General features: G+C 71.5%; 58 protein-coding genes and 1 riboswitch. Of the genes, 33 read left to right on the forward strand and 25 right to left on the reverse strand.

Annotated features, from left to right (window positions below; translation table 11 throughout):
- The first annotated feature begins 143 nt into the window (after positions 1-143).
- The 4 genes from Adu01nite_RS09050 to Adu01nite_RS09065 are packed head-to-tail and all read left to right on the forward strand — an operon-like array spanning position 144 to position 2,680.
- Complete coding sequence (locus tag Adu01nite_RS09050; protein ID WP_203726113.1) at positions 144-1,307, forward strand: glycoside hydrolase family 12 protein; 1,164 nt, start codon at positions 144-146, stop codon at positions 1,305-1,307.
- 28 nt (positions 1,308-1,335) lie between these two features.
- Positions 1,336-1,704 (forward strand): MmcQ/YjbR family DNA-binding protein, encoded by a 369-nt coding sequence (locus tag Adu01nite_RS09055; protein WP_203726114.1) that lies wholly within the window; start codon positions 1,336-1,338, stop codon positions 1,702-1,704.
- Positions 1,705-1,745: 41 nt separating this feature from the next.
- On the forward strand, positions 1,746-2,087 hold the full coding sequence (locus tag Adu01nite_RS09060) for a hypothetical protein (protein WP_203726115.1): 342 nt from the start codon (positions 1,746-1,748) through the stop codon (positions 2,085-2,087).
- A 5-nt stretch (positions 2,088-2,092) separates the two neighbouring features.
- Positions 2,093-2,680 (forward strand): class I SAM-dependent methyltransferase, encoded by a 588-nt coding sequence (locus Adu01nite_RS09065; RefSeq protein WP_203726116.1) that lies wholly within the window; start codon positions 2,093-2,095, stop codon positions 2,678-2,680.
- Positions 2,681-2,688: 8 nt separating this feature from the next.
- Here the strand turns inward: Adu01nite_RS09065 and Adu01nite_RS09070 are convergent, their stop codons facing one another.
- Positions 2,689-3,408 (reverse strand): PP2C family protein-serine/threonine phosphatase, encoded by a 720-nt coding sequence (locus Adu01nite_RS09070; RefSeq protein WP_203726117.1) that lies wholly within the window; start codon positions 3,406-3,408, stop codon positions 2,689-2,691.
- Positions 3,409-3,554: 146 nt separating this feature from the next.
- Between Adu01nite_RS09070 and Adu01nite_RS09075 the strand changes: the two genes are divergently transcribed.
- The gene (locus Adu01nite_RS09075; protein ID WP_203726118.1) at positions 3,555-4,586 is read left to right on the forward strand and encodes a helix-turn-helix transcriptional regulator; all 1,032 of its coding nucleotides are present in this window, start codon (positions 3,555-3,557) and stop codon (positions 4,584-4,586) included.
- Positions 4,583-7,030, forward strand: coding sequence for a Tex family protein (locus tag Adu01nite_RS09080; RefSeq protein WP_239132255.1), 2,448 nt, complete (start codon positions 4,583-4,585; stop codon positions 7,028-7,030). Before Adu01nite_RS09075 ends, Adu01nite_RS09080 begins: the two co-directional genes overlap by 4 nt.
- A 17-nt stretch (positions 7,031-7,047) precedes the next feature.
- Here the strand turns inward: Adu01nite_RS09080 and Adu01nite_RS09090 are convergent, their stop codons facing one another.
- Complete coding sequence (locus Adu01nite_RS09090; protein WP_203726120.1) at positions 7,048-8,796, reverse strand: serine/threonine protein kinase; 1,749 nt, start codon at positions 8,794-8,796, stop codon at positions 7,048-7,050.
- Positions 8,797-8,900: 104 nt separating this feature from the next.
- Here Adu01nite_RS09090 and Adu01nite_RS09095 point away from each other — a divergent pair, with 104 nt between their 5' ends.
- From Adu01nite_RS09095 to Adu01nite_RS09105, 3 genes are read left to right on the forward strand one after another with little or no spacing between them, the layout of a single operon-like run.
- The gene (locus Adu01nite_RS09095) at positions 8,901-9,641 is read left to right on the forward strand and encodes a nucleotidyltransferase domain-containing protein (RefSeq protein ID WP_203726121.1); all 741 of its coding nucleotides are present in this window, start codon (positions 8,901-8,903) and stop codon (positions 9,639-9,641) included.
- The gene (locus Adu01nite_RS09100) at positions 9,641-10,180 is read left to right on the forward strand and encodes a GNAT family N-acetyltransferase (protein WP_203726122.1); all 540 of its coding nucleotides are present in this window, start codon (positions 9,641-9,643) and stop codon (positions 10,178-10,180) included. Before Adu01nite_RS09095 ends, Adu01nite_RS09100 begins: the two co-directional genes overlap by 1 nt.
- Positions 10,181-10,203: 23 nt before the next feature.
- On the forward strand, positions 10,204-10,965 hold the full coding sequence (locus tag Adu01nite_RS09105) for a hypothetical protein (RefSeq protein ID WP_203726123.1): 762 nt from the start codon (positions 10,204-10,206) through the stop codon (positions 10,963-10,965).
- Here Adu01nite_RS09105 and Adu01nite_RS09110 read toward each other — a convergent pair.
- Positions 10,955-11,647 carry a hypothetical protein gene (locus Adu01nite_RS09110; protein ID WP_203726124.1) on the reverse strand — a complete coding sequence of 231 codons (693 nt, stop codon included), beginning with the start codon at positions 11,645-11,647 and terminating at the stop codon, positions 10,955-10,957. The two genes, Adu01nite_RS09105 and Adu01nite_RS09110, sit on opposite strands and share 11 nt — an antisense overlap.
- A gap of 457 nt (positions 11,648-12,104) precedes the next feature.
- Here Adu01nite_RS09110 and Adu01nite_RS09115 point away from each other — a divergent pair, with 457 nt between their 5' ends.
- Positions 12,105-12,743, forward strand: a complete 639-nt coding sequence (locus Adu01nite_RS09115) for a hypothetical protein (RefSeq protein ID WP_203726125.1) — start codon at positions 12,105-12,107, stop codon at positions 12,741-12,743.
- Positions 12,744-12,747: 4 nt separating this feature from the next.
- On the opposite strand, the gene Adu01nite_RS09120 is transcribed toward Adu01nite_RS09115, so the two are convergent.
- The 5 genes from Adu01nite_RS09120 to Adu01nite_RS09140 form a co-directional block, all read right to left on the reverse strand.
- The gene (locus Adu01nite_RS09120; protein WP_203726126.1) at positions 12,748-14,016 is read right to left on the reverse strand and encodes a M48 family metallopeptidase; all 1,269 of its coding nucleotides are present in this window, start codon (positions 14,014-14,016) and stop codon (positions 12,748-12,750) included.
- A 76-nt stretch (positions 14,017-14,092) separates the two neighbouring features.
- Positions 14,093-16,198, reverse strand: a complete 2,106-nt coding sequence (glgB, locus tag Adu01nite_RS09125; RefSeq protein WP_203726166.1) for a 1,4-alpha-glucan branching protein GlgB — start codon at positions 16,196-16,198, stop codon at positions 14,093-14,095.
- Positions 16,199-16,255: 57 nt separating this feature from the next.
- A complete protein-coding gene (locus Adu01nite_RS09130) occupies positions 16,256-17,581 on the reverse strand; it encodes a maltokinase N-terminal cap-like domain-containing protein (RefSeq protein WP_203726127.1) in 1,326 nt (441 codons plus the stop codon).
- Positions 17,578-19,347, reverse strand: coding sequence for a maltose alpha-D-glucosyltransferase (gene treS, locus Adu01nite_RS09135; RefSeq protein WP_203726128.1), 1,770 nt, complete (start codon positions 19,345-19,347; stop codon positions 17,578-17,580). Before treS ends, Adu01nite_RS09130 begins: the two co-directional genes overlap by 4 nt.
- Positions 19,348-19,381: 34 nt before the next feature.
- On the reverse strand, positions 19,382-21,349 hold the full coding sequence (locus Adu01nite_RS09140) for an alpha-1,4-glucan--maltose-1-phosphate maltosyltransferase (RefSeq protein ID WP_203726129.1): 1,968 nt from the start codon (positions 21,347-21,349) through the stop codon (positions 19,382-19,384).
- A 416-nt stretch (positions 21,350-21,765) separates the two neighbouring features.
- Here Adu01nite_RS09140 and Adu01nite_RS09145 point away from each other — a divergent pair, with 416 nt between their 5' ends.
- The gene (locus Adu01nite_RS09145) at positions 21,766-22,344 is read left to right on the forward strand and encodes a hypothetical protein (protein WP_203726130.1); all 579 of its coding nucleotides are present in this window, start codon (positions 21,766-21,768) and stop codon (positions 22,342-22,344) included.
- A 72-nt stretch (positions 22,345-22,416) separates the two neighbouring features.
- Here Adu01nite_RS09145 and Adu01nite_RS09150 read toward each other — a convergent pair whose 3' ends face one another.
- Both Adu01nite_RS09150 and ppgK read right to left on the reverse strand, forming a co-directional pair.
- On the reverse strand, positions 22,417-22,878 hold the full coding sequence (locus Adu01nite_RS09150) for a PPOX class F420-dependent oxidoreductase (RefSeq protein WP_203726131.1): 462 nt from the start codon (positions 22,876-22,878) through the stop codon (positions 22,417-22,419).
- A gap of 9 nt (positions 22,879-22,887) precedes the next feature.
- Positions 22,888-23,646, reverse strand: a complete 759-nt coding sequence (gene ppgK / locus Adu01nite_RS09155; protein WP_203726132.1) for a polyphosphate--glucose phosphotransferase — start codon at positions 23,644-23,646, stop codon at positions 22,888-22,890.
- Between the two features lie 237 nt (positions 23,647-23,883).
- On the opposite strand from ppgK, the gene Adu01nite_RS09160 reads away from it, so the two are divergent.
- Positions 23,884-24,663, forward strand: coding sequence for a SigB/SigF/SigG family RNA polymerase sigma factor (locus Adu01nite_RS09160; protein ID WP_239132256.1), 780 nt, complete (start codon positions 23,884-23,886; stop codon positions 24,661-24,663).
- A 42-nt stretch (positions 24,664-24,705) separates the two neighbouring features.
- On the opposite strand, the gene Adu01nite_RS09165 is transcribed toward Adu01nite_RS09160, so the two are convergent.
- Positions 24,706-25,224 (reverse strand): YflT domain-containing protein, encoded by a 519-nt coding sequence (locus tag Adu01nite_RS09165; protein WP_379138901.1) that lies wholly within the window; start codon positions 25,222-25,224, stop codon positions 24,706-24,708.
- Between the two features lie 68 nt (positions 25,225-25,292).
- Positions 25,293-26,243, reverse strand: a complete 951-nt coding sequence (locus tag Adu01nite_RS09170; protein ID WP_203726135.1) for a phosphatase PAP2 family protein — start codon at positions 26,241-26,243, stop codon at positions 25,293-25,295.
- 229 nt (positions 26,244-26,472) lie between these two features.
- On the opposite strand from Adu01nite_RS09170, the gene gsmA reads away from it, so the two are divergent.
- The 6 genes from gsmA (at position 26,473) to Adu01nite_RS09200 (ending at position 35,999) form a co-directional block, all read left to right on the forward strand.
- On the forward strand, positions 26,473-27,618 hold the full coding sequence (gene gsmA, locus Adu01nite_RS09175; RefSeq protein ID WP_203726136.1) for a sporangiospore maturation cell wall hydrolase GsmA: 1,146 nt from the start codon (positions 26,473-26,475) through the stop codon (positions 27,616-27,618).
- A 118-nt stretch (positions 27,619-27,736) separates the two neighbouring features.
- Entirely contained in the window at positions 27,737-30,031 is a 2,295-nt protein-coding gene (locus Adu01nite_RS09180) for an ATP-binding protein (protein WP_239132257.1), read from the forward strand.
- 27 nt (positions 30,032-30,058) lie between these two features.
- Positions 30,059-30,847 carry an aldo/keto reductase gene (locus tag Adu01nite_RS09185; RefSeq protein WP_239132258.1) on the forward strand — a complete coding sequence of 263 codons (789 nt, stop codon included), beginning with the start codon at positions 30,059-30,061 and terminating at the stop codon, positions 30,845-30,847.
- A 43-nt stretch (positions 30,848-30,890) separates the two neighbouring features.
- Positions 30,891-34,772: an ATP-dependent RNA helicase HrpA gene (gene hrpA / locus Adu01nite_RS09190; protein ID WP_203726137.1), complete on the forward strand. Its 3,882-nt coding sequence runs from the start codon at positions 30,891-30,893 to the stop codon at positions 34,770-34,772.
- 75 nt (positions 34,773-34,847) lie between these two features.
- Complete coding sequence (locus Adu01nite_RS09195) at positions 34,848-35,240, forward strand: DUF6401 family natural product biosynthesis protein (protein WP_203726138.1); 393 nt, start codon at positions 34,848-34,850, stop codon at positions 35,238-35,240.
- A 39-nt stretch (positions 35,241-35,279) separates the two neighbouring features.
- Positions 35,280-35,999 (forward strand): LamG-like jellyroll fold domain-containing protein, encoded by a 720-nt coding sequence (locus Adu01nite_RS09200; RefSeq protein ID WP_203726139.1) that lies wholly within the window; start codon positions 35,280-35,282, stop codon positions 35,997-35,999.
- A gap of 68 nt (positions 36,000-36,067) precedes the next feature.
- Here the strand turns inward: Adu01nite_RS09200 and Adu01nite_RS09205 are convergent, their stop codons facing one another.
- The 6 genes from Adu01nite_RS09205 to Adu01nite_RS09230 all read right to left on the reverse strand — a co-directional run bounded on the left by Adu01nite_RS09205 (position 36,068) and on the right by Adu01nite_RS09230 (position 43,478).
- Positions 36,068-36,298, reverse strand: a complete 231-nt coding sequence (locus Adu01nite_RS09205) for a hypothetical protein (protein ID WP_203726140.1) — start codon at positions 36,296-36,298, stop codon at positions 36,068-36,070.
- Between the two features lie 274 nt (positions 36,299-36,572).
- The gene (locus Adu01nite_RS09210) at positions 36,573-37,619 is read right to left on the reverse strand and encodes a cobalamin B12-binding domain-containing protein (protein WP_203726141.1); all 1,047 of its coding nucleotides are present in this window, start codon (positions 37,617-37,619) and stop codon (positions 36,573-36,575) included.
- Complete coding sequence (locus Adu01nite_RS09215) at positions 37,616-39,274, reverse strand: PP2C family protein-serine/threonine phosphatase (RefSeq protein WP_203726142.1); 1,659 nt, start codon at positions 39,272-39,274, stop codon at positions 37,616-37,618. The genes Adu01nite_RS09210 and Adu01nite_RS09215 overlap by 4 nt, the downstream gene beginning before the upstream one ends.
- 97 nt (positions 39,275-39,371) lie before the next feature.
- The gene (locus Adu01nite_RS09220) at positions 39,372-40,145 is read right to left on the reverse strand and encodes an exodeoxyribonuclease III (RefSeq protein WP_203726143.1); all 774 of its coding nucleotides are present in this window, start codon (positions 40,143-40,145) and stop codon (positions 39,372-39,374) included.
- A 193-nt stretch (positions 40,146-40,338) separates the two neighbouring features.
- On the reverse strand, positions 40,339-42,597 hold the full coding sequence (locus Adu01nite_RS09225) for a putative bifunctional diguanylate cyclase/phosphodiesterase (protein WP_203726144.1): 2,259 nt from the start codon (positions 42,595-42,597) through the stop codon (positions 40,339-40,341).
- A gap of 32 nt (positions 42,598-42,629) precedes the next feature.
- On the reverse strand, positions 42,630-43,478 hold the full coding sequence (locus Adu01nite_RS09230) for a universal stress protein (protein WP_203726145.1): 849 nt from the start codon (positions 43,476-43,478) through the stop codon (positions 42,630-42,632).
- A gap of 164 nt (positions 43,479-43,642) precedes the next feature.
- Between Adu01nite_RS09230 and Adu01nite_RS09235 the strand changes: the two genes are divergently transcribed.
- The 4 genes from Adu01nite_RS09235 (at position 43,643) to Adu01nite_RS09250 (ending at position 46,547) form a co-directional block, all read left to right on the forward strand.
- Positions 43,643-44,926 carry a citrate synthase gene (locus Adu01nite_RS09235; RefSeq protein ID WP_203726146.1) on the forward strand — a complete coding sequence of 428 codons (1,284 nt, stop codon included), beginning with the start codon at positions 43,643-43,645 and terminating at the stop codon, positions 44,924-44,926.
- 186 nt (positions 44,927-45,112) lie between these two features.
- On the forward strand, positions 45,113-45,814 hold the full coding sequence (locus Adu01nite_RS09240) for a polysaccharide deacetylase family protein (RefSeq protein ID WP_203726147.1): 702 nt from the start codon (positions 45,113-45,115) through the stop codon (positions 45,812-45,814).
- Positions 45,811-46,173 carry a cupin domain-containing protein gene (locus tag Adu01nite_RS09245; protein WP_203726148.1) on the forward strand — a complete coding sequence of 121 codons (363 nt, stop codon included), beginning with the start codon at positions 45,811-45,813 and terminating at the stop codon, positions 46,171-46,173. The genes Adu01nite_RS09240 and Adu01nite_RS09245 overlap by 4 nt, the downstream gene beginning before the upstream one ends.
- A 5-nt stretch (positions 46,174-46,178) precedes the next feature.
- A complete protein-coding gene (locus Adu01nite_RS09250) occupies positions 46,179-46,547 on the forward strand; it encodes a nuclear transport factor 2 family protein (RefSeq protein ID WP_203726149.1) in 369 nt (122 codons plus the stop codon).
- Here the strand turns inward: Adu01nite_RS09250 and Adu01nite_RS09255 are convergent.
- The 3 genes from Adu01nite_RS09255 to Adu01nite_RS09265 all read right to left on the reverse strand — a co-directional run bounded on the left by Adu01nite_RS09255 (position 46,544) and on the right by Adu01nite_RS09265 (position 50,845).
- Positions 46,544-49,330: a peroxidase family protein gene (locus tag Adu01nite_RS09255; protein WP_203726150.1), complete on the reverse strand. Its 2,787-nt coding sequence runs from the start codon at positions 49,328-49,330 to the stop codon at positions 46,544-46,546. The two genes, Adu01nite_RS09250 and Adu01nite_RS09255, sit on opposite strands and share 4 nt — an antisense overlap.
- A 47-nt stretch (positions 49,331-49,377) precedes the next feature.
- Positions 49,378-50,598, reverse strand: coding sequence for a glycosyltransferase (locus tag Adu01nite_RS09260; protein WP_203726151.1), 1,221 nt, complete (start codon positions 50,596-50,598; stop codon positions 49,378-49,380).
- Between the two features lie 94 nt (positions 50,599-50,692).
- Positions 50,693-50,845 carry a hypothetical protein gene (locus Adu01nite_RS09265; RefSeq protein ID WP_203726152.1) on the reverse strand — a complete coding sequence of 51 codons (153 nt, stop codon included), beginning with the start codon at positions 50,843-50,845 and terminating at the stop codon, positions 50,693-50,695.
- 86 nt (positions 50,846-50,931) lie between these two features.
- On the opposite strand from Adu01nite_RS09265, the gene Adu01nite_RS09270 reads away from it, so the two are divergent.
- On the forward strand, positions 50,932-53,205 hold the full coding sequence (locus tag Adu01nite_RS09270; RefSeq protein ID WP_203726153.1) for a putative bifunctional diguanylate cyclase/phosphodiesterase: 2,274 nt from the start codon (positions 50,932-50,934) through the stop codon (positions 53,203-53,205).
- A 174-nt stretch (positions 53,206-53,379) separates the two neighbouring features.
- On the opposite strand, the gene Adu01nite_RS09275 is transcribed toward Adu01nite_RS09270, so the two are convergent.
- The gene (locus tag Adu01nite_RS09275; RefSeq protein ID WP_203726154.1) at positions 53,380-53,751 is read right to left on the reverse strand and encodes an ArsR/SmtB family transcription factor; all 372 of its coding nucleotides are present in this window, start codon (positions 53,749-53,751) and stop codon (positions 53,380-53,382) included.
- A 149-nt stretch (positions 53,752-53,900) separates the two neighbouring features.
- Here Adu01nite_RS09275 and Adu01nite_RS09280 point away from each other — a divergent pair, with 149 nt between their 5' ends.
- From Adu01nite_RS09280 to Adu01nite_RS09315, 8 genes are all read left to right on the forward strand, one after another.
- On the forward strand, positions 53,901-55,295 hold the full coding sequence (locus tag Adu01nite_RS09280) for an NAD(P)-binding domain-containing protein (protein ID WP_275414636.1): 1,395 nt from the start codon (positions 53,901-53,903) through the stop codon (positions 55,293-55,295).
- The gene (locus Adu01nite_RS09285; RefSeq protein ID WP_239132259.1) at positions 55,292-56,494 is read left to right on the forward strand and encodes an MFS transporter; all 1,203 of its coding nucleotides are present in this window, start codon (positions 55,292-55,294) and stop codon (positions 56,492-56,494) included. Before Adu01nite_RS09280 ends, Adu01nite_RS09285 begins: the two co-directional genes overlap by 4 nt.
- Positions 56,495-56,753: 259 nt before the next feature.
- Positions 56,754-58,343 carry a gluconokinase gene (locus tag Adu01nite_RS09290; protein WP_203726155.1) on the forward strand — a complete coding sequence of 530 codons (1,590 nt, stop codon included), beginning with the start codon at positions 56,754-56,756 and terminating at the stop codon, positions 58,341-58,343.
- Positions 58,344-58,359: 16 nt separating this feature from the next.
- Positions 58,360-58,487, forward strand: a riboswitch (cobalamin riboswitch).
- A gap of 56 nt (positions 58,488-58,543) precedes the next feature.
- The gene (locus Adu01nite_RS09295) at positions 58,544-60,469 is read left to right on the forward strand and encodes a VWA domain-containing protein (RefSeq protein ID WP_203726156.1); all 1,926 of its coding nucleotides are present in this window, start codon (positions 58,544-58,546) and stop codon (positions 60,467-60,469) included.
- Positions 60,469-61,053: a cob(I)yrinic acid a,c-diamide adenosyltransferase gene (gene cobO, locus Adu01nite_RS09300; RefSeq protein WP_203726157.1), complete on the forward strand. Its 585-nt coding sequence runs from the start codon at positions 60,469-60,471 to the stop codon at positions 61,051-61,053. The genes Adu01nite_RS09295 and cobO overlap by 1 nt, the downstream gene beginning before the upstream one ends.
- The gene (locus Adu01nite_RS09305; RefSeq protein WP_203726158.1) at positions 61,047-62,408 is read left to right on the forward strand and encodes a cobyrinic acid a,c-diamide synthase CobB; all 1,362 of its coding nucleotides are present in this window, start codon (positions 61,047-61,049) and stop codon (positions 62,406-62,408) included. Before cobO ends, Adu01nite_RS09305 begins: the two co-directional genes overlap by 7 nt.
- On the forward strand, positions 62,405-62,773 hold the full coding sequence (locus Adu01nite_RS09310; protein WP_203726159.1) for a cobalamin biosynthesis protein: 369 nt from the start codon (positions 62,405-62,407) through the stop codon (positions 62,771-62,773). The genes Adu01nite_RS09305 and Adu01nite_RS09310 overlap by 4 nt, the downstream gene beginning before the upstream one ends.
- A 93-nt stretch (positions 62,774-62,866) precedes the next feature.
- Positions 62,867-64,300 (forward strand): hydrolase, encoded by a 1,434-nt coding sequence (locus Adu01nite_RS09315; protein ID WP_203726160.1) that lies wholly within the window; start codon positions 62,867-62,869, stop codon positions 64,298-64,300.
- 45 nt (positions 64,301-64,345) lie between these two features.
- Here Adu01nite_RS09315 and Adu01nite_RS09320 read toward each other — a convergent pair whose 3' ends face one another.
- Positions 64,346-66,748 (reverse strand): GH92 family glycosyl hydrolase, encoded by a 2,403-nt coding sequence (locus Adu01nite_RS09320; protein WP_203726161.1) that lies wholly within the window; start codon positions 66,746-66,748, stop codon positions 64,346-64,348.
- 273 nt (positions 66,749-67,021) lie between these two features.
- Here Adu01nite_RS09320 and Adu01nite_RS09325 point away from each other — a divergent pair, with 273 nt between their 5' ends.
- Positions 67,022-77,554 (forward strand): beta strand repeat-containing protein, encoded by a 10,533-nt coding sequence (locus Adu01nite_RS09325; protein WP_203726162.1) that lies wholly within the window; start codon positions 67,022-67,024, stop codon positions 77,552-77,554.
- A 4,038-nt stretch (positions 77,555-81,592) separates the two neighbouring features.
- Here the strand turns inward: Adu01nite_RS09325 and Adu01nite_RS09330 are convergent.
- Both Adu01nite_RS09330 and Adu01nite_RS09335 read right to left on the reverse strand, forming a co-directional pair.
- Positions 81,593-83,071 (reverse strand): glutamate-cysteine ligase family protein, encoded by a 1,479-nt coding sequence (locus tag Adu01nite_RS09330; RefSeq protein WP_203726163.1) that lies wholly within the window; start codon positions 83,069-83,071, stop codon positions 81,593-81,595.
- A gap of 179 nt (positions 83,072-83,250) precedes the next feature.
- Entirely contained in the window at positions 83,251-83,772 is a 522-nt protein-coding gene (locus Adu01nite_RS09335; RefSeq protein ID WP_203726164.1) for a hypothetical protein, read from the reverse strand.
- A gap of 192 nt (positions 83,773-83,964) precedes the next feature.
- Here Adu01nite_RS09335 and Adu01nite_RS09340 point away from each other — a divergent pair.
- Positions 83,965-84,338 (forward strand): hypothetical protein (locus Adu01nite_RS09340; RefSeq protein ID WP_203726165.1); only part of this gene is annotated, 374 nt, incomplete at its 3' end.

An 84,338-nucleotide genomic window follows, 5' to 3' on the forward strand; every position in this document is an offset into this window, starting at 1 on the left:
CACCGCGCCTCCCCTTGCCGTGCCCTCCGGCGGGACTTAGCATTCCGGCAATAATCCATTGATGTCGGTGAAACAGTCGAAGCATTTGTCGAAGCGCTTCGACGACCGATTTCGACAAACTCGTGGGAGATCTGGAGAGGACCATGCGAAGTCGCACTCTAGGGCTGTGCCTGGCGGCCGCCACGGGGATCTCGGTCGCCGCCGTCGCCGTCGCGCTGCCGGCCTCCGCGGCCACCGGCTGCACCGTCACCTACACCGTGAGCAGCCAATGGCCGGGTGGGTTCGGGGCCAACGTGACGATCAAGAACCTCGGTGACGCGGTCACCTCGTGGAGCCTGGTCTGGTCCTTCTCGGCCGGTCAGACGGTCACCCAGGCGTGGAATACCACGCTCACCCAGAGCGGTTCGTCGGTAACCGCGAAGAATGCCGGATACAACGGTTCGATCGCCACCAACGGGACCGCATCATTCGGTTTCAACGGATCGTGGAACGGCACGAATCCGGCACCGGCATCGTTCGCGCTGAACGGCACGACGTGCACCGGCGGCGTCAGCGGCACCACCGCGCCGACCACGGCACCGACGACCGCCCCGACCACCACCTCGCCCACCACCTCGCCCACCACCTCGCCCACAACCTCGGCACCGAGCGGGGTGCCGGCCGACGCGGTGTGGGTGGCCTCCGGGCAGTGGGACTCGTGGACCAACAACGGCTACACGCTGAACAACGACGTCTGGGGCGGCAGCGCCGGGTCGCAGACGATCTGGGCGCGGACCGGCACCAACTGGGGCGTGGTCGCCAACCACCCGCGCACCAGCGGCGTCAAGTCCTACCCGCACACCGGCAAGACCCTGAACCGGTCGCTGAGTTCGCTGAGCTCGATCGCCAGCTCGTTCAACGTGACGGTCCCGGCCGACGGTGACTACGAGACGGCCTACGACATCTGGGCCAACAACAACGCGTACGAAGTGATGATCTGGACCAACCAGAAGGGTGCGGTCGGCCCGATCGCCGAGTCGTACGACTCCAACGGCGCCGTCCCGACCGCGACCAACGTGTCGGCCGGCGGCCACACCTGGAACGTCTACCGCGGCTCCAACGGCTCGAACGCGGTCTACTCGTTCATCCGCACGGCCGGCAACACCAACGCGGCCTCCGTCGACGTCCTGTCGGTGCTCAACTGGCTGCGCACCAACGGCTGGTGGGGTGACGTGACGGTCGGCGACATCCAGTTCGGCTTCGAGCTGTCCGGCACGGCCGGCCAGTCCAACTTCACCTGCAACAGCTTCTCCCTGACGTACGCGTAGGAAATTGAAGTGGCGGTAGGTTCGGCACATGACCGCCACCGAGGACGAGGTCCGCTCGGTCTGCCTGGCCCTGCCCGAGGTGACCGAGCGGCTCAGCCACGGCTCGCCGGCCTTCTTCGTGCGCGGGAAGAAGACGTTCGTGATGCTCATGGTGGACGGTCACCACGACGCCGCCTTCCCGCAGCTGTGGTGCGCGGCCGCCCCCGGCAGTCAGCAGGAGCTGATCGCCGCCGACCCGGACCGCTTCTTCCGCCCGCCCTACGTGGGCCACCGAGGCTGGCTGGGCGTCCGCCTGGACCGCGACCCGGACTGGACCGAGATCGCCGAGGTCTGCACCGACGCGTACCGGGCGATCGCGCCCGCGACGCTGGTGTCCCGGTTGGATGGGGGAGAATGAGTGAACGCGCCGCGACCGGCGGGTCACGTTAATCTGCCGGTGTGAAGCTCAAGCTGAGCAAGCGTCAGATCGTGATCATCGCGGTGGCGGCGGTGGCCGTCTTCGCCGTGGTGGTCGGCCGGGGCCGCGGCGGTGAGAGCGGTCCGGAAAGCATCGACGCGGCCGCTCACCAGGCGTGTGCCGACTTCGCCGCGGGCTACCCGAAGGCGAAATCGAAGGCGTCCCGACTGACCCTGGCCGACAAGGTGACCGCCAACTCCAGCAAGTCGGACAACGACGAGATCCGCCGGCGGGCGACCGCGATGGGCGCCGCCGCGGGCGACAGCGATCCGGAGTGGAAGACGGCCGGCGACGCGCTCGCCACCGCCTGCAAGAGCGGCTGACGGCGATGGACTACGAGGAGCTCTACCGGAGCAGGCCGCCCTGGGAGATCGGCGGCCCGCAACCGGCCCTGGAGCGCGTCCTCGACGGCGAGGTCAACGGCCCGGCGGTGCTCGACATCGGCTGCGGCAGCGGCGACCTCGCGCTCGCCCTGGCCGGTCGGGGGTTCCAGGTCACCGCGGTGGACATCTCGGCCACGGCCGTCGAACAGGCAAGAGCCAAAGCAAAGGCAACCGGCTCGACCGTACGGTTCGAGGTGCGCGACGCCGCACGCGACCCGATCCCGGGCGGCCCGTTCGACGCGATCTTCGATTCGGGGTTGCTGCACTGGCTGGTCCGCTACGACTCGGGCACCGGCGAATACCTGGCCCGGCTGCCCGACCTCGCCGCGCCCGGCGCGCGGATCTTCGTGCTCGCGGCCGCAAAAGCCCGTAATCCCGGCGGCTGGGGCGTGACCGAGGAGCTGCTGCGGGCGGGCTTCGCCGAGCCGGCCTGGACCGGCACGACGATCGAGGAGACCGAGATCGCCGCCGAGTTCGACGGCCAGGCACTGACCCTCGGCGGCTTCCTGCTGCGGAGCCGGCGCGCCTCGTAGAACAGGCCTTAGTCCTCGGTGATGTCGGCGACGATCACGGTCACGTTGTCGGGGGCGCCGTTCTCCAGGGTGCGGTGCACCAGCTCGGCCGCGGCCGTCTTGCGGTCGGGGTTGGCCAGCAGGGTCTGGGCGATCACGCTGTCCTCCACATAGTCGGACAGGCCGTCGCTGCACAGCAGGAAGCGATCACCGGGCACCACCGGCACCATCCGGCCGGCCGGGCGGAACGGGCCACCCTGCACCGCCTGGGTGACCAGCGCGCGCTGCGGGTGCCGGCGGGCGTCGTCGGGGGTCAGCACGCCCTGGTCGACCAGCGCCTGGACGTAGGTGTCGTCCTTGGTGATCTGGGTCAGCTCGCCCTCGCGCACCAGGTAGCAGCGGGAGTCGCCGACGTTCAGCGCGGCCATCCGGTCGCCGGAGAGCAGCAGCGCGGTCACCGTGGTGCCCATGCCGTCGCGGGCGTCGTCGTCGGCGACGGCGGCCTCGATGCGTTCGTTGGCGGTCTGCAGCGCGGCGATCAGATCCTGCAGCGGCTCGCCGGTGTCCGGCATCTCGTCGACCACGGCCAGCGCATGCACCAGGATGTCGCTGGCCAGCTCCCCGGCGGGGAGCCCGCCCATGCCGTCCGCGACCACGAGAAGGCGGTTTCCGACGAAAACCGAGTCCTCGTTGTTGGACCGGACCAGGCCCTGATCGGTGGCGGCGACCGCCCGGACAACAAGCGTCATGTCACAAGACTGCCAAACGCCTAGGAAGAAGTCTCTAGTACGTCCTACGTAGTGTCCGCGGAAGACGTGCTATCGCGGCACAACAGGCACAACCCTACCGCCGTCCCCGGGCCCCCGCTCGTGCGTGTGGTCCGTAGGGTGTAGTGATGATGGCGGTGCCGATGGTGGGCCGGGCGCCCGCGCTGGACGAGCTGCGCCGGGCCTGGTCCCGCGTGCGGGCCGGCCGCGGCCCGGTCACCGCGGTCGTCACCGGAGCCCCCGGAACTGGGAAAAGTACCCTCGCCGCCGCGTTGCTCGAGGTCGGGGCGGGCGCGGCCACCGTGCTCACCGGGTCGGCCCGGCTGCATTCCCCGGCGCCCTACGACTGGCTGGCGGCGGTGCTGGCCGGCCGCGACACGAGCGGCCTGGACGTCCCGCCGGACGCGCTGGCCTGGCTGAAACAGGATCCGGATGTCCCCCGGGAGCGGTACACTCCGGACGCGCTCTTGCGGATCGCGGTCACGACCGTACGCGCGCTGGTGGGTGCTCTCCCATCCGTACTCGTAGTGGAAGATCTTCATGCTCTTGACCCGGCCTCGCTGAGTCTGATCGCCGAGCTCGCCGCGACCGACCTGCCGGTTCTGCTCCTGGTGACCAGCCAGCCGCCGGAGGCGGCGCTGTCGCCGCAACTCACCACCCGCACTCTCGCCCGCCTCGGCGGAAGACCCGGGGCCGTGCGGCGCCATCTGAGCGATCTCCTCCCGGCCGAGGTCGGCGAGGTACTCCAGCATGTGTACGGGGCGGAGGTGGCCTCGCCGGAGCTGGCCGAGGCCGTGTGGCGGCGCACCGACGGCAACCCCTACCGGCTGAGCGAGCTGATCGCGGTGGAGGGGGCGGCCGTCTGCGAGATCCCGCGGCCGAGCCCGGGAGTCGATCTGACCGATATGGCCGATCTGACCGCCCGCGAGCGCGAGGTGCTGGGTCTGCTGGCCGAGGGAATGGCGAACAAACAGATAGCGCGAGTTCTCGGTATCTCGGTCCGGACGGTGACCGTGCACGTGTCGAATCTGCTGCGTAAGACGGGTGCGGCGTCGCGCACCGAGGCGGCCCTGTGGGCCCTGTCCGGTCGCCGCTCGGGTGATCATCATGTGGGGTGGCGCGACAACCACACCGTGGCTCGGTCACAATCGTCGGCGTGACGACAGCGATCCATCAGCGCATTGCCTCCGAGCTCGGGGTCCGCGAGAACCAGGTCTCCGCGGCCGTCGAGCTGCTCGACGGTGGTGCCACCGTGCCGTTCATCGCCCGCTACCGCAAGGAGGTGACCGGCACCCTCGACGACACGCAGCTGCGCACGCTCGAGGAACGGCTCGGTTATCTGCGCGAGCTGGAGGACCGGCGCGCCGCGGTGCTGGAGTCCATCCGGACCCAGGGCAAGATGACCGACGAGCTGGAGCAGTCCATCCTCGCCGCCGACTCCAAGGCGCGGCTCGAGGACATCTACCTGCCGTTCAAGCCGAAGCGGCGGACCAGGGCGCAGATCGCCCGGGAGGCCGGCCTGGAGCCGCTCGCCGACCAGCTCTTCGGCGACGCCACCCTCGACCCGCGGGCGACCGCGGCGGCATTCGTCGACGCCGAGAAGGGCGTGGCCGACGAGGCCGCCGCCCTCGACGGGGCCCGGGCGATCCTCATCGAGCGCTTCGCCGAGGACGCCGACCTCATCGGTGAGCTGCGCGAGCAGATGTGGACCCGGGGCCGGCTGGTGGCCAAGGTGCGGGACGGCAAGCAGACCGACGGCGCCAAGTTCGCCGACTACTTCGACTTCGCCGAGCCGTACGCGAAGCTGCCCTCGCACCGGATTCTCGCCATGTTCCGCGGCGAGAAGGAGGACGTCCTCGACCTCACCATGGAGCCGCACCCGGAGGAGGACGAGGGCTACTTCGAGGCCCGCATCGCCGGCCGCAACGGCATCTCCGACCAGGGCCGGGCCGGCGACAAGTGGCTCACCGACACGGTCCGCTGGGCGTGGCGCACCCGGGTGCTCATCCACCTCGGTGCCGACCTGCGGGTCCGGCTGTGGCAGGCGGCCGAGGACGAAGCGGTCCGGGTCTTCGCCGCCAACCTGCGTGACCTGCTGCTGGCCGCGCCGGCCGGCACCCGCACCACGATGGGCCTCGACCCGGGCTTCCGCACCGGCGTGAAGGTGGCGGTGGTCGACGCGACCGGCAAGGTGGTCGCGACCGACACGATCTACCCGCACGTGCCGCAGAACAAGTGGGACGAGTCGATCCACCGGCTGGCCGCGCTCGCCTCGAAGCACAACGTCGACCTGATCGCGATCGGCAACGGCACCGCCTCGCGGGAGACCGACAAGCTGGCCGGGGAGCTGATCAAGCGGCACCCCGAGGCCACGCTGACCAAGGTGATGGTCTCCGAGGCCGGCGCGTCGGTCTACTCCGCCTCCGCGTACGCCTCGCAGGAGCTGCCCGGCATGGACGTGTCGCTGCGCGGCGCGGTCTCGATCGCCCGCCGCCTGCAGGACCCGCTCGCCGAGCTGGTGAAGATCGACCCGCGCTCGATCGGTGTCGGGCAGTACCAGCACGACCTGGCCGAGTCCAAGCTGTCCAAGTCGCTCGACGCGGTGGTGGAGGACTGTGTGAACGCGGTCGGCGTGGACGTCAACACCGCGTCGGCGCCGCTGCTCACCCGGGTCTCCGGGATCGGCGCGGGCCTCGCGGAGAACATCGTGCTGCACCGCGACTCGAACGGGCCGTTCCGCACCCGCGACGACATCAAGAAGGTCGCCCGGCTCGGGCCGAAGGCGTTCGAGCAGTGCGCCGGCTTCCTCAAGATCCCGGACGGGGACAACCCGCTCGACTCGTCCGGCGTGCACCCCGAGTCCTACCCGGTGGTCCGCACCATCCTGGCCACCACCAGCGCCGACATCAAGACGGTGATCGGCAACAGCCCGCTGCTGCGGGCGCTGCGGCCGTCCGATTTCGTGACCGACACCGTCGGCCTGCCGACCGTCACCGACATCCTCAAGGAGCTGGAGAAGCCGGGCCGCGACCCGCGGCCCGAGTTCACCACCGCGACCTTCGCCGAGGGCGTCGAGAAGATCGCCCACCTCAAGCCGGGGATGATCCTGGAGGGCGTGGTCACCAACGTGGCCGCGTTCGGGGCGTTCGTCGACATCGGCGTCCACCAGGACGGCCTGGTGCACGTGTCGGCGCTGTCCAACACGTTCGTGAAGGACCCGCGCGAGGTGGTCAAGTCCGGCGACGTCGTGAAGGTCCGGGTGGTCGAGGTCGACGAGGCGCGCAAGCGGATCTCGCTGACCATGCGGCTGACCGACGAGCCGGTGCGCAAGCCGCGCGGCGAGGACGACAAGCCGGGCCAGCCCCGCCAGGGCGGACAGCCTCGCCAGGGCGGACAGCCCCGCCAGGGCGGCGGCCCCCGTCAAGGCGGTCAGGGCGGCGGTCAGCGTCAGGGTGGTGGCGGCGGCGGTCAGCGTCAAGGCGGCGGTCAGCGTCAGGGTGGCGGCGGTCAGGGCGGTCAGCGTCAGGGTGGTGGCGGGAAGCCGGCTCCGGTCAACGACGAGATGGCGGCCGCGCTGCGCCGGGCCGGCTTGATCAAGGACTAGAACGTGGTGCTGGGGGCTCAGCGCGAGCCGAGCCCCCAGATCCGCACGTTGCTGAACGCCACGTCGTAGGGGCCCTCCTCGGGCGCGCCCCGCTCGGTGTAGACGCCGAGCAGCACCCGGCCGCCGGTGATCTCCGGGTCGGCCAGCGGAACGGTGCCGACCTGCACGCCGTCCCGCAGCACGGTGGCCTGGCCGTCGAGCGCCTGGATCTCGATCGTGGTGGCCGCCTCGTTCACCCCGATCGGGATGTCGAGCGGGAACGTCCGCGTCGTAGCGACCAGCTGGTCCTTGTGCGTACCCAGATAGATGTTCTTCTCGCAGACCCGCAGCAGGTAGCCGTGCCAGGGGGCGAAACGGAACCAGATGCCGGCGCAGCTGTCCTCGGTCAGCAGCCGCACGCCGACCTCGACCCGGAAGTTGTCGGGCACGCCCTCCTCCGGGCCGGAGCAGCGGTAGACGCCCTTGGTGTCCCGGTGGGCGATCAGGCCGCCGTCGAACGTGCAGGACGCCTTCTCCGCGGGGAGCGTCTTGGGCTGCCAGAAGCGCGGGCCGGTCAGGTTGTCGTCGATCAGCAGGGTATCCACCGACGACGGGGTGGCCGAGGGCTGGATGTCGGTCGGTTGCACCGAGGCCACCGCCCGCTCACCCCGGTCCGAGCCGAGCACCGTCATCAGCGCGCCCGCCACCACGGCCAGCACCAGCGCGGCCACCGCGAACGGCAGGAACCAGCGGCGGCGCGGCTCGGGCGGCGGCGGGCCGGGCGGGGAGGTGGGCACCGCCGAGATCGGCACCGTGACGATCGAGTTCTCCTCGTAGCCGACCAAGGTCAAGCCGGTCGGGCCGGCCGGGACCCGCACCCCGGTGACGGCCTGCGCCTCGACCGCCGCCGCCCGCAGGTCCGGCTGGTCGGCCAGGGCCGCGGCGGTGGCGGCCGGCCGGGACGGGCCGGAGATCAGCAGGTCGAGCAGCTCGCGGGCGCTGGGCCGGTTGGCCGGGTCCTTCTCCAGGGCGTGGCCGACCAGGTCGCGCAGCGGACCGGACAGGCCGGACAGATCGGGCGGCTGGGTGAGGATGCGGGCCGCGGTGGCCGGCGGCGAATCGGCCGCGAACGGGGTGCGGCCGGTGCCCGCGTACGCCACCACGCCGCCCCACGCGAACACGTCGGCGGCCGGGGTGAGCGGGGCGGAGCCGTCGCCGAAGCGTTCCGGCGACATGTACGCCACGGTGCCGACCATCTGGGACGTGTCGGTGTGGCCGCTGGTCGCCTCGACGTGCCGGGCGATGCCGAAGTCGATCACCTTGGGGGAGCCGGGCGCGAGCAGCACGTTGCGCGGCTTCAGATCGCGGTGGATCACCCCGGCGCCGTGGATCGCGGTCAGCGCGGTCGCCACCCCGATCGCGACACTGTGCAGATTGGCCGCGGTGAGCGGGCCACGCTCCTCGACGACGTGCGCCAGGGTGGGGCCGTCCACGTACTCGACGACCAGGTAGGGGCTCTCGTGGTCGGGGTCGGCGTCGAGGACCTCGGCGGTGCAGAACGGCGGCACCTGCCGGGCGCGGGCGACCTCGCTGCGGAACCGGCGGCGGAACTCGTCGTCGGGCGCCAGATCGGCGCGCACCACTTTGACGGCGACCAGCACCCCGGCGGCCGAGCGGGCGAGATAGACCGTCCCCATGCCGCCCTCGCCGAGCCGGCCGACGATCTCGTAGTCGCCCAAGGCACGCGGGTCGTGCGGGCGCAGAGGCTCCGTACGCTCCCCAGACATTGTTGTGACCGTCCCCCCGAACTCAGCGCCGTCACTCTATCGGGCGGCTCTTCCGGTGCGAAGGGCAGCCGCACAAGTTGGCGCCGAACCGTCATGCTTGCTCGATGGATGAGCGCCTCGCGGTCGCGCCGGTCGTGCCCGGATTCGGCACGGCGATCCACTCGGTGGCCCGGGTGGTCGCGTTCTACGCCGGTGGTTCGATCGGGTCCGGCGACTACCGGCCCGGGATCAGCGACCTCGACCTGGTCGCGGTGGTCGAGGCGCCGCTGACCCGTTACCGCCGGGCCCGCCTCCGCGAGCTGCACCGGGTGATCGGCCCGGCCAAGCTGCACTGCGCCTACGTGCCCGCCGACGATCTCGCGGATATCGCCGCGAAGCACGTCAATTGGGCGCACGAGCAGATGTTCCGGCGGCCGCTCAGCGGCATCGCCCGCGGCGAGCTGCACCAGTTCGGGGTGACCGTGTCCGGCCCGCCGCCCGCCGAGCTGATCCCGCCGGTCTCCCGCGAGCAGCTCGCCGAGGCCGCCCGCGACGAGCTGCGCGGCTACTGGGCCGGCGCGGTCCGCCGGACCACCGTGTGGCGCACCGACCTGCACGTCGACCTCGGACTCACCACCGTCTCCCGGGCCGACGAGACGATCGCCACCGGCCGGCTGATCACCAAGCGGGAGGCGATCGACCGGCTGCCGTCGCTGGGTGTCCCCGACACGCTGGCCGACGAGATCCGGCGGCGCCGGGCCGGCGAGCGGGTCACGCTCACCGACGAGCAGATCGGCGATCGCGCGACCCTGGTCCGTCGCCTGATGCGCGACCACCTCCGGCGGTTGCTGACTATCCTCGGCTGATGCTCATCACCACGGAACGGCTGATCCTGCGGCGCTTCCGGCCGGCCGACGCGCCGGTGCTCGCCGACTACCGCTCCGACCCCGATGTCGCCCGCTACCAGTCGTGGGACGCGCCGTTCCCGCTGCTGAAGGCGGAGGCGGCGGTGGCGAGCTTCATGGAGTCCTCGCCGGACATCCCCGGCTGGTTCCAGTATGCGATCGAGCGCATCGAGGACCGCCGGCTGATCGGCGACGTGGCGGTCCGGATGCACGACAACCGGAAGCAGGCCGAGATCGGCTTCAGCCTGGCCACGGCGTACCAGAAGCAAGGTTTTGCGACCGAGGCCGTGCGGGCCGTGCTGGACCGGCTGTTCCGCCTGCAGGGCCTGCACAAGGTGACCGGGGAGTGCGACGCCCGCAACGTGGCGTCGGCCGGCCTGATGGAGCGACTCGGCTTCACCCGGGAGGGCACGCTGCGGCAGCAGACCTTCATCAAAGGCGAGTGGACCGATGACCTGATCTACGGGGTGCTCGCGACCGAATGGCTGACCGGGGAATAGACGCGGCTGGCTATCTTGAGCGCATGGCCGTCGTCGCCTCCGGAATTCTGTGCCTCGGCGTGTGCATGGTGCTGGTCACCGGCATCTTCGCCCTGATCAGCGCGAGCAATCTGCGCCTGGCCCGGCTGCTGCGCCGGACCCCGCCGACCCCGATCGGCACCTGGCCGGCCCGGCGCGGCCGGGTCACCACCGAGGCAACGGTGGAGTACGGCGCGGCCGGCCCGCAGGTCGGCCCGCTCAGCGGCAAGGAGTGCGCGTGGTACGAGATGACGCTGACCCGCGCCGACCGCAGCTCCGACACGCCCAGCCGGCACTCCGAGGCCGGCACGACCCCGGCGCCGGCCGGGCTGACCGACGGCAGCGGGTGGGTGGCGATCGACAACCGGCTCCTCACCGACCGCTTCGGCGACGCCAAGTCCTATGAGGCGCCGCCGGTCTGCGAGGTGACCACCCGCACCTACGAGCGCGGTTCCGAGCGGCCGTCGTGGGTCACCGAGAAGATGGCCAAGAGCCTCGGTTTCACCGAGACCTTCGTGATGACCGAGGTACGCCTGCCGCACGGCCTCCCGGTGTTCGCGATGGGCCGGCTGTCGAACGGCTTCGTGGGCCCGACCGGCTACGCCCGCATCATCAAGGGCACGTGGGCCGACCTGATCAAGCAGACCGAGGACGACCTGTCCTTGATGACGAAGACCATCCCGGCCTTCATCGCGATCGGCGCGATCATCGGCGTCGCCGGTTTCTTCCTGCTGCTCTACGTGACCACCGGCCACCTCACCTGGTGACCCGGGAATCGGTCAGGACGATCGTGCCGGCCGGGTCCTCGCAGCGCACCCGCAGGGTCAGCTTCTCCGCCCTGTCGATGGCCGCACTCAACGCTTTGGGGGCGGTAGGCGTGGCCCGGGTCTGCGTGGTGACCTCGGTGGTGGTCAGGGTGTTGTCGCGCTCCCGGGTGTCGGTGAGGAGGGTGACATGGGTGACCGACTGCTGGTCGGCGCCGGCCGGATAGTACGGACGGACCGTCGCGTCGAACTGCACATACCGCCCGCGGACCAGGAACGTCACGTCGGAACTCTGATCGCCGGTCTGATTGGACGGACATCGGATCGCCAGCGGGTGACTCGCGTAGCCGTCCTTACCCCGGATCTGCCGGGGCACCTCGACGAGCCGGTCGCCGCCGGCCTCCGGCGGAAGGAAGCCGTCCGCGTCGAGGAACACGCCGGCTTCGGCGACGGTCGGCCCGGAGGTGGGTGTGGTGCCGGTGGCCACGGGCTTGGCCGTCACCTGAGTCGGGCCCGGCGCCGGCGATGGGTTGCTCTGCCGGGGAATCAGCCAGGCCAGGACCGCTATCACCAGGCTGAGCCCACCGATGACGGTGCCCAGCACGGTCGCGACACCGGACCAGCGATGCCAGCGGCTGGGCGGATCGCCGGGATCGGTCGATTTCTGATGCAGCGTTGAGGTCACGGGCCCGCCTGCGAGGAGTGTTGGATCGATAGCGGCGCCACATTGTGGCTTAACAGAGAAAGATCATGTTTGACGCTGATTGACGGGTTTCGGACAGATGCTCGCGTTGGATCACACGGTACGGTGCCGGAGAAATCGCGCACAGTGATCAAATCTGCTGAGGTTCGAGCCACCTATGACCACACCCAACCCTTTCGGACAGCCACCATCAGGACCGCAGCCACCCGGGCCGCATTCGCCGGCACCGGGCCAGGGTCCGCAGCAATCACCCAATGTGTACGGCAGCAGTCGAGTCGTTCCTCCGCAGCCCGCTGCTCCAGCCCCGCCCGCATCCAAGTCGGCCGGCGGCCCGCAACCGCCACTCGCTTCCCCGTCCACCGCTCCTTCGGCACCGAAGCCGCCACCGGCGACCGGGCGGGGTGCCCGCCTTTTCACGGCCGGGGCGGCCGGGGTCGCGGTGCTTCTCGCCCTGGTTGCGGTGGCGCTCGCGTGGCGGGCCAACGGCCGTGCCGACGAGGCCTTCGACAAGGCCTCCACTCAGATCGCCGGGCAGCCGGCCACTCCGCCGCCCACTCAGGAGGCGCCCACTCAGGAGCCGGCCACCGAGCCGACGGTGGAGCCGACCACGGAGCCGGCCTCGGAGGAGACCGGTACACCGACGCTCGACGCGCAGACGAAGTACACCGTCAAGTACTCCGGCAAGTCACTGAAGATCGCCACCTCCCGGTGCGGCGAATCCACCAACATCGACCTGGACGAGCCCAGGGTCGGCGTGGAGGCCGCCAGCAGGGACTTCACGGTGAACCCGGCCTGCACGAGCAGCGGCGCCAGCATCACGCTCAACGGCGGCGTGGACGGCAGCCTGGCTGGCTCGCCCCAGGTGAAGCCGGTCGAATGCAACGAACTGATCCAGCTCAGCCCTCTGCCGCAAGGAAACAAGGCGATCCGCACCGGCCAGGTCTATTGCATCAATACCTCGCGGGACGCGGCCCGGGTCACCGCGAACACCTGGAAGATGGTCGTGCTCGAGGTGACCGCGATCGCGCAGGACGGCACCGTCACCTTCAAGGCGTCGGCCTGGGACATTCCGTTGTAACCCGTCACTCGGTGACGTGGCGCAGCATCGTGCGGTGCAGGGCCTCGGCGTAGGGGCCGATCTCCTTCTCCAAGGCCGCCGCCTGCTCCTCGTCGAGCAACACGGCGGCGTCGGACGGGGGCTGGGCGGCCAGCCACTGGTGCCGGCGGCCGGCGGGCGGGTGCGAGGCGAACAGCGTGGCGTGGGTGCGGATCGAGAGCTGGCGCCAGGCCGGGGCGGTTTCGATCTCGCGCTCGCGGACCGCGCGCAGCATGCGGCGCCACGTGGCCGCGGCCTCGCCCTTCGGGACGTAGTGCTGCACGTAGCCGGTCAGGGTGGGCAGCATCGCCAGCACGTCCATCGTCTCCAGGGCGGTCGCGCTTCCGGCGACCCTGGCCGCGGCGGCGTCGGCCCGCAGTTCCACGGTCCGGTCGTCCTGGGCGCCGAGCACGTTCACGCCGACGTGGGCGGCGAAGAGCAGCCATGAGATCGAGCCGCCGATCACCTGCCAGAGGAACAGGGCGATGGTGGCCGGCGGGTTCAGGCCGAGCTCCCAGGCCGAGATCCGCGGCGGCCGGACCAGGCGGGACAACCGGCCGAAGGTGTAGCGGGCGGGCGAGGTCAGGGTGCCGCGCCGGACGTCGGCGTACTTCAGGTGGCCCAGCTCGTGGCCGAGGACGGCGACCAGTTGGGCCGGGGTCAGCACCAGCAGCAATGGCACGCCGATGGTGAGGACCCGCAGCGGACGCGGCCCGACCGTGGTCACGCCCGCGTTCCAGGCGAAGTCGAAGAGCAGGACGTCGGGCTTCGGCGCGTCCAACTCGGCGGCGATCCGGTCGATCAGGGTGTGGATGGCCGGCGCGTTGGTGATCTCGACCCGGTACGAGTTCTTGAGCAGGCGCTTGAGCCGGGTGAAGCGCGGCCGGATCAGGACCGCCAGGAACAGCAGGACCAGGCCGAGGACGATCGGGAAGAACGGTCCGCCGAGGATGATCAGGACGAGGCCACCGGCGATCAGGGCCAGCATCGCCATCATCACCGCCGAGGAGAGGGCCACCAGGAAGCGGTGGTTGCGGCTCAGCACCGGGGCGGCCGTCTCGGCCAGCAGCCGATGTGAGCGAAAGCCGGCCTCGTGGTCGGAGCGGGACATCCGCCGCCAGAACCAGCTGTCGTGCGGGTTCTCGGCGAAGTGGTCGAGGTTCCACTCGCACGCGCCGCACCACGGCTCCGCCTCGGGCAGCCGGGTCAGCGCGGTGGCACAGGTGGGGCAGCGGTCGCCCTCGATCGTCGGCACGGCGGAGATGATGCGGCACGGACAGCAAACGGCGCGACCCCGGTTCGGCCGAACCGGGATCGCGCCGACAAAACGACTACTGCTGGTAGCGCAGCCAGACCGCGCCGAGCGGGGGGATGCGCAGCGAGACCGAGGCGTTGAAGCCGTGCCACGGGATCTCCTCGGCCGTCACCTCGCCCAGGTTGCCGACGCCGGAGCCGCCGTACAGCTCGCTGTCGGTGTTGACCACCTCTTGCCACTTTCCGGTGCGGGGGAGGCCGATGCGGTAGCCCTCGTGCGGGACCGCGGCGAAGTTGACGATGCAGGCCAGGGCGTCGCCGTTGGGCGCGAAGCGTACGAAGGAGAAGGTGTTGTGTTGTGAGTCCTCGCTGGTGATCCAGCGGAAGCCGGACGGGCTGGTGTCCTGCGTCCAGATCGCCGGGGTCTCCTTGTAGACCCGGTTGAGGTCCTTGACCAGGCCCTTCACGCCGCCGAAGGCCGGGTTTTCGAGCAGGCCCCAGTCCAGGCCGCGCTCCTCGGACCACTCCCGCATGTCGCCCATCTCGCTGCCCATGAACAGCAGCTGCTTGCCGGTGAACGCCCACATGAAGCCGAGCAGCGCGCGGGTGTTGGCCAGCTTCTGCCACTCGTCGCCGGGCATCTTGCCGGCCAGCGAACCCTTGCCGTGCACGACCTCGTCGTGGCTGATCGGCAGGATGTAGTTCTCGCTCCAGGCGTAGACCGTGGCGAAGGTCATCTGGTGGTGGTGCCACTGCCGGTAGATCGGCTCCTTCTCCATGTAGGACAGGGTGTCGTTCATCCAGCCCATGTTCCACTTGAAGCCGAAGCCCAGGCCGCCGAGGTGGGTCGGGCGGGTGACGCCCGGCCACGCCGTCGACTCCTCGGCGATGGTGACCACGCCGGGGTTGTTCTTGTAGACGGTCGCGTTCATCTCCTGCAGGAAGCTGATCGCGTCCAGGTTCTCCCGGCCGCCGTATTGATTAGGCGTCCACTCCCCGTCCTTCCGGGAGTAGTCCAGGTAGAGCATCGAGGCCACGGCGTCGACCCGCAGGCCGTCGGCGTGGAACTCCTCGCACCAGTAGACGGCGTTGGCGACCAGGAAGTTGCGCACCTCCTTGCGGCCGAAGTCGAAGACGTACGTACCCCAATCGGGGTGTTCGCCCCGGCGCCAGTCGCCGTGCTCGTAGAGCGGGGTGCCGTCGAAGCGCGCGAGGGCCCACTCGTCCTTCGGGAAGTGCGCGGGCACCCAGTCGAGGATGACGCCGATGCCGGCCTGGTGCAGCTTGTCGACCAGGTAGCGGAACTCGTCGGGGTTGCCGAAGCGGGAGGTGGGGGCGAAGTAGCCGGTGACCTGGTAGCCCCAGGAACCGCCGAACGGGTGCTCCATCACCGGCATCAGCTCGACGTGCGTGAAGCCGGTCTCGACCACGTAGTCGACCAGCTGCTCGGCCAGCTCCACGTAGGAGAGGCCGGGCCGCCACGAACCCAGGTGCACCTCGTAGGCGCTCATCGGCTCCTGGTGCCACTGCTTGGTGGCCCGCTCGGCCAGCCAGTCGGAGTCCTGCCAGTCGTACGTCGACTCCCACACCACCGACGCGGTGGCCGGCGGGATCTCGGTGTGCTGGGCCAGCGGGTCGGCGTGCTCGCGCCACGCGCCGTCCCGGCCGAGGATCTTGAACTTGTAACGGTTGCCGACCTGCGCGCCGGGGATGTAGAGCTCCCAGACGCCGCTGCTGCCCAGCGACCGCATCGGCCATCCGTCGTACGGGCCCCAGCCGGCGAAGTCGCCGACCACCTGGACGCCGCGGGCGGCCGGCGCCCACACCGCGAACGCGACGCCGGTGCCGCGCGGCTGGGCGCCGAGCACCCGCCACAGCTTCTCGTGCCGGCCCTCGCCGATCAGGTGCAGGTCGAGCTCGCCCAGCGTGGGCAGGTGACGGTACGGGTCGTCGAACTCGGTGCCGTCCACGTCGAGGCGGTAGTCGAGGACCGTGCCGGGCACCTCGGCGGCGAAGATGCCGGCATCGTGGATCTTGGTCATGTCGGCCCGCTCGCCGCCGTAGACGACCGTCACCTTCTCGGCGCCCTTGCGCAGGGTGCGGATCACGGTGTGATCGCCGCTGGGGTGCGCGCCGAGGACGGCGTGCGGGTCGTGCGTCTCACCGGCCGCCACGCCGTTCATGGCGCGCTGGTCGGCGGCGAGCGAGGAGGCGGGATGGCCGATCACGGGGGTGACTCCTTAGAAAGTGGTTCGTCCGACCAGGCGGGCGATGGATCGCAACGGGATCCGCAGCCATCCGGGCCGGTGCCGGGCTTCGTATGCGGCCTCGTAGACCGCCTTGTCCAACTCGTACGCCGCGAGCAGCGCACCCTGGGTTCGTGGGTCGAGGCCGGAGGCGTGTGCGTAACCATCGCAGAAGGCGGCCCGGTTGCGGTCCACCCACTCCCGGGCGCGGGCGGCCAGATGCTCCTCGTCGTCGGAGTCGACGAGCAACTGGTAGGCGGCGTACTCGTAGCTGCGCAGCACGCCGGCGACGTCGCGCAGCGGGGAGTCCGGCAGGCGCCGCTGGTCGAGCGGCACCCCGGGCTCACCCTCGAAGTCGATCAGCAGCCACGCCTCGGGGGTGCGCAGCACCTGGCCGAGGTGCAGGTCGCCGTGCACCCGCTGGACCGTGACCTCTTCGCCGTCGAGGGCCCGGAACTGCTCCTCGATGGTCGGAACGTACTGCTCCAGCTCGCCGACCGAGGCGGCCGCCTGGCGCAGCCGGGCCAGCACCGCGTCGAGCGGGAACGGCGCCGGGCCGGAGCCGAGCTCGGCGGCCAGGTCGGCGTGCACCGACGCGACCGCCTCGCCGAGCCGGTAGGACTCGCCCTGGAAGTCGCCGCCGACCTCGTCGGCGCCCATCTCGGCGTCGGCGAACAGGTCCCGGGCGCTGGCGGTGGCCATCGCCCAGCCCTCGGCCGAGTTGCCGGCGAACGCGGTCACCATGCCCAGCGGGCACGGCTCGCCGCTCTCGGTGGTCTCGAACGAGCCGAGCAGCTTCGCCACGTGCGGGTTGCCGCGCCGGCCGAGCACCTGGTTGAGCTCGATGTCGGGGTTGATGCCGTTGGAGACCCGGCGGAACACCTTGAGGATCGCGTCCTCGCCGAAGATCACGCTGGTGTTGCTCTGCTCGGCGTCGAACACCCGCGGCCACGACTCGTCGCTGGGGAACGTGGCGTACGGCTCCGGCTCGAAGATCACGTCGTCGACCGAGCTGCCGCCGGCCACCAGGGACAACAGGTAGCGGGCGGCGCCCGGGTCGTAGAGCGCGTCGTAGCCGGTGCGGCCCTCGACCGTGCCGATGGTGGCCACGCTGCTGTACTCGGCCATCGGCCGGTTGTCCCAGGCGACGATCACCTGGTAGCGCTCGGAGCTGCCGTCGGTGTAGGCGACGTCGACCAGGATCAGGTCGAGGTTGTCGCCGAGTTTCGTCGACGACCCCTCGGAGACGGTCGACAGGGTGCGCGCCTTGCCGGCGTACCAGCGCTGCTTCGGCAGCCATTCCGCGAAGGGCAGCGTCATTGCTTCTCCTCCGACCTGCACAGCTGGAACCAGTAGAAGCCGTGTCCGGGCAGCGTCAGAAGGTAGGGCAGCTGGCCGATCCGCGGGAAGTTCACGTGCCCGGTCAGCTCGACCGGCGTGTACCCGTTCCAGTGCTGCAGGTTGAGCTCGATCGGTTGCGGGAAGCGCGACAGATTGTTCACGCAGAGGACGACGTCGTCGCCGTTCTCGCGCAGGTAGGCGAGCACCGACGGGTTCGATCCGCCCAGCTCACGGAAGGTGCCGACGGCGAATGCGTCGTGCCGGCGGCGGACCGCGAGCATCGTCCGGGTCCAGTTGAGCAGCGACGTGGAGCTGTCCCGCTGGGCCTCCACGTTGACCGCCTGGTACCCGTACACCGGGTCCTGGTTGGCCGGGAGGTAGAGCCGGCCGGGGTTGGCGGTGGAGAAGCCGGCGTTGCGGTCGGGCGTCCACTGCATCGGGGTGCGCACGCCGTCGCGGTCACCGAGCCAGATGTTGTCGCCCATGCCGATCTCGTCGCCGTAGTACAGCACCGGCGAACCGGGCAGCGACAGCAGCATCGCGGTGAACAGCTCGATCTGATTGCGGTCGTTCTCCAGCAGGGGGGCGAGTCGCCGGCGGATGCCGACGTTCGCTTTCATCCGCGGGTCCTTGGCGTACTCCGAGTACATGTAGTCGCGTTCCTCGTCCGTCACCATCTCGAGGGTCAGCTCGTCGTGGTTACGCAGGAAGATGCCCCACTGGCAGTTGTCCGGAATGGCCGGCGTCTGGGCCAGGATCTCGGAGATCGGAAAACGCGATTCCCGGCGTACGGCCATGAAGATCCGTGGCATCAGCGGGAAGTGGAACGCCATGTGGCACTCGTCGCCACCGGTCTTCGGATCGCCGAAATACTCCACCACATCGGCCGGCCACTGATTCGCCTCGGCCAGCAACACCCGGCCCGGGAACTCGTCGTCGATCACCTTGCGGCAGTGCTTGAGGAACGAGTGCGTCTCCGGCAGGTTCTCGCCGTTGGTGCCCTCCCGCTCGTACAGGTAAGGGACCGCGTCCAGCCGGAAACCGTCGATGCCGATGTCGAGCCAGAAGCGGAGACAGTCGAGCATCGCCTCCTGCACGGCCGGGTTGTCGTAGTTGAGGTCGGGCTGGTGGGAGAAGAACCGGTGCCAGAAGAACTGCCGGCGCACCGGGTCGAACGTCCAGTTCGACTCCTCGGTGTCCACGAAGATGACCCGGGCGTCCTGGTACTTGTCGCTGGTGTCGCTCCAGACGTAGAAGTCGCCGTACGGCCCGTCCGGGTCCCGCCGCGACTCCTGGAACCACGCGTGCTGGTCGGAGGTGTGGTTCATGACCAGGTCGGTGATCACCCGGATGCCGCGCTTGTGGGCCGCGTCGAGCAGCGCCACGAAGTCTTCCACCGTGCCGAACTCCGGCAGCACCTTGTAGAAGTCGCGGATGTCGTAGCCGCCGTCGCGCAGCGGCGAGTCGTAGAACGGCGGCAGCCAGAGGCAGTCGACGCCGAGCCATTGCAGGTAGTCGAGCCGTTCGATCAGGCCGCGCAGGTCGCCGGAGCCATCCGAGCTGGAGTCGTAGAAGGCCCGGACCAGGACCTCGTAGAACACCGCCCGCTGGAACCATGTCGCGTCCGCGGGCAGCGCTCGCGCGTGCCCGAAGTCCTCGGCGGTGGGGTGCTCGACCACGCCGTCCTCGACGTGGCTGCCCTCCGCCGGATCGTACGCCGGGTCGAGATCGTCACTCAGGTCCATTGCTTTCCCACCTACCCACCCGCAGGTACTTGAATCAGTTGCGTTGCTGCAACACGAAGATGTGCGCCGGCTCGACGTAGGGGTCGATCCGGACGGCGTTGTGCTGGCCCCACTCGTACGTTGTCCCGGTGATCTGGTCGATCACCGTGAACCGCTCGTGCCAGTCCATGCCCAGCTCGGGCATGTTGAGCGTGACGTTGCCCCACTGGACGTTGCTCGAGTCGAAGGAGACGACAACCAGAACGGTGTTACCGGTCTCAAGGTCACGCTTGGAGAAGACGAGCAGCGCGCCGTTGTCGACCTCGTGGAAGCGCAGGTTGCGCAGCCAGTGCAGAGCGGGGTTCTCCGCCCGGACCTTGTTGAGCCGGGTGATGTACGGAGCGAGGGACCGGCCGGAGCGCTCGGCAGCCGCCCAGTCACGCGGCTTGAGCTCGAACTTCTCGTTGTCGACGTACTCCTCGGCACCGGCCCGGGCGACGTGCTCGAACAACTCGTACCCGGAATACATGCCCCAGGACGGCGTGAGCATGCTGGCCAGCACCGACCGAATCTTGAACATCGGCGGGCCGCCGTGCTGCAGCGTCTCGTGCAGGATGTCGGGCGTGTTGGGCCAGAAGTTGGGCCGCATCCAGTCCAGCGAGGCGATCAGCTGGCCCATGTACTCGCGCATCTCCCAGGCCGTCGTGCGCCAGGTGAAATACGTGTAGGACTGGGTGAAGCCGATCTTGCCGAGGCCGTTCATCATGGCCGGCCGGGTGAACGCCTCGGCCAGGAACAGCACGTCCGGGTCGGTTTCCTTGATCTTCGCGATCAGCCACTGCCAGAAGTTGAGCGCCTTGGTGTGCGGGTTGTCGACCCGGAAGATCTTGACGCCGTTGTCGATCCAGTGCCGGACCACGCGGTAGACCTCGTCGCGCAGCGCCCGGTAGTCGTTGTCCCAGTTCAGCGGGTAGATGTCCTGGTATTTCTTGGGCGGGTTCTCGGCGTACGCGATGGTGCCGTCGGCCTTGGTGGTGAAGAACTCCGGGTGCGACTTGACCCAGGGATGGTCGGGCGCGGCCTGCAGCGCGAGGTCGAGCGCCACCTCCAGGCCGTTGTCCTTCGCGACCTGGAGGAAGTAGCGGAAGTCCGCCAGGGTGCCGAGCTCGGGGTGGATGGCGTCGTGGCCACCCTCGTCGGAGCCGATCGCCCACGGCGAGCCGACGTCGACCGGGCGGGCCGCCAGGGTGTTGTTGCGGCCCTTGCGGTTGATCTTGCCGATCGGGTGGATCGGCGGGAGGTAGAGCACGTCGAAGCCCATCGCCGCGACCGCCGGGATCCGCTGGGCCGCGGTGCGGAACGTGCCGTGCTTGATCGGCGTCGACTCCGGGCCGATCTCGGCGCCCTCGGAGCGGGGGAAGAACTCATACCAGGCCGAGTAGAGGGCGCGCTTGCGGTCGACCCAGACCGCATAGGACCGGGTGGTGGTGACCTGCTGCCGGACCGGGTTGGACCAGAGCAGCTCCTCCAGGTCGAGCGCGGGGGAGACCCGGGCGAACAGCGACTGCTGGTCGTCGCGCAGCGCCACGGCGGCGGCGCGGACCCGCTCCTCGTCCTCGTGCGCCACGATCTTGAGGGCCAGGTCGAGCACCTCGGCGCCGTCGGCCAGGTCGTTCGCCAGGTCCTCCAGACCCTGGCCGGCGCCGATCTTCTTGACCACCGCGTCGCGCCAGGTCCGGTAAGGATCCTCGAACGCCTCCACGGTGAACGTCCACCGGCCGACCCTGTCCGGCCGGATCAGGCCGTGCCACTGGTCGAGGCCGGGCTCGCCCGGTCGCATCCGGGTGAACGGTTCGGATTCGCCGTCGGGGCCGCGCCATACCACGTTCACGCCGAGGGCGTGATGTCCTTCGCGATAGGACGTCGCGGAAACCGGCACGAATTCACCGACGACTGCCTTGGCCGGGTATCGGCCACAGGACACGGACGGCGTTACGTCTTCGATAGGAAAACGACCGGTCATGATCTCCACCGTAGTCAGCGGGGCGGGCACGGGCGCGGCGAACTAGCACCGCCGTCAGGGCATACTTCTCCGCAGGGGAGGCACCGCAAACGACGAGCGTGCCGATGCGTCAAACCTACCGGAGAGCGCTCAGGCCGGCTCCTCCAGGAGCGGTCGTGCGCCGCCGGTGAATTTCGACAGTTCGCCCCGATGAAGCATTCGCTTGCGCTTAACCGTTTTGATCATCGGCACGTTACCGGCCAGCAAAATCACGTCTCCCGCGCACCACCGGTTCATCGGCCGGACGGCGCTGGGGAGCGCGTTGGTTGCCGGCCGGTCCCACTCCGGTGACCCTGCTCAGATCGGCTGTCGAAACGACCGAGAGGTACCCCAGACGCAGCTCGACCGGAGCTGCGCCTGACCTCGAGGAGCACTTCGTGGCCGGACCGTCTGTCGAGCTCTCGCCGGTGATCGCCGCCAGCACCCACTGGCTGGCGCGCGCCTACCCCGCGGGCACCCCTGACACCATCGCCCACACGCTCTCCGAGCTGCAGGCCCGCCAGGCCGTGACGGTCGCCGCGTGGCTGCGCTACCCGACGGAGATGGACGCGGCCCTGGTCGCGATCGCCGGCCCGGGCGGTTCCGCCGTGCTCGACTGGCGGGTCGGCAGCGAGCCGGACGACGAGGAGGCCGAGGAGGAGGGCTGGCGCACCTGGGTCGACGAGGTCGTGGTGAGCTGGGCCGCCTGCCTGCTGGCCGACCCGCGGCTGGCCCGTAAGGGCGTCGACGCGGTGGCCGCGGCGATCCCGCCGAGCGGCACCGACCGCCCCCGCCCGCACCCGCACCGGGTCGGCGGCCTGCCGACCGAGTTTCGCCGGCTGCTCGACCCGGACCAGCGCGACCGGGACGCGGCCGTGCTGCTGCGCCACCCCGACCTGCTCGAGCCGGTCGCCGCGATGCACCGCGACACCCTGCTCTACCTGCTCGGCATCGAGCAGGAGGTCGCTGCGGCCTGACGGACCCGATGACCCCCCAAGAAATAAGGCCGGCGCCCTGGTTCAGGGCGCCGGCCTTTTCTTGCCTTCCGGCTACGCCAGGCGAGCGGGGAAGCCGCCGGTGGCGATCGGGCCCCACCGGTCGATGGTGATGCGGATCAGGGATTTGCCCTGGTCACGCATCGCCTGGCGGTACTCGTCCCAGTCCGGGTGCTCGCCGGAGATGCAGCGGAAATATTCCACCAAGGGCTCGATCGAGTCGGGCAGGTCGAGCACCTCGGCCGACCCGTCCACCTGCACCCAGGCGCCGCCGAAGTCCTCGGAGAGGACCAGCACTGACACCTGCGGGTTGCGCCGGACGTTCATCGCCTTGGCCCGCTCGGGGTAGGTGGAGATGACGATCCGGCCCTCGGTGTCGACGCCGCAGGTGTTGGGCGACGACTGCGGGCGCCCGTCGCGGCGGGTGGTCATCAGGATCGCGTGGTGGCGCGGCCGGAGGAACTCCAGCAGCGCCTCGCGGTCCACGGTCGTGTTGGTGGCGATGGTGCGCGGCACGGTCGCCCCCTAGACCTGGGCCGGGGCCGGGGCGTCGGCCTGGTGGGCGGCGACCGCCGCGCCGATGATGCCGGCGTTGTTGAGCAGGGTCGCCGGGACCATCGGGGTGCGGATGTCGATCAGCGGGAAGAACTTGTCGGACTTCTTGCTGACCCCGCCGCCGATGATGAACAGCCGCGGTGAGAGCAGCATCTCGACGTGCCGCAGGTAGCCCTCGACCCGGCCGGCCCACTTCTCCCAGCTCATGTCCTCGGTCTCCCGGGCCCGGTCGGAGGCGCGCAGCTCGGCGTCCTTGCCGTCCAGCTCCAGGTGGCCGAACTCGGTGTTGGGGATCAGCACGCCGTCGAGGAACAGCGCGCTGCCGATGCCGGTGCCGAAGGTCAGCATCATGATCAGGCCACGCTGGTCGCGGCCGGCGCCGAACGCCACCTCGGCCGCCCCGGCCGCGTCGGCGTCGTTGAGCACGGTGACCGGCTTGCCGAGCCGCTCGGTGAACAGGTGGGCCGCGGGCGCGTCGAGCCAGGACTTGTCGACGTTCGCCGCGGTGCGGGTCACGCCGTCGACCACCACGCCCGGGAAGGTGATGCCGACCCGGTCGAAGTCGTCGAACTGGGCGGCCACCTCGGCCACCGCCTCGACCACGCTGGTCACGTCGCTGGGCTGCGGGGTGGGCACGCGGTAGCGCTCGGCGAGCAGGTCGCCCGCGTCCGTGTCGACCGGCGCTCCCTTCACGCCCGAGCCGCCGATGTCGATGCCGAGAGTGGCCATCAGGGTTTCCCATCCGCTTCCGTCAAAGATGTTTCCCGCTGTTTACCACGGGGGACCGACATTGAATCCTCGCTGATGTCCCTCTTGCCAGGCTCGGCTCGGTCATTCGACGTGAGTGACTCATACTTTCGGCTAGTGCTACCTAGTCTTTGTGGTTAGCGTGGAGGCACTGAACGGTCGCCGCGTGCGGGCACGGCTCTCTGCCCGCTGATGGAGGACCACCGAATGATCCAGACCATGGCCACCTCGAGATCCAGTCACAACTCGGTCCCGGACACCGCCACCGAGATGCTCACCGTGCTGGCGGCCGTGCCCGCCGGCGATCCGTCCCGGCCCGCCCTGCGCGACAGCGTGATCGAGGCGTGGCTCCCGCTGGCCCGGCACCTCGCCAACCGCTACGCCGGCCGCGGCGAGCCCACCGACGACCTGATCCAGACCGCCAACGTCGGCCTCATCAAAGCCGTCGACAAGTTCGACCCCGAGCGCGGCGTCGACTTCGCCGGCTACGCCATCCCGACCATCATCGGCGAGATCAAGCGCCACTTCCGCGACCGCACCTGGTCCATCCGGGTCCCGCGCCGCCTGCAGGAGCTGCGCCTGGCGATCACCGAGGCCAACAGCACCCTCACCCACACCCTCGGCCGCTCGCCGACCGTCGCCGACATCTCGGCGCACCTCGGCATCACCGAGGAAGAAGTCCTGGAAGGCCTCGAAGGCGCCCGCGCCTACAACACCACGTCGCTGAGCACCCCGATCAACGCCGACGGCACCACCGAGCTGGGCGACACCCTCGGTGGCAACGACTACGAGTACGAGCTGGCCGAGACCCGGGTGGCGCTCGGGCCGGCCCTGGCGACGCTGGACGAGCGCGAGCAGAAGATCCTGATCCTGCGCTTCTACGGCAACCTCACCCAGTCGCAGATCGCCGACCAGATCGGCATCTCCCAGATGCACGTGTCGCGGCTGCTCAGCCGGGCCCTGGTGAAGTTGCGCCACGAGCTGCACGCCGGGTTCTGATCCGTTGACCGGTCGCCCCGGAAATCCGGGGCGACCGGATCATCACTCGGCCCCGCTGGCCCGCCAGTTGAGCTGGATGAGCAGCTGGCGCGCCTGGTCGGCGACCTCGGCGTCGGAGGTCACCGCGTACTGGCCGGCCTGCAGCGAGCTGCGCGAGGCGAAGTCGCGGCGGCCGCCGGTCGCGGCGTGCGCGATCGCGCCGAAGACCGCACCCCAGGCCGCGCCGATCAGCAGGCAGATCAGGATGACCCCGAACCAGCCGGAGTCGCTGAACAGGCCGAACAGCAGGCCGACGAACAGGCCGAACCAGGCGCCGCTGGCCGCGCCGGCGATCGCCGCCCGGCCGGTGGTGAGCCGGCCCAGCACGTTTTCCACCAGCCGCAGGTCGGTGCCGATGATCGCGGTCCGCTCGACCGGGAACTTGTTGTCGGACAGGTGGTCGACGGCCTGCTGGGCCATCGCGTAGTCGGGGTAGGTGCCGACCACCTCGGTGGGCACGCCCGGCGCGGCCGCACCCTGCGCGGGCAGGCCCGGCACGGCGCCGGCCGGACCGGGCGGGATGGCGGCGGCCGGGGCGGTCGGAGCGTTATCGACGGCGGGCGCGGTGCCCGGATTGTCAGTTGGGGTAGTCACTTGCTGCCTCCCTTGGTGCGGCGGCGGACCGCCTTGGCCGGTGCGGTCGCCGGCCGATCGCCGGACGTCAGCCGCACCCAGATCAGAAACGCGCCGGCCACCGCGGCGACGATGCCGGCCGAGCCGGTCAGGAACGCGAACCGGCCGGAGACCAGGTCCGGCATGACGCGTTCGGACAACAGCACGGTGGCCAGGCCGAGCACGCCGGCCGCCCCGGCCACCACGAACACGATCAGCAGGAGGGCGGTGCCGACCCGGCTGTGCCGTTCCGGCTCGACCGGGCGCCGGGAGCGCAGCAGCCGCACCCCGAACGCGGCGAACGCCGACCAGGCCAGCACCAGCAGCACCGCGGCGATCGTGTCGCTCGGGCGGTGCCACTCGGCCCAGACGGTGGCGATCGCGATGATCGTGACGTAGCCGGCGCCGATCATCGTGACCATGCCGCGGATCGCCTGCGGCAGCACCAGGATCAGGGCCGCCGCCACCGACGCGGCGGCCGCGGTGTGCCCGCTCGGGAACGAGTTGGGCATCGCCAGGCCGTCCAGGTCGGGTCGCTCCAGGCGCATCTTCAGCAGCTGGCAGCTGCCGTTCGCGCCGAGCACCAGCACGGTCGCGGCCACCGCCAGGTCGATCCGCTTGCGCAGCACCCCGATGGTGACCGCGGCCAGGCAGACCGCCACCAGGCTGACCAGGGTGGTGCCGTTCAGCGTCCGGCTGAGCACCTCGACGACCCGCGGGTGCTCGACGTCGCCGCCGCGCATCGCGGCCGTGTCACCGAGCTGGCCGACCGTGGTGCGGACGAAGATCTGGTACATCGCGGCGACCCCGGCCGCGGCCAGGATCGCGACGCCGAGCGGTGCGAGCACGTGCCCGGCGCTGTCGCGGCCGGGGGAGCGGGCGGGGGCGGCGGCGGGTGCGGGCTGACTGTGGGACGCCAGGGCCGTCATCGGCGGGAGTCCTCCTGCGGGCGGTGGGTGATCGAAGACGGAAGCGGTTTGCCCAAACCGGCCAGGTTTCAAGCGCGCTGCCTCGTCAGTCTCGTCCCTTGACGGCCGTCACAACAGCCCCGGCCGATGTTCTCCGCAACTCAGCCGCAACCCCGTGCGCTCCAGGCTCGCAACGCCCTCTCGGCACCTTCGAACGGACGGATGTCTGACCGAGACGAGGGGACGTTTCATGGGCTTGAACACCCGCCGACTGCTGGCTGCACCGTTACTGGTGCTGGCTGCCGGTGGTGGCCTCCTGGTGGCGCCGGTCGCCGCCCAGGCCGCCGGGGTGACCGCGACCGTCGACGTGCAGAGCACGCCGCTGAAGACGCGTAAGGGCCCGTCGCTGGCGTCCGCGATCGTCGGCACGCTGCGCGACAACCAGAAGGTCACCATCGCGTGCGCCGTGACCGGTCCGTCGGTCCGCGGCTCGGTGCGCACCTCGACCCAGTGGGACCGGCTGACCAGCGGCGCGTACGTGACCCACGCGTACATCAGGAGCAGCAAGAGCATCCCGCGGTGCGTGACCACCTCGCCGCAGGCGGCCCCGGTGAAGGCGAAGCCGAAGCCGGCCGCCGTCACCTACCAGGTCGGGACCGTGCGCAGCACCGACGGCTCGGTCAACATCCGCACCGGGCCGAGCACGAGCTCGCCGGTCAAGCGGGCGGTCGGCAACGGCGCGACCGTGCAGGGCGTGTGCGGGGTGGTGGGCACCTCGGTGGCCGGCACGGTGCGCACGACCACGCAGTGGAACCGGCTGACCGACGGCGGTTACATCTCGCATGCGTACGTCGTCACGCCGACGCTGAAGCTGTGCCCGGGGGCGTCGCTCACGCCGGTCAAGGAGACTCCGTCGGTCACGCCCGAGCAGTTCCTGGCGGCGGCCGTGCCGGGGGCGCAGAAGGGCTGGCAGGAGTACGGCGTGCCGGCCTCGGTGACGATCGCGCAGGCGATCCTCGAGTCGGGCTGGGGCCGCAGCGGCCTGTCCACCGCCGACCGCAACTACTTCGGGATCAAGTGCCAGTCCGGTTCGTTCGGGAAGCTGGCCAGCGGCTGCCACGACTACGTGACCACCGAGTGCACCAAGACCGGGGAGTGCTTCTCGACCACGGCCACCTTCCGGACGTACGCCACGATGTCGCACTCGTTCCGGGACCACGGGAACTTCCTGCGGGTGAACAGCCGTTACAAGCCGGCCTTCGCCTACACCAGGGACGCGAACAAGTTCATCTGGAACGTCTGGAAGGCCGGGTACGCCACCGACCCGAACTACTACACCAAGATCACCACCCTGATGGCCTCCTACAAGCTTTATCAGTACGACACCTGGAAGTGAGCCTCCTTCACCCCCGTTGGCCGAACCGGCCGACGGGGGTGATTTGCGTATTACGCTCACTTTGGTGAGGCGATGGGGGAGGGTCTTCGCCGGACGTTTCGACCACGGACGTCCGGCCGTGCTCCTCGCTGTCGCCGTGATCGCCGTCGGGGTGATCACCACCGGGCTGATCGTGTCCGGCCTGCGCACCGCGCAACGCGAGAACGCCGAACAGGTGATGACCCAGCGCGCCGAGATGGCACACGCCGCGGTACTGGCCGAGACCGAGCGCTACCGCTCGCTGCTCGAGGCCACCGCCACCGGCCTGGCCACCGACGCCAACCTGAACTGGGACGACTTCGACGCGGCCACCTCGTCGCTGGACCGCGCCGGGCTCAAGGGCGCGTCCAGCGTCGCCTTCGTGGTGCCGGCCACCGACGCACAGATCCCGGCCGTGCAGAAGCTGTGGCGCTCGCGTGGCGCCGACGGGCTCGTGCTGAAGCCCACCGCGACCGGCACCGAGCACTACTTCTCGGTGTTCAACCGCGGCCTGCGCAGCCCCGGCACGCGCAGCGGGGTCGACCTGGCCGCGGCCCGCGAACCGGCCCAGGCGCTGGTCGACGCGCGCCGGATGAGCACCGCCACCGTCTCCGACACGTACATCCTGCTGCGCGACCGGAACCTGCCGGTCGCCCGGCAGCAGCACTCGTTCGTCTTCGCCGCGCCGATCTGGCCGCGCACCGCCGATCCGCAGTTCCGCGGGTGGCTCGTGCTCGGCATGCGCGGCCAGGACTTCCTCAACGCGGTGCTGGCCTCGGTCAGCCAGGGCCAGCTCAACGGCGAACTGCTCGCCACCAACACCGACGGCAGCCGCCCGGCGGTGGCCCACTACTTCGTGCCCGGCGATCCGGACATGGAACGGCGGAGCCTGCTCGACGTCGCCGACCGGGAGTGGACGCTGATCATCCGGGCCGATTCCGGCAACCTGCCCGGCGCGCACAGCGCCCTGCCCGGCCTGGTCCTCGGCGGCGGCATCGCCATCACCCTGGTCGTCGCCGGCCTGGTCTACGTGCTCGCCTCCAGCCGTACCCGGGCGGTGGCCCGGGTCGAGGCGGCCACCCGCGAACTGCGCCAGGCCGAGGAGGAGAGCCGCCGGCAGGCCGTCCTGCTCGCCGCCGTGATGGCCAGCATCGGCGACGGGGTCGGCGTGGTCGACGAGCACGGCGAGTTCATGCTGTACAACCCGGCCGCCCGGGACCTGCTCGGCATCGACGACGACGTCCACGACTCGACCCAGTGGCAGCAGCATTTCGGGTTGTTCCGGCCGGACGGCCGGACCCCGTTCCCGCACGAGGAGATGCCGCTGATCCGGGCGCTCGGCGGGGAGAGCAGCGACGGGGTGGAGATACTGATCCGCAACGCGGCCCGGCCCGAGGGCATCCTGATCAGCGTCGACGGCCGGCCGCTCGACCCGAGCGCCGGGGCGGCCGGCGCGGTCGCGGTCTTCCACGACATCACCGAGCTGCGCCGCTACGAGAACGACCTGGCCGTCTTCGCCGGGGTGGTGGCGCACGACCTCAAGGCGCCGCTCACCGTCATCCGCGGGCACTGCGAGACCGCGACCGAGTGCCTGGCCGAGGAGGACGGCGACACCGGGCACTCGCTGACGCGGATCATGCTGGCCGTCGACCGGATGAGCGCCATGATCGACACCCTGCTGGCCTACACCACCGCCCGGGACGCGCCGCTGGCCTGCGTGCCGGTCGACCTCGACGACCTGGTCGCGGACGTCGTGCAGGACCGCACCGGCCATCTGCCGTCGGCCGATCGGCCGGACGTGATCGCCCGCGACCTGCCGATCGTCACGGCCGACCCGGCGATGCTGCGGCACGTGCTGGACAACCTGATCGGCAACGCCCTCAAGTACGTCCGGCCGGGCGCCGCGCCGCGGGTCGACGTCATCGCCGGGCCGGTCGGCGAGGGCTGGACCCGGATCACCGTCGCCGACCGCGGCATCGGCATCCCGGACGAGGCGAAACCCGCGGTCTTCGAACGGTTCCACCGGGCCCACGCCGACGCCGGCTATGCCGGCACCGGGCTGGGCCTGGCCATCTGCAAACGCATCGTGGAACGCCACGGCGGGGAGATCGGCGTCACCGACAACCCCGGCGGGGGTACGCGCTTCCACTTCACCCTGCCTCTTGAGGAGTACGCCATGAAGCTCAGGTCCGCCAAGAACGAATCCCGGTCCGACGCGGCCGACGACGAGGCCCGCGCCAAGCTGGAACGGGCGCTCGCCGAACGGGCCGCGATGGAGAACACCGCGCTGCCGGGGCTCAGTGCCCTGCCGTCCGCGGCCCCGTCCGGCGGCGACCCGGCCGGCACCCGGTTGCGCTCGCCGGTGCCGCGTCACCACCCGGCCGACGCGGAATAGGTCCCCGGCCGGGGCAAGATGGGGCGCATGACCATTCCTGCCCTTCCGCTCGCCGGCACCGATCTCGCCATGCCGCTGCTGGGCTTCGGCACCTGGCAGCTGCGTGGCGAGTCGGCCTACAAGGCCGTCCGCGCCGCCCTCGACACCGGCTACCGGCACATCGACACCGCCACCATGTACGGCAACGAGGCCGAGGTGGGCCGCGCCCTCGCCGACTCCGGCGTGCCCCGGGACCAGGTCTTCATCACCACCAAGCTGCCGCCCGAGAAGGCCGGCCAGGAGCGCGCCACGATCACCGAGAGCCTGCGGGCGCTCGGCGTCGACGCGGTCGACCTCTGGCTGATCCACTGGCCGCCGTCGCGGGGACGCTCGGTCGGGGTGTGGCGCGAGTTCGTGGCCGCCCGCGACGCCGGTCTCGTTTCCGCGATCGGCGTGTCCAACTATGACATCTCAGACATTTCTGAAATTTCTGATGCTACGGGTGTCGTTCCGGCGGTCAACCAGATCCGGTTCGGGCCGACTCTCTGGGACTTTTCCTTGGTTTCCGCTCACCGTGAACTCGGCGTGGTGGTCGAGGGTTACTCGCCGTTCAAGACCACCAACCTGCACGACCCGGTGCTGACCGGGATCGCCGCCGCGCACGGTGTCGACGCGGCGCGGGTGGTGCTGCGCTGGCACGTGCAGCACGAGATCGTGGTGATCCCCAAGTCGGCGTCGCCCGATCGGGTCGCCACCAACTTCGACATCGCCGGCTTTTCGCTCTCCGCGGCCGAGATGGCGGCGGTCGACGGACTCGCTTCCCCGGAGCGGCGTTAATCACCAGGCGTTTCCGGTCGGTTCCGCCTATTCTTGCTGCGCCATGTCGACAACACCCGCCGAACTCCGCTCCCGGCTCGCCGAACTCCTTCCCCGCGACGAACGGCGGCTGCAGCGCCGGCTGGACGGCACGCGCAAGATCCGTGATGAGGCGGCCCGGGCCGCCGTGCTCGCCGAGATCGAGGCGGACGCGGTCACCGCCCGGGCCCGCCTCGACGCGAAGCTCGCCTCCGTCCCGAAGATCACCTATCCCGAGTCGCTGCCGGTCAGCCAGCGCAAGGACGACATCCTGGCCGCCATCCGCGACCACCAGGTCGTCGTGGTGGCCGGCGAGACCGGCTCCGGCAAGACCACCCAGATCCCCAAGATCTGTATGGAGCTGGGGCGCGGGGTGCGCGGCCAGATCGGGCACACCCAGCCGCGGCGGATCGCGGCCCGCACGGTCGCCGAGCGCATCGCCGAGGAGCTCGACCGGCCGCTCGGCTCCACGGTCGGCTACAAGGTGCGCTTCACCGACCAGGTCAGCGACGAGACCATGGTCAAGGTGATGACCGACGGCATCCTGCTCGCCGAGATCCAGAACGACCGGATGCTGTACCGCTACGACACGCTGATCATCGACGAGGCGCACGAGCGCAGCCTCAACATCGACTTCATCCTCGGCTACCTGCGGGAGCTGCTGCCGCGCCGCCCCGACCTGAAGCTGATCATCACGTCGGCGACGATCGAGACCGCCCGGTTCGCCGCGCACTTCGGTGGCGCCCCCGTCATCGAGGTGACGGGCCGCACCTTCCCGGTGGAGACCCGCTATCGGCCCCTCGTCACCGTGGACGCCGAGGACGAGACCGAAGAGCCGATGGACCAGGTCGACGGCATCGCTCAGGCGGTCGACGAGCTCGGCCGCGAAGGGGACGGGGACATCCTGGTCTTCCTCTCCGGCGAGCGGGAGATCCGGGACACCGCCGAGGCGCTCGGCAAGCGCGACCTGCGCAACACCGACATCGTGCCGCTCTACGGCCGGCTCTCCGCCGCCGAGCAGCACCGGGTCTTCGAACGGCACTCGCAGCGCCGGGTCGTGCTCGCCACCAACGTCGCCGAGACGTCGCTGACCGTCCCCGGCATCCGCTACGTCATCGATCCCGGCACCGCCCGGATCAGCCGCTACTCGCACCGGCTCAAGGTGCAGCGGCTGCCCATCGAAGCGGTCTCGCAGGCCAGCGCCAACCAGCGCAAGGGCCGCTGCGGCCGGGTCGCCGACGGCATCTGCATCCGGCTCTACTCGGAGGAGGACTTCGAGTCGCGGCCCGAGTTCACCGAGCCGGAGATTCTGCGGACGAACCTCGCGTCGGTCATCCTCCAGATGACCAACCTCGGGCTCGGCGATCTCGCGAAGTTCCCGTTCATCGACCCGCCCGACCGGCGCAACATCACCGACGGCATCAAGCTGCTCGAGGAGCTGGGCGCGCTCGACGAGCGCAAACTGACCCCGTTGGGCCGCCAACTCGCCCAGCTGCCGGTCGACCCGCGGCTGGCCCGGATGGTCATCGAGGCCGACAAGCAGGAATGCGTCGCCGAGGTGATGGTGATCGCGGCCGCGCTCTCCATCCAGGACCCGCGCGAGCGCCCGACCGAGAAGCAGCAGCAGGCCGACGAGAAGCACGCCCGGTTCGTCGACAAGGAATCGGACTTCTTCAGCTACCTCAACCTGTGGCGCTACCTGCGCGAGAAACAGCAGGAGCTCTCCGGCAACCAGTTCCGCCGGCTGTGCCGCGCCGAATTCCTCAACTACCTGCGGGTCCGGGAATGGCAGGACATCTACGCCCAGCTGCGGCAGGTGGCCCGTACCCTCGGCTTGACCCTCGACGAGAACCGTGCGGACGTCGCCGAGGGTGCCCATGTGCACACCGCTCTTCTCGCCGGTCTGCTCAGCCACATCGGCCTGAAAGAGGGCGACAAGCGCGAGTACCTCGGTGCCCGCGGCGCCAAATTCGCCATCTTCCCCGGCTCGGCCCTCTTCAAGAAGCAACCGCGCTGGGTGATGTCGGCCGAGCTGGTCGAGACCAGCCGCCTGTGGGGCCGGGTCAACGCCCGCATCGAACCCGAATGGGCCGAGAAACTCGCCCCCCACCTGGTCAAACACTCCTACAGCGAGCCGCACTGGGAAAAGAAGCAGGGCGCGGTGATGGCCTTCGAGAAGGTCACCCTCTACGGCCTGCCGATCGTGCCGCGCCGCCGGGTGCTCTATTCCAAGGTGGACCCGGTGCTGTGCCGCGAGCTGTTCATCCGGCACGCGCTTGTCGAGGGCGACTGGGACACGTTCCATCCGTTCTTCGCCGCCAACAAGGCCCTTCTCGAACGCATCGAGGAGGTGGAAAATCGGGCCCGGCGCCGGGACATCGCGGTCGACGACGAGACCGTCTACGCGCTCTACGACGCCCGCATTCCCGCCGACGTGGTCTCCGCCCGGCATTTCGACTCGTGGTGGAAGAAAGCCCGCCGCACCGACCCGGAATTGCTCACCTTCACCCGGGAAATGCTCGTCAACTCCGGCCGCGACACGATCGACCCGAACGCGTTCCCGGACGCCTGGCTGGCCGGCGGGGTCAAACTGCCGCTCACCTACCACTTCGACCCGAACGCGACCGACGACGGCGTCACCGTGCGGGTGCCGCTGCCGCTGCTCAACAAGCTCGACGGCGACGACTTCGGCTGGTCGGTGCCCGGCTTCCGGAAAGACGTGGTGATCGCGCTGATCCGGGCCCTGCCGAAGGCGCTGCGGACCAGCTTCGTGCCGGTGCCGGACTGGGCCGAGGCGGTGCTCGACCGGATTCCGGCGCGGCGCGGCGCGCTGCCCGACGCGGCCGGGGCCGAGCTGCGCCGGCTCACCGGCACGGTGGTTCCCGCCGACGCCTGGCGGCCCGGTGAGGTGCCGTCCCACCTGCGGATGAACTTCCGGGTCGTCGACGAGAACGACAAGGTGCTGGGGGAGGGCCGCGACCTCGACGTGCTGCGGCGCTCGCTCGCGCCGAAGGTCCAGCAGACGCTCTCCGCCGCCGCCGGCAACATCGAACGGCGGGGCATCACCACCAACGACTTCGGCGCGCTGCCGCGCCGCCTTCAGCAGGTCCGCGGCGGGTACGAGGTGGCGGTCTTCCCCGCGCTGGTCGACGAAGGGGACTCGGTCGCCGTACGCGTCTTCGAAAGCGAGGCCGATCAGCGGCTCGCGATGATCGCCGGCACCCGGAAGCTCCTTCTGCTGACCCTGCCGCCGGCCGCCCGCTATCTCCAGGGGCGGCTCGACAACCGGGCCAAGCTGGAGCTGTCCCGCGGTAACCCGTACCGGTCGATCTCCGACCTTCTCGACGACTGCGCCGGCGCGGCCGTCGACCGGCTGGTCGCCGACGCCGGGGGACCGGCCTGGTCGTCGCCGGCCTTCGCCACCCTGCGCGACGCGGTGCGCGAGGATCTCGTCGACGCGGTGGCGAACGTGGTCACCCAGGTGCAGGCGGTGCTCGCGACCACGTACGAGGTGTCGCAGCGGATCACCAGCAGCAGCAATCCGGCCCTCCTCGCCGCGCTCGCCGACATCCGGGCGCAGCTCAAGGGCCTGGTCTATCCCGGGTTCGTGACCGCCACCGGGTGGCGGCAGCTGCATCACCTGCCGCGCTACCTGCGGGCCATCTCGTACCGGCTGGACCGGGTCGGCACCAACCTGCCCCGGGACCGGCAGCTGATGGCGCAGATCCACGAGATCGAGTCGGAGTACCGCGAGCTCAAGGCCGAGTTGTCGCCGTCCGACGAGCTCACCGCGGTCCGCTGGATGATCGAGGAACTGCGGGTCAACCTGTTCGCGCAGGCCCTCGGAACCGCCTATCCGATTTCGGACAAAAGGGTCTTCAAGGCGATGGACCAGCTCCCTGCGTAGCGGGGTCGGAGGCGCTCGGGTGCCGTTCGGTTACCCCCCTGTCGAAGGGGTTGAGCAGGCCCTAGCGTTCTGGCCATGACGAACGAATTCCTCGCCTTCGCCCCGATTTCCACCGCCGCGGACATTCCGGTCGCCGACCCGGCTGCCGCGCTGCTGGACGAGATGATGGCGCGGGTGGGCGTCGACGGCCTGTCCGCCGCGCTCGCCGACCCGGGCCTGCTCGCCCTGGTCGACCAGCACGCCGCCGCCGTCCGGGACGCGCTCGTCGACGCCGACCGCGACGCCGACGCCGCCGGCCTGGCCGCGTACGCGACCTCGATCGTCCACGCCGCCCGCCGCGGCGGCCGCACCGTCCCGGCCGTCGGCGAGGCGCCGACCCGGCCGGCCGACTGGATGGCCGCCGACTGGCACATGCTGCGCCTGCTGGGCGTCTGCATGCTGGCCGACGCTCTTGACGTTCTTCCCTGATATTTGGTAAGAAACCGGGCGTAAGGCGATCTAGTAGGTATGAAGATCGCAATTGCACTCGCGGCGGCGGCCGGGCTGTTGATCCCGGCGTCGCCCGCCCTGGCGGACAATCCCGCTCCCACCGCCGTCGCTCTGGTGGCGCGCTGGGACTTCAATTCCGGCGCCACCGCCGGCAAGATCGCCGACACCTCCGGGCGTGGCCAGGCGCTCAGCGTCCGCGCCGCCAACCAGGGCGTGATCCGCTTCGAGGGCGGCGCGGCCACCTTCCCGGCCCTCTGCGCGGCCGCCACGACCGCCTGCCCGCAGGGCCTGATGGAGGCACCGAGCGCCGCCGACCTGAACCCCGGCACCCGGGGATTCAAATGGTCGGCCCGGATCCGCCTGACCCAGGCGCAGCTGGGCGGCTCGGCCAACATCATGCAGAAGGGCGTCGCCGGCACCGGCAGCCAGTGGAAGATGCAGCTGGGCGCCACCAACGGCCGCGCACACTGCGTGGTGACCGGCACCGGTTCGGCCACTGCCTACTTCGCGCGCTCGTCCGCCCCGGTCACCGACGGCCAGTGGCACAAGATCCTGTGCGCCCGCACCGCGACAACGCTGACCGTCTTCGTCGACAACGTCCAGCGCGGCCAGACGACGATCCCGGCAACGCTGAACATCAGCAACGCGTCCCCGCTGCGCATCGGAGCCCCCAACTTCAACGCCCGAACCGAGATGTACCACGGCTCCCTCGACGACGTATACGCCGAGCTGGGCTGACCCGTCCACGATGGCCCGGCAGGTCGCTGACCTGCCGGGCTTCGTGGTCGCGCGCCGCGAGGTGCGGCCTAGCTGCGCCGGAACGCGTAGGAGCGGGACTTTCCGCCGCCGGAGCGGGCGTGGTCGCGCTCGGATCGGCCGCGGGCTGCCTGCCGGCCGTCGCGGGCACCGTGGTGACCGGCGTCCACGGCGGCGGCCAGGCTCGGACGATCACCCGGCTGGTTGCCGGTGGCCGACCGGAAAAGGGTGGCGGCGAGATCGTCTTGGTCTACGTGGACCGAAAAGCTCTGCGGGGGCATACGAACCTCCTTCGCGCCCGGCCCCGGGCGGCGGCCGCGCATGCGGCGGCCGCGCCACCCGGGGTGGGCTGGTCAGGGTGAAGCCGTGGAATGACAACGAGATTGCTCCGGGCGTCGGCACGTCGGCGTCTCCACGGCGGACAACCCGCCGGAGCACCCGGAACCGGAACGCATGGGCCGCGACCGCGGCCAGGAAGCATCAAAGGATCATGTCGGCCACGTTAGCCCGCCCGCCCCGCCCGCGCGACCGAATTAATCGGCGGGAACCGAGCGGTCAGGTCGTGCTGGTGTGGGACAAGCCGGTGTCCAGGTAGGACAGGGCGGTCGGGTAGTCGCGGAGCTGGTCGTGGATCACCTGGAGGCCGGCGTGCAGCGCTACCGGTGGCACGCCCCGCGCCCGTAGCACCTCGAGGGTCCAGTCGACGAAGTCGGTGAAGATCTGGGGCTCGCTCACATACAGGGCGGCGGCCAGGAAGTCGACCACGTGGCCCATGTCCTCGAGCGTGGCGTCGGTCTGGTGGTCGTCGTAGGACGCCATCGCGGGGTAGGACGCCCGCAGCGATCGCATGCCGCCGGTGAGCAGGTCGGGGCGGTGGCGCACCACATACGTGTATTCGTCGTTTCCCAGGAAAGCGTGCACCAGCGGGTCGCGCGCCGGCGGTGGCCAGGCGCCGCCCAGGCGGGAGACCGCGCCCTCGGCGCCGGCCGCCCACGCGTCGGCGCCGAGCAGCTGGGCGTAGCGGCCGCCGGGGCCGAAGCCGCGGCCGCCGGCGATCACCGGGACGCCGGCCGAGCGGCACGCGGTGATCGCGGCGTGGGCCCGGGGCAGGCGGGTCGGGATCATGCAGCTCAGGGCGACCGCGTCGGGGCCGGTCTGGTGCAGGTGGGTGACCAGGTGTTGGCCGGGGACCGACGGGCCCAGGAAGTCGACCCGCCAGCCGTCCAGGCGGAGCATCTCGGCCAGGATGCGGACCGGCAGGGCGTGCCACTCGCCGTCCACGCACGCGATGGTGATGCGGCCCCGGGTCGGGCGGACCGTGTTGCGGGCGGCGATGGCGGCGAGGGCGCGTTCGGCGGTGGCCGTGGCGGCGTGTTCGCGGGCCACCGTCCACTCGTTGGCCGCCCACAGGTCGCCGACCCGGATCTGGGTCGGGCCGATCAGGTCCATCATGATCCGCTGGGTGGGGACGCCCTGGTCGTGCAGGGTGGTGACCACTTTCACCGCGCCGTACTCGTCGCCGTCGCCGACCAGGCGCAGGAAGTGATCGCCCAGGCCGGGGTCGTCGAGGCGGAGCGGTGGGGTCGGGGTGAAGACCGTCATGAGCGCTGGCGGACCCTCCGTGTGGTGAGGGCGAACGGTGACTCGTTGGGGGCACCGCCGTCGCGCAGGCTCAGGGCCGTCCGGCCGGGGGCGCGCACCGCCAGCATCGCGATGTCGTCGCGGGCGCCGCCGTGCATCCAGTCGGAGACGAGCTGGCGGAGGCGTTCGACGGTGGCGGTGGCGGGCAGGCCCTGGCAGGTGGACAGGGCCGCGCGGAGGCGGGCCTCGCCGTACTGATCGGTCGCGGTCGGGCCGCCGCGGGCCTCGGTGAGGCCGTCGCTGTAGAGCAGGCACAGCTCGCCGGGGGCCAGCTCGACCTCGGCCGGGTGCACGACCGTCTCGCGGACCGCGCCGATCAGGGTGCCGCTGACCGGCACCTCCTCGACCTGGCCGTCGTTGCGCAGGACCAGCGGCGGCGGGTGGCCGCCGGTGGCGAGGGTGAGCCGGACCCGGCCGTGCTCGGCGCGGCGGAGCGCGCCGACGACCAGGGTGACGAAGCGGTGCGGCCGGCCGGACTGGAGCAGCGCCTGGTTGAGGACCCGCAGCATGGCGGTCGGGTCGGCGTCGACCAGGTGCAGGGCGCGCAGCGTCTGGCGGACCTTGCCGGTGAGGACGGCGGCCTCGGGGCCGGTGCCGCACACGTCGCCGAGGGCCAGCACGGTGTCGCCGCCGGGCTGGTTGGGGGCGAACACGTCGTAGAAGTCGCCGCCGATCCGGGCCGCCTCGTGGGCGGCCTGGTAGGAGCCGACCAGCTCGACGCCGTCGAGCTGGATCAGCTCGGGCGGGAGGAGGTCGGCCTGCAGGATGGCGGCGGTGTCGGCCTGCTCGCGGTAGAGGCCCGCGGCCGAGAGGGCGGCGCCGGCCCGGGCCGCGAAGCTGCGGGCGAGGATCTCGTCGTCGGGGGTGAACGCGCGGTCGCGGCGGGCCAGGATCAGGGCGCCGGCCGGGGCGGCGTTGCCGGGCAGCGGGGTGACCAGCAGCGCACCGATCGGGCCGAGCCCGAGCCACTCCGGGGCCTGCGCGGCGTCCAGCCACCGGCTGGGGATGGGCGGGAAGCCGCCCAGCACCTCGACCAGGCCGGGGACGTCGGCGAGCCGGCTTTCCGGGACCGTGCCCTCCTCGATGCGGCCGCCCTCGGCGAGTCGCAGCCAGGTGTTGCGGCGGCGGTCGGCGGGCAGCACCACCACGGCCGCGTCGGCCAGGTGGGCGACCGCCATCTCGGCGGTGGTGCGCAGGCAGCGGCCCTGGTGCAGGGAGGTGGACAGCCGGCGGCCGGCCTCGGCCAGGAACGAGGTGCGGGCCCGTTCGGCCTGCAGCGCGGCGGCCCGGTTGACCTCTTCGGTGCGATCGCGCAAATACCACCCGTAGTGGCCGGCATCCAGCGCCCGCCGCCGGCCGGCGAGGTGGCGCCCGGCGTACTCGTCGGTGAAGCTGTCGGCGCCGGTGGCCAGCGCGCCGGTCAGGCCGTCGAGCGGGCAGGCGCCGCCCGGCGTCAGGCCCGGGACCAGGCGGGCGGCCGCGGCGTTGACCAGCAGGATCTCGTCGTCGACGGTGCCGCAGAGCAGCACCGCCTCGTCGGCGGCGTCGAGCGCGGCGCGGAGCAGCGCCGGTGCCGGCCCATCGGTGCGGACCCGGCTGGAGGCAGCAGACTGCAAGGTCTCCCCTTCCGTTCGCCCGCCGATGTGATCGTCTGACCTCAGACTAGTGCGTGGCGGTCATATCGGCGCGTTACGGCAGGTTGATCATGGATGGTCATCCATCGATGTCGACCACGATCGGGGCGTGGTCGGAGGGGCCTTTGCCCTTCCTGGCCTCCCGATCCACCACCGCGTCGGTCACCCGGCCGGCGACCGGCGGGGTGGCCAGAACGAGGTCGATCCGCATGCCGAGGTTCTTGTGGAACATGCCGGCCCGGTAGTCCCAATAGGTGAAGGGATGATCACCCTTCATCGGCCGGGCGACGATGTCGGTCAGCCCGATGTCGCGGATCGCGGCCAGGGCGGCCCGCTCGGCCGGGGTGACGTGGGTGGAGTCGACGAAGACCGCCGGGTCCCACACGTCGTCGTCGGTGGGCGCCACGTTGAAGTCGCCGGCCACCACGGCCGGGCCGGCGGCCACCTCAGCGGCGAGAACCGGGCGCAAGGCCGCCAGCCAGGCGAGTTTGTACTGGTAGTGGGGGTCATCAGGGGTGCGGCCGTTGGGCACGTACACCGAGGTGAAGCGGATCCCGCCGGCCGTGGCGCTGATCGCCCGCGCCTCCGGGTCGGGGTAGCCGGGCTCGCCCGGGAAGCCGTTGCGGATGTCGGCGAGGCCGATGCGGGACAGCAGCGCCACGCCGTTCCACCGGCCCTGCCCGTACGCCGCCGTCTCGTAGCCGAGCTCGGCGACCTCGGCGGAGGGGAAGCCGTCGGCCGCGACCTTGGTCTCCTGCAGGCAGAGCACGTCGGGCTTGGTCGCGTCGAGCCATGCGAGCAGCCGGGGCAGCCGGGCCTTGACCGAGTTGACGTTCCAGGTGGCGAAGCGCATCGGCCAAGCATGCCGGAAAAGGTCAGCGCACCGCCGCCATCAGCGCCGCGGCGAGGCCGGCCGTGAGCACGAGCAGGACTCCCGTCATTGCCACCATGTCGTCCTCCTCCCGGTTTCGGGTGTGACCCCGGTTACGTCAGGGGAGGATGATGCCCGAGCCGGGCCGGTCCTGCCAAGGGCCCTTCGGAAGGTTTCACCTCTGACGCTCAGTAAGGCCCGCCGCGAGCTGGGCCGCGGTGCCGGACGCGTGCCAGGAAGTGACGAATTCCGCAGGTGCGACCGCCGGGCCCCACAGCCAGCCCTGCCCGATGACCACCCCCATGGCGGCGAGCGCGTCCCGCTGCACCCGGGTCTCGACCCCCTCGGCGATCACGCTGAGTCGCAGCGCCTGACTCATCGCCACGATCGCCCGGACGATCTCGCCGGCCTCGTCGTCGGCGCCGAGACCGACCACGAACGACCGGTCGATCTTGACGCCGGTGACCGGGAAACGGCGCAGGTAGCCGAGGCCGGAGAAGCCGGTGCCGAAGTCGTCGATCAGCAGCTTGACCCCGAGTTCGCGCAGCTCGTAGACGGTGCGGGCACTGGTGCCGGTGCCGTCGACCATGACCGACTCGGTCATCTCCAGGGCCACGCACCGGGCCGGCACCCCGAACTGGAGCATCTCGGCCGACACGACCAGCGGGAACGTCGGCACGGTGAGCTGTTTGGCGGACACGTTGATGGAGAGGTAGAAGTCGTCGTCGACGGTGCCGTCGGCCCGCCACGCGGACAGCTGGCGCAGCGCCTCCTGGCGGACCCAGTCGCCGAGCATCCCGATCAGGCCGGCGTCCTCGGCGATCGGGATGAAGACGGCCGGCGAGATCGGGCCCTGCTCCGGGTGCACCCAGCGGACCAGCGCCTCGGCCCCGATCGCCCGTCCGCTGTCGATGTCGATGAGCGGCTGGTAGGCGACCCACAGCTGGTTGTCGCCGAGCGCGCGGCGCAGCGCCACCTCCATCTCGATGCGGTGCCGCACCTCGTCGTGCATGGAGATGTCGAAGATCGTGGTGTTGCCGGGGCCGGCCGCCTTGGCCTGGTACATCGCCGTGTCGGCGTCGCGCATCAGCTCCTCGGGCTCACCGTCCGGGCCGGCGTGGGCGATCCCGATCGACGTGCTCATCCGCAGTTCGACGTCGCTGACCACGAACGGGCGGTCGAAGCAGGCGCGCAGGTCGGCGACGAGCCGGTCGGCGGCGGGCTGGTCACCGATCACGGTGACCAGGAACTCGTCGCCGCCGAGCGCGGCCACCGGCGTCGACTCGGGCACGCAGCCGCGCAGCCGTTCGCCGACCTCGATGACGAGCCGGTCACCGGTGTCGTGGCCCCAGGAGTCGTTGACGTACTTGAAGCCGTCCAGGCCGAGCACGACCACCCAGGTCGACTCGGGGCCGCCGGTCGGGGTCTTGTCGAGCAGCCGGTCGATCTGGGTGGCGATCATCCGGCGGTTGGGCAGCCCGGTGAGCTGGTCGTGGGTGGCCTGGTGCTCGGCGAGGTGCTGGGCCGCGGCCTGCGCCTTCACCGCCGCGATCGCCCGGACCAGCAGCAGCGACACGGCGACCGCGCCGACCGCGCCGATCGCCAGCCGGTGCCCGGTGGTCTGGCCGTTCGTCACGAGCAGCACGAACGGCGTGGCCAGGGCCGGGATGAGCAGCACCATCCGGCGCCCGGACCAGGCCGGCACCGGCGGCCGGGCCGGTTTGCCCATCTCGACCGCGGACGGGTGGATCGGTGTCACGCCGAAGGCCGTGTAGGCGAGCAGCAGCGGGGCGTCGAGCAGGGGAGTGGTGTAGAGGTGGCCGGACGCGCCGACGATCGCGTACCCCAGGTCACCGACGAACAGCAGCGCCATCGCCAGCAGCATGCTGATCAGGCTGGGCGGCCAGGTGCGGGCGGTGAAGGTCAGGCTCAGCACGAGCATCAGCAGGACCACGTCGAAGAGCGGGTACAGCCCGGCCAGCGCGGAGACGACCGGGGACCGGTCGGTGATCGCGGCGGCCGGGATGGCCAGCAGCAGCGTGGCGGCGAGCCCACCGGCCAGGCAGACGATCATGCCGTCGAGGACGGTGTGCCATTCCAGGGTCTGCCGGGCGCGCAGCAGCTCGACGAAGAACCCGCAGAAGAGGAAATAGCCCGGGATCGTGCAGGCGTCGGCGAGCAGCGGCAGGCCGAGGTCGGTGACGAACGGCCGGATGATGATGCCGATCAGAAAGATGATCCCGGCCGCGCCCACCAGGTTCCAGGCGCGGCGCGGCTCGGCGCCGTGCTTGCGCGGCCCGGCGAAGCACGCCCAGACCGTGTTACCCCCGATCACCAGCGTGCATACGGCATTGACCACCGGGTTCAGGTCCCAGAGGTACAGGGCCGTAGCTGCCACCCCGGTGAGGGCGAGCAGTCGCCATTTTTCGATCATCAACCGTCAGATCGGCTCTTTTGCCCGGGTTGTTAGCGTGCAAGCGCCTTGGTCGTCCCGGAGGGCGTCCGCTGGGCCGGCACCGCTCGGCCGTGCACGAACATAGCTGGACAAGCGGCTCTGTGCAGTACCTCTCGGGCAACTGATCCGAGCAATCCGGCGTCGTGCGCTCCCCGCGGGCCCAGAACGATCAACCGGGCGTGGGACGACGCGTGCACCAGGGCCGCCCCGGGCGTGCCGACGAGCACCCGGACCCGCACCCGGCCCAGGTCGGGCACGGCCGCCACGGTGTCGGCGAGGATCCGCCGGCCCTGCTCCTCGAAACGGCCGCCGTATTCCTTCACCACGTGCACCACGTCGACGCCGATCTTGCGGCGGCGGCCCTCGGCGGCGGCGTGCCGCAGCGCGAGGATGCCGCTCGGCGAGCCGTCCACGGCGACCAGCACCGCACCGGCCGGCGGTCGCGGCCCCCGCGCCACCAGCACCGGGCACCAGGCGCGGGCCACCGTCTGCACCAGCACCGAGGCCGGCGGCAGCCACGGCGTGGTGGCCAGGTCGTCGTCGCCGAGGACGAGCAGGACGGCGTTGTGGCTCAGGCGTAACAGCACGCGATCGGGCACCCCGTCCACGAGTTGGCCCGTCACCCGCACCCGAGGTGTGGAACGCTTGGCCGAGGCGACCGCCTCCTCGACCACCTGCGAGGCGGTCCGCCGGGCCCGGTCGTAGTCGTGGCCGGCCCCGGAAAGCCCCGGAACAGGCCAGGTGAAAGCGTGAATCACTCGGAGCTGACTGCCGCGCGAGACCGCCTCGCGAGCGGCCAGCCGGACGGCGGCCAGACCGGCCGACGTGCCGGTCACGCCTACCACAACTGGGTTCCGCACCGGTTTCCACCTCCGCTGTCGTCTGTGCACCATTATCTATGCAAGAGCGCCACTCTTCGTGATCAATCCCTCAGCGGGTGGCCACCTGATGACCCATTCAGGTTGAGGGTTTACGGTGAACGACAAATTCTTGTGGACATCTGCCGGTGAAGTGAGGGAAATACATGACGGATGTCAAGCTCGACCACCCGGGTGGCCAGCTGTCGATGGGGGTACGAGAGGCCGTCGAGGGTCCGGGCGGCATCGACGTCAGTGCCCTTCTCAAAGAGACCGGCTTCGTCACCCTCGATCAGGGTTTCGTCAACACGGCGTCGACCACCTCGTCGATCACCTACATCGACGGTGACGCGGGCATCCTGCGCTATCGCGGTTTCCCGATCGAACAGCTCGCGGAGAAGTCGACCTTCCTCGAGGTCTCTTATCTGCTCATGCACGACGCGTTGCCGACGCCGGCGCAGTTGAAGGACTTCGCCGACAAGATCCGGGTGCACACGCTGCTTCAGGAGGAGATGCGCTCGTTCTTCTCCGGTTTCCCGCGCGACGCGCACCCGATGGCCGTGCTTTCCTCGGCCGTCACCGCGCTGTCGACGTTCTACCAGGACACGCTTGATCCGCTCGATCCCGAGCAGGTCGAGATTTCCGGGATCCGACTGATGGCGAAGCTTCCGACCATCGCGGCGTACGCGTACAAGAAGAGCATCGGCCACCCGTTGCCGTACCCGGACAACTCGCTGGACTACGTCGAGAACTTCCTGCGCATGACGTTCGGCCTGCCCACCGTGCAGTACGACGTGGACCCGAAGATCGCCAAGATCCTCGACATGCTGTTCATCCTGCACGCCGACCACGAGCAGAACTGCTCCACGTCGACGGTCCGCCTGGTCGGATCGGCGCAGGCCAACCTGTTCGCGTCGGTGTCGGCCGGCATCAACGCGCTGTCCGGCCCGCTGCACGGCGGCGCCAACGCGGCGGTGCTCGAAATGCTCGAGCAGATCCGCAAGGACGGCGGCGACGTCAACGCGTTCGTCACCCGGGTGAAGAACAAGGAAAAAGGCGTCAAGCTGATGGGCTTCGGCCACCGGGTCTACAAGAATTACGACCCGCGTGCCGCCATCGTGAAGAAGGCCGCCCAGGAGGTTCTGCGCTCCCTGGAAAAGCCGGACCCGCTGCTCGAGATCGCGTTCCAGCTCGAAGAGATCGCCCTCAGCGACGACTACTTCGTCAGCCGCAAGCTGTACCCGAACGTCGATTTCTACACCGGCCTGATCTACAAGGCGCTGGGCTTCCCCACCAAGATGTTCACGGTGCTGTTCGCCCTCGGCCGGCTGCCCGGCTGGATCGCTCAGTGGAGCGAGATGATGACCGATCCGGCCACGAAGATCGGCCGTCCGCGCCAGCTCTACACGGGTTTCCCCGAGCGCGACTTCGTCGCCATCGACAAGCGCTGAATTCACCGCACACTGCCAGGTCACGCCCCGCCGGATTTCTTCCGGCGGGGCGTTTCTCATCAACCCATATGAGTACGCGCCGAAAAGTCCCCAACCGCAAATAGGCCGAACCCGCCCCAGCGGCGGCCAAGCTGCAACACCAGGCCGTCGCGGGCCGACGGCCGGGAGCCGACATAGGCTTTTCCGATGGCGCTCTGGGCACAACTCGGGCAGGCGGCGCAGGACGCTGCCCTGAAATGGCGGGAACCGGCGGTCCGCGCGGTGTCCCGGCTGATCCCCGCCGACGTGCTCTGGTTCGTGGACACGAAGGGGCCGGTCTTCGCGCTGACGTTCGACGACGGCCCCAGCCCGGACACCACCCCCGGCCTGTTGGAGGTGCTCGCCCGGCACCGCGCGAAGGCCACGTTCTTCCTGGTCGGGGAGCGGGTGCAGGCCCACCCGGAGCTGGTCGCCGCGATCACCGCCGGCGGCCACGAGATCGCCAACCACCTGATGCGCGACGAACGCTCGGCGTTCGTACCGGCCGACCAGTTCCGCCGCGACCTCGCCCGGGTGACCGAGCTGCTCACCCCGTACGGCCCGGTCACATGGTTCCGGCCCGGTTCGGGCGTGTTCACGCCGCGGATGCTGCGCACGGCCGCCGATCAGCACCTGCGGGCCGTGCTCGGCACCCTGGTCGCCGGCAACCAGGGCGGCCCCGGCGACGCCCGGATCGCCGCCGACCTGACCGTCGGCGTCCGGCCCGGCTCGATCGTCGTGCTGCACGAGGGCAGCCGGAAACGCAACGGCGTGATCGCGACGACCGACGAATTGCTCGGCACCCTGGCCGGTCGGGGCCTGTCCGCCGTCACCGTCAAGGAGCTGGCGGCCCTAGACTGCGGATCATGACGCGAGCGGCGGAGCCGACCGGCGAGCAGCCGGTGACCCGGCAGGTGGTGCTGGACGTGACGTTGCCGCAGGTACGGCCGACCGCACGGGTGGAGGTCCGGGAGATCCGGATCCGGGCCGGCCAGGCGGCCGGACTGCACGTGCACAACGGACCGGTCTTCGGCAGCGTGGTGACCGGCTCGGTCGTCTACCAGATCGAGGGCGGCGAGGCCCGGACGCTGCGGCCGGGCGAGGTGTTCTACGAGCCGGAGGCGACCCGGATCGCCCGGTTCGACGCCACCGAGGAGGGCGTGACCTTCCTCGCGTACTACCTGCTCGACCAGGACGAGCTGGCCGAGCTGACCTTCCCGGAGGCCTGAGAGATATGCACCCGTTCCGCGCCGCCGTCGAAGCCGGCGACATCGAGGCCGCCATCGCGCTGCTCGCCGACGACGTGGTGTTCCACAGCCCGGTCGCCTTCAAGCCGTACGAGGGCAAGGCGATGGTCGCGACCATCCTGCGCGCCGTGATCACCGTCTTCGAGGACCTCCGCTACGTGCGGGAGATCGGCGCGGACGGCGCCGCCGACCACGCCCTGGTGTTCACGGCGCACATCGGCGACCGCGAGCTGACCGGCTGCGACTTCCTGCACGTCGACGAGAACGGCCGGATCGACGACTTCATGGTGATGGTCCGCCCGCTGCGCGGCGTGCAGGCCCTGGGCGAGGCGATGGCCGCGCGGCTGGGCGGCTAAGGCTTCGTCCAGGGGGCGAACGCGTTGGCCGACGCCGGGAGCACCGCGGCCAGCTCCGGGCAGTGGCGCAGGATCAGCGCGGTCATCGAGGTCTCGGCGATCCAGTCCAGGCCGAACTGGGTGTAGATCTCCGGGCGGTAGTCGGCGGTCAGGAAGCGGTCGCTCTGCAGGCGGCGCGACGCCATCAGGATGAAGACCCGGAACGCCGTGTCGGAGAAGCCGAACCCCGCCGGCGGCGTCTCGGCGAACAGGCCGACCATGGTGTCCACCTCGTCGACATCGCGGTAGACGGCGCGCAGGCGGCGTACCGTCTCCGGATCCTGACTGAGGTCTTCGAAACGCTCGATCCGGGGCAGGTGCAGGGCCTCGCGGAAATCGTTGTAGCGGGGGACGCCGCGGCGGCGGGTGCGCACCAGATCGACCACCGACAGGTCGACGATCTCGCCCTCCCGCTCCAGGTGAAGCAGCGCCTTCGGGTAGTTGTGCAGGGTGATCGCGCCCGGGTGGGCGGTGCCGAACGAGAACAGGGTGTTGGCCAGGCCCAGCTCGCGCAGCACGTCGTCGGCCCGGTCGCCCTGCAGGTCGAGGAAGGTGTCGTCGCGCAGGTGCCCGCCGGTGGCCGCGTCCCGGAACGCGTAGTCGTCCGGGATCAGCGGGTGCATCCGGTAGACGGTGACGAAGTCCTCGGTCAGCGAGTAGGGCGCGGTGTGGTGGTCGGGGACCGTCGCCGGGATGCCGCGCAACGCGTTCGCGTCGGTCAGCCACAGGCCGATGCGGCTCAGCCAGTCCTTGGCCGGGACGCCGTACCAGTTGACGTGCATGCCGCGGTCGAGCACCTCGGTGGCGAGGATGGCCGGCGTCCACTCCACCGTGTGGATCTTGGCGATCAGGGCGGCCACGATCAGCCGGGCGGTCTGGAAGAGCCGCTCGTCGGTCCACTGCGGATTGCGGGCGCGCAGCTCGTCGACCAGGACGTTGTGCTCGCGGGCGAAGAGCGTGTGCATGCCGCTGAGGCCGAGCCACCACGCCTCGTTGAACCCGGTGATCTCCGAGCCGTGCACGTCGACCGGTAGGTAGCCCTCCGGGGTCAGCCGCAGCTTCGCGCCGTCGCGTAGCTCGCGGGCCTTCTCCGGCTGGGTGCCGTACACCTCGGAGCCGTCCCACCAGTGCGAGGCCGCGTTGCCGAACAGCAGCTCGTGGCCGTCCGCCCCGATGCCCCGGCTGATGTTGCCGCCGATCCGCATCTCCGGTTCGAGCGGGCCGCCGGGGGTGTTCCGCCAGCCCGGCACGTCCGGCGGCAGCGGCACCCGCACGTCGTCGACGCCGAGCGGGTGCCGGGCGTGCACCACCCAGTCGTGCACCTGGAACTGGATCCACGCGGCGGCCAGGATGTTCAGCGACGTCGCCGGGATGAACGCGTCGCGGTGCAGCAGCTCCCGGCTGACCACGAGCGGGTTGGGCTCGTCGGTGTTCGCCCTACCGGGCACGTTGCGGCCGAAGGCGGCGCCGACCGCGCCCATCGACGGCTCGGACAGGTCGTCGTAGGAGCCGTCCGGCGTACGGAAATCGCGTTTGTCCTCTTCGATCTTCGCCGGCACCGGCCGGACCTGCGGGGGTGCCTCGCGCACCTCGGTGTCGATGAGGTTGTCCCGGCGCAGCACGTCGCGCAGCGCGGCCAGATTGAGCAGGGCCAGCGACGTCGGCAGCCGATGCCACGGCCGGAACCGGTTGACCAGGCCGAACAGCCCGCGCATGGCGGCGCTCGCGACCCGGTTGCGCAGCGGCACCTCGGTGATGAAGCGTTCCCGGTTGCGGTGCGCCGAGCTGGCGTCGTAGGCGGCCTTGCGCACCCGGTTGAGGTTGCCGAGCGGGCGGAAGTCGTCGGTGGTGTTCCACGGGTTGAGCCGCAGCTCCCGGGCGGCCGGGCTGTCCGGCGTGCCGGAGCGGATGGTCAGCACCGCGATCGGCTCGGGCGGCGCGGCGGCCGAGCGCCAGTCGACGGCCGCGTCCTCGATCGGCGTCTCCCGCTCGTCGCGGAACCGCTGCACACACAGCTCGAACCGCACGTCGCCCTGAGCCAGCCGGCGCTGCATCTCGTGGCCTAGGAAATCCGGATCGCCGGCCGGCGGTGACGCGGCTTCGGTGGCGAGCGGCCGCAGGAAGTATTGAACGGCGATCTCCGCGCCCCACGTGATCGGGGTGCGGCTCCAATACGTCACCGTGGCCACGCTCGCGGCCCGGGTGCGGCCCGCCTGCACGTTGCGGACCATCCGCACGGTCTCGGCCGGCCCGAGCACGAACAGCAGCCGGCCCAGCCCCAGGTAGCGGCCCAGCCCGCCGCCGGCGGTGGCCAGCGCGAACTCGGTGAACTGCCGGGCGTCGCGGGCGTGCGCCACCGGTGCGCTGGTCATCAGCAGGTCGTGCTGCTCGGCGGCGGACACGTGCACCCGCAGGCCGGCGCCGCGCAGGTCGGGCTCGTGGTCGGAGAGGATCCGCCCCTCGGCGTTGCTGAACCGGACCGCGGTGCGATAGACGGCGCCCGGCTGGGCGAAGCCGACCCGCAGCTCCGGCGGCAGGTCGAGGAAGCGCAGCTCGGCGTCGTCCACCGCGAAGGTGACCTTGGCCTGGAAGCCGGGCACCACCGGCCCGCCGGCCGCCTTCCGGTTCTTCGCCTGCGTCTGCATGATCTTCACGGCCATGCGCGCGAAGAGCTGCCGCTCGGCCTCGGGCGAGCCGCCCAGATAGGCCTCCCGCCAGGCGGCGGCCTTGATCCCCGTGGTCATCCGTCAATCGAAGCGCATCGGCGCCAGGTGGGGTGGTTCGCGTCGGTTTACCGATACGGCGTGGTCAGCCAATCGAGCACCGGGGCCGCACCGTCCTCGGCCCGGATCCGGGCCGACAGGGCCTGCGCCCGGGCCGCGTAGTGCGGGTTGCCGGTGACCTCACGCAGCGCCGCGGCCAGGGCGTCCACCTCGAGCCGGATCGGGGCCGGGGCCGCGCCGAGCCGGTGCAGGCGCCGGGCCCAGAACGGCTGGTCGGCCAGCCGCGGCACGGCGACCGCCGGGACCCCGGCCCGCAGCGCCGCCGCGGTGGTGCCGGCCCCGGCGTGGTGGACCACCGCCGCCATCCGGGGAAAGAGCTGCTCGTGCGGCATCTCGCCGATGCTGAGCAGGTCGTCGCCGTCCGCGGCGGCCAGGCCCGACCAGCCCGCCTGCAGGACCGCCCGGACGCCGGCCTGCCGGACCGCTCGCACCACGGTCTCGGCGAGCTCCGGCCCGCGCCCGGGCGCCATGCTCCCGAACCCGATGAACACGGGCTTCTCGCCGGCCAGGAAGTCGTCGAGTCTTTTGTCTGCTTTGTCGGGAGAGGCGGCGGGCCACCAATAGCCCGTCACCCGCAGCGACGGATGCCAGTCGGCCGGCCGCGGCACGACCGCCGGGCTGAAACCGTGGAACATGGGCTCCCGGAACTCCTGGGCCCGGCGAAGCGCTCCCAGTGAAGTCCGGGGCAGGCCCAGGTCCCGCCGCAAGCTGCGGATCGTGCCGGCGTAGAGCGCCTCCACGGCCCGGAACGTCACGTGCCCGAGCGCCAGGTTCCCGTACGGCCCGAAGGATCGGCCGCCGGCCAGCACCGGCCCGAACTCGCGCGACGGATGCACCGGCTGCAGAAAGACGCTCGCCCGCCGGATCCCGAACGCCTCGGCCACCTGATAGCCCAGCGGCGCGACCAGCGTGGAGAGCACCATGGCGTCCGGTCGCGCCTGCTCCACGGCCCGGACGATCCCGGCCCCGAGCTGCGCGACCAGCGGCCGGGCCAGCGCGAACATCCGGGCCAGGGCACGCGGCCCGCCGCCGTCGACGGTCCGCTCCAGGGTCTCGCGCAGATCACCGGGGATCGGCACGAAGCCGAGGCCGAGCGCTTCGACGAGCGACCGGAACGGCTCGTGGGTGGCCAGGGTGACCGTGTGGCCGGCCGCCCGGAGCCGCCCGGCCAGCCCGGTGAAGGGCGCGACGTCCCCCATCGACCCGGACGTGACGATCAAGACCCGCACGCCGACGATCCTCGCACCCGATCGGGGTCGTCCGGGGCCGGGACGCGATGAACTTCGGCTGGGCGGAGCTGCGGGACGCGTACGCCGAAAGGCTTTAAAGAACGCCGACCGCTGGGAGCCCGCAGGCGCGCTGGGCCTGGCGGTCGTGGCCGTTGACCGAGGCGGCGACCATCAGGAGCTCGGCGAAGCCGCCGCCGGCCACCGCGTCGGCCGAGCCCGGCGGCCCTCCCTGTGATCTGCCGATCATGTGTCGCTTCGGCAGGCCCCCCGGAAAGCTGAGCGGGGGACGGTTCTCCTCAGATCGGCGATCGCCGCGCCGACCAGGCATCACAAGTGATCCAGCGAGGGGAGGAACGGGTGCCGCTCGCCGCGTCCGCGCTGGCCCTGGCCCTGAGCACGACCTGGCTGGTGGCCGGCCTCGTCCACGAATGGGCCCACCCGGTGCTCGGCTGGCTGCCGCTGCCGGTGGCGTCGCTGCTGGCCGGCTACGCCTGCTGGGCCGTTGCCCGCCGCGCCGACCTGGACGCGAGCACCCGCCGCTTCTGGCTCAGCCTCACGGTCGCCTGCGGCCTGTTCACCGCCGGCATCATCGCCAACGCGGCCGACGCCACCGCCGGCCCGGCCCCGTCGCAGCGGGTCGGCCCGATCACCCTCGTCTTCTACCTGGGCGTCCTGGTCCAGATCATGTGGGCGCTGCTGCGGCTGCCGTCATGGCAGCGCAGCCGCAGCGACTGGCTCCGGTTCGGCATCGACGCCTGCGTCGTCCTGATCACCGTCGCCGCGTTCGGCTGGCGTTTCTCGCTGCGCGACCACGAGCTGTGGGTCGAGCAGACCGGCTCGCTGGGCGCGATGCTGGCCATCGGCCTGCTGGTCGGCCTGTCGATGATCACCTTCATGAAGGTCGCCTTCGCCGGCGCCGGCCAGCTGGACCGCCGGGCCACCTGGATCCTGGCGGTCGGCGCGGCCGCGGCCGGCACGGTCGGCGGCATGTCACCGTTCCTGATCAGCCGGCCGTACCTGTCCACCAGCCTCGTCTCGGTGCCGATCGCCACGCTCGCGATCCACCTGGCCGCGGTGAGCCAGTGGCGGGCCGGTGCCACGCTGCCCCGGGACCGCCGCCGCTCCCGCCGGATCAGCGTCGTGCCCTACCTGGCGGTCGCGATCGCCGACGGCCTGCTGCTCACCACCAGCACCGCGAACCCGGACGAGACCCGGATCATGCAGACCGTCGTGGTGGCGCTGACCGTCCTGGCCGTGACCAGGCAGATCATCGCGCTGCGCGACAACAACCGGCTGATGGCGACGGTGGAGAGCCACCAGGCGGAGCTGACCCGGCAGGCGACCACGGACAGCCTCACCGGCGTCGCGAACCGGGCCTTCCTGGAACAGCGCACCCGCGACCTGCTGGCCGAGGACCGCGAGTTCCACATGGTCCTGCTCGACCTGGACGACTTCAAGATCGTGAACGACCGGCTCGGCCACCAGGTCGGCGACCACCTGATCATCGAGACGAGCCACCGCCTGACCGCCCTGGTCGGCCCGCACGGAACGGTCGGCCGCCTCGGCGGCGACGAGTTCGCCATCCTGCTGCCGGCCGCCGGCGACCCGGCGGCGCTGCTCGACGACCTGATCACCGAGGTCGGCCGCCCCGCCGACCTGGCCGGCAACCTCACCTCGCCCGCGGTCAGCGCCGGCGTCACCCGGAGTCAGGACGGCGACGACCCGGCCGAGCTGCTACGCCGCGCCGACGTGGCGATGTACGCGGCGAAGGCGGCCGGCGGCAACCGCTGGCAGTGGTTCGACCCCGGCATGGACCGCGCCGCCGACGAGGCCGCCCGCCTCGCCGCCGACCTGCGCCAGGCCCTGCACCGGGGCCAGATCTTCGCCCTCTACCAGCCGATCGTCGACCTGACGACGGAAACCCCGGTCGGCGCCGAGATCCTGATGCGCTGGGACCACCCCGAGCACGGCCTGATCCCGCCGGACATCTTCATCCCGCTCGCCGAACGCACCGGCACCATCATCGAGCTGGGCCGCTGGGTGCTGGCACAGGCCTGCCGCCAGTCGGCCGAGTGGACCCGCCACTTCGGTGCCGCCGCCCCACGCCGGATCAGCGTCAACGTCTCCGCCCACCAGCTGGCCGACCCCGCGTTCCTGACCACGGTCCGCGACATCCTGGCCGAAACGGGAGCCGACCCGACCCGCCTGATGATCGAGGTGACCGAGACCGCCGTCCTCAACGCCACGAGCGCCGCCCACCAGCTCGACGCGCTCCGCGAGCTGGGCCTGCGGGTGGCCCTGGACGACTTCGGCACCGGCCATTCGTCATTGAGCCTGCTCCTGGACGTCCCGGTCGACGTCCTGAAGGTCGACAAGTCCTTCGTCAGCGGCGACTACGCCGACCAGGCCGGCGCGATCGTGGTCCGCAACCTGATCAGCTTCACCGACGACTTCGGCATCGACGCGGTGGCGGAAGGCGTCGAAACCCCCGCCCAGGCCGCCCGCCTGCGCACTGCCGGCTACCACTACGCCCAGGGCTACCTGTTCGGCCGCCCGATGACCGCCGCCGCTTTCGAGGCCCTGTTCACCCCGGCCAGGGCGGCCTGAGCGGTCAGCCAACGCATTTCTTTTCCGTACGCGCCGGAATCCGCCCCCGCCGCAGCGTCCGGCGGGGTGCATGGTCACCCTCCTCACCGGCTACCGGGCGGGCCCGGCTCCCACCCGGCGGGCTGCGCCCGCAAATTCGCGGGTAGATCGCTCGTCAGAGCACGGGGCGGGCATTCAGCGGGTGGCGGGCTCGTCGACGGCCAGGAGCGTGGAGAGCCGGCGCATCAGGCCGGGGCGTGGGCGGTAGTAGACCCAGCTGGCACGGCGCTCGGCGTCGACCAGGCCGGCCTCGCGCAGCACCTTCAGGTGGTGGGAGATGGTGGTGCTGGAGATCGTGAACGCCGGGGTGAGGTCGCAGACGCAGATCTCGCCGTCCGGCGCGGAGGCGATCATCGACATCAACTGCAGCCGGATCGGGTCGCCGAGCGCCTTGAATGCCTGCGCCAGGGTGCCGGACGCCTCGGCGGGGATGCGCGCCTCCGCCAGGGGAGCGCAGCAGGGGGTCGCCTCGATGTCCGGGGGAGCCACTGCCGATGGGTTTGACATGTGTCGAGGTTGACAGACGTCGAATCCGCATGCAAGCGTTGGCTTCGACACTCATCGGATTCAACATCCATCGAATTCATATTCACCGAATTCAAGACTCACCGAATCCGTGTCCCCGTGACGCCGACCGCCAACGAGGAGTACCCGCGATGAGCAGCGACGATTCCGCCACCGTCCGCCCCGACCAGTGCTGCGGCACCACCGAAGCGGCGCCGGTGACCGAGAGCCGGTCCGGTGATCTGCCGGTGGTGGTGATCGGGGCCGGCCCGGTCGGGATGGCGGCCGCCGCGCACCTGCACGAGCGGGGTCTTCCGTTCCTCGTTCTCGAAGCCGGTGACCAGGTCGGCGCCTCGGTGCGGCAGTGGGGGCACGTCGGGGTGTTCAGCCCCTGGCGCTACGACATCGACACCGCCGCCCGGCGACTGCTCGACGCGGCCGGCTGGGCCGCCCCCGACGACGATGACCTGCCGACCGGGGCCGAGTTGGTGGAGAACTACCTCCAGCCGCTCGCGAAGCTGCCCGCCCTCGCCGCCCACCTGCGCCTCGGAGCGCGGGTCGTGGCGATCAGCCGGGTCGGTGCCGACCGGGTTCGCACCGCCGGCCGCGCCGACCTGCCCTTCGTCCTGCGGCTCGCGGACGGCGCCGAGATCACCGCGAGCGCGATCATCGACGCGTCCGGCACCTGGCGCACCCCCAACCCGCTCGGCGCCAACGGCCTGCCCGCCCACGGCGAACCGCAGGCCGCCGACCTGATCGACCACGCCCTGCCCGATGTCATCGGCGCCGACCGCGATCGGCACGCCGGCCGGCACACCATCGTGGTCGGATCCGGGCACTCCGCCGCCAACACCCTGCTCGATCTGGCCCGGCTGGCCGAGACCGAGCCGGGCACCCGGATCACCTGGGCCGTGCGGGGCGGTTCCGCGCAGCGGGCGTTCGGCGGGGAGGGCGCCGACGAGCTGCCCGCCCGGGGAGCGCTCGGCAGCGGCCTGCACACCCTGGTCGACGCCGGCAAACTCACCCTGGTCACCGGCTTCGGCGTGCACGCCGTGCGCCGCGACGGCGACCGCATCACCCTGGTCGCCGCGGACGGGCGCACCCTCACCGCGGACCGGGTCGTGTCGGCCACCGGATTCCGGCCGGACCACGGCATCGCCACCGAGCTCCGCCTCGACCTGGACCCGATCCTCGGCTGCACCCGCACCCTGGCCGAGCTGATCGACCCGAACCAGCACTCCTGCGGCACCGTCGCCCCGCACGGCTACCGGGAGCTGGGCCAGCCCGAGCCGAACTACTACGCGGTCGGGATGAAGTCCTACGGCCGGGCCCCGACCTTCCTGATGGCCACCGGCTACGAGCAGGTCCGCTCGATCGCCGCCGCCCTGGCCGGCGACTTCGCCGCCGCCGACGACGTGCAGCTCGACCTGCCCGAGACCGGGGTGTGCAGTGGCGACCCCGAGACCGCCCGGCAGATCGCCGCGCTGACCGGCGTGGCCGGGCTCATCAGCCTCACCCCGGCCGGCGGCGGTAGCTGCTGCTCGTGACCCATTCCGACCGTGATGCCGGCGGGCACCGGATCCTCGTGGGCACCCTCGCCGTCACCCAGACCATCGGGTACGGCGGCCTCTACTACGCCTTCGCCGTCTTCCTCGTCCCGATCGCCGCCGACCTGCACACCTCCACCACCGTGGTGACCGGTTCCTACACCGCTTCCGTGCTCGCGGCCGCCCTGCTCGCGGTGCCGGTCGGCCGGCGGCTGGACCGGCACGGCGGGCGGGCGCTGATGACCGGCGGGTCGCTGCTCGGCGTCCTCCTGCTGGTCGCCTGGTCCGGGATCGGCCAGGTGTGGCAGCTCTACGCCGTGCAGGCCGGCATCGGCGCCGCCTCGGCGGCCAGCCTCTACGAGGCCGCCTTCGCCGTCGTCATCGCCTGGCACACACCCCGGCAGCGCTCCGCCGCGCTGCTGGCGGTGACCGTGGTCGCCGGGTTCGCGAGCACCGTGTTCCTGCCGCTGACCGGGTGGCTCGTCGAGCAGTACGGCTGGCGGACCGCCCTGCTCGTGCTCGCCGCCGTCCAAGCGGTCACCGTGCCGCTGCACGCCGTCGTGATCCGCCGCCCACCCGCCGGCGGGCACCACGTCCGGCCCACCAGATCCGGCACCCGCGCCGCACTCGCCGACCGGGGCTTCTGGCTGCTCGCCGCCGGACTCACCGCGAACACCGCGGCGATCAGCGCCTACACCGTGCTGCTCATCCCCGCACTGATCGCCTGGCACTACCCGCCGGCGTTCGCCGCCACCATCGCCGGGCTGCTCGGCGTGCTGTCGGTTACCGGGCGGCTGCTGACCACCGGCCTGCAACGGCGGTATCGCACCGTCACGATCACGGCCGCCGTCTTCACCGTCCAGACCGTCGCCGCGCTGCTGCTGCCCTGGGCGGCCGGCACGGCCGTGGGGGCGATCGCCGCGGTCATCGGGTTCGGCCTCGGCTTCGGCGTCGCCACCATCGCCAAACCGGTCATCCTCGCCGAGCGCTACGACACGACCCGCTACGCGACCCTCGCCGGCGTCCTCGTCGTCCCGGGCACCCTCGCGAAGGCCGTCGCACCGCTGGCCGGGGCCGGCCTGCACGCCGCGACCGGCAGCTACACCACCGCGCTCACCGCGATCGCCGCCTGCTGCGCGCTCGCCACCGCGGCCCTGGCCGGGCTCAGCCGTCGTCCACTGCGGACGATTCCGGCGTGACCCCGCGCCGCACGCGAAAGGGGCGCTGCGGCCGTGACCAGGCGCTCAGGTCGCCCGGAGAACAACGGGGCTGATCATGCCCGTACGTTTCGGATGGTTGGGAATTTGTGCGATTTTTTTTGGCTGTCGCGGCGTCTGGGACGGGTGAGGACCAGGTTTGACGACGCCGGCTGGCTGCCGGAGGCCGCCACCGTGGCCGAGGTGACGCTCCGCGGTGGTCAGCCGTTTGTGATGGGGGTCTGACGGATAGTTTGATGGCATGACGGACGTCGTGATCGGCATCGACACCGGGACCACCGCCACCAAGGGCATCGCCGCCACCATCACCGGCGAGCTCCGAGCCCACGTTTCCGTCCACTACCCCCTTGCCGTGCCGGGGCCCGGCCGCGCCGAGCTCGACCCGGGGCACCTGCGTGACGCCGCGGTCAAAGCCCTCACCGACGTGGCCGCGGCCTGCCGGGAGAACGGGGACCGGGTGGTCGCGGTCAGCCTCAGCGCGTTCCTGCACGGGCTGGTGCCGATGACCGCCGCCGGGGAACCGCTCGGGCCGCTGGTCACCTGGGCCGACGCCCGCTCCGGCGAGCAGTGCGACCGGATCCTCGCCGCCGGGCGGGCTCGCGCGCTGCAGGCCCGGACCGGCACGCCGGTGCACCCGATGTCGCCGCTGACCAAGCTGGCCTGGTGGCGGGACAACGACCCGTCGATCCTGCGCGACACCCCCCGCTGGGGCGGCGTCAAGGAGCTGATCCTGGCCGCGCTCACCGACGAGCCGTTCCTGCTCGACCTGTCGGTCGCCTCCGGCACCGGGCTGTACGACATCCACCAGCGGCGCTGGGACTCCGAAGCCCTGGAGATCGCCGGGGTCCGCGCCGGCCAGCTGGCCGACGTGGTGCCGACCACCACCGTGCTGCGGCTCAAGGCGGGGCTCGCGGGGCTGCCGGACGGGACCCGGCTGATCATCGGAGCCGCCGACGGGCCGCTCGCCAACCTGGGCGTCGGCGCCACCCCGGCCGGGGTCGCCGCCGTCTCGCTCGGCACCAGCGGGGCGCTGCGCACCGTCGTCGACCGGCCCACCGCCGACGCCGACGGCCGGCTGTTCTGCTACGCGCTCACCGAGGACCGGTGGGTGATCGGCGGGGCGGTCAACAACGCCGGGTCCGTCGTGCGGTGGGCGGGGCAGAGTTTCGCGTCCGGCTTCGAACGGCCCGGCGCCGAAGGGGAGGACGCCGACGAGCGCGACGCCGCCCTGCTCATGGAGGCACAGGGGGTGCCGCCCGGCAGCGACGGGCTGCTCTGCCTGCCCTACCTGCTGGGGGAGCGGGCGCCCTGGTGGCGGTCCGGGCTGCGTGGGGCCTACCTCGGGCTGCGCCGCGAGCACGGGCGCGCCCACCTGGTGCGCTCGGCGGTCGAAGGGGTCTGCCAGCAGCTGGCGCTGGTGCGGGACTCGTTCGCCGGCGAAGGGTTCGCGGTCACCGAGGTGCGGGCCACCGGCGGAGCGGTCGCCTCCGAGCTGTGGGTGGGGGTGCTCGCGGCCGCGCTCGACCTGCCGGTCGCGGTCGCCGACACCCCGGAGGGCACCGCGCTCGGGGCCTGCCTGCTCGGCTGGCACGCTCTCGGCGAGCTGCCCGACCTCGACCACGCCGCGGCGCTCATCGCGATCGGCAAACCGACCGTGCCCGACCCGGCGAACGCCGCCCTCTACGCCCGGCTGCGACCGCTCGTCGAGAAGTCCGCGCTCGCCATGCTCGACACCGTCAAGGAGCTCGACCGGCTCGCCCCGCAGCCGACGCCTGCGATTCCCGTCACCGGTGGCCGCGTTGACGCCACACACGGCAGTGAGAAAGCATGACTGCCGAGCGGTAGCGGAGGAACACCGGTGTGAATCCGGGGCGGTCCCGCCACTGTGACCGGGTAGCGACCTGCGTCAACTCGCCACGGCCTGGGAGGGCTGGAAGGCGCGCGGGCCTGCGCTGATCCGGGAGTCAGGAGACTCCGGCCGCTCGTGACACCGGTCGCGCGGGCGTGGACACCCGTGCAGAAGGGACTTTCGTGACGCCGTACCCGTTCTCCGCAGTCGTCGGTCTCACCGACCTGCGGCTCGCTCTGCTGCTCACCGCCGTCTCGCCGCACGTCGGCGGGGTTCTCGTGCGCGGGGAGAAAGGCACTGCCAAGAGCACTGTCGTACGAGCGCTGGCGACTCTCCTGCCGCCGGTCTCGGTGGTGCGCGGCTGCCGCTTCGCCTGCGACCCGGCGCAGCCCGACCCGCAGTGCCCGGACGGGCCGCACGCCACCGACTCGCCGGCGCAGTCCCGGCCCTCGGCGCTCGTCGAGCTGCCGGTCGGGGCCACCGAGGACCGGGTGGTGGGCACGCTCGACATCCAGCGTGCGCTGGCCGACGGCGTCAAGGCGTACGAGCCGGGGCTGCTCGCCGCCGCGCACCGCGGCGTCCTCTACGTCGACGAGGTCAACCTGCTGCCCGACCACCTGGTCGACCTGCTGCTCGACGCGGCCGCGATGGGCCGGGCGCACGTCGAGCGGGACGGGGTGTCGGTCAAGCACGCCGCCCGGTTCCTGCTGGTCGGCACCATGAACCCGGAAGAGGGCGAGCCGCGGCCGCAGCTCGTCGACCGGTTCGGGCTGGTCGTCACCGTCGCCGCGCCGCGCGAGGCGGGGGAGCGGGCCGAGGTCGTCCGGCGGCGGCTCGCCTACGAGGCCGACCCGGACCTGTTCGCGGCGCGGTTCGTCGCCGACGAGCAGGAGGTCGCGGAGCGGATCGTGGCCGCCCGGGCGCGGCTGCCCAAGGTCGTGCTGCCCGACGGCGAGCTCGATCGGATCGCCCGGGTCTGTCTCGCCTACGGCGTGGACGGGATGCGGGCCGACATCGTCGTCGCGCGATGTGCAGTCGCGCTGGCCGCCTGGCACGGGCGGGACCTGGTCACCGAGGAGGACGTGCGGGACGCGGCCCGGCTGGCGCTGCCGCACCGGCGGCGGAAGGACCCGCTCGACCCGCCCGGCACCGACGAGGAACGCCTGGAAGACGCGTTGTCGCAGGCCGAGCCCCCGCCGTCCGAGGATGACGACGACCCTGATCCGGGCGGTGGTGGAGGAGGGTCGCCGACGCCCCCGCCGACCGTCGGCCCGGACCACGGCGGGGCGACCGATCAGGCCGACAAATCGGGCGAACCGGCGTCGGCGCCCGCCGCGGCCCCTGCCGTTGCGGCCGGGAACGCCTACCGGACCCGTACGCTCAAAATCGCCGCCCGCGGAACCGGTGGTCATGCCGGACGCCGCTCGCCGTCCCTGGCCCGCCGGGGCCGGGTGATCGGCTCCCGGGTCCCGGCCGGCAAGCTCGCCGGCGCCCCGCACCTGCCCGCCACCCTGCGCGCCGCCCTGCACCGCGGCGACCGCACCGTGCAGCCGGTCGACCTGCGCGAGGCCGTGCACGTCGGCCGCGAGTCCAACCTGGTTCTGTTCGTCGTCGACGCCTCCGGCTCGATGGCCGCCCGCCGCCGGATGACCGTGGTCAAGACCGCCGTGCTGTCCCTGCTGCGCGACGCCTACCAGCGCCGCGACCGGATCGGGATGATCACCTTCCGGGGGCACGAGGCCGAGCAGGTGCTCCCGCCGACGTCCTCGCACGAGGTGGGCGTCATGAAGCTGGCGAGCCTGAAGACCGGCGGCCGCACCCCCCTCGCGGCCGGCCTGCGCACCGCCGCCGCCACCATCGCCACCGAGCGCCGCCGGGACCCGCGCCGCCGTCCGCTGCTGATCGTCGTCACCGACGGCCGCGCCACCAGCGGCCCCGACCCGGTCCGGATGGCCCCCGCCCTGGCCGGGGTGGCCGCCGTGGTCGTCGACTGCGAGTCCGGCCCGGTGCGCCTGGGCCTGGCCGGCCGGCTGGCCACCGCCCTGAACGCCGACCTGATGCCGCTCGAACAGCTCGAAGCCGGCGCCGCCACGAGGAGCGCTGCCTGATGCCGCAGGGCAAAGTGGACGTCGTCCCGGCCGACGGGCTCACCACCCGGCAGCGCCGCCGCCAGGCCGTGCTGGCCGTGCACACCGGGCACGGCAAGGGCAAGTCGACGGCCGCGTTCGGGATGGCCCTGCGGGCGTGGAGCGCGGGCTGGCCGATCGGCGTGTTCCAGTTCGTGAAGTCGGAGAAGTGGCGGGTCGGCGAGGAGTCGGCGTTGAAAAGCCTCGGCAACGTCACCTGGCACAAGATGGGCGAGGGCTGGTCGTGGATCCAGCGCCCCGGCACCGAGCGGGACCACGCCGCCGAGGCCGCCGAGGGCTGGGCCCAGATCAAGCGGGACCTGGCCGCCGAGACCTACAAGTTCTATGTCCTCGACGAGTTCACCTACCCGATGAAGTGGGGCTGGGTCGACGTCGGCGACGTGGTCGAGACGCTGGCCGCCCGGCCCGGCACCCAGCACGTGGTGATCACCGGCCGGGACGCGGCGCCGGCCCTGCTGGAGGCGGCCGACCTGGTCACCGAGATGACGAAGGTGAAGCATCCGATGGACGCCGGCCGCAAGGGACAGCAGGGTATCGAGTGGTAGCGATTCCACGGATCGTGATCGGGGCACCCGCCTCCGGCCACGGCAAGACGACGGTGGCGACCGGCCTGCTGGCCGCGTTCGCCCGCCGGGGCCTGCCGGTCGCGCCGTTCAAGGTCGGCCCCGACTACATCGACCCCGGCTACCACGCCCTCGCCGCCGGTCGCCCCGGCCGCAACCTCGACCCGGTGATGGTCGGCGAACGGCTGATCGCGCCGCTGTTCGCGCACGGCGCCCGCGGCGCCGGGATGGCGATCGTCGAGGGCGTGATGGGCCTCTACGACGGCCGGACCGGGGCCGGCGACACCGGCTCGACCGCCCAGGTCGCCGAGCTGCTCGGCGCCCCGGTGATCCTGGTCGTCGACGCGGCCGCGCAGGGCCGGTCGATCGCCGCGCTGGTGCACGGGTTCCGCAGCTTCGGCAGCGTCCGGCTGGCCGGGGTGATCCTCAACCGGGTCGGCTCCGACCGGCACGAGAGCATCCTGCGCGAGGCCTGCGAGGAGGTCGGCACGCCGGTGCTGGGCGCGATGCGCCGGGCCGACGCGGTCGCCGCCCCCTCCCGGCATCTGGGCCTGGTGCCGGCGGCCGAACGCCGGGCCGAGGCGCGGGCCTCGGTGGACGCCCTGGCCGCGCTGGTCGCCGCGTCGGTCGACCTCGACGAGGTGGCCGCGATCGCGCACTCGGCACCGTCGCTGTCGGTCGAGCCCTGGAGCCCGGCGGAAGCGGTGGGCGACGTTCCCGAGGGCGAACGGCCGGTGATCGCGATCGCCGGCGGGCCGGCCTTCTCGTTCTCCTACGCGGAGACGCCCGAGCTGCTCACCGCGGCCGGCGCCGACGTCATCACCCTCGACCCGCTGCACGACGAGAAACTCCCGGCCGGGACGCGCGGTCTCGTCGTCGGCGGCGGCTTCCCCGAGGTGTACGCGTCGGAACTCTCCGCCAACGAGCCCCTGCGCCTGGCGGTGGCCTCGCTGGCCGCCACCGGCGGGCCGATCGCCGCCGAATGCGCCGGCCTGCTCTGGCTGTGCCGCACCCTCGACGACGCGCCGATGTGCGGGGTCCTCGACGCCGACGCGGCGATGACCCCGACGCTGACCCTCGGCTACCGGGACGCGGTCGCCCTCGCCGACAGCCCGCTGGCACCGGCCGGCACCCGGGTCACCGGCCACGAGTTCCACCGCACCACCGTCCACCCCCGGTCCGGGGTGCTGCTCTCGCCGGCGGCCGGGGCGGCCTGGCAGTGGCGCGGCGCCGACCCGGAAGGGTTCGCCACCCCGGCCGTGCACGCCTCCTACCTGCACCTGCACTGGGCGGGCGCGCCGTCACTGGCCCGCAACGTGGTCGCCGCGGCGCGATGAAACTGGTCGTTGGGCTCGGGGCGCGGCCCGGGCGGTCGGCGGAGGAGCTCGAGGCCGCGGTCGGGCAGGCCCTCACCGAGCTCGGCGCCGACTGGGGGGACGTGCGGGCGCTGGCCACCATCGACCGGCGGGCGGCCGAGGACGGGGTGCGGGCCCTCGCCACCGCGTACGGCTGGGAAGTGGTCTCGCTCGCGGCGGCGGAACTGGTGGGATACGACGTACCCACCCCAAGCGAGACCGTCGCCGACGCCGTGGGCACCCCCAGCGTCGCCGAGGCGGCGGCGCTGGCCGCCGCGGGCGGGCGGGCCGTCCTGATCCTGCCGAAGACGACCTTCCCCGGGATCACCGTGGCCGTCGCCGGCTGACAGGGTTTTCCCTTGTCCAGCCCCTTGAGGGTGGGCCGGCACCCGGCCGCAACCATAGACTCCCGCCGATATCTGTCCTATCGGAGGTGCACCGTGCCAGTCCGTTACCGGGCCCTGCTGGCCGCCGCCACCCTGGCGTCCGGAGTAGCCCTCGTCGCCGTGACCACGACGCCACCCGCGTCGGCCGCGGTCGTCCATCGTGTGTTGTTCGACAACAGCAAGGCCGAGACCGCCGGCAACGCCGACTGGATCATCAGCACGTCGCAGCCCGACCCGCTGGGGCAGAACGCCAACCCGACCTCGGAGACCTCGTGGACCGGCGCACTCTCCGCGTGGGGCGTCGCCCTGCAGCGGACCGGCTCGTACAGCCTGAAGACACTGCCGACCGGCAACACCATCACGTACGGCGGCAGCGGCGCCCTTGATCTGGCGAACTTCGACGTCTTCGTGATGCCGGAACCGAACGTGCTGCTCAGCACCGCCGAGAAGACCGCGATCATGAAGTTCATCCAGGCCGGCGGCGGGTTCTTCCTGATCGTCGACCACGCCGGGAGCGACCGGAACAACGACGGGTACGACTCCGTCGAGGTCGCCAACGACCTGCTCACCAACAACGGCGTCGACAACACCTCGCCGTTCGGGTTCAGCGTCGACACCAACGACATCTCCAGCGAGAACCCGGTCGCGATCAGCAGCAGCACCAACCCGGTGATCAACGGGCCGTACGGCACGGTGACCGGCAGCATCATCCGCGACGGCAGCACCCAGACGCTGAACAAGACGGCCAACTCCAGCGTCGCGGGGCTGGTCTGGCGGACCTCGTCGAGCCAGACCGGGACCACCGGCGCGTTCTTCACGACCAGCACGTTCGGGTCGGGGCGGGTCGCGGTGTGGGGGGACAGCTCGCCGATCGACGACGGGACCGGGCAGTCCGGGAACACGCTCTACGACGGGTGGAACGACACCGCCGGCACGAACGCCGCGCTGGCGCTGAATGCGACCGAGTGGCTGGCCGGGACCGGGACGTCGACGCCGACGACATCCCCGACCACCTCCCCGACCGGCGGCGGCTCCTGCGCCACGACCCAGCTGCTGGGCAACACCGGGTTCGAGTCCGGGGCCACCACCTGGACCGCCACCTCCGGGGTCATCACCAACTCGTCGTCGCAGGCCGCGCACGCCGGGTCCTACAAGGCCTGGCTGGACGGCTACGGGTCGGCGCACACCGACACGCTGTCCCAGACGGTGACGGTGCCGGCCGGGTGCGGTGGCGCGACCCTGAGTTTCTGGCTGCACATCGACACCGACGAGACGACCACGACGACGGCGTACGACAATTTGACCGTCACCGCCAAAGGATCAACGTTGGCGACTTACTCGAATTTGAATGCCGCTTCCGGATATGTCCAGAAATCGCTGTCGATTTCGGGGTCGGGCAGCACCACCGTCACCTTCACCGGGGTCGAGGGCAGCCAGATCCAGACCTCATTCGTCGTCGATGACGTGACTCTCACGCCGACGGCCTGAACGTTGCCCCCGGCGCTGGGAAGCGGCGCCGGGGGCAACTCCACCTCAGTGGTCGACCGGCAGGTCTTTGACGGCCCAGCTCTGGTTGGCGGTCGCGCCGAGCGTGAACGAGACCGTCCCGCCGCGCTGCACGAACGACTCCGGCAGCCACGATCGACCGAGCGTGCCGCCGTTGAGCGTCACCTTCTGCACGTACGTCTCGGTGGTGTCGGCATTGACCACAAGGCGAACGCCGTTGCTGCGGGTGAGCACCACCCGGGTGAAGACCGGCGACCCGAGCAGCATCTCGGCCCGCCCCGGCACCTGCGGGAAGAAGCCCATCGCCGCGAACACGTACCAGGCGCTCATCGTGCCCAGGTCGTCGTTGCCGGGCAGCCCCGACGGCCCGACCCCGTACGCCGTGTCGACGACCTGCCGCACCGTGGCCTGCGTCTTCCACGGCTGCCCGAGTCCGTTGTAGAGCCACGGCGCGTGAATGCCGGGTTCGTTGGTCGGGTCGTAGCGAAGAGCGTTCCCGCCGAGCACCGCCCAGTTCCCGTTCTCGTCGTGGAAGAACCCGTCGAGCCGGGTGGCCGCGGCCGGCCGCCCACCCATCAGCGCCGCGAGCCCGGAAACGTCCTGCGGCACCATCCAGGTGTAGGTAGCGCTCGACCCCTGGGCGAACCCGGCATCGGTCGACGGCGTGAACCCGGTCTGCCAGCTACCGTCCGCTTTCCGCGCGGCCTGATACCCGACCGCGGTGTTGAAGGTGTTCTTCCAGTAGTCCCCGCGCGGCAGCAGCTGCCGATACAGATCGTGACGACCGGCCCGCTGCGCCCACATCGCGAGCGAGAAGTCGGCGAGCGAGTTCTCGAGCGTCTCGGCCGCCCCGCCCCAGCAGTGGCAGATGTCGTTGGCCGCGTACTTCAGCGCCAGATAGGTGTTCAGCGTCGGCCGCTGCCCGGTGCACTGCCCCGGGCAGCCGGCGTCGGAGAGCGCATCCGCGTTCTGCACGGTCGCCTGCCTGACCAGCGAATCGAGCGCCTCGCCGGTGGCGAAGTTGCGCACCCCCATCGCGTACCAGGTGGCCAGCGTGGGCGCCGCCGGATCGCCGGTCATCACATGCGTCGGCGCCCCGAGATGCAGCCACCGGTCCCAGATCCCGTTGTTCTGCGCCGCGAAGTCCATCATGGACGTCGCCATGTCGCCCGCCACGTCCGGCCGCAGCAGCCCCAGCAACTGGATCTGTGCCCGATACTGATCCCAGCCGGAGAACGTGCCGTAAGCGGCCGACTGCCCCGCCCGGATCGTGTGCACCTGCATGTCGGCCCCGAGATACCGCCCGTCGAGATCACTGAGCGTCTGCGGCTGCATGAGGCTGTGATAGACCGACGTGTAGAACGCGGTGGTCCGCGCGGCCGTCCCGCCACCGACCCCGATCCGCTTCAGCTCGGTGTTCCACGCATCCCGCGCCTGCAGCGCGATCTCACCCGGCGTCGCTTGCGCCGAGATCTCGGCGTCACGGTTGGCGACGGCTCCGCCGAGGCTTGTGTACGAGATACCGACGCGCATTCTGACGTCCGCGTCACTGCTGGTGTCGAAGCCGACCCAGCCCCCCGATCCGCGCCCGGCCCGGTCGGCCCCGGTCAGATAACCCTCGCCACCGGTCGCCGTGGTCCCGCCCGGCGTGAGCGTGCTGTTCTGCCAGGTCCCGGTGCTCGCGAAGTCCCGGTCGAAGACCGCACTGAAGTAGATCCGGTAGTAGGACCGCCGGTCCGGGTTGTTGGCGCCACCGCCGTTGCCGCGCCGCCCGCAGAACCCGCCGGTCAGCACCGACCCGGTCACGGTCCGGGTGGCGGGGTCGATGGTGACGTCCGCGTTCTCGCTGCCGTTGAGCGAGTTGGACGTGCGGAACAGCAGGTTGGCGGCCGACCCGGCGGGAAAGGTGAAGTCGGCGATCCCGGCCCGGGTGGTGACGGCGAGGTCGGTGCGCACGCCCGAGTCGAGGGTGACGGTGTAGCGCCCCGGTGCCGCGGTTTCGTTCGCGTGACTGTAGGTGCCGATGTACTTGGCGTCCTTGGTGTCGGCGGTGGGGGAGGAGTCGACCACCCCGGCGTACGGCAGGATCGGCACGTCGCCCGCGGCGCCCGGGGCGCAACCGGCCCCGTTGACATGGGTGAGGCTGAAGCCACGCAGCTTGGTGGTGTGGTATTCGTAGCCGTTCGCGGCGGGTGCGTTCGTCTGATCGCCGTTGGTGCCGGTGGGGCTCCAGGCGATCATCCCGAACGGCCGGGTGGCGCCCGGCCAGGTGTTGCCGCCGTGCGCGGTCCCGATGAACGGGTCCACATAGCTCGCCGGATCGTCGACCAGCGGCACGGCGGCCGGTGCGGCCTCGGCGCCGGCGGCGATCGCGAGCACCCCGGCCAGGGTCGTCGCCAGGGCGCCGGCGAGCACGGCACGTATCGACATTCTTCGTCCTTTCGTAGGCCCGGCGCCGAACCTACGGGGGTGACGATGATCGTCGATCCACTTTCACGTGAAGGTTTCCTGACTGTTGTCGGAGGAATACTCTCGTCGCCCTCTGAACCTTCCGTAACAGGGCGGTCTGCGTAAATGTCAAGACATGAGGGAAAAGGAGGACTTTAACCGATCGAGTGAACTTGAATACAGCTCGTGGTTACCCATCGGTCTCGTGGTCGCCGGTTGGCCGTTGCCGCAATCGCGGCGGTTGTCCTGGCTCTCGTGCTGCAGCCGACGCCGGCGGCGGCCGGCTCGATCACCACCTCGGCGCGGCTGCTGAACGGAAACATCAATCTGCTTTCGCTGGTCACCGCCGACCTCGGGGCTCTCAACCCGGGCCAGACGTGGACCACCGGGCAGAGTGCGCATTCCGGCAGCCTCGCGAAGGTGGGCCTGCTGCCCTCCTCGGTGCTCAACCTCGGTGCCGTTACCGAGACCGCCGGGCCGGCCACCAATGGAGGCATGGCCGAGGCGAAGACCGCCGGCCTCAGCCTCCTCGGCAGCAACGGCGTCACGACCGGCCCGATCACCGCCGGGTGCCAGATGACCAAACAGGACATCACCACGACGATGGAGATCGTCAACCTGCGGGTCGGCGGCGCCTCCAAGGTCGCGGCGACCGGCACGGTCGGCCTGGCCGTCCCGAACCTGCTGACGGTCGACGTCGACAAGCGGGTGGGCACGTACAGCAGCGGCACCGGCGAGTTGACCTACAACGTCAAGGCGATCGACGTCACGCTGCTCCAGGGCGCTCTGGGCCTGGTGGCCAACGGCAATCTCACCGTCGCCGAGGCGCAGTGCAAGGGCATCGTGAAGCTGGGCTCGATCTCCACCAGCAAGGCCTCGCTCGCGCCCGGCGAGTCGGGCACCCCCAAGGTCATCGTCACCAACACCGGCGACATCGCCGCCCCCAACACCACCATCACGATCCCGCTGCCGGGTTCGCAGTACGCCCTGGCCGGCCTGCCGACGGTCACCGGCGGTGGCACCTGCGAGATCCTGACCACCGCCGTGAAATGCACGGGCGTGACCGTGCCCGGTGGCGGCAGCGCCGAAGTCTCGCTGCCGGTCACGCTCGCGTCGTCGGCCGGCGCCGGGGCCGCGTCCTGGTCGCCCACCGGCATCAACGCGAGCAGCGTGCCGATCCCGCAGTCGCCGGCCACGGTGATCTCCGCCCCGTCCGGCTCCGGCCTGCTGGTCGACCCGCAGGCCCCGGTCACCAAGAGCGGCACGGTCACCGTCAACGCGACCACGCTCGGCGCCGGCAAGACCGGCGCGCCCTCGGTGAGCATCACCAACGACGGCCCGTCCGACGCGAGCGCGACCGTGACCATCCCGATCACCTCGCCGCCCGGCGGTGTCGAGGTGGTCAGCGCCGCGGTCGGCAGCAAGGCCTGCACGGTCACCCGCAACGTCAGCATCGTCTGCACCGGGGTACCGGTGCCGGCCAAGGGCACCGCCCGGGTGGACATCAACACCTCGGCCGCGGTCACCACCACGCCCGGCGCCACCTGGGATCTCACCGGCATCACCGCCGACCTGAACGGCAAGACGGTCACCGGTGCCGGCCGGCTGCTCACCATCGGCGCCCCGGACGTCAACCTCAACGGCGGCGTCATCATCCGCCCGGCGACCGCCACCCCCGGCGGCCCGCAGGTCACCGCGACCGTGCGGGTCACCAACGCCGGCACCAGCAACGCCGGCCCGACCACGATCACACTGCCGGCCCCGCCGACCGGCTACACGGTCGGCACCGTCACCACCGACGGCGGCGGCACCTGCGCCACCACCAGCGCCAAGACCATCGTCTGCACCGGCGTCACGATCCCGGGCAGCACGAGCGGCGCCCGTACGGTCGTCGTCTCGATCCCGGTGACCGTCGCCGCCGGGGTGACCACCGACTGGACCGCGGCCGGCACGAGCCCGGTCACCGCCCAGGTCACCGGGGCGGACAGCGCCGCCACCGGCACCGCGACCGGCACGATCGTCTCGGCGGTGCCGAGCTACACCCTCGGCGTGCACGCGACCGGCCCGGCCGACGGCACGGTCAGCCCGGGCGGGTCGACGAGCATGACCGTCGACATCGCCAACCAGGGCCCGTCGGACGCGGTCGGCGCCCAGTTCGTCGTGGTGGCGCCGCAGAACACCACCTTCGGCACCCTCGCCGACCCGGCGAAGACCGCCTGCACCGCGGTCGCCGGATCGGCCACCGCGCTGCGCTGCACGATGAACCTGACCGCCGGCGGCGCGGCCACCTCGCTGGTCCTCCCGCTGACCGTGGCCCAGCTCGCCAACCCGGCCACCCCGGTCGCCGGCGGTTGCGTCAGCCTCGACAACGACACCGCCTGCGGCGGGACGAGCGACAAGGAGCTGCCCACCTTCACCCTGCGCACGCCGCTCGCCGGCCGGCTGGGCATCGACCTGGTGCCGGCCGCCGTCACCAAGGGCAGCACCACCGCCGCCACCGGCCAGGTGAAGCTGACCTCCACCCAGGCCGAGACCGGCCTGAAGGTGACCATCCCGCTCGCCGACAAGCAGTCCTTCGTGATCGGCTCGGTCACCGGGCCGAGCGGCTCCACCTGCACCTACAACGCCACCGCGATCACCTGCACCGGTGTCAACCTGACCGCGAACACCCCGGCCACCATCGGCGTCAACATCACCGCGCCCTCGTCGGCCGCGAACGGGCTCACCTGGTCGCCCACGGTCACCGTCCTGGACGGGACCGACCCGGCCACCAAGAGCGGTCCGCTGGCCGGCACCGGCCCCGGCTACAACCTGTCGGCCACGGTGACCCCGCCCGCCGACGGCACCGTCCTGCCCGGCGGCACCACCGGTCTGCAGGTGGCGGTCACCAACGCGGCCGGCTCGTCGGCCGCCGCCCCGGCCGTCTTCACGGTGAACGCGCCGGCCGGAACCACCTTCGGCACACCGCTGCCCAGCGGCGCCATCACCTGCACCGCCAACGGCGCGAACACCCAGGTGACCTGTCAGCAGGCGCTCGCCGCCGGGGCCACCACCGGCCCGCTGACCTTCCCGCTCAAGATCGACGCCGGCGCCGACCCGGACGTCCCGGTCGCCGGCGGCTGCGTCGACCTCGACGGCATCACCGGCTGCGGCCCGGCCGACACCACCATCCCCACCTTCACCCTCAAGGTGCCGTTCGCGGCCCGTGCGGTGGTCACCGCCGACCAGGCCGCCGTCACCCCCGGTGACCAGGCCACCGCCACCGTCCACCTCAAGGCGGCACACGGCCCGCTGAACAACGTGACCGTCACGATCCCCACCGGCGGCCTGACCGGGACCGGCCTCACCATCGTCTCCGGCACCGGGCCGGCCGGCGCCAACTGCGACTTCACCGCGAGCCCGATCACCTGCGACCACGTGTCCGTGCTGGACGGTGCCACCGCCGACATCGGCCTGGTCGTCGCGGCACCGTCCAACGCCACCACCGGCACCACGTGGACCGCCACCGGGGTCACCGCCGCCCTCGGCACCGACAGCGTCAGCACCGACCTGACGCTCGCCGCGGTCGGCGCGGCCAAGCCCAAGATCGTCGCCACCTCGGTGACCCTCGGGTCGGCCACGCTGCTGCCCGGCGAGGCCACCACGCTCGACGTCGCCCTCACCAACCAGGGCCCGTCCGACGCGACCGGCGCCACGGTCAACCTGATCGCCCCGGCCGGCGCGACCTTCGGCACCGTCCCGGCCGGCAGCAACTGCGTGGCCAACGTCGCCAAGACCAAGCTGGCCTGCCCGGTCAGCCTGGCCAAGGGCGCGCCCTGGACCTACAGCTTCCCGCTCAGCGTCTCGGCCATCGCCATCCCCGGCGTCCCGCTCTCCGGCGGCTGCGTCGACCTGGACGGCAACAACCTCTGCACCGCGGCCGACGCGCCGATCCCGACGATCAGCGTCGGTACCCCGGCCCAGCACCGGATCATCGTGGCCGTCCTCCCGGCCGCGGTGACGCCGGGCGACACCGGCACCGCCAAGGTCTCCATCACCTCGACCCAGGCCGAGACCGGCCTGAAGGTCACCATCCCGCTCACCGGCATCCCGTCCGGTGTGGACGTCACCACCGCCACCTGGCCCACCGGCCACACCTGCACGGTGAACGCGGGCGTCAGCATCGTCTGCGACCCGGTCGACCTGCCCACACCGGGCGTCCCGGTGGTCATCACGGCCGGCGTGAAGGCCGACCCGGACGCGGCGGCCGGCGTCTGGACGGCCGGCGGCATCACCGTCGACGCCGGCAGCGGCAACGGCGGCGCCGCCACCGACAGCGCCGTGGTCGCGGTGATCAGTACCGCCAAGATCTCGCTCAGCGGCCTGGTCTCGGTCCCCACCGGCACCAAGGCGGGCGACACCGCCAACGTCAGCGTCACGATCGGCAACGCCGGCCCGTCCGACGCCAACGACGCGGTCGTCACGGTGACCGCGCCGACCGGCACCACGTTCGACACCCTGACCGCGCCGACGTCCGCCGACTGCACCCTGACCCTGCCCACCCTCGCGACGTGCAAGGTCGACGTGGCCGCGAACGGCACCCAGGGCTATCTGTTCCCGGTGCAGATCCCGGCCGACGCGGATGTCTTCGCACAGGTCAAGGGCGGCTGCATCGACCTCGACGGGGTGCCCGGTTGCGACCTGCCGATCACCCCGATCGACCTCGCGGTGTCGATCGGCCAGCGGGTCGCGGTCGGCGCGGCCGGGGCCACCCTCACCCCCGGCGACACCGGCGGCGCCGACGCGCAGGTGCGGATCACCGCGACCCACGACACCCTGAGCAGCGCCACCGTCGTCATCCCGCTCGCCCTGCCGGCCGGCATGCACCTCGGCACGGTCACCCCGTCGGCCGGCACCTGCCAGATCAACGCCGGCGACGTGACCTGCAGCGGCATGACCGTCAGCGGCGGCACCACCGAGACCGTCACCCTGCACCTGACCGCCGACGCCGACGTCGTGCCCGGCACCAGGTGGACCTCGACCGGTATCACCGTCACCGAGGGTTCGCTCACCACCGACCCGGTCAACCGGGTGCTGGCCACGGCCGGCGCCCGCAGGTTCACCCTCGCGCCCGCCATCACCACGCCCGCCGACGCCGAACCGGGCAAGGCCACGTCGTTCGACGTCCAGGTCACCAACCAGGGCCCGTCCGCCGCCGCGAACGCCACGTTCAGCATCCTCGCCCCGGCCGGCACCACGTTCGGCGCCCTCGGCACCGCCACCGACGCCGACTGCGACGTGGTCAGCACCACCAAGGTCACCTGCACGGTGGCTTCGCTGGCCTCCGGCGCGGCCAAGACCTACACCCTGCCGCTGACCGTCGACGCGGCGGCCGGGCCGGGCAGCCAGCTGACCGGCGGGTGCTTCGACGGCGACAACAACGGCTACTGCACCACCGCGGCCGCGCCGCCCGACCAGAAGATTCCCGCCTTCGCGGTGGCGACGCCGTTCGCCAAGCAGATCACCGTGTCCACTTCGCCGTTCACCGGGAACACCGACGGCGACGCCCAACTGGTGATCAGCTCGGACCGAGCGCAGACCGGCCTCGTGGTGTTCATCCCCGCTCCCGCCCTCGGCACCGACGTGCTGCTCGACGCCGCGACTCCGCCGCGCTTTCCCCCCGCCAACGACTGCAACGTCAACTCTGACGGCAGCGCCCAGTGCGTCGGGGTCGATGTGGCCGGCCTCGGTGCCCCGACCACCATCACGATTCCGCTGACGGTCGCCGGCAGCGTCGGCGCCGGGGTGGTCTGGAACGCCACCGGGATCACCGTCAAGGACAGCAACGGCTCCACCGTCACCGCGAGCGGCGTTCTCTTCCGCGGCGCCAGCCCGGCCTACGACCTCGACGCCGCGGTGACCCCGCCGGCCAACGGCAGCGTGCTGCCCGGCGGCACCGCCTCGATCGCAGTGGCGATCACCAACGACAACGGAAGCGGCCCGGCCACCGACGCCCCGGTGATCGTCCGGGCGCCGGACGGCACCACCTTCGGCCCGCTCACCGGGACCACCGCGACCGCCTGCACCGTGGTCATGCCGGACACGCTCTCCTGCAAGGCAAGCATCGCGGTCGGTGCTCCCGCGGTCACCTGGACCTTCCCGGTCCTGGTGCCGGCCGGCGCGGCCAGCCCGGTCACCGGCGGCTTCCTGGACCTCGACGGCGACGGCGTCAGCGATGAGGCCATTCCCGACTTCACCCTGGGTCAGCCGCTCGCCGACATCCTCACCGCCACGGTGACGGCGACCGCCGCTCCCGCGCCGGGCGCCACGGTCACCAGCACCGGCACCGTCGACCTCAGCACCAGCGCCGCCCGCGGCGGCGTCACGGTCAGCTTCGACACCGCCGGCCGGCCGGCCGGGGTCGCCGTCTCCGGCGTCAAGCTCGACGGCGTCGACTGCACGATCACCGGCACCGTCGTGTCGTGCCCGGCCACCGCCCTCGGCAGCACCCCGAAGACCCTCGCCGTCGCGATGACCGCGGCGGCCGACGCGAACCCGGGCGACACCTGGGCGCCGGTCATCACCCTCAAACAGGGCACCGACAGCGCGGTCGTGTACCAGACGCTGGCCACCGTCGACCCGGCCGACCGCAAGCTCGTGGTGAGCGTGAGCCAGCCCGGCGACGGCGTCGTGCTGCCGGGCGGCACCGCCTACCTCGGGGTCACCATGGCCAGCACCGGCCTGGCCGCCTACCCGGACGCCCGCGCCGAGTTCCGGGCGCCGAACGGCACCAGGTTCGCCACCCTCGACGTGCCCGCCTCGGACTACTGCACGCTGCTCTCCGACACCCTCGTCACCTGCACCGCCGACCTCGGCGTCGATGCGAAGTCGTTCACCCTCGGCCTGGTCGTCAGCTCCACCCAGGCGGGCGGCGCCACCATCAGCGGCGGCTGCGTCGACGTCGACCTCGACGGCGTCTGCGGCCCCGCCCCGGACGTCACCATCAAGGCGTTCCTGCTGGCCAAGCAGTTCCGTGAGCAGGCCCAGCTGAGCCTGGAGGCCGGCACCGTGGTGCCCGGCCGGAGCAGCACCGGCTATATCAGGATCGTCGCCGACCGGGCGCTGTCCGGGATGACCCTCACCATCCCCACCCACCCGCAGCCCGCCGACGGCTCCGAGTTGCCGGCCGGCTTCACCATCACCGCGGTCACCGACCCGAACGGCAACGCCGTCTGCACCCTCTCCGGCCAGATCACCTGCACCGGGGTGAAGGCGGACACCACCACCGACCGGCTGATCGCGGTCACGATCAGCGCGGACGCGTCGCTGGCGACCATGGTCAGCTGGAACCCGGTGGTCACCCTGACCGACACCTACGGCGGCACCAGCCAGGCCACCGGGACGCTGATGAGCACCGGCCCGGCCCAGACCGGCGTGACATACGACCTCAGCGCGCCGACCGGCACCATCTCGCCCGGCGAGGTCGCCGACCTGACCGTCACGGTGTCCAACACCGGCCCGTCCGACGCGACCGGCGTCGTCGCCCGGTTCCGCGCCCCGACCGGCACCATCTTCGACACCACCGCGCTGAGCACCGGCTGCACCGCGGTCGGCACCACCGTGATCGACTGCACGGTCACCCTGGCGGCCGGCGCGACCCCGCTCACGTGGACCCTGCCGGTGCAGGTCCCGGCGAATGCCGACCCGGACAGCAAGCTCACCGGCGGCTGCCGGGACTCCGACCGGGACGGCGACTGCGACAACGACGACCAGCCGCTGCCCGAGGTGCACCTGACCCCGACGCTCGACCAGGCGATCACGGTCACCCCGACCGACCCGGCGATCGCCCCCGGCACCACCGTCCGGGCGGTCGTCCGGGTCGGCTCGACCCGGGCGATGGACAGGCTGACCGTCACCATCCCGCTGACCGGCCTGCCGGCCGGGATGACCGTCACCGCCGCCACCTCGACCGCCGGCACCTGCACCTTCGACGCCGGCCGGGCCAACGTGATCTGCACCGACTTCAAGGTCAGCAGCACGGCGGCCGTCGCGATCGTGCTCACCACCGCGGTGCGGGACAACACCACCCCGAGCCTCGACTGGCGGGCGGCGATCGCGATCGCCGACACCGACGGCGACTCGGTCACCCGGACCGTACGGGTCGCGCACGTCGGCGCCGCCGACACCAAGGTGACGGTGACCGCCAAGCCGCCGGCCGACGGCACGCTCAAGGCCGGCGAGACCGGCCAGATCGAGGTCACCGCGGCCAACTCCGGCACCTCGTCCGCGGCCGGCCTGCAATATGCCGTCAAGGCCCCGACCGGCACCACGTTCCAGGCGCCGGTGCCCAGCTACTGCACGCTGACCAGCGCGACCCGGGTCGACTGCACCCTGGCCGTCGGCGGCAGCGGCCGGCTCATCTTCAACCTGCCGCTCAAGGTGGACGCCGCGGCCGACCCGGACGACCCGATCGACGGCGGCTGCGTCGACGGCGACGCCGACGGCTCCTGCAGCGGCACCGCCGACACCGCGATCGACGCCTTCCGGCTGACCGCGCCGTTCTCCGGCCGGGTCTCGATCGGCGGCACGGTCGTGTCCGTCACCCCCGGCCAGAGCGGCGCCGGCATCGTGGTGATCACTTCGGCGTCGGCGGTCGCGTCGGCGACCGTCACGATCCCGCTCGGCACGCTGCCCACCGGCTTCCGGGCCACCGCCGCGACCGGGCCGACCGGCTCGTCCTGCACGGTGACCACCAGCCAGGTCCAGTGCACCGCGGTCACCCTGGCCGGCGGCTCCACCACCAGGATCACCGTGACCACCACGGTCGGCGCGGCGGTCGCGCCCGCCGTCGTCTGGCACGCCACCGGCATCACCGTGGCCGCCGGTTCCGAGTCGGTCCAGGGTGACGTCGACCTGATCAGGTCGGGTGCCCGGGTCGCGAACGTCGGCTTCACGGTGACCGGCCCGACCGGCACGGTGGCGCCCGGCTCGACGACCACGCTGACCGTCACCGGCGTCAACGCCGGCCCGTCGAACGCGGTCAACAGCACCGCCACCATCGTCGCGCCGAGCAACGCCACCTTCGGCACCCTGACCGGCACCACCGCCACCGACTGCACGGTGGTCACCGCCACCCAGCTGTCCTGCACCTACAGCCTCCTGTCGGCGAACACGCTGACCTGGACGCTGCCGCTGACCGTCGCCGCCACCGCGAAGACCGGCGACATGGTGGCCGGCGGTTGCGTGTCCGCCGACGGCAACACCTCGTGCGGCGGCAGCCAGGACGTGGACACCGGCAACAACCCGGTCTCCGAGAAACTCGCCACCCACGGCACGCTCACCGTCGGCAGCGTCGTCGTCCCGGCCGGATCGTCCGGCGACGCGACCATCACCCTCTCGGCCACCGCCGACTACGACAACCTGATCCTGACCGTGCCGCTGGACGACCTGCCGGCCGGCTTCACCGTCGACGCGACCGCGCTCGGCACCGACTCCTGCACGGTCGGCTCCGCCAGCATCGTCTGCACCGGCGTCGCGCTGGTCTCCGGCACCGCCCGCAGCCTGCGCCTCTCGATGACCGTCGCCGCGTCGGTCACGAGCGCCACCGTCTGGCGGGTCACCGGGGTGACCCTGGTGCCGGCCGCCGACAGCACCGACCGGCTCACCGCCTCCGGTGTGCTGGTCAGCACCACGGCCACCGCGTTCACGGTGAGCGTCACGGTCGGCGCGGTGTCGCCCACCTCGCCGAAGCCGGGGGAGAGCACGGTCCTGCCGATCACCGTCACCAATGCCGGGCCGGGCGACGCCGACCCGTACCCGGTGACGATCATGATCCCGGACGGGACGACGCACGGCACGCTGCCGAGCAACTGCGTCGAGGGCAGCACCGACCGGATCGTCACCTGCACGGTGTCGCTGGCCTCCGGCGATTCGGCCGCCATCAAGCTGCCGCTGGTCGTCGACACCGGCCTCGCGGCCGGCACGGTGATCACCGGTGGGTGCGTCGACCAGGCGCTCAGCACGGGTGCGCCCACCTTCGACTACACCTGCGGCGGCAGCACCGACGTGGCCATCCCGAACTTCACCCTCGGCCGCTACGACGTCGACCTGGCCATCACCTATCCCGGCGCGGCGGTGCCGGTCTCCGGCAGCGGCCGCCCGGTGGTGAAGATCCCGTACACCAACGACGGCACGGTCCAGGCCGACAACGTCAGCTTCGAGGTCGAACCGCCGGCCGGCGTCTGGATCGCCAAGGCCGAGATCCTGCTCAGCGGCACCTCGGCGTCCTCGGCGTCGCTGAAGGTCAAGAACAAGACCCTCAAAGCGTTGGCCAGTACGGTCGAGGCGACGTGCACGCCCACCGACAGCGGCGACGACAACGACGTCACCTGTGCCGCCCCGGATGCGGCCGCCCTGACCGGCAGCCAACTGTGGCTGACCCTGATGCTCGGCACCGGCGTCAAGTCCGGCACCCAGGCCATGACGGTCACGGTCACCACCAGCAGCGCTGACGGCTTCTCGACGAACAACACGGTCTCGGTGCCGCTGGTGCTCACCGCCGCGGCCGCCGACGACAACAACGGCGACCTGCCCACCACCGGCGCCGACGTGGCCCGCCTCGGCCTGCTGTCGGCGATCCTCCTGGCGTTCGGCCTGGTGCTGCTGATCGGGGTGCGCGACCGCGGCGGCGTGCCGGTGGGCGCCCACCTCGGTGCCGGGATTCGCCATCACGCCTACCGCAGGTCCCGGCATGCGCGACCGAGCGCGTTGCGCCGCACCTTCCAACGAATCACCGGAGGCCGGCGATGAACGCCGTTGCCCGACGTCGTCGTGGCCGTGGTCGCCGGCTGGCCGTGCTGGCCCTGGCGGCGATCGCCCTGGGGATGCTGATGCTCCCCGCCGCCGCACCCGCGGCCGGCTCGATCGCCACCTCGGCCCAGGGCCTGCGGGCGGCGCTCACCGTGCTGGGCGGCCAGAACGCCGTCACCACCACCCCGGCCACCTGGAGCACCGGCGCCGCCGACACCAAATCGGTCGCCACCGCGGACGTCCCGGGCGTCACCAACCTCGGCGCGGTCAGCGTGACCGCCGGACCGAGCGGGGACGGCGGCTCGGCGTCGGCCGACGTCGCGAACCTCGACCTGCTCAGCAGCCTCAGCGCCGGCGCCATCCACTCCGAGTGCACGATGACGCCCACCCAGGTCGCCGGGGCGAGCAGCGTCGCCGGCCTCGCGGTCGGCTCGGGAGCGCCCACCACCGTCTCGGCGCAGACCACGATCGGCGTCACCGGACTGCTCACCGCCGGCGTCAACACCCAGAAGGCGACGTGGGACAGCGGGACCGGCCTGCTCACCTACACGGTCCGGGCACTCGACGTCGACCTGCTCTCCAACTCGGCGCTCAAGACCGTGGCCAGCAGCCGGATCGTCGTCGCCGAATCGGTCTGCACCGGCAAGGTGCGGCTCGGCGCGGTCAGGACCACCTCGGTGCTGCTCGCGCCCGGCCAGTCCGGCACGCCGACCGTCTCGGTCGCCAATCTCGGCGACGCCGCCGCGCCCAACACCGTCGTCACCGTCCCGCTGCCGCCGGCCGGCTACCAGCTCGGCACGCTGAAGTCGAGCAACGGCGGCACCTGCACCAAGGACAGTACGAAGGTGACCTGCTCCGGCATCACCGTGCCGGCCGGGGCCAGCGCCACCGTCTCGCTGCCGGTGACCCTCTCCTCCGCGGCCACCTCGGCACCGGCCTGGTCGCCCAGCTCCGGGATCGACGCGATCAGCACCCCGGTCGCCGCCGACCCCGGCACGACGATCGAGTCGCACGGCTCCGGCACCCTCGCCACCCCGTCCGGCGCCGGCGCCGACGTCAACCTCGCCGGCGGCGTCAGCATCCGGCCGGCCACCATCACCCCGGGCGGCACCCAGGCGACCGCGTCGGTGAAGGTCGCCAACTCGGGCACGTCGAACGCCACCCCGACCACGATCACCATCCCGGCGCCGCCCGCGCTCTACACCCTGGACAGCGTCACCACCACCGGCGGCGGCACCTGCACGGTGTCCGGCGCGATCACCTGCACCGGCGTCACCGTCCCGGCCGGCGGCTCGATCGTCGTGTCGATCCCGGTGACCGTCGCGGCCGGGGCGCTCACCGGCTGGCTGGCCGACTCGTCGGCGCCGGTCACCGCGACCGCGGGCACCTCCACCGGCACCGCCACCGGGCCGCTCGTCACCATCGGCAGCGGCCTCACGGTGACCGTGACCGGCCCGGTCGACGGCACGCTGAGCCCCGGCGACACCGGTGAGCTGACCGTCACCGCCACCAACGGCGGCATCTCCGACCTGACCGGCGTGCACTACGCCTTCCTGGCCCCGACCAGCACCACCTTCGTCGGGACGATCCCGAGTTATTGCACGCTGACCAGCTCCACCCGGGTCGACTGCACGATGAGCGTGACCGGCCTGTCCTTCCTGCAGTTCCCGCTCCCGATCAAGGTGGACGCCGGCGCCGACCCGGACATCGCCCTCACCGGCGGCTGCGCGGACGCCGGCCACGACGGCTCCTGCGACGTCCCGCCGGACGTCGAGGTCGACGACATCCACCTGCGGGCCTCGCTCGCCGGCATCACGATCGACGCGGACACCGCCACGGTCGCGCCCGGCGACAGCGGGACCGGCACGCTCAAGATCCACGCCGACACCACGATCGCCCTCACCACCGTCTCGGTGCCGCTGACCACCCTGCCCACCGGCTTCAAGGTCACCGCGGTGAACGGCCCGAACAACTCGGTCTGCACCGTGACCAGCAACCGGTTCAGCTGCTCCGCGGTGACCCTGCCGGCCGGGGCCGACGCCGAGATCCAGGTGACCGGCTCGGTCGCCGCCGACGTCGAGCCCGGCGTCGTGTGGCACGCCACCGACATCACCGTGATCGCCGGGATGGACGTCGTCACCGGCAGCGCCGACCTGATCAAGACCGCCACCCGCGACGCCGCCGTCACCTTCACCGTGACCAGCCCGACCGGCAGCGTCGAACCGGGCGGCGCCACCACGATGACCGTCACCGGCTCCAACGCCGGGCCGTCGAACGCGGTCAACAGCACCGCGACCGTCGACGCGCCGGCCAACGCCACCTTCGGCACTCTCACCGGGACCGTCGCCACCGCCTGCACGACCGTCACCAGCACCCAGCTGACCTGCACTTACAGCCTCACCGCCGGGGGCACGCTGACCTGGACGCTGCCGCTGACCGTGTCGTCGTCGGCGAAGCAGGGCGACAAGGTCGCCGATGGCTGTGTCACCTCCGGCGGGGACTCCGCGTGCGGCGGCAGCCAGACCGTGGCGATCCCGCTCGCCACCCACGGCACCCTGACCGTCGGCGGCGCGGTGATCAAGCCGGGCGACACCGGCACCGCCACCGTCCGCCTCTCGGCCACCGCCGACTACGACGACCTGGTCCTGACCGTGCCGCTGGACGACGTGCCGTCCGCCTTCTCGGTGACCGCGGCCGCCCTCGGCACCGACTCCTGCACGGTCGGCACCGCCAGCGTGGTCTGCACCGGCGTGACGCTCCAGGCCGGCACCGCGCGCAGCCTGCGGCTCTCGGTCGCCGTCGACGCCGAGCTCACCACCGACACCGCCTGGACGGTCAAGGGGGTCACGCTGGCGCCGGCCGGCGACGAGGACGACAAGCTGACCGCCTCCGGGGTGCTGGTCAGCACGTCGGCCAGCACGTTCACGGTGAGCGTCACGGTCGGCGCGATCGACCCCACCGCCCCGAAGCCGGGACAGACCACCGTCCTGCCGATCACGGTGACCGACAACGGGCCCGGCGACGCCGACCCGTACCCGGTGACCATCCGGATCCCGGACGGGACGACGCACGGCACGCTGCCGAGCAACTGCGTCGAGGGCAGCACCGACCGGATCGTCACCTGCACGGTGTCGCTCAAGAGCGGCGAGTCGGTGGTGATCAAGCTGCCGCTGGTCATCGACGACGGCCTGGCCGCCGACACGGTGATCACCGGCGGCTGCGTGGACCAGGTGCTCAGCACCGGTAAGCCGACCTTCGACTACACCTGCGGCGGCACCGAGGACGTCGCCATCCCGGACTTCACCATCGGGGCGTACGACGTGGACCTCGGCGTCACCTACGGCGGCGGGACCGTGCCGGTGGCCGGCGCCAGCCGCCCGGTGGTGAAGATCCCGTACGCCAACGGCGGCACGGCGATGGCCGCCGACGTCTCCTTCCAGATCGAACCGCCGACCGGCGTGTGGGTCACCAAGGCGCAGATCGTGCTGGACTCGTCGGCGCAGCAGAGCTCGGTGGCCCGGGCCTCAGCGGCCCGGATGACGGGCCGGAAGCTCACCGCCGCCGACGACACGAGCACCGTCGACGCGACCTGCGCGCCGACCGCGGACGGCGACGACAACGACGTCACCTGCTCCGCCCCGGACGCCGCCGCGCAGAGCGGCCACGAGCTGTGGCTGACCCTGATGCTCGGCGAGGGCGTCGCGACCGGCACCCAGGCCATGCACGTCTCGATCACCACCACCAGCGAGGACGGCTTGTCGACGAACAATGCCGTCGACGTCCCGCTGGAGCTCACCGCCCAGGACGCCGACGACACCGACGACGGCACCGATCTGCCCACCACCGGCGCCGACGTGGCCCGCCTCGGCATGCTGTCGGCGGTCCTGGTCGCGTTCGGGCTGGTGCTGATCGTGGGCGTACGGGAAAAGGGTGTTCGCGAAAAGGTGGTCGCCTACGCGGGCGTACGCCATCAATCGGACCGTAAGCCGCGCCATGCGCGACCGGCCGGCCTCGGCGCGACCCTCCGCAGCCTCGGGTTCAGTCCGGATAGGGCCACTCGTGGACGGGCCGGTTCTCGTGCATCAGCGGAAGGTAGCGGCGGAGCATCTCATGCAGCGCCTCCTTCCGGTCGCGCCCCTCGGCCTCCAGCGCATGCAAGGTCTGAACCTGCCAGGCGGCGCCGTTCCGATGAGTGAGGCAACGCTGCTCGATGATGCCGAGCAGGCGGTCGCGCTCGCCGGCCGAGACGCCCCAGCGGTCCAGGCCCTGGGCCGCCATCGGCAGCAGCTTGCGCAGCACCAGCTCGGTGACCTGGATGTAGCCGAGGCCGGGCCAGAACACGCTGGCGTCGATGCCGTGCCGGGCGCAGGCGTGGAAATTCTCCTCGGCCGCGCTGAAGCTCATCTGCGTCCAGAGCGGCCGCTCGGCCTCGGCGAGCGTGCGGATCAGGCCGTAGTAGAAGCCCGCGTTGGCCAGCGTGTCGAGCACCGTCGGGCCGGCCGGCAGCACCCGATTTTCCACCCGCAGGTGCGGGCGGCCGCGCACCACCGCGTAGATCGGGCGGTTCCAGCGGTAGACCGTGCCGTTGTGCAGCCGCAGCTCGCTGAGCTCGGGCACCTCGCCGCGCTCGAGGATCTCGGCCGGGTCGGCGTCGTCGCAGATCGGCAGCAGCGCCGGGAAGTAGCGGACGTTCTCCTCGAACAGGTCGAACACGCTGGTGATCCAGCGCTCGCCGAACCACACCCGGGGGCGGACGCCCTGCGCCCTTATCTCCTCCGAGCGGGTGTCGGTGGCCTGCTCGAACAGCGGGATCCGGGTCTCGCGCCACAGCTCCCGGCCGAACAGCAGCGGTGAGTTCGCCCCCAGCGCCACCTGAACGCCGGCGATCACCTGCGCCGCGTTCCAGTACGCCGCGAACTGCGCCGGGCTCACCTGCAGGTGGAACTGGGTGCTGGTGCAGGCCGACTCGGGCGCGATGGTGTCGGTGGTGACCGCCAGCCGGTCCACGCCGTCGATCCGGATGTCCAGATCCTCGCCGCGGGCCGCGAAGATCTGCTCGTTCAGCAGCTTGTAGCGCGGGTTGGCGGAGAGCGAGTCCAGCGTCATGTGCTCACGGCGCAGCGTCGGCAGGATGCCGATCATCACGGTGTGCGCCCCGACCGCGCGGGCGTGCTTCTCCGCGTTGTTGAGGCTGGCCCGCAGGGTGCGCTCGAGATCGGCGTTCTCGTCGCCGGCCAGCCGGCGCGGCGGCACGTTGATCTCGATGTTGTACTGACCCAGCTCGGTCTGGAAGTCGGGGTCGGCGATCGCGCCGAGCACCTCGGCGTTGCGCATGGCCGGGTCGGCGTCCCCGTCGATGAGGTTGAGCTCGATCTCCATGCCGGTCAGCGGCCGCTCGAACTCGAACCGGGACTCGCGCAGCATCGCCGCGAACACGTCCAGACTGCGGCGGATCTTGTGCCGGTACTTCGCCCGGTCCTCGCGGGTGAAGTTGGTCTGCTCGACTTCCTCGCCCATCGGCACACCGCCTGTCTCGAATGATTTCAACCTCGCATACCGAGCGGGTCTGCGCCAGGGACGGCCTACCCTGCGGAAGTTGATCGCAAACTGGCGTTCCGGGCCGACACAGAGTTACCGCGTCGGAGGCGACGCTGCCTACGACGCGGTGGCTGATTCTGATCAGGGTGGTGACGGCTCTACGCGAGCCAGACCACGGCTACCGCCAGCGCCACCATGAGGCCGAGAACCGCCTGGAGCAGCAGCGCCGGGCCGAGGTGCGACCACATCGTCGGGATACGCGGGGTGAGCGGCTGCATGGTGGTCAGGTTGACCACCTGGAGGAGCTTGACCGGCAGCCGGGCATCCTTCTGCGGCTCGGTGCGGACCTGGATCAGGTCGCCCCGGTGCATCGCCGACTGCGGCAGATGGCCGTGCATCTCCACCTCGTAGATCTGGCCCAGGTCGTCGCGCACCCGCATCGGTGTCACGAGGAACTCGGGCCCCTTCTTCAACTCCTTGAAACTGCGGCGGGCGGCCCGCATGCGCAGCAGCGAGCCGATGAGCTGGGCGATGCCGGCGGTGATGTAGACGACGATCAGTAACGGCTGGCCGACCCGCACCTCACGGGTGTAGGCGGCCTGGTAACCGGCGAAACGGCCGGTGATGACGGGGCTGACGTGCCGGAGGATCTGCTCGCGGTACAGCTCGACCTCGTCCATGGGGGATCACCTCCTGGATGTCTTCATATCGTACGGAGAGCCACTCCGCGTGTACCGTGAGTGAATCTTCATGACTGGTGTCGGCGGGCATCTGTTCCTCCGAAATGCGGAAAAACGCGCGAATCGCCACTTCAAAAAGGTGAACTTGACTCGGAACCGCGCACCCGCGCGCGGGTGATGGGGGCGAGTGAAGTGGCACCGACGGAAGCCTTCGTAGATCCGGACAGCGTCCTCGCGCAGACCGCACGGGAGATGCTCGCGGCGCACGCGGGTGGGGCGGGACCCAGCGAAGGCATGATGGAGTGCCCGGTCTGCGGCGAGCCGCTGCCCTGCCCGGCCGGCCGATCGGCGGCCGAGGTCCTCGAGGCGGCCGGCCTGGCCGAGGCGTCCGGGCTGGTCGCGATGAGCCGGCCCAACCTGATCTTCGACGAAGAGCCCGACCAGATGTACGCGTCCCCGCTGGCCTTCGGCTCCCCGATGGACGTGCAGCTCCCGGGCAGTTTCGACCCCCCATACGGCTCCGCCGCGCTGCACGGTTTCGACGCGTCGCACGGTTCCGCTGCGCC

Origin of the sequence: Paractinoplanes durhamensis, from assembly GCF_016862175.1 — a bacterium.
GTDB classification, from domain to species: domain Bacteria; phylum Actinomycetota; class Actinomycetes; order Mycobacteriales; family Micromonosporaceae; genus Actinoplanes; species Actinoplanes durhamensis.

Excerpts from the sequence above, each read along its gene's own strand:
- Adu01nite_RS09050 (WP_203726113.1), top strand. The coding sequence starts at position 144 with ATGCGAAGTCGCACTCTAGGGCTGTGCCTGGCGGCCGCCACGGGGATC.
- Adu01nite_RS09055 (WP_203726114.1), top strand. The coding sequence starts at position 1,336 with ATGACCGCCACCGAGGACGAGGTCCGCTCGGTCTGCCTGGCCCTGCCC.
- Adu01nite_RS09065 (WP_203726116.1), top strand. The coding sequence starts at position 2,093 with ATGGACTACGAGGAGCTCTACCGGAGCAGGCCGCCCTGGGAGATCGGC.
- Adu01nite_RS09070 (WP_203726117.1), bottom strand. The coding sequence starts at position 3,408 with ATGACGCTTGTTGTCCGGGCGGTCGCCGCCACCGATCAGGGCCTGGTC.
- Adu01nite_RS09075 (WP_203726118.1), top strand. The coding sequence starts at position 3,555 with ATGATGGCGGTGCCGATGGTGGGCCGGGCGCCCGCGCTGGACGAGCTG.
- Adu01nite_RS09090 (WP_203726120.1), bottom strand. The coding sequence starts at position 8,796 with ATGTCTGGGGAGCGTACGGAGCCTCTGCGCCCGCACGACCCGCGTGCC.
- Adu01nite_RS09095 (WP_203726121.1), top strand. The coding sequence starts at position 8,901 with ATGGATGAGCGCCTCGCGGTCGCGCCGGTCGTGCCCGGATTCGGCACG.
- Adu01nite_RS09100 (WP_203726122.1), top strand. The coding sequence starts at position 9,641 with ATGCTCATCACCACGGAACGGCTGATCCTGCGGCGCTTCCGGCCGGCC.
- Adu01nite_RS09105 (WP_203726123.1), top strand. The coding sequence starts at position 10,204 with ATGGCCGTCGTCGCCTCCGGAATTCTGTGCCTCGGCGTGTGCATGGTG.
- glgB (WP_203726166.1), bottom strand. The coding sequence starts at position 16,198 with ATGAACGGCGTGGCGGCCGGTGAGACGCACGACCCGCACGCCGTCCTC.
- Adu01nite_RS09130 (WP_203726127.1), bottom strand. The coding sequence starts at position 17,581 with ATGACGCTGCCCTTCGCGGAATGGCTGCCGAAGCAGCGCTGGTACGCC.
- treS (WP_203726128.1), bottom strand. The coding sequence starts at position 19,347 with ATGGACCTGAGTGACGATCTCGACCCGGCGTACGATCCGGCGGAGGGC.
- Adu01nite_RS09140 (WP_203726129.1), bottom strand. The coding sequence starts at position 21,349 with ATGACCGGTCGTTTTCCTATCGAAGACGTAACGCCGTCCGTGTCCTGT.
- ppgK (WP_203726132.1), bottom strand. The coding sequence starts at position 23,646 with ATGGCCACTCTCGGCATCGACATCGGCGGCTCGGGCGTGAAGGGAGCG.
- Adu01nite_RS09160 (WP_239132256.1), top strand. The coding sequence starts at position 23,884 with ATGGCCACCTCGAGATCCAGTCACAACTCGGTCCCGGACACCGCCACC.
- Adu01nite_RS09170 (WP_203726135.1), bottom strand. The coding sequence starts at position 26,243 with ATGACGGCCCTGGCGTCCCACAGTCAGCCCGCACCCGCCGCCGCCCCC.
- gsmA (WP_203726136.1), top strand. The coding sequence starts at position 26,473 with ATGGGCTTGAACACCCGCCGACTGCTGGCTGCACCGTTACTGGTGCTG.
- Adu01nite_RS09185 (WP_239132258.1), top strand. The coding sequence starts at position 30,059 with ATGACCATTCCTGCCCTTCCGCTCGCCGGCACCGATCTCGCCATGCCG.
- hrpA (WP_203726137.1), top strand. The coding sequence starts at position 30,891 with ATGTCGACAACACCCGCCGAACTCCGCTCCCGGCTCGCCGAACTCCTT.
- Adu01nite_RS09195 (WP_203726138.1), top strand. The coding sequence starts at position 34,848 with ATGACGAACGAATTCCTCGCCTTCGCCCCGATTTCCACCGCCGCGGAC.
- Adu01nite_RS09200 (WP_203726139.1), top strand. The coding sequence starts at position 35,280 with ATGAAGATCGCAATTGCACTCGCGGCGGCGGCCGGGCTGTTGATCCCG.
- Adu01nite_RS09205 (WP_203726140.1), bottom strand. The coding sequence starts at position 36,298 with ATGCCCCCGCAGAGCTTTTCGGTCCACGTAGACCAAGACGATCTCGCC.
- Adu01nite_RS09210 (WP_203726141.1), bottom strand. The coding sequence starts at position 37,619 with ATGACGGTCTTCACCCCGACCCCACCGCTCCGCCTCGACGACCCCGGC.
- Adu01nite_RS09220 (WP_203726143.1), bottom strand. The coding sequence starts at position 40,145 with ATGCGCTTCGCCACCTGGAACGTCAACTCGGTCAAGGCCCGGCTGCCC.
- Adu01nite_RS09225 (WP_203726144.1), bottom strand. The coding sequence starts at position 42,597 with ATGATCGAAAAATGGCGACTGCTCGCCCTCACCGGGGTGGCAGCTACG.
- Adu01nite_RS09235 (WP_203726146.1), top strand. The coding sequence starts at position 43,643 with ATGACGGATGTCAAGCTCGACCACCCGGGTGGCCAGCTGTCGATGGGG.
- Adu01nite_RS09240 (WP_203726147.1), top strand. The coding sequence starts at position 45,113 with ATGGCGCTCTGGGCACAACTCGGGCAGGCGGCGCAGGACGCTGCCCTG.
- Adu01nite_RS09245 (WP_203726148.1), top strand. The coding sequence starts at position 45,811 with ATGACGCGAGCGGCGGAGCCGACCGGCGAGCAGCCGGTGACCCGGCAG.
- Adu01nite_RS09250 (WP_203726149.1), top strand. The coding sequence starts at position 46,179 with ATGCACCCGTTCCGCGCCGCCGTCGAAGCCGGCGACATCGAGGCCGCC.
- Adu01nite_RS09255 (WP_203726150.1), bottom strand. The coding sequence starts at position 49,330 with ATGACCACGGGGATCAAGGCCGCCGCCTGGCGGGAGGCCTATCTGGGC.
- Adu01nite_RS09265 (WP_203726152.1), bottom strand. The coding sequence starts at position 50,845 with ATGATCGGCAGATCACAGGGAGGGCCGCCGGGCTCGGCCGACGCGGTG.
- Adu01nite_RS09275 (WP_203726154.1), bottom strand. The coding sequence starts at position 53,751 with ATGTCAAACCCATCGGCAGTGGCTCCCCCGGACATCGAGGCGACCCCC.
- Adu01nite_RS09280 (WP_275414636.1), top strand. The coding sequence starts at position 53,901 with ATGAGCAGCGACGATTCCGCCACCGTCCGCCCCGACCAGTGCTGCGGC.
- Adu01nite_RS09290 (WP_203726155.1), top strand. The coding sequence starts at position 56,754 with ATGACGGACGTCGTGATCGGCATCGACACCGGGACCACCGCCACCAAG.
- cobO (WP_203726157.1), top strand. The coding sequence starts at position 60,469 with ATGCCGCAGGGCAAAGTGGACGTCGTCCCGGCCGACGGGCTCACCACC.
- Adu01nite_RS09310 (WP_203726159.1), top strand. The coding sequence starts at position 62,405 with ATGAAACTGGTCGTTGGGCTCGGGGCGCGGCCCGGGCGGTCGGCGGAG.
- Adu01nite_RS09320 (WP_203726161.1), bottom strand. The coding sequence starts at position 66,748 with ATGTCGATACGTGCCGTGCTCGCCGGCGCCCTGGCGACGACCCTGGCC.
- Adu01nite_RS09330 (WP_203726163.1), bottom strand. The coding sequence starts at position 83,071 with ATGGGCGAGGAAGTCGAGCAGACCAACTTCACCCGCGAGGACCGGGCG.
- Adu01nite_RS09335 (WP_203726164.1), bottom strand. The coding sequence starts at position 83,772 with ATGGACGAGGTCGAGCTGTACCGCGAGCAGATCCTCCGGCACGTCAGC.